The organism is Nocardia sp. NPDC051911 (assembly GCF_040681035.1).
Lineage (GTDB): Bacteria > Actinomycetota > Actinomycetes > Mycobacteriales > Mycobacteriaceae > Nocardia > Nocardia sichangensis.
Genome location: NZ_JBFAXY010000011.1, coordinates 57672 through 173014 on the forward strand (window position 1 = coordinate 57672; position 115343 = coordinate 173014).

General features: G+C 67.4%; 102 protein-coding genes, 3 tRNA genes and 2 CRISPR repeat arrays (2 of these 107 cut by a window edge). Of the genes, 58 read left to right on the plus strand and 47 right to left on the minus strand.

Annotated elements, in window-relative coordinates; translation table 11 throughout:
• Positions 1-480, plus strand: partial view of an MFS transporter gene (locus AB0L97_RS15785; protein ID WP_364429745.1) — the end only. It extends 759 nt beyond the left edge of the window; 480 of the gene's 1239 nt are visible here — the last part of the coding sequence; its start codon lies off the left edge, out of view; it ends in the stop codon at positions 478-480.
• 43 nt (positions 481-523) lie between these two features.
• On the opposite strand, the gene AB0L97_RS15790 is transcribed toward AB0L97_RS15785, so the two are convergent.
• Positions 524-844 (minus strand): hypothetical protein, encoded by a 321-nt coding sequence (locus AB0L97_RS15790; RefSeq protein ID WP_355075883.1) that lies wholly within the window; start codon positions 842-844, stop codon positions 524-526.
• 369 nt (positions 845-1213) lie between these two features.
• Between AB0L97_RS15790 and AB0L97_RS15795 the strand changes: the two genes are divergently transcribed.
• The gene (locus tag AB0L97_RS15795) at positions 1214-1762 is read left to right on the plus strand and encodes a DUF4254 domain-containing protein (RefSeq protein WP_364429749.1); all 549 of its coding nucleotides are present in this window, start codon (positions 1214-1216) and stop codon (positions 1760-1762) included.
• Here AB0L97_RS15795 and AB0L97_RS15800 read toward each other — a convergent pair whose 3' ends face one another.
• The 3 genes from AB0L97_RS15800 to AB0L97_RS15810 are packed head-to-tail and all read right to left on the minus strand — an operon-like array spanning position 1763 to position 4371.
• Positions 1763-2080, minus strand: a complete 318-nt coding sequence (locus AB0L97_RS15800) for a hypothetical protein (protein WP_355075879.1) — start codon at positions 2078-2080, stop codon at positions 1763-1765.
• Positions 2081-3229 carry an acyl-CoA desaturase gene (locus AB0L97_RS15805; protein ID WP_355075877.1) on the minus strand — a complete coding sequence of 383 codons (1149 nt, stop codon included), beginning with the start codon at positions 3227-3229 and terminating at the stop codon, positions 2081-2083. It abuts the gene before it with no gap.
• A 20-nt stretch (positions 3230-3249) separates the two neighbouring features.
• Positions 3250-4371 (minus strand): ferredoxin reductase, encoded by a 1122-nt coding sequence (locus tag AB0L97_RS15810; protein WP_355075875.1) that lies wholly within the window; start codon positions 4369-4371, stop codon positions 3250-3252.
• Between the two features lie 172 nt (positions 4372-4543).
• On the opposite strand from AB0L97_RS15810, the gene AB0L97_RS15815 reads away from it, so the two are divergent.
• Entirely contained in the window at positions 4544-5164 is a 621-nt protein-coding gene (locus tag AB0L97_RS15815) for a TetR family transcriptional regulator (protein ID WP_355075873.1), read from the plus strand.
• Between the two features lie 93 nt (positions 5165-5257).
• Here the strand turns inward: AB0L97_RS15815 and AB0L97_RS15820 are convergent, their stop codons facing one another.
• Positions 5258-6598, minus strand: coding sequence for an MFS transporter (locus tag AB0L97_RS15820; protein WP_364429755.1), 1341 nt, complete (start codon positions 6596-6598; stop codon positions 5258-5260).
• 123 nt (positions 6599-6721) lie between these two features.
• On the opposite strand from AB0L97_RS15820, the gene AB0L97_RS15825 reads away from it, so the two are divergent.
• From AB0L97_RS15825 to lysA, 4 genes are all read left to right on the plus strand, one after another.
• Complete coding sequence (locus tag AB0L97_RS15825; RefSeq protein WP_355075869.1) at positions 6722-7300, plus strand: PadR family transcriptional regulator; 579 nt, start codon at positions 6722-6724, stop codon at positions 7298-7300.
• On the plus strand, positions 7297-9327 hold the full coding sequence (locus AB0L97_RS15830; protein ID WP_364429759.1) for an NADPH-dependent 2,4-dienoyl-CoA reductase: 2031 nt from the start codon (positions 7297-7299) through the stop codon (positions 9325-9327). Before AB0L97_RS15825 ends, AB0L97_RS15830 begins: the two co-directional genes overlap by 4 nt.
• Positions 9328-9433: 106 nt before the next feature.
• Positions 9434-10237 carry a mycolate reductase gene (gene cmrA, locus AB0L97_RS15835; protein WP_355075865.1) on the plus strand — a complete coding sequence of 268 codons (804 nt, stop codon included), beginning with the start codon at positions 9434-9436 and terminating at the stop codon, positions 10235-10237.
• Positions 10238-10379: 142 nt separating this feature from the next.
• Positions 10380-11720 (plus strand): diaminopimelate decarboxylase, encoded by a 1341-nt coding sequence (lysA, locus tag AB0L97_RS15840; protein ID WP_364429763.1) that lies wholly within the window; start codon positions 10380-10382, stop codon positions 11718-11720.
• A 9-nt stretch (positions 11721-11729) separates the two neighbouring features.
• Here the strand turns inward: lysA and AB0L97_RS15845 are convergent, their stop codons facing one another.
• Positions 11730-13418, minus strand: a complete 1689-nt coding sequence (locus tag AB0L97_RS15845; protein WP_364429766.1) for a helicase HerA-like domain-containing protein — start codon at positions 13416-13418, stop codon at positions 11730-11732.
• A gap of 185 nt (positions 13419-13603) precedes the next feature.
• Here AB0L97_RS15845 and orn point away from each other — a divergent pair, with 185 nt between their 5' ends.
• The 3 genes from orn (at position 13604) to AB0L97_RS15860 (ending at position 15240) form a co-directional block, all read left to right on the plus strand.
• Complete coding sequence (orn, locus tag AB0L97_RS15850) at positions 13604-14257, plus strand: oligoribonuclease (protein WP_355075860.1); 654 nt, start codon at positions 13604-13606, stop codon at positions 14255-14257.
• A 55-nt stretch (positions 14258-14312) separates the two neighbouring features.
• Positions 14313-14388: transfer RNA gene (locus tag AB0L97_RS15855), tRNA-His, on the plus strand.
• Positions 14389-14988: 600 nt separating this feature from the next.
• Complete coding sequence (locus AB0L97_RS15860) at positions 14989-15240, plus strand: hypothetical protein (RefSeq protein WP_355075858.1); 252 nt, start codon at positions 14989-14991, stop codon at positions 15238-15240.
• Positions 15241-15304: 64 nt separating this feature from the next.
• On the opposite strand, the gene AB0L97_RS15865 is transcribed toward AB0L97_RS15860, so the two are convergent.
• Positions 15305-16447, minus strand: a complete 1143-nt coding sequence (locus AB0L97_RS15865; protein WP_355075988.1) for an Ig-like domain-containing protein — start codon at positions 16445-16447, stop codon at positions 15305-15307.
• A 401-nt stretch (positions 16448-16848) separates the two neighbouring features.
• Here AB0L97_RS15865 and AB0L97_RS15870 point away from each other — a divergent pair.
• The 5 genes from AB0L97_RS15870 to AB0L97_RS15890 all read left to right on the plus strand — a co-directional run bounded on the left by AB0L97_RS15870 (position 16849) and on the right by AB0L97_RS15890 (position 19347).
• A tRNA-Lys gene (locus AB0L97_RS15870) sits at positions 16849-16921 on the plus strand.
• Positions 16914-17114, plus strand: a complete 201-nt coding sequence (locus AB0L97_RS15875; protein ID WP_364429771.1) for a hypothetical protein — start codon at positions 16914-16916, stop codon at positions 17112-17114. The genes AB0L97_RS15870 and AB0L97_RS15875 overlap by 8 nt, the downstream gene beginning before the upstream one ends.
• A gap of 518 nt (positions 17115-17632) precedes the next feature.
• Positions 17633-18265: a transglycosylase SLT domain-containing protein gene (locus AB0L97_RS15880; protein WP_356968312.1), complete on the plus strand. Its 633-nt coding sequence runs from the start codon at positions 17633-17635 to the stop codon at positions 18263-18265.
• A 137-nt stretch (positions 18266-18402) separates the two neighbouring features.
• The gene (locus AB0L97_RS15885) at positions 18403-18717 is read left to right on the plus strand and encodes a hypothetical protein (RefSeq protein ID WP_355075853.1); all 315 of its coding nucleotides are present in this window, start codon (positions 18403-18405) and stop codon (positions 18715-18717) included.
• 93 nt (positions 18718-18810) lie between these two features.
• A complete protein-coding gene (locus AB0L97_RS15890; protein ID WP_355075851.1) occupies positions 18811-19347 on the plus strand; it encodes a DUF1992 domain-containing protein in 537 nt (178 codons plus the stop codon).
• 15 nt (positions 19348-19362) lie between these two features.
• Here AB0L97_RS15890 and AB0L97_RS15895 read toward each other — a convergent pair whose 3' ends face one another.
• Positions 19363-19815, minus strand: a complete 453-nt coding sequence (locus tag AB0L97_RS15895) for a MarR family winged helix-turn-helix transcriptional regulator (protein ID WP_364429776.1) — start codon at positions 19813-19815, stop codon at positions 19363-19365.
• A 70-nt stretch (positions 19816-19885) separates the two neighbouring features.
• On the opposite strand from AB0L97_RS15895, the gene AB0L97_RS15900 reads away from it, so the two are divergent.
• The gene (locus tag AB0L97_RS15900) at positions 19886-20863 is read left to right on the plus strand and encodes a pirin family protein (RefSeq protein ID WP_364429779.1); all 978 of its coding nucleotides are present in this window, start codon (positions 19886-19888) and stop codon (positions 20861-20863) included.
• A 139-nt stretch (positions 20864-21002) separates the two neighbouring features.
• Positions 21003-21299 (plus strand): excalibur calcium-binding domain-containing protein, encoded by a 297-nt coding sequence (locus AB0L97_RS15905; protein WP_355075846.1) that lies wholly within the window; start codon positions 21003-21005, stop codon positions 21297-21299.
• A 63-nt stretch (positions 21300-21362) separates the two neighbouring features.
• Here AB0L97_RS15905 and AB0L97_RS15910 read toward each other — a convergent pair whose 3' ends face one another.
• Complete coding sequence (locus AB0L97_RS15910) at positions 21363-21584, minus strand: DUF3618 domain-containing protein (RefSeq protein WP_067802691.1); 222 nt, start codon at positions 21582-21584, stop codon at positions 21363-21365.
• Positions 21585-21750: 166 nt separating this feature from the next.
• Here AB0L97_RS15910 and bcp point away from each other — a divergent pair, with 166 nt between their 5' ends.
• Entirely contained in the window at positions 21751-22224 is a 474-nt protein-coding gene (gene bcp, locus AB0L97_RS15915; protein ID WP_355075844.1) for a thioredoxin-dependent thiol peroxidase, read from the plus strand.
• Positions 22225-22283: 59 nt separating this feature from the next.
• Here the strand turns inward: bcp and AB0L97_RS15920 are convergent, their stop codons facing one another.
• Positions 22284-23510 carry a hypothetical protein gene (locus AB0L97_RS15920; RefSeq protein WP_364429784.1) on the minus strand — a complete coding sequence of 409 codons (1227 nt, stop codon included), beginning with the start codon at positions 23508-23510 and terminating at the stop codon, positions 22284-22286.
• A 298-nt stretch (positions 23511-23808) separates the two neighbouring features.
• On the opposite strand from AB0L97_RS15920, the gene AB0L97_RS15925 reads away from it, so the two are divergent.
• Complete coding sequence (locus AB0L97_RS15925; protein WP_355075985.1) at positions 23809-24429, plus strand: TetR/AcrR family transcriptional regulator; 621 nt, start codon at positions 23809-23811, stop codon at positions 24427-24429.
• 38 nt (positions 24430-24467) lie between these two features.
• Here the strand turns inward: AB0L97_RS15925 and AB0L97_RS15930 are convergent, their stop codons facing one another.
• Together AB0L97_RS15930 and AB0L97_RS15935 are read right to left on the minus strand one after the other, a co-directional pair.
• Entirely contained in the window at positions 24468-24905 is a 438-nt protein-coding gene (locus AB0L97_RS15930; protein ID WP_043721202.1) for a holo-ACP synthase, read from the minus strand.
• A gap of 76 nt (positions 24906-24981) precedes the next feature.
• On the minus strand, positions 24982-34299 hold the full coding sequence (locus tag AB0L97_RS15935; protein WP_364429787.1) for a fatty acid synthase subunit beta domain-containing protein: 9318 nt from the start codon (positions 34297-34299) through the stop codon (positions 24982-24984).
• 386 nt (positions 34300-34685) lie between these two features.
• Here AB0L97_RS15935 and AB0L97_RS15940 point away from each other — a divergent pair.
• The 4 genes from AB0L97_RS15940 (at position 34686) to AB0L97_RS15955 (ending at position 36803) form a co-directional block, all read left to right on the plus strand.
• A tRNA-Leu gene (locus AB0L97_RS15940) sits at positions 34686-34767 on the plus strand.
• A 169-nt stretch (positions 34768-34936) separates the two neighbouring features.
• The gene (locus tag AB0L97_RS15945; RefSeq protein ID WP_364429790.1) at positions 34937-35371 is read left to right on the plus strand and encodes a hypothetical protein; all 435 of its coding nucleotides are present in this window, start codon (positions 34937-34939) and stop codon (positions 35369-35371) included.
• Positions 35368-36378: a site-specific integrase gene (locus AB0L97_RS15950; RefSeq protein WP_364429793.1), complete on the plus strand. Its 1011-nt coding sequence runs from the start codon at positions 35368-35370 to the stop codon at positions 36376-36378. Before AB0L97_RS15945 ends, AB0L97_RS15950 begins: the two co-directional genes overlap by 4 nt.
• 56 nt (positions 36379-36434) lie before the next feature.
• Positions 36435-36803 carry a hypothetical protein gene (locus AB0L97_RS15955; RefSeq protein WP_364429796.1) on the plus strand — a complete coding sequence of 123 codons (369 nt, stop codon included), beginning with the start codon at positions 36435-36437 and terminating at the stop codon, positions 36801-36803.
• A 117-nt stretch (positions 36804-36920) separates the two neighbouring features.
• A CRISPR array of direct repeats spans positions 36921-39811; the repeat unit is 29 nt; unit sequence GGGCTCATCCCCGCGGGCGCGGGGAGCAC.
• A 40-nt stretch (positions 39812-39851) separates the two neighbouring features.
• Here the strand turns inward: AB0L97_RS15955 and cas2e are convergent.
• The 8 genes from cas2e to cas3 are packed head-to-tail and all read right to left on the minus strand — an operon-like array spanning position 39852 to position 48684.
• Positions 39852-40229, minus strand: coding sequence for a type I-E CRISPR-associated endoribonuclease Cas2e (gene cas2e / locus AB0L97_RS15960; protein ID WP_364429799.1), 378 nt, complete (start codon positions 40227-40229; stop codon positions 39852-39854).
• The gene (gene cas1e, locus AB0L97_RS15965; protein WP_364429802.1) at positions 40223-41173 is read right to left on the minus strand and encodes a type I-E CRISPR-associated endonuclease Cas1e; all 951 of its coding nucleotides are present in this window, start codon (positions 41171-41173) and stop codon (positions 40223-40225) included. The genes cas2e and cas1e overlap by 7 nt, the downstream gene beginning before the upstream one ends.
• Positions 41170-41853, minus strand: a complete 684-nt coding sequence (gene cas6e, locus AB0L97_RS15970; protein WP_364429805.1) for a type I-E CRISPR-associated protein Cas6/Cse3/CasE — start codon at positions 41851-41853, stop codon at positions 41170-41172. The genes cas1e and cas6e overlap by 4 nt, the downstream gene beginning before the upstream one ends.
• Positions 41853-42560 (minus strand): type I-E CRISPR-associated protein Cas5/CasD, encoded by a 708-nt coding sequence (gene cas5e / locus AB0L97_RS15975; protein WP_364429808.1) that lies wholly within the window; start codon positions 42558-42560, stop codon positions 41853-41855. Before cas5e ends, cas6e begins: the two co-directional genes overlap by 1 nt.
• Complete coding sequence (cas7e, locus tag AB0L97_RS15980; protein ID WP_364430154.1) at positions 42557-43669, minus strand: type I-E CRISPR-associated protein Cas7/Cse4/CasC; 1113 nt, start codon at positions 43667-43669, stop codon at positions 42557-42559. Before cas7e ends, cas5e begins: the two co-directional genes overlap by 4 nt.
• 5 nt (positions 43670-43674) lie before the next feature.
• The gene (gene casB, locus AB0L97_RS15985; RefSeq protein ID WP_364429811.1) at positions 43675-44328 is read right to left on the minus strand and encodes a type I-E CRISPR-associated protein Cse2/CasB; all 654 of its coding nucleotides are present in this window, start codon (positions 44326-44328) and stop codon (positions 43675-43677) included.
• Positions 44300-45967, minus strand: coding sequence for a type I-E CRISPR-associated protein Cse1/CasA (gene casA / locus AB0L97_RS15990; protein WP_364429813.1), 1668 nt, complete (start codon positions 45965-45967; stop codon positions 44300-44302). Before casA ends, casB begins: the two co-directional genes overlap by 29 nt.
• Entirely contained in the window at positions 45964-48684 is a 2721-nt protein-coding gene (cas3, locus tag AB0L97_RS15995; RefSeq protein WP_364429816.1) for a CRISPR-associated helicase Cas3', read from the minus strand. The genes casA and cas3 overlap by 4 nt, the downstream gene beginning before the upstream one ends.
• Before the next feature lie 375 nt (positions 48685-49059).
• Positions 49060-50368: a CRISPR direct-repeat array (repeat unit 29 nt; unit sequence GGGCTCATCCCCGCAGGCGCGGGGAGCAC).
• Between the two features lie 1034 nt (positions 50369-51402).
• Here cas3 and mobF point away from each other — a divergent pair.
• Positions 51403-56121, plus strand: coding sequence for a MobF family relaxase (mobF, locus tag AB0L97_RS16000; protein ID WP_364429819.1), 4719 nt, complete (start codon positions 51403-51405; stop codon positions 56119-56121).
• 141 nt (positions 56122-56262) lie between these two features.
• Here the strand turns inward: mobF and cyaB are convergent, their stop codons facing one another.
• From cyaB to AB0L97_RS16020, 4 genes are read right to left on the minus strand one after another with little or no spacing between them, the layout of a single operon-like run.
• Positions 56263-56829 (minus strand): class IV adenylate cyclase, encoded by a 567-nt coding sequence (gene cyaB / locus AB0L97_RS16005; protein WP_364429822.1) that lies wholly within the window; start codon positions 56827-56829, stop codon positions 56263-56265.
• A gap of 8 nt (positions 56830-56837) precedes the next feature.
• Positions 56838-58214, minus strand: a complete 1377-nt coding sequence (locus tag AB0L97_RS16010; protein ID WP_364429825.1) for a hypothetical protein — start codon at positions 58212-58214, stop codon at positions 56838-56840.
• A gap of 51 nt (positions 58215-58265) precedes the next feature.
• On the minus strand, positions 58266-58457 hold the full coding sequence (locus AB0L97_RS16015; RefSeq protein WP_195140955.1) for a hypothetical protein: 192 nt from the start codon (positions 58455-58457) through the stop codon (positions 58266-58268).
• A 26-nt stretch (positions 58458-58483) separates the two neighbouring features.
• Positions 58484-58861, minus strand: a complete 378-nt coding sequence (locus AB0L97_RS16020) for a DNA-directed RNA polymerase subunit beta (RefSeq protein ID WP_228829785.1) — start codon at positions 58859-58861, stop codon at positions 58484-58486.
• A gap of 361 nt (positions 58862-59222) precedes the next feature.
• Between AB0L97_RS16020 and AB0L97_RS16025 the strand changes: the two genes are divergently transcribed.
• The 3 genes from AB0L97_RS16025 (at position 59223) to AB0L97_RS16035 (ending at position 63323) form a co-directional block, all read left to right on the plus strand.
• The gene (locus tag AB0L97_RS16025) at positions 59223-60629 is read left to right on the plus strand and encodes a helix-turn-helix transcriptional regulator (RefSeq protein ID WP_364429830.1); all 1407 of its coding nucleotides are present in this window, start codon (positions 59223-59225) and stop codon (positions 60627-60629) included.
• 9 nt (positions 60630-60638) lie between these two features.
• Entirely contained in the window at positions 60639-61556 is a 918-nt protein-coding gene (locus tag AB0L97_RS16030; protein WP_364429833.1) for an aminoglycoside phosphotransferase family protein, read from the plus strand.
• A gap of 693 nt (positions 61557-62249) precedes the next feature.
• On the plus strand, positions 62250-63323 hold the full coding sequence (locus AB0L97_RS16035) for a site-specific integrase (protein WP_364429836.1): 1074 nt from the start codon (positions 62250-62252) through the stop codon (positions 63321-63323).
• A gap of 148 nt (positions 63324-63471) precedes the next feature.
• Here the strand turns inward: AB0L97_RS16035 and AB0L97_RS16040 are convergent, their stop codons facing one another.
• Together AB0L97_RS16040 and AB0L97_RS16045 are read right to left on the minus strand one after the other, a co-directional pair.
• Entirely contained in the window at positions 63472-64689 is a 1218-nt protein-coding gene (locus AB0L97_RS16040) for a VWA domain-containing protein (protein WP_364429839.1), read from the minus strand.
• 1245 nt (positions 64690-65934) lie between these two features.
• On the minus strand, positions 65935-66726 hold the full coding sequence (locus AB0L97_RS16045; RefSeq protein ID WP_364429842.1) for a hypothetical protein: 792 nt from the start codon (positions 66724-66726) through the stop codon (positions 65935-65937).
• A 295-nt stretch (positions 66727-67021) separates the two neighbouring features.
• On the opposite strand from AB0L97_RS16045, the gene AB0L97_RS16050 reads away from it, so the two are divergent.
• The 3 genes from AB0L97_RS16050 (at position 67022) to AB0L97_RS16060 (ending at position 69115) form a co-directional block, all read left to right on the plus strand.
• Positions 67022-67906, plus strand: a complete 885-nt coding sequence (locus tag AB0L97_RS16050) for a hypothetical protein (RefSeq protein WP_364429845.1) — start codon at positions 67022-67024, stop codon at positions 67904-67906.
• 59 nt (positions 67907-67965) lie between these two features.
• Positions 67966-68595, plus strand: coding sequence for a TetR/AcrR family transcriptional regulator (locus AB0L97_RS16055; protein WP_364429848.1), 630 nt, complete (start codon positions 67966-67968; stop codon positions 68593-68595).
• A gap of 151 nt (positions 68596-68746) precedes the next feature.
• On the plus strand, positions 68747-69115 hold the full coding sequence (locus AB0L97_RS16060; protein ID WP_364430158.1) for a hypothetical protein: 369 nt from the start codon (positions 68747-68749) through the stop codon (positions 69113-69115).
• Here AB0L97_RS16060 and AB0L97_RS16065 read toward each other — a convergent pair.
• Positions 69021-69770, minus strand: coding sequence for an XRE family transcriptional regulator (locus tag AB0L97_RS16065; RefSeq protein WP_364429851.1), 750 nt, complete (start codon positions 69768-69770; stop codon positions 69021-69023). The two genes, AB0L97_RS16060 and AB0L97_RS16065, sit on opposite strands and share 95 nt — an antisense overlap.
• Before the next feature lie 468 nt (positions 69771-70238).
• Here AB0L97_RS16065 and AB0L97_RS16070 point away from each other — a divergent pair, with 468 nt between their 5' ends.
• The 7 genes from AB0L97_RS16070 to AB0L97_RS16100 all read left to right on the plus strand — a co-directional run bounded on the left by AB0L97_RS16070 (position 70239) and on the right by AB0L97_RS16100 (position 77859).
• Positions 70239-71129 carry an NAD(P)-dependent oxidoreductase gene (locus tag AB0L97_RS16070; protein WP_364429854.1) on the plus strand — a complete coding sequence of 297 codons (891 nt, stop codon included), beginning with the start codon at positions 70239-70241 and terminating at the stop codon, positions 71127-71129.
• Positions 71126-71533 (plus strand): nuclear transport factor 2 family protein, encoded by a 408-nt coding sequence (locus AB0L97_RS16075; RefSeq protein WP_364429857.1) that lies wholly within the window; start codon positions 71126-71128, stop codon positions 71531-71533. Before AB0L97_RS16070 ends, AB0L97_RS16075 begins: the two co-directional genes overlap by 4 nt.
• Entirely contained in the window at positions 71530-72600 is a 1071-nt protein-coding gene (locus AB0L97_RS16080) for a maleylacetate reductase (RefSeq protein WP_364429860.1), read from the plus strand. The genes AB0L97_RS16075 and AB0L97_RS16080 overlap by 4 nt, the downstream gene beginning before the upstream one ends.
• Positions 72597-73484 carry an intradiol ring-cleavage dioxygenase gene (locus AB0L97_RS16085; RefSeq protein WP_355075824.1) on the plus strand — a complete coding sequence of 296 codons (888 nt, stop codon included), beginning with the start codon at positions 72597-72599 and terminating at the stop codon, positions 73482-73484. The genes AB0L97_RS16080 and AB0L97_RS16085 overlap by 4 nt, the downstream gene beginning before the upstream one ends.
• Positions 73485-73625: 141 nt before the next feature.
• The gene (locus AB0L97_RS16090) at positions 73626-74858 is read left to right on the plus strand and encodes an MFS transporter (RefSeq protein WP_364429864.1); all 1233 of its coding nucleotides are present in this window, start codon (positions 73626-73628) and stop codon (positions 74856-74858) included.
• Positions 74859-74934: 76 nt separating this feature from the next.
• Positions 74935-76017, plus strand: coding sequence for an alcohol dehydrogenase catalytic domain-containing protein (locus AB0L97_RS16095; protein WP_364429867.1), 1083 nt, complete (start codon positions 74935-74937; stop codon positions 76015-76017).
• A 594-nt stretch (positions 76018-76611) separates the two neighbouring features.
• Positions 76612-77859: an FAD-dependent monooxygenase gene (locus tag AB0L97_RS16100; RefSeq protein ID WP_364429870.1), complete on the plus strand. Its 1248-nt coding sequence runs from the start codon at positions 76612-76614 to the stop codon at positions 77857-77859.
• Here AB0L97_RS16100 and AB0L97_RS16105 read toward each other — a convergent pair.
• Positions 77818-78672 carry a helix-turn-helix transcriptional regulator gene (locus tag AB0L97_RS16105; protein ID WP_364429873.1) on the minus strand — a complete coding sequence of 285 codons (855 nt, stop codon included), beginning with the start codon at positions 78670-78672 and terminating at the stop codon, positions 77818-77820. The two genes, AB0L97_RS16100 and AB0L97_RS16105, sit on opposite strands and share 42 nt — an antisense overlap.
• 141 nt (positions 78673-78813) lie before the next feature.
• On the opposite strand from AB0L97_RS16105, the gene AB0L97_RS16110 reads away from it, so the two are divergent.
• The 3 genes from AB0L97_RS16110 to AB0L97_RS16120 all read left to right on the plus strand — a co-directional run bounded on the left by AB0L97_RS16110 (position 78814) and on the right by AB0L97_RS16120 (position 81470).
• Entirely contained in the window at positions 78814-79863 is a 1050-nt protein-coding gene (locus tag AB0L97_RS16110) for an aldo/keto reductase (RefSeq protein ID WP_364429876.1), read from the plus strand.
• Between the two features lie 25 nt (positions 79864-79888).
• Positions 79889-80185, plus strand: coding sequence for a putative quinol monooxygenase (locus AB0L97_RS16115; RefSeq protein WP_355075815.1), 297 nt, complete (start codon positions 79889-79891; stop codon positions 80183-80185).
• A gap of 268 nt (positions 80186-80453) precedes the next feature.
• A complete protein-coding gene (locus tag AB0L97_RS16120; protein WP_364429880.1) occupies positions 80454-81470 on the plus strand; it encodes an LLM class flavin-dependent oxidoreductase in 1017 nt (338 codons plus the stop codon).
• Between the two features lie 88 nt (positions 81471-81558).
• Here AB0L97_RS16120 and AB0L97_RS16125 read toward each other — a convergent pair whose 3' ends face one another.
• A complete protein-coding gene (locus tag AB0L97_RS16125; RefSeq protein WP_364429883.1) occupies positions 81559-82839 on the minus strand; it encodes a GNAT family N-acetyltransferase in 1281 nt (426 codons plus the stop codon).
• Between the two features lie 294 nt (positions 82840-83133).
• On the opposite strand from AB0L97_RS16125, the gene AB0L97_RS16130 reads away from it, so the two are divergent.
• Entirely contained in the window at positions 83134-83763 is a 630-nt protein-coding gene (locus tag AB0L97_RS16130) for a glyoxalase (protein ID WP_356967072.1), read from the plus strand.
• A gap of 102 nt (positions 83764-83865) precedes the next feature.
• Here AB0L97_RS16130 and AB0L97_RS16135 read toward each other — a convergent pair whose 3' ends face one another.
• The 4 genes from AB0L97_RS16135 to AB0L97_RS16150 all read right to left on the minus strand — a co-directional run bounded on the left by AB0L97_RS16135 (position 83866) and on the right by AB0L97_RS16150 (position 89007).
• Positions 83866-85011 carry an alpha/beta fold hydrolase gene (locus tag AB0L97_RS16135; protein WP_355075809.1) on the minus strand — a complete coding sequence of 382 codons (1146 nt, stop codon included), beginning with the start codon at positions 85009-85011 and terminating at the stop codon, positions 83866-83868.
• A gap of 369 nt (positions 85012-85380) precedes the next feature.
• Complete coding sequence (locus tag AB0L97_RS16140; RefSeq protein ID WP_364429888.1) at positions 85381-86751, minus strand: AarF/ABC1/UbiB kinase family protein; 1371 nt, start codon at positions 86749-86751, stop codon at positions 85381-85383.
• A gap of 96 nt (positions 86752-86847) precedes the next feature.
• Positions 86848-88089, minus strand: a complete 1242-nt coding sequence (locus tag AB0L97_RS16145) for a helix-turn-helix domain-containing protein (RefSeq protein ID WP_364429891.1) — start codon at positions 88087-88089, stop codon at positions 86848-86850.
• A gap of 285 nt (positions 88090-88374) precedes the next feature.
• Positions 88375-89007 (minus strand): helix-turn-helix domain-containing protein, encoded by a 633-nt coding sequence (locus tag AB0L97_RS16150; RefSeq protein ID WP_355075804.1) that lies wholly within the window; start codon positions 89005-89007, stop codon positions 88375-88377.
• A gap of 148 nt (positions 89008-89155) precedes the next feature.
• On the opposite strand from AB0L97_RS16150, the gene AB0L97_RS16155 reads away from it, so the two are divergent.
• Genes AB0L97_RS16155 through AB0L97_RS16165 form a run of 3 tightly spaced genes read left to right on the plus strand, consistent with a single transcriptional unit; the run spans position 89156 to position 90506 of the window.
• Positions 89156-89311, plus strand: coding sequence for a CopG family transcriptional regulator (locus AB0L97_RS16155; RefSeq protein WP_355075803.1), 156 nt, complete (start codon positions 89156-89158; stop codon positions 89309-89311).
• Entirely contained in the window at positions 89308-89649 is a 342-nt protein-coding gene (locus AB0L97_RS16160; protein WP_356967066.1) for a VOC family protein, read from the plus strand. The genes AB0L97_RS16155 and AB0L97_RS16160 overlap by 4 nt, the downstream gene beginning before the upstream one ends.
• Before the next feature lie 5 nt (positions 89650-89654).
• On the plus strand, positions 89655-90506 hold the full coding sequence (locus tag AB0L97_RS16165; RefSeq protein WP_364429896.1) for a class I SAM-dependent methyltransferase: 852 nt from the start codon (positions 89655-89657) through the stop codon (positions 90504-90506).
• 114 nt (positions 90507-90620) lie between these two features.
• Here the strand turns inward: AB0L97_RS16165 and AB0L97_RS16170 are convergent, their stop codons facing one another.
• Entirely contained in the window at positions 90621-90779 is a 159-nt protein-coding gene (locus tag AB0L97_RS16170; RefSeq protein WP_364430161.1) for a DUF6011 domain-containing protein, read from the minus strand.
• Between the two features lie 227 nt (positions 90780-91006).
• Here AB0L97_RS16170 and AB0L97_RS16175 point away from each other — a divergent pair, with 227 nt between their 5' ends.
• Both AB0L97_RS16175 and AB0L97_RS16180 read left to right on the plus strand, forming a co-directional pair.
• Positions 91007-91423 carry a hypothetical protein gene (locus AB0L97_RS16175; RefSeq protein WP_355075798.1) on the plus strand — a complete coding sequence of 139 codons (417 nt, stop codon included), beginning with the start codon at positions 91007-91009 and terminating at the stop codon, positions 91421-91423.
• A gap of 188 nt (positions 91424-91611) precedes the next feature.
• On the plus strand, positions 91612-92562 hold the full coding sequence (locus AB0L97_RS16180; RefSeq protein ID WP_364429900.1) for a serine/threonine-protein kinase: 951 nt from the start codon (positions 91612-91614) through the stop codon (positions 92560-92562).
• Between the two features lie 9 nt (positions 92563-92571).
• On the opposite strand, the gene AB0L97_RS16185 is transcribed toward AB0L97_RS16180, so the two are convergent.
• Positions 92572-92763 carry a hypothetical protein gene (locus tag AB0L97_RS16185; protein WP_364429903.1) on the minus strand — a complete coding sequence of 64 codons (192 nt, stop codon included), beginning with the start codon at positions 92761-92763 and terminating at the stop codon, positions 92572-92574.
• A 404-nt stretch (positions 92764-93167) separates the two neighbouring features.
• On the opposite strand from AB0L97_RS16185, the gene AB0L97_RS16190 reads away from it, so the two are divergent.
• Positions 93168-93590, plus strand: coding sequence for a hypothetical protein (locus AB0L97_RS16190; RefSeq protein ID WP_364429906.1), 423 nt, complete (start codon positions 93168-93170; stop codon positions 93588-93590).
• Between the two features lie 125 nt (positions 93591-93715).
• On the opposite strand, the gene AB0L97_RS16195 is transcribed toward AB0L97_RS16190, so the two are convergent.
• Positions 93716-94639 carry an SDR family NAD(P)-dependent oxidoreductase gene (locus tag AB0L97_RS16195; RefSeq protein ID WP_364429909.1) on the minus strand — a complete coding sequence of 308 codons (924 nt, stop codon included), beginning with the start codon at positions 94637-94639 and terminating at the stop codon, positions 93716-93718.
• Positions 94640-94776: 137 nt separating this feature from the next.
• Here AB0L97_RS16195 and AB0L97_RS16200 point away from each other — a divergent pair, with 137 nt between their 5' ends.
• A complete protein-coding gene (locus AB0L97_RS16200; RefSeq protein WP_364429912.1) occupies positions 94777-95640 on the plus strand; it encodes a helix-turn-helix transcriptional regulator in 864 nt (287 codons plus the stop codon).
• Positions 95641-95664: 24 nt separating this feature from the next.
• Here AB0L97_RS16200 and AB0L97_RS16205 read toward each other — a convergent pair whose 3' ends face one another.
• Entirely contained in the window at positions 95665-96276 is a 612-nt protein-coding gene (locus AB0L97_RS16205) for a TetR/AcrR family transcriptional regulator (protein ID WP_364429915.1), read from the minus strand.
• 77 nt (positions 96277-96353) lie between these two features.
• Between AB0L97_RS16205 and AB0L97_RS16210 the strand changes: the two genes are divergently transcribed.
• From AB0L97_RS16210 to AB0L97_RS16225, 4 genes are all read left to right on the plus strand, one after another.
• The gene (locus tag AB0L97_RS16210) at positions 96354-97361 is read left to right on the plus strand and encodes a DJ-1/PfpI family protein (protein ID WP_356967050.1); all 1008 of its coding nucleotides are present in this window, start codon (positions 96354-96356) and stop codon (positions 97359-97361) included.
• Between the two features lie 103 nt (positions 97362-97464).
• The gene (locus AB0L97_RS16215; RefSeq protein ID WP_355075785.1) at positions 97465-98187 is read left to right on the plus strand and encodes an alpha/beta hydrolase; all 723 of its coding nucleotides are present in this window, start codon (positions 97465-97467) and stop codon (positions 98185-98187) included.
• A gap of 39 nt (positions 98188-98226) precedes the next feature.
• Complete coding sequence (locus AB0L97_RS16220) at positions 98227-99192, plus strand: alpha/beta hydrolase (RefSeq protein ID WP_356967046.1); 966 nt, start codon at positions 98227-98229, stop codon at positions 99190-99192.
• Between the two features lie 37 nt (positions 99193-99229).
• Complete coding sequence (locus AB0L97_RS16225) at positions 99230-99958, plus strand: alpha/beta hydrolase (protein WP_364429920.1); 729 nt, start codon at positions 99230-99232, stop codon at positions 99956-99958.
• Positions 99959-100272: 314 nt separating this feature from the next.
• Here the strand turns inward: AB0L97_RS16225 and ilvD are convergent, their stop codons facing one another.
• On the minus strand, positions 100273-101979 hold the full coding sequence (gene ilvD / locus AB0L97_RS16230; RefSeq protein ID WP_355075779.1) for a dihydroxy-acid dehydratase: 1707 nt from the start codon (positions 101977-101979) through the stop codon (positions 100273-100275).
• Between the two features lie 129 nt (positions 101980-102108).
• Here ilvD and AB0L97_RS16235 point away from each other — a divergent pair, with 129 nt between their 5' ends.
• Positions 102109-102495: a helix-turn-helix transcriptional regulator gene (locus tag AB0L97_RS16235; RefSeq protein WP_364429924.1), complete on the plus strand. Its 387-nt coding sequence runs from the start codon at positions 102109-102111 to the stop codon at positions 102493-102495.
• On the opposite strand, the gene AB0L97_RS16240 is transcribed toward AB0L97_RS16235, so the two are convergent.
• The 4 genes from AB0L97_RS16240 to AB0L97_RS16255 form a co-directional block, all read right to left on the minus strand.
• Positions 102496-103089 (minus strand): ATP-dependent Clp protease proteolytic subunit, encoded by a 594-nt coding sequence (locus tag AB0L97_RS16240; protein WP_355075775.1) that lies wholly within the window; start codon positions 103087-103089, stop codon positions 102496-102498.
• A 145-nt stretch (positions 103090-103234) separates the two neighbouring features.
• On the minus strand, positions 103235-103840 hold the full coding sequence (locus AB0L97_RS16245; protein WP_364429928.1) for an ATP-dependent Clp protease proteolytic subunit: 606 nt from the start codon (positions 103838-103840) through the stop codon (positions 103235-103237).
• Positions 103841-103903: 63 nt separating this feature from the next.
• Positions 103904-104746, minus strand: coding sequence for an SDR family NAD(P)-dependent oxidoreductase (locus AB0L97_RS16250; protein WP_364429931.1), 843 nt, complete (start codon positions 104744-104746; stop codon positions 103904-103906).
• Complete coding sequence (locus AB0L97_RS16255) at positions 104743-105615, minus strand: SDR family NAD(P)-dependent oxidoreductase (RefSeq protein ID WP_355075769.1); 873 nt, start codon at positions 105613-105615, stop codon at positions 104743-104745. The genes AB0L97_RS16250 and AB0L97_RS16255 overlap by 4 nt, the downstream gene beginning before the upstream one ends.
• 141 nt (positions 105616-105756) lie before the next feature.
• Between AB0L97_RS16255 and AB0L97_RS16260 the strand changes: the two genes are divergently transcribed.
• Positions 105757-106293, plus strand: a complete 537-nt coding sequence (locus AB0L97_RS16260) for a helix-turn-helix transcriptional regulator (RefSeq protein WP_355075767.1) — start codon at positions 105757-105759, stop codon at positions 106291-106293.
• Between the two features lie 87 nt (positions 106294-106380).
• Here AB0L97_RS16260 and AB0L97_RS16265 read toward each other — a convergent pair whose 3' ends face one another.
• On the minus strand, positions 106381-107949 hold the full coding sequence (locus AB0L97_RS16265; protein ID WP_364429936.1) for a hypothetical protein: 1569 nt from the start codon (positions 107947-107949) through the stop codon (positions 106381-106383).
• 406 nt (positions 107950-108355) lie between these two features.
• Positions 108356-108967 (minus strand): TetR/AcrR family transcriptional regulator, encoded by a 612-nt coding sequence (locus AB0L97_RS16270; protein ID WP_356967033.1) that lies wholly within the window; start codon positions 108965-108967, stop codon positions 108356-108358.
• Positions 108968-109057: 90 nt separating this feature from the next.
• Between AB0L97_RS16270 and AB0L97_RS16275 the strand changes: the two genes are divergently transcribed.
• Together AB0L97_RS16275 and AB0L97_RS16280 are read left to right on the plus strand one after the other, a co-directional pair.
• Positions 109058-110266: an acyl-CoA dehydrogenase family protein gene (locus tag AB0L97_RS16275; protein WP_364429941.1), complete on the plus strand. Its 1209-nt coding sequence runs from the start codon at positions 109058-109060 to the stop codon at positions 110264-110266.
• On the plus strand, positions 110263-111318 hold the full coding sequence (locus tag AB0L97_RS16280) for a phosphotransferase family protein (protein ID WP_364429944.1): 1056 nt from the start codon (positions 110263-110265) through the stop codon (positions 111316-111318). Before AB0L97_RS16275 ends, AB0L97_RS16280 begins: the two co-directional genes overlap by 4 nt.
• A gap of 18 nt (positions 111319-111336) precedes the next feature.
• On the opposite strand, the gene AB0L97_RS16285 is transcribed toward AB0L97_RS16280, so the two are convergent.
• Both AB0L97_RS16285 and AB0L97_RS16290 read right to left on the minus strand, forming a co-directional pair.
• On the minus strand, positions 111337-112611 hold the full coding sequence (locus tag AB0L97_RS16285; protein ID WP_364429947.1) for a lipase family protein: 1275 nt from the start codon (positions 112609-112611) through the stop codon (positions 111337-111339).
• A 110-nt stretch (positions 112612-112721) separates the two neighbouring features.
• Positions 112722-113396: a hypothetical protein gene (locus AB0L97_RS16290; protein WP_364429950.1), complete on the minus strand. Its 675-nt coding sequence runs from the start codon at positions 113394-113396 to the stop codon at positions 112722-112724.
• 360 nt (positions 113397-113756) lie between these two features.
• On the opposite strand from AB0L97_RS16290, the gene AB0L97_RS16295 reads away from it, so the two are divergent.
• Positions 113757-114080 (plus strand): YbjQ family protein, encoded by a 324-nt coding sequence (locus AB0L97_RS16295; RefSeq protein WP_355075979.1) that lies wholly within the window; start codon positions 113757-113759, stop codon positions 114078-114080.
• A 5-nt stretch (positions 114081-114085) separates the two neighbouring features.
• Here AB0L97_RS16295 and AB0L97_RS16300 read toward each other — a convergent pair whose 3' ends face one another.
• Complete coding sequence (locus AB0L97_RS16300) at positions 114086-114895, minus strand: APH(3'') family aminoglycoside O-phosphotransferase (protein ID WP_355075756.1); 810 nt, start codon at positions 114893-114895, stop codon at positions 114086-114088.
• A 134-nt stretch (positions 114896-115029) separates the two neighbouring features.
• Here AB0L97_RS16300 and AB0L97_RS16305 point away from each other — a divergent pair, with 134 nt between their 5' ends.
• Positions 115030-115343: the 5' portion of a MarR family winged helix-turn-helix transcriptional regulator gene (locus AB0L97_RS16305; protein WP_355075754.1), read on the plus strand. It continues 184 nt past the right edge of the window; 314 of the gene's 498 nt are visible here — the first part of the coding sequence; it begins with the start codon at positions 115030-115032; the stop codon falls past the right edge of the window.

Below are 115343 nucleotides of genomic sequence, written 5' to 3' on the forward strand. Positions count from 1 at the left end.
GTACTGTCCGGGTTGATCGCGATCGCCGGGCAACTGCGCATCACCCGCTGGTTCGGGCAGCGGTGGGGCCGCGCGCACAGCCTGGCGCTCGGCATGGCGATACTCGCGTCCGCGTTCGTGCCGCTGGTGGTGATCCCGGGCACCGGCTTCGGCGTGGGGCCCGCGATCGGCGCACTGCTGTTGACCGCGGTCGCGCTGGGAATCGGTGCGGCAGCGGTCTTTCCGTTCGAAATGGACACCGTGGTCGCGTTGTCGGGCAACCGCCTGGTGGCGACGCACTACGGCCTCTACAACACCATCGTCGGTATCGGCATCCTGCTCGGGAATCTGGGCATCGGAACGCTGCTGGACCGCACGCGCGAGGCCGGGATGAGCGCACTGGCGTGGGCCGCGCTCGTCGCCGTGGGAGCAGCCGCGGCGGCGGGGCTGTTCGCGCTCGCCCGCTCCGGACGGCTCGACGCACCGCTACCGGTCGGGTGATCGATCGGACCGTCCTGGATGTGCGCCTCCGGGACGGTCCGCCTCAGGCCGGTCCGCTCGACTGCGCCGAATACAGGCTGACCTCGCCACCCTCACTGAGAAAAGCGTTGACCAGCATGGTACGGGTGGTTCGCAGCTCCTCCTCGTCCGGCGCGGCGGTGGTGATCGAGATCTGCGGGATGACCGCCCAGTTGACCACGTAGCGCTCCGGCGGGCCGTCGTCGTCGGACAGCCGGGCGAGACGGAAGACCGAGACGGTCTTGCGGACGATCAGATCACGCACGACCTCCGCGATTCGCTCAGGGTCTTCCAGCGCGAACATGAAGCCGAATGTCAGCTCCGGCGATGACACGTAGGCGGGCACGAATACCGAGGCTAGCCCATGCGGCGGTGGCGCGCAGCGCACGCACCGAATCGGTTGCTGCTCATACGCTCGACAATTTCGAGAACGCACCGCCGAGCGCCGGTCCGGGTGACCGATCCGTAACGGAATATAACGATTTCCCGGCAGCTTTCGGATTCACAGACCAGAGTATTGCGCGGCTTCGGTTACCGCGCTTTCCTGAAAGTGTCCTGATTTCTCGGACCGTCTTCTCCCGCATCGTCGCGGATTTCCCGGTTTCTCTGCCGTGCTGGTGGAACGCGGGATGGCATCCGGGTGCGGGACTGCGCCGGAGCCGAGGGGCGCCCCTCCCCGAAATCCCCCTCGGCCCTGGCGCATCCAGGATTCGTCGTGTCGCAGAGGTATGTCATGCCCACCGAATACGCTCAGCGCAGTTTCGGAGCCCAAGAGCTGCCGCCGCCCGCCGCACTGCTTCGCGCGATTCGCGAACCCGGCGAGAACCAGCACCGGCACAGCGTGCTGCACGCCGCGCGGAAGCTCGTCGACTGCCATGAGCGACGGCAGCGGGCACTCGAGCGATCACACGCCCCGGAGGCATCCAGCACCCGCGTCGCCGCCTGCACCCAGCAAGTGGAGGACATCGACGGCTGCCGCGCGGAATGGATCGGGCGGATCGACGCATGGGTGGCGGAGAACGTGCAGCACCGAGAGGGCGCCTCCCTGCATACCGAGACACTCGGCGCGGTCATCGACCGAATCGCGGCCAAATGGGTTTCGGCCCGACACTCTTTGGACGACGAGATCACGACCGGGCCGCACCCGGGGCAGGCGGGCGGTGAGGCCCACCTGCAGTGGTCCAGGCTGGCCGAGCTGGTCGACGGCTATCAGGATCTGATCACCGACGTCATCGAGCATCGGCGCAGGCTGCCGGTCTGGTGATCAGCGCGGCTCGTCGACGCCCGGCTCGACGACTTCGGCGTCGAGGAACGCCTCCGTCGCGTCCGCCCGCGGTTTCGTGACCGTGACCTCGGTCTCGGTGTCGAGGTCACGATCGAGATCCCGCTGTGCCTCCGCGTCCCGGCGCGCCGCGGCCGCCGCCTCGTTCATCTCGATGGCGTCGGTGATCCACTCACCGATCTCCTTGGTGACCTCGGCGACCGTCCCCGTGATGATGTTGGCGATATTGCCGACGTGCCTGGCACCGGAAGACGTCAATTCCTGAATGAGATCCTTGTTGCTCTCGAATTTCCCGATCATTCACACGCCCGCTTCGCTCGCCTTTCGCTGACGCATCACGATAACACCGGGGGACGGTTCGCTCTCGACCCAGCGCGGCGGAAGTGCCAGCTTGAAAATCTTCTTCCATACCGAGCCGATCTGCTTACCGAGCGAGCCGGTGTTGTACGGCAAACCGTACTTTTCACACAGTGCGCGGACCGTAGGCGCCATCTCCGGATAACGGCTCGCGGGCAGATCGGGAAACAGATGGTGTTCGATCTGATGCGACAAATTCCCGGACATGATGTGGAACAGCTTGCTGCCGGTGATGTTGGCCGAGCCGAGCATCTGCCGGATGTACCACTCGCCGCGGGTCTCGTCCGCGGTCTCCTCCTCGGTGAACGTCTGTACGCCGGCCGGGAAGTGACCGCAGAAGATGATGGCGAAGGCCCACACGTTGCGCACCAGGTTGGCGGTGACGTTACCCGCCAGCGTGTGGAAGAACAGCGGTCCGGTCAGCGCGGGGAACACCAGGTAGTCCTTGAGCACCTGCTTGCCCGCCTTGCGCCACTGACCGAGGATCAGGTTCTTGACCTCCGGCCACTTCTTCTTACCCGCCAGGATGTGCTCGACCTCGAGGTCGTGGCCCATCACACCCCACTCGAACAGCATCATGAGCACGAAGGCGTATAGCGGCTGGCCGAGCCGGAGCACGTTCCACTCCTGCGCCTCGTCCATGCGCAGGATGGAGTAGCCGATGTCGCGGTCCTTGTTGTGGATGTTGGTGTAGGTGTGGTGCAGGTAGTTGTGCGAGTGCTTCCACTGGTCGGCCGGGCAGACCGTGTCCCATTCGAACACGCGGGAGTTCAGGCCGGGCTCGCGCATCCAGTCGTACTGGCCGTGCATGACGTTGTGGCCGATCTCCATGTTGTCCAGGATCTTCGACACACTCAGCGCCGCCACGGCGGCCAGCCAGAAGGGCGGAAGGAAGCCGAGATACATCAGGCCGCGCCCGGCGATCTCGAATCCCCGCTGCGCCTTGATGATCGAGTACAGGTATTCCCGGTCGCGCTCGCCGAGGTCGGCGACGATGGCCGCGCGCAGCTCGTCGAGTTCACGGCCGAGTTCCTCGATCTGGTCCGGGCTCAGGACCAGCGGTCCGTTCTCGGTTTCGGTCAGGATGGTCATAATTGGCTCCCCTTCGTGAATCAGATGTCGATGTCGACGTCGCCGACCGGCGCGCTGATGCACAGCTGGATCGGCTGGTCGGGGTCGGTGTCGGTCTCGCCGGTGCGCAGATTGCGCGTGCAGCCGGAGCGGCGCACCGCTGTGCAGGAGAAGCAGATCCCCATGCGGCAGCCGTACTCGGGCGTGAGACCGGCGGATTCGGCTTGCTCGAGCAACGTGGCTCCAGTGTTGTCGGCGCTCACGCCGCTGGCCGAGAAACTGACGGTGCCGTGTGCGTCGGCGGCGTCCACCGGCGCGACCGACAGCGTGAACTCCTCGGAGTGCAGCCGGTCCTCGAGTTGCTCGGCCTGATAGACCGTGCGCACCGCGTCCATCAGCGACGGCGGGCCGCAGACGAAGGTCTGCGCGTCGGCGAACCAAGGCGCGACGCGCTCCAGTTCGTCGTAGTCGAAGTACCCGCTGCCCTTCGGCCGGGCGAGATCCACCCACGGCGCACCGGAATCCGCCCGCGGCGCCAGATCCGGCATGCGATGCGGATAGCGCAGCTCGATGCGGAAGTTCGGATGCCGTGCAGCGATCGCGTCCAGTTCCGCTCGGTGCGGCAGCACTGCGGGCGACTTGGCGTAGTGCAGGAAGACGACCTCGCCCGAATGGTCCTCCGCGGCGAGCGTGCGCAGCATGGACAGCACCGGCGTGATGCCGCTGCCACCGCTGATCAGCAGGACGCGCCGCGGCCGCGACTCGGGCAGCCGGAACACGCCGTCGGCGGGTGCCAGGTCGACCACCATGCCGGGGGCGGCGTGACGGTACAGGTACTGCGACACCAAACCGTCCGGATGCGCTTTCACGGTCAGCTCGATATGACGATCCCGACCGCCTTCCGGGTTCACCGGCGAGTAGCACCGCGTGTGCCGCACGCCGTCGATCACCACGCCGATCTGGACGTACTGTCCGGCGACGTGGCCCTGCCAGTGCCGGGTGGGGCGCAGCGTGAGCGTCACCGAGCCGGGCGCCGAGCGGCGCACGTGAGTGATCTCGGCCCGCATGTCCCGCACCGTGAGGGTGGGGCGGACCAGCTCGAGGTACCGATCCAGCGGGTGCGGCGAGGTCAGGGTCTGCACCAAGTTGATGAGATCCACCATTTGTTCTCCGTACCTCTTGTCGGACTGACGACGTGCGGCTGGAATTTCAGTGCACGTCTGTACACTCAACTAGTGTGACGGATGACCGGGGCTAGGTGTCAACCGGCGAAACATGTGACTCGAACTACATCTGGGGATAGGTCGAATGGTGAACGGATGTATGCTCACCGAGATGAGTGAGCAGGCGGCTACCCGAGGCGAACGCAAGGAGCGGACCAGGCAGGCGCTCCTGGACGGCACGCTCGCGCTGGCCGCCGAACGCGGATTCGCCGCGCTCAGCCTGCGGGAGATCGCCCGCTCGGCCGGCATCGTGCCGACGGCGTTCTACCGGCACTTCGCGTCGCTGGAGGACCTCGGCGCCACGCTGGTCGACGACGGCGTCACCGCGCTGCGGCTGGCGCTGCGCGAAGTCCGCCGCAATGCCGACGCGGGCCTGTCGGACACGGTCCGCTTCGTGTTCGCGCAAGTGGGCCCCAAACGTGAGCTGTTCGGCTTCCTCACCAGGGAGCGCCACGGCGGGTCCGCCGCCTTGCGCACGGCCATCGCCCGGGAGATCCAACTGATCGTCCGAGAGCTCGTCGCCGACCTCTCCCGCATCCGGGCCCTGGACTCCTGGACGCCACGAGACCTGGAGATCGCCGCCGATTTGATGGTCAGCACGGTGACCGACGGGATCGCCGCCTACGTGTCGGCCGCGCCGCGCGACGAGCAGGCGATCATCGACCGCACCGTCCAGCAGATGCGTTTGATCGCACTCGGCATGGGCGGCTGGCGGCCACCGAAGCGGCGCTGATCCACCGCCGAACTCACTCGGCGGGCCGTGACTCCTCGACGCCGCCGCCCGCCGCGACCGGATCCGCCGAACTCACTCGGCGGGCCGGGGCTCCTAGACATCGCCGCGCACCGTGACCGGATCCGGTGACCGCACCGGCAGCAGCACCGCGAGCCCGGCCGCGAGCACGACCAACAGGCCCGCGATCCCCGCCCGGTCCGAACCGAACAGCCAGACGAACAAGCCGAACAGGCTCGGGGCGAGGAAGGACACCGCGCGCCCGGTGGTCGTATACAAGCCGAAGAGCTGCCCCTCCCGGCCCGGCGGCGCGAGGCGGGTCAGGAACGAGCGCGCCGCCGCCTGCGCCGGGCCGACGAAGACGGTGAGCAGCAAGCCGAAGATCCAGAACATCAGTGGGCCGGACACCACCAGCAGCGCCAGCCCGCACACCAGCATCGCGGCCAGGGACACCACGATGACGATCTTCGGCCCGGCCCGGTCGTCGAAGCGCCCCGCGACGATCGCACCCAGCGCCGCAACGACATTGGCCGCGATGCCGAACAGCAGCACATCCGAGTCGGCGATCCCGTAGACGCGCACGGCGAGCACCGCACCGAAGGTGAACACCCCGGCGAGGCCGTCCCGGAAGACGGCGCTGGCCACCAGGAAGCCGACCGTGCGCCGGTCGACGCGCCACAGCTCGCGCAGGTCACGCCACAACACCCGGTACGAGCCGAGGAATCCCGCGCTCGCCGCGCCGGGATCGGCGTTCGTCCGTGGCAGTTCGGGGACCGCGAACAGCACCGGCAACGCGAAGGCGGCGAACCAGACGGCGGCGAGCACGGCGACCAGCCGGATGTTGAGTCCCTGATCGGTGGGCACGCCGAGCAGCCCGCGGTTGTCTCCCTCGCCGGATATGAAGCCGAAATAGCAGATCAGCAGCAGCAAGATGCCGCCGAAATAACCCATCGCCCAACCGAATCCGGAGACCCGGCCAACGGTCTGCGGCGTGGAGACCTGCCGCAGCATCGCGTTGTACGGCACGTTCGCCAGTTCGAAGCAGGCCGACGCGAACGCCAGCAGCGCCAAGCCGAACCACAGGTCGTGGTAGTCGTCGTGCACGAAGAACATCAGCGTCATCGCCGCGACGGTCAGCGCGGTCAGCGCACCGAGCGAGCCCTTGCGTTTCGCGGACGCGTCGAAGCGCTGTCCGCTGACCGGCGCGGTCAACGCCACGATCAGGCCCGCGATGCCCAGCGCCCACCCAAGCCACGCGCTGGCGGAGACACCGCCGGGCAGATCGTCGCCGACCTTGTCGGTGAGATACACCGAGAAGACGAAGGTGAGGATCACGGCGTTGAATGCCGAAGATCCCCAATCCCACAGCCCCCACGCCACCACTTGCCCGCGCCCGGCGGCCTGCCCGACTGTCGCCTGGGCGTTCACCTCGGTCATGCCGCGCAGCTTAATGCGCGAGACGGTGACGAGGCGGGCCGAAATCGGGTCCGGCCGTGACGAAACGGAGGGTACTTATGCACCTAGTTGCATAGTACCGAGTGTCACGGCTATCCTCACCGCATGGCACTCGAGCATGCGTTGCTGGTATCGCTGACCGAGCGCGCCGGCTCGGGGTACGAGCTGGCGCGCCGCTTCGACAAGTCCATCGGCTACTTCTGGAGCGCGACCCACCAGCAGATCTATCGCGTCCTCAAGCGCATGGAGGAGTCCGGCTGGGTCGACGGCGAGACGGTGATCCAGGAGGGCAGGCCGGACAAGAAGGTCTACTCGGTGAGCGAGACCGGACGCGCCGAACTCGCGCGCTGGATCGCCGAACCGAGCGATTCCGCCACTCCGCGCAACGAACTCGCCGTGAAGATCCGCGCCGCCGCGTACGGCGACATCACCGCGTTGCGCGCGGAGGTGGCCCGCCACCGCGACCAGCACGCCCAGCGGCTCGAGCTGTACCGGCACATCGAGAAACACGACTTCCCCGCTCCCGAGCGGCTCGCCGGGACGGCCCTGCACCAGTACCTCGTCCTGCGCGCGGGCATCCGCGTGGAGGCCGGATTCGTCGAATGGTGCGACGAAGTTCTGCAAGCACTACACCCGCGCGCGACAGCCCCGCACGCGGACGGAGAAAGGCGACCTGCCCCATGAGCTCCTTCCCCCATCTGTTCGAGCCGCTCGATCTCGGCTTCACCACCCTGCGCAACCGCGTGGTGATGGGTTCGATGCACACCGGGCTGGAGGACCGCGCCTGGGACACCAACAAACTGGCCGCCTACTTCGCCGAACGAGCACGCGGCGGCGCGGGCCTGATCATCACCGGCGGCTACGCGCCGAATCGCGCAGGCTGGCTGCTGCCTTTCGGCGCCAAGCTGACCAACAAAACCGAAGCGTACCGGCACCGCGCGATCACCAAAGCGGTGCACGAGCACGGCGGCAAGATCGCCATCCAGATCCTGCACGCGGGTCGCTACTCCTACATGCCGGGCAGTGTGTCGGCGTCGTCCATCAAGGCGCCCATCAACCCGTTCCGGCCGCGCGCGCTGTCGGCCAAAGGCGTCGAGCGCACCATCGACGACTACGCCCGCTGCGCGAAGCTGGCCCAGTTCGCGGGCTACGACGGCTGCGAGATCATGGGCGGTGAAGGATATTTCATCAACCAGTTCCTCGCGCCGCGCACCAACAAGCGCACGGACGCGTGGGGCGGCTCCCCGGAGAACCGGCGCCGGATCGCGGTGGAGATCGTGCGCCGCACCCGCGCCGCGGTCGGCCCGGACTTCATCATCGTGTTCCGGCTGTCCATGGCCGAACTGGTGGAGAAGGGACAGAGCTTCGACGAGATCGTCGCGCTGGCCGTGGAACTCGAAGCCGCCGGGGTGAACATCCTCAACACCGACATCGGCTGGCACGAAGCGCGGGTGCCCACCATCGTCACCTCGGTACCCCGTGCCGCCTTCGTCGAATTCACCGCGAAGATCACCGCGCGGGTGACCATCCCGGTGTGCGCGTCGAACCGGATCAACATGCCCGAGGTGGCCGAGGAGATCTTGACCCGCGGTGACGCGCAGCTGATTTCGCTGGCCCGTCCCTTCCTCACCGATCCGGAGTGGGTGAACAAGGCCGCCCAGGATCGCGTCGACGAGATCAACACCTGCATCGCGTGCAACCAGGCGTGCCTGGATCACGCCTTCCAGCGCAAGACGGTGTCCTGCCTGCTCAATCCGCGCGCCGGGCACGAGACCGAGCTGAAACTGCTGCCGACCCGCCGCAGCAAGCACATCGCCGTGGTCGGCGCGGGCCCGGCCGGGCTCTCGGCGGCGGTGAGCCTCGCCGAACGCGGCCATCGCGTCGACCTGTTCGAGGCCGACGACAAGATCGGCGGCCAGTTCGACATCGCCCGCCGCATCCCGGGCAAGGAAGAATTCAGTGAGTCGATCCGGTACTACACCCGGATGCTCGAGCTCACCGGCGTCACGGTGCACCTGAACAAGCGGGTCGGCGCCGCAGAACTCATCGCGGGCGGCTACGACGAGGTCGTGCTCGCCACCGGCGTACAGCCGCGGATCCCGGACATCCCCGGTATCGACCACCCCATGGTGCTGTCCTACGCCGAACTGGTGCGGGAGGAGAAGCCGGTCGGCAAGCGCGTCGCCGTGATCGGCGCGGGCGGCATCGGCTACGACGTCAGCGAATTCCTCACCGTGGAAGGGCATCCCGCCCTCAAGCTGGACGAGTGGAAGGAGGAGTGGGGCGTCACCTCCGACGACGAGCAGGTTCCCGGGCAGCTCACTACGCCCAGGCCGGCTCCGGCGGCGCGCGAAGTCGTTCTGTTGCAACGCAAGACCACTCCGTTCGGGAAGGACCTGGGCAAGACCTCCGGGTGGGTGCATCGGGCCGCGCTGAAGGCCAAGGGCGTCGAGCAGATCGGCGGTGTGAACTATGAGCGCATCGACGACAACGGCCTGCACATCAGCTTCGGAGAGAAGCGACAACGGCCCCAATTGATCCCGGTCGACAACGTCATCGTCTGCGCGGGCCAGGAATCCGTGCGCGACCTGGAGGCCCCGCTGCGCGCCGCCGGGATGAGCCCGCACCTCATCGGCGGCGCCGAACTGGCCGCCGAGCTGGACGCCAAACGAGCCATCGACCAGGGCACCCGGCTGGCCGCACGGCTGTGAGCGGGCGGCGGCCGGGCCCGGACGCCCGGCCGCCGTGACCGCGGCACGGAACCCCGCCGGGGATCGTGCGGCGGACCACCGGGTCACGTCGCCTAGGCTGCATCGGGTGAGCCTGCCCTCCCCCACTTCCGAGAACCGCGCGGTCGTCACCGGCGCCTCCTCCGGCATCGGCACCGCGCTCGCCGCCGAACTCGCCGCCCGCGGCTACTCGCTGATCCTGGTCGCCCGCCGCGAGGAGCTGCTCACCGAGCTCGCGCAGCGACTGACCCTGGCCCACGGCATCACCGCCGAGGTGCGCGCGGTCGACCTGGCCGACCGCGAGCAGCGCGCTGTACTGGTGAAAGAACTGGCGACCCGCGAGATCGCCGTCTTGTGCAACAACGCGGGCATCGCGACCTTCGGCGCGATCGCCGAACTCGACCCGGCCTACGAGCGCGCGCAGATGGAGCTCAACGCCGTCGCCGTGCACGACCTGACGCTGGCCGTGTTGCCCGGCATGCTCGCCCGCGGCAGCGGCGGCATCCTGATCAGCGGCTCGGCCGCGGGCAACATGCCGATCCCGAACAACGCCACCTACGCCGCGAGCAAGGCGTTCGCCAACACCTTCTCCGAATCGCTGCGCGGCGAGCTGAAAGGCTCCGGGGTGCACGTCACCCTGCTCGCGCCCGGCCCGGTCCGCACCGAGACCCCGGATCCCGCCGACGCCTCCATCGTCGACCGGATGGTGCCCGACTTCATGTGGGTCTCCTCGGAAGCCACCGCGAAGGTGTCCATCGACGCGCTCGCCCGCAACAAGATGCGCGTTGTCCCCGGCCTGATCAGCAAGGGAATGAGTGTGGCGGGACAGTACGGCCCGCGCGCGGTCACCGCTCCCATCGCCGGCGCGTTCTACAAGAAACTCGGCAGCTGAGCCAGCCGCGTCAGCGAGCTGTCAAGAAGCGACGCACGGTGGTCAAGGATCCGCAAATGACCGGCCCACCGGCCCCGCCCCCGGCGTAGTCCTGGCATCGGCCCCGCAATTCGAGAAAGCGGGGGCGACCCAGGAGAACATCGTGACGCTGCTCGACATCCTCCCGTCATTGCGGTCGGGATCACCTTCGCGCCTGGATGCCGCGGTCTGGCCGCGAGACACGCACTACGACGGCGACGGCGGGATCACCCTCGGCGGCGTCGCCCTCGCCGACATCGCCGATCAGTACGGGACGCCCACCTACGTCCTGGACGAGCAGGAGGTACGGTCCCGCTGCCGGGCCTATCGCAAAGCTTTTCCCGAGGCCGAGATCATCTACGCGGGCAAGGCCCTGATGACCCGGTCGGTGCTGGATTGGGTTACCCAGGAAGGCCTTTCGGTCGACGTGTGCTCGGCGGGCGAACTGGCCGTCGCGCTGGCGGCCGGTGTGGACCCCGCGCGCATCGTCCTGCACGGCAACGGAAAGTCGTTCGACGAACTGGCCACCGCCGTGCGCAGCGGGGTCGGCCGGATCGTGATCGACTCGCACACCGAGATCACGCTGCTGTCCGCCCTGGCCACGAAGCCACAGCAGGTGTTGCTGCGGCTGTCCCCCGGCATCGATGTCCACGGTCATCCCGCGGTGCGCACCGGTGTGCACGACCAGAAGTTCGGCTTCCCCCTCGGCAGCGATTCGGCCGCCGAGGCGATCGACCGTGTGCTGCGCCAACCGAACCTCACCCTGGTCGGCTTCCACTGCCATCTGGGCTCGCAGATCTACAACCCGGATCACTACGGCGAGGCGGTACGGCGCTTGGTCGCCGCGATGGCGCAGGTGCGGCAAGACCACGGCGTCGTGCTGACCCAACTGGATCTCGGCGGCGGTCACGCGGTGGCCTATCGCGCCGGTGAGGCCGACATGAATCTCGCCGAACTCGCCGACATCCTCGAGGACGCCCTCGACGCCGCCTGCGCCCGCCACCACTTCCCACGCCCGGTCCTCGCGCTGGAACCCGGCCGCGCCGTCGTCGCCAGGGCCGGGGTGACGCTGTACCGAGTGCTCTCGATCAAGCACGTCGAAGGCGGGCACACCTACGTCACCGTGGACGGCGGGATGAGCGACAACCCGCGCGTCGCGCTCTACGGCGCGCGCTACGAGGTCGTGGTCGCCAGCCGCCACCCGTGCGGTCCGCAGATGACCGCGACGGTCGCCGGTCGCTTCTGCGAGGCGGGCGACATCCTCGCCGCCGACGTCCGGCTGCCTGCCGACCTGCGCCCCGGCGAGGTGCTCGCGATGCCGTGCACCGGCGCCTACCATCACAGCCTTGCCTCGTCCTACAACACTGTCGGGCGGCCGCCGATCATCGCCGTTCGACACGGCCGCGCCCGCGAACTGATCCGCAGGGAGACGACGGCGGACCTGCTCGCCCGCGAGGTCGGATGACCGGCGCGCTCAACGGCGCCGGGTGCCGAACAGGCTGCGGGTGATCTCGCGTCCCGCCGCGGCGGCGGCCGAGCGCAGGAAGCCGCGGACCGCGGGGTTCCGCATGATCCGCTCGGCGGCGGACTCCTCTTCCACGCGGTTCACGTTACGGCCGGGGACGGGTGCCGGTTCCGGCTCCCGCGTCGCGTCGGCCATCTTGGCGGCCAGCAGTTCGTAGGCCGATTCCCGGTCGATGGTCCGGGCGTACTTCGAGGCCAGCGGGCTGGACAGCGCCCCCGACCGGATCGCGTCCACGCCGATGGTGTCCATCAGCGACCGGGGTGGCCGCATCCTGGTCCAGGCCACCGGCGTCGGCGCGCCCTGCTCGGAGAGCACCGTCACGATCGCCTCGCCGGTGCCGAGGGAGGTCAGCGCCTGCTCCAGGTCGTATACACCGGTCCTGGGGTAGGTGCGGACGGTCTTGGCCAACGCCTTCTGGTCGTCCGGGGTGAACGCGCGCAGCGCGTGCTGGATGCGCGCGCCGAGCTGGGACAACACCGGGTTCGGGATATCGGTGGGCAACTGTGTGCAGAAGAACACGCCCACTCCCTTGGACCTGATCAGTTTGACGGTCTGCTCCACCTGATCCAAGAACGCCTTCGAGGCGTCGGAGAACAGGAGGTGCGCCTCGTCGAAGATGAACACCAGCTCGGGACGCTCCACGTCGCCGACCTCCGGCAGGGTCTGGAACAGGTCGGCCAGCACCCACATCAGGAATGTGGAGAACATCACCGGCCGCGCCGCCTCGGCACCCAGCTCGAAGAGTGTGATCACCCCTTTTCCGTCCACCACCCGCACCAGGTCGGCCGGATCGAGTTCCGGCTCGCCGAAGAACGTTTCGCCGCCGTCGGCCTCCAGATTCGCCAAGGCGCGCAGGATCACGCCCGCGGTGGCCGCGGAGACACCGCCGATGCCTTTCAGGTCATCCTTTCCCTCGGAGCTGGTCAGATGAGTGATCACGGCGCGCAGGTCCTTCAGGTCCAGCAGCGCGAGGCCATTGCGGTCGGCCCAGTGGAAGATCAGTCCGAGGGTGGATTCCTGCGTCTCGTTCAGCCCGAGCACCTTGCTCAGCAGAACCGGGCCGAACGAACTGATCGTGGCGCGGATCGGAAGCCCTGCCCCGGTGGTGCCCAGCGACACGAACTCGGTGGGGAAGCCGGTCGCCGCCCAGTCCGCGGCGCCGGTCTCCGCGATCCGCGTGGCGAGTCTTTCGCTCGATCGGCCCGGCTCGGCCAAACCCGACAGGTCGCCTTTGATATCGGCCAGCACCACCGGAACCCCGGCGCTCGACAGTTGCTCCGCGATGCCTTGGAGGGTCTTCGTCTTCCCCGTGCCGGTCGCCCCCGCGACCAGACCGTGCCGGTTCATCATCCGCATCGGGATACGGACGCGCGCGCCGGAATCCACCCTCCCGTCGACCACCACGGTGCCCAGGTCCAGCGCAGCGCCCTCGAACGCGTAGCCCGCGGCGATCTCTTGTGCGGCGGTCGAGCCCGGGGACGGTTCGTCTCTTCCTTCGGCAGCACCGGCTCCACCCGCCGTCTGCTCGGCCAGTTCACGTTCCGCGGCCTCCGCGGCGGCGGACGCCTCCGCCGCGATCCGCGCCGCCTCGTCGGCCGCTTTGCGCGCCGCGGCCGCCTTCTCCTTCGGGGTGGTCATCGCACGTCTCCGTCCTGGCTCGACCGGGCTGCTTCACTCAATGTTTGCTGCCGCACCGAAAACGCCGGGTGACGATCTGGAAGAAACTGTATCGCCACCGGTCGGATTCCCGTCCACATCGGCGGCTTCGGGGTTGCCGAGCCGTATCGCGGGCACCGGACCTTCGCCCGGCTAATGTTGCACGGGTGTCCGACAAATACATGGTGTGGATGGATTGCGAGATGACCGGCTTGCGCTTGGACAGCGACAAGCTGATCGAGGTGGCCGCACTCGTGACCGACAGCGATCTCAACATCCTCGGCGAGGGCGTGGACATCGTCATCCACGCCGACGACGACGCGCTGGCCGCGATGCCTGCCGTGGTCGCCGAGATGCACGCGCGCTCCGGGCTGACCGACGAGGTCCGTCGCTCCACCGTCACCCTCGAAGAGGCCGAGCAGCGCGTGCTCGACTACATCCGCCAGTACATCCCCACCCCGCGCACCGTGCCGCTGGCAGGCAACTCGATCGCCACCGACCGCGGTTTCATCGCCAGGGACATGCCGCTGCTGGATGCCCACCTGCACTACCGGATGGTCGACGTGAGCTCGATCAAAGAGCTGTGCCGCCGCTGGTACCCGCGCATCTACTTCGGCCAGCCGGAGAAGGGCCTGAGCCATCGCGCACTGGCCGACATCCAGGAGTCCATCCGGGAACTGGAGTACTACCGGCGGACCGCGTTCGTCGCGCCGCCCGGTCCCTCCACCACCGAAATCGCCGCCGTCGCCGCCGAGGTCTCCGAGACCGCCGAACAGCGGACCGAATCGGCGCAGGTCAACGGCTCGCCAGATAACGATTAGGGAGTGGGCGGGTAGACACGCTAATATCTAGCCCGCCGGTTCTTCACCGGCGATGGTGAGCGTAGTTCAGTTGGTAGAGCACCAGGTTGTGATCCTGGCTGTCGCGGGTTCGAGTCCCGTCGCTCACCCCAGGTGTCGCGGTGTGCGAACCGTCCTCTGAGGCGGTTCGCACACTACGGCTGGCGCTTTCTCTACTCTGTTCATTCCCCGCATCGGCGCGCGACGTGAAATAGCCGTCCGTATCTCTCCGAGGCGGCGATCATGTCCCGAAGATCCCAAGCCATCGGCAAGCGCCTGCACTCGAATGGGTCCACATGCGAAATGCGTCACGATGCGGCGTGCCATTTCATGCCTGAGCGCGCCCTCCTGCCACGGCCGACCACCGAAGGTCTCGGCGCCTATGGAAATCGTCTTCCGCAGAGGCCGAGCGCCCGCATGACCCGCCTCGCCGCACCGGCCGGGTCCTGACGCGTTCGTCGCGGGCATCGCTTCGCGCCGCCGATCGAGGAAACCGGCCCACGTCCCCACCGAGAGCCGAGTCGGCTCGATCGGGCGCGGCTGACACTCCGCGCAAGGCTCTTTCACTGCGCCCCAGACCTTTTGCCGCAGGCACTCGCCGCGATGTGAAACGAAACCACTCCAGAATCCGCCACGCGTCCGTAGACTGCGGTGCACGTGGGACGGTGTCGCTGGGGCGCCTTCCCGGTTCGACCAGAAAGACACACCTCGTGATGCGTTCCGCGGTTATCGCAGCCTTCGTCGGCGCCACTCTCCTCACCGGATCCAGCGGAACCGCGGTCGCGGGAATCGGACTTCCCCCGCTGCCCGACTCCGGCTCGGCGTCGAGCGGATCGGCGGGCGGCCTGGCCACCACCGGCTCCTCCGGCACCGGTTCGGCGGGCAGCAAGCTGCTGTGCGCCGCCACCGGCAGCGCCATCGCGATCCTGGGCGACGCCCAGTTGGGTTGCAACATGCTGCCGTGACCCCCTGAACGCCGAACGGGCCACCGGATTCGCTCCGGTGGCCCGTTCGGCGTTCCGCTTCGGCTCAGCGATTGTCTTCGGCGTTGCCCGCTTTCCAGACCGACCACGGGATGTTCCAGTCACCCAAGCCGTCCACACCGGACAGGGTGCCGCCCACGGTGTTCTTCACGATCGTGATGTCACCGCGCTTGGCGTTCTGGAAGACCCACTGCGCGTTCGCCGGACTGAGGTTCAGGCAGCCGTGACTGGTGTTGCTGTAACCCTGCGCACCGACCGACCAGGGCGCCGAGTGGAAGAAGATGCCGCTGTAGGACAGTCGCGTCGCGAAGTCGACCGGCGTCTTGTACCCGTCGGGCGCGTTGACCGCCACGCCGTAGGTCGAGGAGTCCATGATGATCTTCTCGTGGCGGTCGGCCACGATGTAGACCCCGTTGTCGGTGGGGGTGCTGTCCTTGCCCATCGAGGTCGGCATGGTGCGGATCACCTGGCCGTTCAACTCGACGGTCACCTGCTTGGTGTTGTCGTCGGCGGTGAAGACCATCGCGTCGCCGATGGTGAAGAACGAGTGGATGTTGTCCTGCCCGTACAGGCCGTTACCGAGATTACGTCCGTAGACGTTCACATCGACGGTGATCTTCGATCCCGGCGCCCAGAAATGCTCCGGCCGCCAGCGCACCTCGCGGTTGTTCACCCAGTAGAACGCGCCCTCCACCGGCGGCTCCGTGGTGATCTTGATCGCATCCTGCGCGGCCTTCCGGTCGGGGATGTTCTCGTCGAACTGGACGGCCACCGGCTGTCCGATACCGACGACCTCCGCCTCGCCGGGCACCAGGTAGGGCTTGGTCTGGTTACCGGGCGAACTCGTGGTGAAACTCAGCGTCGCGGAGTTCGCCCCGCCGAGCCCGATCGCGTCGGCCTTCAGTCGGTAGGTCTTGCCGTAGCCGAGCACCTCGGTGGTCTCCCACGAACGCCCGTCGGCGGCGAGCCTGCCCTCCACCGCCTTGCCCTGCGGGCTGACCAAGCTCACGTTGGTGAACTTGCCGTCTTCCACCTTGAGCGCCAACGGGACGCCCGGCGATACCCCTACCTCGCCATCTTTCACCGGCGACAACAACTTCGGCTTGATCAGTTCTGTGATGGGGTTGCGGTCGATGGCCACCTGAGCCGCGTCCTTGGCGTCGGATGCCGAACATCCGGTCAATGCCAGCGCGGCGACCGCGACAACTATCACCGGTCCCGCGAACGTGCGTAGCGACCGCCTCGTAGTCGGCTTGCGCACGTGCCGACCTCGACCAAAACTCATTTCAACCCCGTTTCAAAGTCTCGGCGCTCCAGGACACACCGAGGGCTTCGGATACCGACCGCCACGCCGCTCACCCCGCCGTGTACGCGGGCGGTCGAAACCACAATCGGACATTCTGCCAGTGCGTCACGTCCTGGCCAATGTGAACACCTAGTCCGTCACTGCAGCGTTACCACCACTAGATCACCGCGGCGAACCCACGCGTTACGGCGGCGGAGAGCATCACATCCGCGCCGGTCAGGACACGATTTCACTTCTGCGGCCCCGGCCTGTTAAGGTTTGTCCCGCACCGGAACACGGAGCAAGCGCCATTAGCTCAATTGGCAGAGCAGCTGACTCTTAATCAGCGGGTTCGGGGTTCGAGTCCCTGATGGCGCACAACACGCAAACCGTGCCCTTGTCAGTCATCGGCTGGCAAGGGCACGGTTTTTTTCGTCTCCACGATGGCCCCGATTTCCGTGACATCACCGTGACCTGGAGTTTTTCCCAGTTGCACCAGTGGTCTCAATTCGGACAGCTATACGCCCGCGATCGCCGCGAAATCCACCTGTGCGCCCGAAAATTTCTGTGACCTACGGCACAAGAGGTTTAACGGCAAACTCCCAGCTTGGATAACGATTCGGCAACCGCGTCTTGGGCTTTCCAAGATCGTCAGCGCCTGCCGTTCATGATCAGTTCACCGTCCGTTAACCATGCGTGACCATTCTGCAATCAGGTCACAAAGCGACCTGAAGTTTGGTCAGCCCGAGGAGTTGTAGACACCGATTCGGTAACGATCACACGGCAGGCACCCTGCCCGCCACGTGATCGGCGGAGCGGAATCCGGCAACGGACCCGCAATCCCATACTTCCGCCCGTCTCACCGCATCGAGGATGCGGGTCTCGCGCGACAAGCGGCCGAGCCCACCGAGGGCGATCCGGTGCCGCACGCAGAAGCGTCGCGTTCCGGGGACATCAGCGTCCCCCACAACAAAACCACACAAAAGCACATGGCCGTTTCGGCGAACGCACACGAGCGTACGCCGCAGGATCCGTGCTGCCCAACTGCGGCCGGATCGAGTAAGTCCCCGATCAAGGAACCGATTCGCAATGCCTGACAGACGCCTTTCCACCCTTCGCCGCCCCTCGCTCCGCGAAACCGTCACCGTCGCCTTCGCCGCCGCGGGTGTCGTCGCCGTGGCCGCCTGCTCCGCGGCGTCCGTTGCCGACAACAGCGTCCCGTCTCGCATCGCCATGGTGGCCGAGCAGCAGCCCGAGGCCGCCGCCGCTCCGGTCGCCGCACCGGCGGCCGAGGCGATCCCCGCGCCGATGCCCGCACCCGCGCCCGCCCCCGCCCCCGCGCCCGCTCCGGAGGCGGCCCCGGTCCCGGCCCCGATGCCCGCCCCGGCCCCGCCGGTCTACGCGGACAACCTGGACGGCTGGATCCGCCAGGCGCTCGACATCATGTCGGCGAACGGCATCCCCGGCACCTACAACGGCATCTACCGCAACATCATGCGCGAGTCGACGGGCAACCCCCAGGCCATCAACCTGTGGGACTCCAACGCCGCCATGGGCATCCCGTCCAAGGGCCTGCTCCAGGTGATCGACCCCACCTTCGCCGCCTACCACGTCGCCGGCACGCCCTTCGACATCTGGGACCCGGTCGCCAACATCGCCGCCGCCTGCAACTACGCGGCGCACCGCTACGGCTCGATGGACAACGTCAACAGCGCGTACTGATCCACACCGTCACGCAGCCTCCCCATCCATCGGATGGGGAGGCTGCGGCGCTTTCCGGCCGTGTCCGCGCGGTCGGGCAGGCGTATCTGCGGCTCGGCAATAATGGTCCACATACCCGCGACCCCTTGGACCTTGCCGTGACCGACTACGCACACAACGACGCGGCGGCCAAGAGCCGCGCCGAGAAAGCACGCCGGCTGGCGAGTTACCTCTGGCCCCGTGGCATCACCGGCTCCGAGGTGCTCGCGATGCCCGCGCCGGTACGGCGCAAACTGGCCAGGGCCGCCGGAACGAATCCGCCGAGCACCGACGAGACCTGGACCGCGGTGGCACGGCTGCTGACGGAGAAGGACGACTGGGCCGCCCGACATCCGCGGCATCCCGCTGCCCGGCGCGAGCACACCGACGAGAAATTGCTCTGGGTGAAGCCGCCGATCACGCCGTGGTTCTGAGTTTCCGCGAAAGTCTTTGCGATTCAACGTTTTCTGCGTCTACTACAGACTTCCGTAGACTAGCGTCATGCACCCGCCGACTCAGCCGCCACGATGACCGAGCGCAAGCCGCCGAAGCAGACCTTCGAATCGTGGATCGACAAGCAGATCCGCGAGGCGGCCGAGCGCGGCGAATTCGACAATCTGCCCGGTACCGGCAAACCGATTCCCGGAGTGGGCACGGCTCCCGACGAGGACTGGTGGCTGCGCGCATATCTGCGTCGCGAAGGCGTCAGCGGTGACGCGCTGCTGCCCCCGTCGCTGTTGCTGCGACGCGATATCGAGCACTTGCCCGAGACCGTGCGTGATGCGACCGGCGAGCGGGAGGTGCGAGCCGCCGTGAGCGAACTCAACAAACGCATCGTGGAGTGGCTGCGGATGCCGCAAGGACCGTTCGTGCCGATCGCTCCGGTGAACGCGGACGAGATCGTCGAGCAATGGAGGCGCGCACGCGAGGTCGCAGGGCCGAAACGCGCGCAACCCAGCCTCGAAGCCACCGGCCCCGCCGGAGCGCAGGCCGGCCGCATCGCGCCGCGTCCACGCCGCCAGTGGTGGCGTCGATGGCGGCGGCACGACACCGAAGCCGGATAGCGGCGGGAACGGCGATCAGGCGCCGAGTTCGGTCACCTGCTCGACCTCGGTGACCACCTTGTCCGCCAGCGCGCGCAACGCACGCGCCTCACCCGGCGTCATCAGCTCGACGAAGACGCGACGGACCAGATCGACATGGTTGGGCGCGGCCCGCTCCAGCGCCACCCGCCCTTGCGGCGTGAGCTGCGCGATGATGCCGCGGGCATCCTCCTCGGCGGGGCGCCGCTCGACCAGTCCGCGCGCGTCCATCCTGGCCAGATGCTTGGACAGCCGGCTCTTCTCCCAGCACACCTCGGTGGCGAGCTCTTTGGCGCGCAGACACCCGTTGGCGGCTGCCGACAACGCCACCATCAGCTCGTAGTCCGCCAGGGACAGGCCGTCCTCGGCCAGCCCGGCGGAAATCGCCCCGTCCAAACGCTGGCGCAGCCGCACGTAGGCCTGCCACGTCGCCTGCTCGTCGTCACTCAACCACCGGACCATGGGAATGAAGTGTAGTCACCGTTGGTTGACATGGACACCAACTCCCGAGGAGGTCCCCATGCCCGCCGTCACTGTTCCCGACATCATGGTCCTGCCACGCCTCCCCCGCCCGGACGCGACCCTGCGCCAACGGCCGGTCCGGAGCGTGGTCACCTCGCACAAACAGCGCGAAGGCGCGGGATTCGAGGTGCGCAGGCCGTTCCCCAGCATGGATCTGCGCACGGCCGATCCCTTCATCCTGCTCGACCAGATGGGTCCGGTCGCCTACGAACCGCACGAGGCGAAGGGTGCACCGTGGCATCCGCACCGCGGCTTCGAGACGGTCACCTACATGCTCGACGGCACCATGGTGCACCACGACTCGCAGGGCGGCGGCGGCGTCATCGGCGAAGGCGACACCCAGTGGATGACCGCGGGCTCCGGCATCCTGCACGACGAGGTCCCGCCGGAGGAGATGGTCGCCTCCGGCGGCTGGTTCCACGGCATCCAGCTGTGGGTGAACCTGCCGCGCGCGCTCAAGTTCGCCACGCCGCGCTACCAGGACCTGCGCGCTCGCGAACTGACGCTGGTGAGTTCGCACGACGGCGGCGCGCTGGTGCGGCTCATCGCCGGAGAGGTCGGCGGATTCACCGGCCCCGGTTCGACATACACCCCGATCGCCTACGCCCACGCGTCGATCACGCCCGGCGGAATCCTCGAAACACCTTGGCCGCAAGAGTTCACGGCGATGGCGTACGTGCTATCCGGCAGCGGCACGGTGGGCGCGGAGCGCAGGCCGCTGAACGAGGGGCAGCTCGCGGTCTTCGGCCGCGGAGACGCGATCAGCGTGACAGCCGATGCGCGCCAAGACAATCGGACCGGAGCGCTCGAAGTCCTGCTGCTCGGCGGACAGCCGATCCGCGAACCGGTGGTGCAGTACGGGCCGTTCGTGATGAACACTCGCGCGGAGATCATCGAAGCGATGGAGGACTACCAGGCCGGACGCATGGGAAACATCCCAGCGGAACACATCCGCGGCATCGGGACGACCTCCTGAGCCACGGCACTGGGTGCGATCCCCTAATCCCCTAGTTCCGTCCCCGCGAGGTTGACAAGAGAGCGGCCCGTCACAACAGTGGATGCGGCGTCCGGTCGGACGCCCATCCACCGCAGCAACCACATACATAGAGGAATACATGAACGTTCGCCGGCTCTCCGTCAGCGCGGCCATCGCGGGATTGACCTTTCTCGCGGCTCCTGCCGCCCTAGCCGCCCCTCCGTCCGGATCCGCCGGAACCGGCTCCTCGGCCGTCGACACCGGCTCCGCCGCGACCGGCTCGGCCGGTCTGTCGCAGACCGGTTCGGCCGGTGGCGCCTACGCCAACTGCGACGACGCCCGCGCCGCGGGACACGCGCCGCTGTTCCGCGGCGAACCGGGCTACGGCCCGCACCTGGATCCCGACGGCGACGGCTTCGCCTGCCCGACGGTCTGAACCGACCGCGAAACGACGACACCCGGTGGGCATCGCCACACCGGGTGTCGTCGTTTTTCCAGCTCAGCGGAAGATCTTGAGCAGCACCAGCCCGACGACGACCGCGGCGGCGCCGATCAGGCTGTATTTCACCTTCGGCTCGTTCAGCTTCGAGACCACGATCTGCTTGGTGTCGTCCGCGATCCGATGCGGGTCCGCGCGTACCGCGAGTTCGTCGAGCGTGCTCGCCAGCCGAGTGCGGGCGGCCTCGATCTCCTGCTCGATCCGCTCGGTATCCCTTGCCACGTTCCACCCTCCTGTTGTCGATTGCCGCACCCGGTGCACGAATCGGGCCGCACGCTCGGCCGTTCGCGGAGCACCCGGGGCTCGCGGACGAGTCTATCCGCCGCCACGCGCCGCTATCCGGCCGCGCGAGGATCTCCGGTCGGGACCTTCGGATACCGTGCAGAAGGTGACCACCAACCAACGACTCTCCCCGGGCGACACCGCCCCCGACTTCACGCTTCCCGACGCCGACGGCAAGGACGTCTCGCTGTCGGACTACCGCGGTCGCAAGGTGATCGTGTACTTCTACCCCGCCGCGAGCACGCCCGGCTGCACCAAGCAAGCCTGCGACTTCCGCGACAACCTGGCCGACCTGGACGGCGCGGGCATCGACGTCGTCGGCATCTCACCGGACAAGCCCGCCAAGCTGGCCAAGTTCCGCGACGCGGAACGGCTGACCTTCCCGCTGCTGTCGGATCCCGATCGCGCCGTGCTCACCGCGTGGGGCGCGTACGGAGAGAAGACCATGTACGGCAAGACGGTCGTCGGCGTCATCCGCTCGACCTTCCTGGTGGACGAAGCGGGCAAGATCGCCGTCGCGCAGTACAACGTCCGCGCCACCGGCCACGTCGCCAAGTTGCGCCGCGATCTGTCGGTGTAGCGCGGGCAACGAAAAGCCCGGCGCCGCAGGGGCGCCGGGCCGAAGTCGGGTGGATCGGATCAGACCTGCCACACCTGCTGGGCTGCCCACTGCGCCATCAGGCGAAGGTGCTCGTCCCACCAGTCCGCGGCTTCCGGGGTGAACACGGCGGGTGGTGGGGCCTCACCGGGGAACAGCAACGCGGCGTCGGGTGCGCCCACCTTGCGATCGGTCGGGACCCCGGTCCCCGGCAGGAGCGGCTCCGGGGTTTCCGTCTCCGGCCTGGTTGTCGCGTCTGCGGCGACCAACGGCAACGGACGATGCCGCGGGGCGAGCCCCCCGCGCTGGTCCGGAAGCCACACTCCGGTCGTGGTGGCGTCGCCGCCCCGCGGCCCGTCGAACGACTCGTCCGCCTCGGTGTCCGCGGGACGGACCGGCTCTACCGGATGCGTCGCGCCTGCGCCCTCGATCCGGGCGTCCGCCACGACGGTCGGTGTCGGCTGCGCGGAATCGTTCAGCAGATAGCTCCCGCCGACGACCATTCCGCTTGCCAGCACACCGGCCGCGGCGAACACCGCGACGCCGCCGCGCGCCCGACTCGACTCGCTCACCGGCCCGACGTAACTGTCCTGCTCCAGCCGGGCGCTCAACGCCGCGCCCGCGGCGGACGCGAAAGCGCCTACGGTGCAGGGGATCACCGGAGCCCCGAATTTCTCGATCGCCCTCAGCACCGCGGAGCCCGCGCCCGCCGAGCCGATCAGCGCCACCGCGTCCGGCCGCGCGCCGGCCGCGTCCAGTTGATCCCACGCCGCCGTGACGCCGATGCCCAGCGACCGGGGCGTCGCCCGGCCCGCCTGCCCCACGGCGGCGAGCACCCGGCGGCGGCCCCGGTCGACCAGGGTGAACGCGTGGTACCCGGGCACCACCTCGCACACCAGCAGGTTGTCGTAGGCGTCGAGCCACGTCATCATGCTCGCCACGCTCAGGTGGGCCGATTTCACCGAGACCAGCGAGGCGCTGTGCCACGGGCCTGCCGCCAGCCGGGTCACGATGGCGCGCCGCTCCGCGGCGTCCCGATAGGCGACGGCTACGCCACCGACTTCCCGCTCCGAGCCCAGCCCGGCGGCCAGGGCGTCCAGCGCGGTCTCGACCGCCTCGGCCACGTCCGCCTTGCTGTCGCCGTCCGTTCGCTCGATCCGGCGCAGCAGCACCCGATCGGCCAGCTTCCTGCCGTCGGCGAGCGCTACCGCGTGCACGGCACCGCGTTCGGTCGAAACGCCGAGAGTCACCACAGATTCAGCTACCACTGATCACGCCTTCCCCTCTGTGCATTGACCGAGCTCACGGGCTTGCCGAAAGCCATGAGCCCCATGGATTCCCCTGCTCGGAACACACGTCGCGATGCACGCGCGCTCGGTATATGTTCGATGCCGCATCGGTTACGGATGGGTAGCGGAAATCAAGTCAGCTGGACGCGAACGGCGGATGCGCGTATCGCACGCTTGTCCCTACCGTTAGCCTGGATGCGTGGAAGTACGCGCGGAGGCCAGGGTGAAGCACCGTCTGGACCCTGCGTTGGAGCTGCAGGACGACCCACAGGAGCTCATGCCGCGACGCCGGCCGACGCAGGAACGCAGCAAACGAAAGTTCGACGCCTTACTCCAGGCGTCCAGGGAGCTGCTCGTCGAGGTCGGGTTCGAGTCGTTCACCTGCGAGGAGGTGGCGGCCAGGGCGGAGGTGCCGATCGGCACGCTGTACCAGTTCTTCGCCAACAAGTACGTCATCGTCTGTGAGCTGAATCGCCAAGATCTGGTTGCCGTTTCCCAGGAGCTGGCCGACTTCCACGGCGAGATTCCCTCGCTGGACTGGTTGCGGCACATGAACCAGTTCGTCGACCACCTGGCCAACCTCTGGATGACCGACCCGTCCCGGCGGGAGGTGTGGCTGGCCATGCAGTCCACGCCGTCCACCCGGGCCACCGGGGCGATCCACGAGAAGCAGTTCGCCGAGGTCGTGTCGCAGATGCTGCGCCCGCTCACGCCGCGCACCCCGCGGGCACGGCGCACCATGATGGCGGAAGTGCTGGTGCACGTGGTCTATTCGATGCTCAACTTCTCCGTGCAGGACGAGCAGAGCAGCGCCGAAGCGGTCGCCGAACTCAAGCGGCTGATGGTCGCCTACCTGCTGGTCGCGGAGAAGGAATCGCGGACCGGCGGCCAAAAATAAGTGGTGGTCCCGGCCGGAACCGGGACCAACCGCGCGACTCAACCGGCGCTGTCGCGGCCTTCGATGAGGTCGGCCAGCTCGCCCGGGTCCTCCAGCACCACCATCGCGGCGGCGGTGTCGCCGTCGTGGGTCAGCGACAGGTGAACCCTTACCCGGGGCAGGAATTCGGCGGCCAGGCCGTGCAGCTTGATGCTCGGCCTGCCCCACGCGTCGTTGACCACCTCGATCAGCGGATAGGGGTTGTCCCCGATCTGCGGGCGGCGGGCGAACCGCGACGACGCCCATGCTTTGAGCACCGCCTCTTTCGCCGCCCACCGCGCCGCGTAGCTGCGCGCCGGGTCGGTCCCTTTGCTCTGGCAGTAGCGCCGCTCACCCGCGGTGAAACTTTCCCGGAGCATCGTCGTTCCGGCGCGTTCGAGCTGTTCGGCGAACTCGGAGATGGTCACCAAGTCCAAGCCGATACCGAGGATCGTCATAGGCGGCCAGCCTACGACGTCCTCGGCGAGCCCGCGCACGGACCCGGCGCGGCGAGTTGCCCCGCCGCGCTTCCGGTTACGCGCATCCGATGCCCTTCGCGCGGTAGGCGCCGTCCTGATCCAGGCGCGCCTCCGGCGAGAGCAGCACGTCGGCCTCCAGCTGACGCGCCCGCTGGGACGGGGTGCCCTCCCCGCCGAGCCTGCGATCCGCGGGACGTTCGTACAGCGGCGCGCCGCCGCACATCGCCTCCACGAACCGCTGGCGGCCGGTCAGCTGACGCTCCTGCGCCGTGCGCTGGTACTCCTCGCGCCGTCCCGGCTCGATGGCCTGGATGAACGCCTCCGGGTGCACGATCGCCAGCAGACCGTTCACGTGGCCGAAGCCGAGCGAGGTGACCAGACCCGCCTTCAGCGGAAGGCGCCCGCCCAGCCGCAGCGGTTCGCGCAGCCACACCAGGTGCGGGAAGGCCAGCATCTTCTCGTCGACGCAGTCGAGGCTGCGGTTCGGCGGGATGACGCCCTGCTCCAGCACCTGGCACAGGCCGATGAGCTGGAATGCGGCCGCCCCGCCCTTCGCGTGCCCGGTGAGGGTCTTCTGCGAGACGACGAACAGCGGAGCGCCGTCCGAGCGCCCGATGGCCGTCGCGAGCCGCTCGTGCAGTTCCGACTCGTTCGGGTCGTTGGCGGCCGTCGAGGTGTCGTGCTTGGACACCACCGCGATCTCGTCCGGGGTGACGCCGAGCTTGCGCAGTTCGGTCGCCAGCCGGGATTCCGTCCCGCCACGACCGGCGCCCAGCGCGCCCAGGCCCGGAGCCGGGATGGACGTGTGCACGCCGTCGGCGAAGGACTGCGCGTAGGCCACCACGCCCAGCACCGGCAGGCCCATCTCCAGCGCGACGCTGCCGCGCGCCAGCAGGACCGTGCCGCCGCCCTGCGATTCGATGAACCCGCCGCGGCGGCGATCGTTGGCGCGGGAGAAGTACCGGTCGCTGATGCCCTTGGCGCTCATGGCCGCGGAATCCGCGGTGGCCGACATGTCACCGAAGCCGACGATGCCTTCGATGCCGAGATCGTCGTAGCCGCCTGCCACGACCAGATCGGCCTTGCCCAGCCGGATCTTGTCGACGCCCTCCTCGACCGACACCGCGGCGGTCGCGCAGGCCGCCACCGGATGCACCATCGCGCCGTAGCTGCCGACGTAGGACTGCACCACGTGCGCCAGCGCCACGTTCGGCAGCGCCTCCTGCAGGATGTCGTTCGGCCGCGACTCACCGAGCAGGTTGTCGATGTACAGCGAGCGCATCGAGGACATGCCGCCCATGCCGGTGCCCTGCGTGTTGGCGACCAGCGAGGGGTGCACCCAGCTCATGAGTTCAGCGGGGCTGAACCCGGAGCCGATGAACGCGTCGACCGTGCAGACGATGTTCCACAGCGCGACCCGGTCCACCGAAGCGGCCATATCGGGCGAGATGCCCCAGATGGTCGGGTCCCAGCCGGTCGGGATCTGGCCGCCGACGGTGCGCGAGAGCTTGGCCCGGCGCGGCACGCGGATCTCCGTGCCCGCTCGGCGCGTCACCGTCCAGTCGCCGGAGTCCGCGACCGGTGTGATCACCGTGTGCTCCGGATCGGCGGCGTGGAAGGCACGCGCCTCGGCCTCGCCGCCCACCGTGAACGACAGGTCCTGGTCGAGGAAGACCGAGGTCATCAGTGGGGCCGAATTGTCGGTCATGGCGCCGTCGTCCTCGTAGCGGCGCACACCGCAACGGGCGACCACGGCGTCGTGGTAACGCTCGGCCAGCTCGTGCTCGGGGACGTAGTCACCGGACGCGGCGTCGTACCAGCCCGGCTTCGGGTCGTTCTCCCAGGTGACCATGCCGGTGGTCCAAGCCAGTTCCAGCACGCCCGCCGCCGACAGTTCGTCGGAGACCTCCATCTCGAATCGGGTGCGCGCCGAGCCGTACGGGCCCAGCTCGCCCGCGCCGACGATGACCACCATGTCGGCCGGATCCACCGTCACCTCGCCCCACTCGGGCACCGGCAGCGCGGAGGTCACGGTCGGCGGCGCCGGCAGTGCGGCGATCGTGCGACCCGCGTCCGCGTCGGTCTCCGCCTCCGCCTGCTCCGCGGCCTGCTTGGCCAGCGCGGGCAGGTCCAGCTTGGCCCTGGCCAACCCACCGGTCAGGTCGATCTGCTGCGGGCCGGTCGCGGTCACCTGGCGGGCCCGCGAGGTGCACCACTTGAGCAACTCGTCGGCCATCTCCGCGGTGGACCAGGTCTGCACACCCGCCTTCTCGACCGCCTCAACCATCGGGTCGTTGTGGCCCATCAGGCCGGTGCCGCGCACCCAGCCGATCAGCGCGTGCACCAGGGTGACCCGGGTCGACCACGACTTCTCGGCCCGCCACTTGGCGACCACCGCGTCCAGCGCCGCCTTCGACTCGCCGTAGGCGCCGTCGCCGCCGAACATGCCGCGGTTGGGCGAACCCGGCAGCACCACGTGGAGTTTCGCGTCCACGTCGTGATCGGCGCCCAGCTTGGACAGCCCGCCGATCAGCCGTTCGACCGACCAGAGCAGCACGCGCATCTCCATTTCGGCGCGCGCGCCCGCGTCCGCGAGGTCACCGGCCACTCGCGGCGCCGCGAACGGCAGCAGCAGCGTGGGCGTCATCGCGTCCTTGACCTTGATCTTCGCGCCGCCCGCGCTGTCGACCTGCTCGGTGCCGATCCAGTCGATCAGGGCGTCGACGTCCTGGTAGGACGCCATGTTGGCGGGCACCACCCACAGAGCCGCGCCGTGCCGGGCGTTGTCGCGGTAGAGCTTCCGGTAGAAGGCGAGGCGTTCGTCGTTCAGCGACGACGTGGTGACCACGACTGTGGCGCCACCGCTGAGCAGCCTGCCGGTCGTCGCCGCCGCGATGGATCCCTTGCTGGCGCCGGTGATCACCGCGATGTCGGAGGACCACAGCCCGGGCTCCTCCGTGCTCAGCGCCGCCTCGGCGATGCGCTCGTACAGGCCGGCCAGCACCGAGCGCGCTTCGTGCATCGCCCGCTGCCGCCACCAGTTCGCCTGCGCCGCAACGGCTTCCCCCGCACCGATGAACCCGGTGACCGGTCCGTTCGCGCTGCCTGCGTCGTCGGCGAGCCACAGCCGGGCCAAGTCCTCGCGCGCCGTGGCCCACCGGTCGTCCAGCAGCACCGCCTTGCGGGCGTCGAACGCGGGCGCCACCAGACGCGGCCAGTCCGAACCGAGTTCGGCCGACACCAGATCGACCAGGGAGTTGTCGGTCGCTTCCGGCGCGGAGACGCGCTCGGAAAGTCCGAGCTGTTCCAGTACGACGCGCGCGGCCGTGGCGAGCACGCCGTCGCGTCCGGTGATCTGCTCGGTGAACTCGCCCAGCGCGGCGGCGTCGACGGTCGCACCGCCACCGCCGCCCGCCGAGGGCAGCGACACCGCGACACCGCGACGGGCCGCGACGGCCTGCACGGCGGCATCGATGGCCGCGTCGACCGAGGCGGCGTCGCCCAGCGCGCCGGAGACGAGGCCGCCCAGGTCGCCACCACGCACGCTGGTGCCTTCCCTGGTGCCCAGCGACACCTCGGCGGTCACGTGGCTGGCCCACCCGTCACCGAGTTCCCAGACCTTCTTGACCCGGTCCGCGATGGCGGCCGGACGCTTGCCGGACGGCCCGAACACCTTGCGCAGATGGTCGCCGATGGCGTCGGTGAGCACCGTGCCGAACGGACGGTAGGTACGGGCGAGCCGCTCCACCGTCGCGGACAGCGCACCCATGTCGGCGTCGGCCGCGCCGTCGATCGCGCCGAGCGAGAGCTCGGAGCCGAGGTCGACCAGCAGCTGGTTACGCCGGGAGGAAACGCCGTCGCACAGGCCCTCGATGGTGTCCACCGGGCCGATCTGGTCCAGTCGCAATTTGGTCCACAGCGCGATCAGCACGCGCGTGGCGTCGGCGGCGGTGAACGCGATGTCGTCCGGACGCGGGCCGCCCGAACTCGGGGCGGGCGCGGCCACGGGTGCGGCGGCGACGGTCGCTGCCGGAGCCGCTGCGGCGGCAGGCTCCTCCACCGGCTCGTCGACCGGGGCGGGATCGGTGTCGGTCGCGTAGACGATCGCCGCCTCGCGCTCGATGTTGAGCACTTCCACCTTGGCTCCGCCGAAAGCGGGGAGCTTCAACGTCTGGCTGGCCAGGTTGGCCACCGTCGGCGTCGCGCCGAGACCGATCTCGATGAACCGCTCGATGCCGAGGCCGCCCTGTGCGGGGTCGGTGAACAGCAGGTCCTGGGTCTCGATCCAGCGCACCGGGCTGGCGAACTGCCACGCGAGCAACTCGATCAGCACCACGCGGCACAACTCGGTCGGCCGGGCGGCCCAGCTGTCGAAGTCGGCCAGCACCTCCGCGAGCGGTTCGGACGGCACCAGGTCCGCGATCTCCTGCACGAACGCCCGCTCGAGTGTGAACAGCCTCGGCACCAGGTTCGGGATGTAGCGGCCGATCAAGGTCTCCGGGCGCAGATCCACCGGCAGCAGCTGCTCGAGCTTCTGCCGGAACTCCGGAACGCCCTTGCGCAGCACCGTCGAGTGGAACGGCACGTCGATGCCGGGGACCAGGATGAACGCCCGCTTGCCGCCGAATTCGGCGCGACGACGGTCGATCTCCTGCTCCAGCGCGTCCAGCCCGGCCACCGTGCCCGCGATCGCGTACTGCGAACCGCGCAGGTTCAGGTTGACCACCTCGAGGAACTCCCCGACCCGATCGCCGACTTCCTTGACGAAGCCGACGACCTCCGCGTCGGGCAATCCGATCTGTGAGGGCCGGATCGCAGCCATCCGATAGTCGCTGCGTCCCTGCGCATCCCGCGGCACCAGCTCGTGCATCGCGGAACCGCGCTGGAACACGACCTCGAGCACCGCCTCCAGCGGCAGCACTCCGGCGACGGCGGCGAGCGCGTTGTACTCGCCCACCGAGTGGCCCGCGAGCAGCGCGCCCTCGACGAACGCACCGGACTCGCGCAGTTCCGCCACCTGGGCGACGCCGAGGGTCGCCATGGCGACCTGGGTGAACTGGGTCAGGTGCAGCACGCCGTCCGGGTGGCGGTGTTCGACGCCGCGCGCCTTCAGGTAGGTCGGGTTGTCGCGCACCACGGCGAGAATCGAGAAGCCGAGCGCCGCACGGGTGTGCTTGTCCGCGCGGTCCCAGATCTCCTTGGCCGCCTTCGACCGGGAGCGGGCGTCCAGCCCCATCCCCTTGCGCTGGATGCCCTGTCCGGGGAAGGCGTAGACGGTCTTCGGCGCCACGGTGCGACCGGTCGCGGTCATCACCAGCTCGCCTTCGGTGCGGCAGGAGACCTCGACGACCTCGCTGCCCGCGTCGAGCGCTACCCGCTCGACGCGCACATCGATCTGCGCCCCGGGACGGACCATGCCGAGGAACCGGGTGGTCCACGCGGTCACCGTCCGCGCGGGTACCGAACTCGTGGGATCGACCGCCGACACGACGTGCTGCGCGGCCGCCGACAGCCACATGCCGTGCACGATCGGGCTGCCGAGCCCGGCGAGCTTCGCCGCGGCATCGCTGGTGTGGATCGGGTTGTGGTCGCCGGAGACGGCGGCGAAGGCGTGCATGGTGCGCGGAGCCACGATCGTGACGTCGCGGCGACGCCTGCGCGGGGTGTCGGTGGCCGCGTCGGACACCGTGCCAGCCGCGCGCGGCGGATCGGCCAGTTCGCCCGCGCCGTTGCGCCCGCGGATCGCGAACCGCTCGGTGAGGGTGGCCAGCACCGGCATCGACATCCCGGTCTCGGGCTTGTCCAGCATGGCGGTGATCCGCACGTGCACCTCGACGACCCGGCCCAGGTCGGTGTCGACGGTCTCACCGGCCTCCGCGCGCACCGCCAGCACACTGGTCTCGGCGGGCAGCGCACCGGCGAGGTGCACTTGGTGGTCCAGGTGCACCAGGTCGAGCATGCCCTCGATGACGCTCTCGCCCTTCGCGGTGCGGGTCGCGCCGAGCACCGCGAACACGGCGGGCCAGCACGCGCCGACCAGCACGTCCGGCACGGTGCGGCCGAGCGTGCTCAGCGTGGCGGGCAGGCCGGAGCCGGTGACCCCGGCGTGATCGGCGATGAGATCCGGCGTCCAGGCCAGATTCACGTGGGCGACCTTGCCCTTGACCTCGGGCAGATCCTGGCCCGCGGCGACCGCGAGCAGCGCGGCCATGGCCTCGTCGGCGTCGGCCTCGGTGACGACCGGGGCGCCACCGTTGTAGACCGAGGTCGGCACGGTGATCCGGATGCGCACCGCGTTGCCCGCCAGCAGCGGGACGGTCAGCTCCACGTAGGCGTGCTCCGGCTCGGAGCCTGGGGTCTCGACCAGCGTCGCGCCGGTGGGCGGATGCACCGCACCCTTGCCGTCGACGACCCACTCGGACAGGTCACCGAGCCGGTGCACCGGGCTGATCGCGGTGCGTCCGGCCCACTGCACGTCCGGGGCGGCCAGCACGGCGTCGATCGGGCCGCTCGTGACGCCCGCCGTGCGACGCGCGTCCACCGGGGTTGGCGCCACGCCCGCGCGCACCAGGGAGTACGCCGTGTCCTGTTCGAAGCGGTCGAGCAGTTCGCCGACCGGCTCGTCGACCCGGGTGATGCCCGCGACCGCGACCGTGCCGGGGATGACGCACACCTGATCGGCCGAGTAGCGCGGATCGTGCGCCTGCCACAGCGAATCCGAGCGCCACCAGCGACGCACGTCGCCGTCCACGACGGGCACGAAGTTCACCGGCTTGCCGGGGGTCTTGCACAACGCGATGAAGAACGGGACGTCGGCCGGGTGCAGCAGCGTCTGCGCCGTGGCGGGGTAGGCGTCCTTCAAGGCGCACAGCGCCGCGACCGGGTTCTCGAAGTCGTCGTCACTCGCGAACAGCGTGGGGATCTCGCCGCGGTCGGCCGGGTGCAGCCGGGATTCGGTGCGGCGCACCATCTCCGCGAACCGGTCCCGCCACGTGATGTCCAGCCACACCGAACGCGTCGCCTCGGCGATCGCGTCGCCCAGGTCGCTGCCGCAGTCGAAGTCCTTGCGCCGGTCCAACCCGACCGCGAGCTCGACGTAGCGCTCCAGCCAGTCCTGGTAGGTCATGGTGGCCAGGTCGCCGAAGTACGGCTTGGCGGTGGCGTTCAGCGCCGCGATGATCTCGTCGCGACGCGCCGCGACCGCCTCCGCGTCGCCCGCGACCTCGTCCAGCAGTCGGCCGGTGCGCGAAGCGGCGTTGTCGATCTCGTGGATGTCGGCGCCCAGCTGGCTGCGGCCCGAGGCCATGCCGCCGGACGCGGTGCCCGCACCGACCCAGTCGGGCGTGCCGGGAGTGTCCACGAGCAGTTGCTTGACCTCCGGCGCGGTGGTGGCCTCCAGCGTGGCCATGGCCGCCGTGCCGACCAGCACGCCGTCCAGCGGCATCACCGGGTAGCCGTGCCGGACCGCCCACTGGCCGGTGAGGTACTCCGTCGCGCGCTCGGGGGTTCCGATGCCACCGCCGACGCACACCACGACATTGGCGCGGTTGCGCAGCTCGGAGTAGGTGTCCAGCAGCAGGTCGTCCAGGTCCTCCCAGGAGTGGTGACCACCGGCCTTGCCGCCCTCGATGTGCATGATCACCGGGTAGTCCGGGACCTCGTCGGCGATGCGCAGCACGGCCCGGATCTGGGCGACCGTGCCCGGCTTGAACGCGACGTGGCTGATCCCGACCTCGGTGAGTTCCTGGATCAGCGCGACAGCTTCCTCCAGCTCGGGAATGCCCGCCGTCACGATGACGCCGTCGAACGGGGCGCCTGCCGTGCGGGCCCGCTGCACCAGTCGCTTTCCGCCCAGCTGCAGCTTCCACAGGTAGGGGTCGAGGAACAAGGAGTTGAACTGCACCGAGCGCCCCGGGTGCAGCAGCGTCCGCAGCTCGGCCACCCGGTCGGCGAAGATCTGCTCGGTCACCTGCCCGCCGCCGGCCAGCTCCGCCCAGTGGCCCGCGTTCGCCGCGGCCGCGACGATCTTCGCGTCGACCGTGGTCGGAGTCATGCCCGCGAGCAGGATCGGCGAGCGCCCGGTCAGCTTGGTGAAGGCCGTCTCGACCACGATGCGCCCGTTGGGCAGCCGCACCGGCCGCGGCGCGAACGCCGACCACGGGGCCGCCGGCTCCGGCGCGGCACCGGGGGTCAGCAGGCTGCGCTGTCCGGCGCGGGTAGCGGCCGCGATGATGCCGAGGCCGGTGCCCTTCAACGTGCCCCCCGTGACGCGGGAGAGCAGGTCGCCCGGGCCCAGGTCAAGGATCCACTCCGCGCCCGCGGAGATCACGCCCTCGACGACGGCCACCCAGTCGATCGGATCGACCAGGATCTGCCGCGCCAGCTCGCCCGCCAGCTCCTTGTCCAGGCCGCACTGGTCGGCCCAGCTGCTCACCAGGTCGACGGTGTCGGCCAGCGCCGGGTGGTGGAACGCCACGTCGACGGCCACGTCCTCGAAGACCGGAGCGAACACCGAGCCGCCGCGCACCTTCGCGTCGCGCTCGCGCGCCTGCTCGTCGTGGATCTGCGTGCACCGCTGCCGCACCCGCTCCAGCTGCGCGGGCGGCCCGGACAGCACCGCGCGCCGACGTCCGTTGCGGATCGAGACCACCACGGCCGCAGCGGGATCGGATCCGTCACACACCTCGGCCACCACGGCGCCGAGCTGCTCGGGATCGACATTGGATACCGCGACCATCGGCGAGCGCTCGCCCACCGGCATCAGCCCGCGCCGCCGCGCGACCAAACCCGCTGCGGCGCCGATCATCTGGGCTACCGCGAGCAGCTCCGCGTCGCGGGCGCCACCGGCTTCGACCGCGGCGGCGGCGAGCAGACCCTGCGAATGCCCGACGATCGCGACCGGCGCGTGCTCGGCCGGATCCAAGCCTTGCAGCCGCAGCGCCCGCACGGCCGCCACCTGGGTCAGCAGCACACCGGGCATGGACACCGCCGCCGAGCGCAGTACGGCGTCGGACGGGGCCGCGGAGATCTCGCCCTCGTCACCGTCGGCGAGTTCGTTCTCCAGCATCCAGCCGATCGGGTCGAAGCCGACCGGACGAACCACCAGCAATTGCGCCGCGACCGGCTCCAACAGCGCCGCCGCCTCGTTGACCAGCGCGGTCAGCTCCGGCTCCAGCGCACTGTCGCGCGCGATCTCCTCCAGCTCGCTCAGCCACTGCGCACCCTGCCCACCGAAGGCGAGCGCGTACGACACGCCGCCGAGCAGACGATCCAACAGCGGCGACCGCGCCCCGCCCGACGCGGCCTTCCCGGCGGCGGCAGCCACCTTCGTGCTCTGTCCGGCTTCGGTCTTGGTGCTCTCGTTGATCGTCAAGACGCTTCGACTTCCTTCTCCATGCGACATGCCTCGGCGACACGCCGGTCCCTACCGGTTCACGAGTGATCGCGGTTGATCGGCCTGATACGGGCGAGGATGACACAGAATCATGAGGAAATCCTCACGTTTGCCCCTGGGCGCGCCCACTACTAGAGAGTATTTGAGTACGTACGTACCAGAATAGTGGTAAACATGACTCTGCCTCATGTTTGAACACGCTGGTCCATCGGGTTACCAACACGTACGAAACATGAGTGCCCCTCACATTGACGTTTGCCAAATCGTTATAATCCCAGGTGAGGTTACTGACGAGTACGCCACACCAACCCAATGCTTCGCGATGACCGATTGGCCCGGTAGAGTTTGGACGGTCGTACCATCAAGCGCGAGTGGCGAAATTGGCAGACGCGCCAGATTTAGGTTCTGGTGTCCACGGACGTAGGGGTTCAAGTCCCCTCTCGCGCACAGATTCACGTCATCCGTGACAGAAATCCGTGCTCTGTGTGCGAGTGCCCTCGCACACACGGAGCCGACCAGTGGAAACACCTACTGACCTGCAACGATTCCTGGCGCAGCTGCCAGATTCCGTCACATCTGACGCTGGCGAAAAGTTTGCTGGCTGGGGTGATCAGCGGTGATCGCGCCGGTCATCCCGCCGCAGTCGCCTTTGCAGGAACTCATTTACGGACCGCAGGTCACGAACCGCGTGGTTCGTACCGCCGACGGCGATCTCGTCTATGGGCTGTGCACCATCGGCGACGGCGGCCGCGTCCTCGACAAGCACACCGTCGCCGCCCTCGACTGGCGGCCGGGCACTCGCCTGGAACTGACTCGGCTCGATGCCGGAGTGCTGCTGGCTCGAAAGTCACCGGACGGTCACACCGTCATCGCCGCAGGTGGATACTTCCGCGTCCCGTACCGGCTTCGGCGCCAGGTGGGCCTGTTCGTCGGTGACCGCACTCTCCTCATCGGACACCGCATCCGCAACCAGTTGCTGATCCACCCACCCGCCGCGCTCGACGAGTTGTGCGCGGCCAGCCTGCGACTGCTCGAGGAGGTGCGTCGATGACCATCCCGACGGTCAGCGCGGAAACAATCGCCGCGGCACGTCTGCTGCTGACCCAGATGGGCATCTCACCTGCCGATCTAGTCACCAGTAGTGCGAATGTCCCCACGTTCGGAGAAGTCATCCCGAAAGTCCGGGCACGGCTGTCGGCAGGCACACGACGGACTTACAACACCCATTTCGAACACCTGCTCCACGCCTGGCGGGATCACCGCCTCGACCAGCCGACCAAAACCGATCTGGACGAGATGGCACGCACCATCCAGGCGAATGCTCGCATCAACCGCGCATCCCGCGGCGGTACCAGCGCCGCGGAGCATTTCGTCAGCGCTGCGCGGTGTGTGTACCGCTTCGCCGAGGACAGTGGCTGGATCCGCCCTTCCGACAACCCTGCACGCCAACTCACCATGCCCGTGCGACGACCCTCACACCGCTACGCGATCCCGTCGGGCCAGTTGGCCGAGATCTGCCGGACCGCAGCAACCAGCGGCGACGACCCCGAACTCGACAGCCTGATCTTGCGCCTGCATATCGAAACGGCGTGCAGGCGAGGCGGTGCGCTGGCGTTGCGTCCGCACGATCTCGACTCGGATCAGTGCCTGGTGTTCCTGCGGGAAAAGGACGGCAGCGACCGCTGGCAACCCGTCTCCCCCACTCTGATGCGGCACCTGCTCGACCACGCCGCCCACCGCAAAAGTCCCCGGTCCGGGCAACTGCTGCGCTACCGCAACGGAAAACCCATCACTGCACGGCGTTTCGACTACATCTGGAGTCGGCTCGGGGAGACCCTCCCCTGGGTCGCCGCCCAGGGCATCAGCATGCACTGGCTACGCCACACCACCTTGACCTGGGTCGAACGAACCTTCAGCTACGCCGTCGCCCGCGAATACGCCGGACACCGCGGTAAGTCCAGCGGCACCACCGCGACCTACGTCAAGTCCCATCTCGCCGAAGTCGCTGCTGCCCTATCGATCCTCACCGGCGAACCACATCCGCTCGTGCCCGCCTAGCAGCCGAACGCGATTACGTCGTCCGCAGGCTAACCACCAATCACTTGGGGACCTTCATGACCAACACCGCCATCGCCCTGCCGAGTCCTAAGAGTGTGCACGCCCCACACCTGCCAGCTAATGAGGCCCGGAAGCCGCGTGCGCACGCCTTCTTCTGGCCCCTCCTGGGCGCAGCAGCCACCGTCAGCATCACCGGCAACGCCACCCAAGCCCTCCTGCACGACACCACACTCCCCGCCGTCGCAGCAGGGGACGACACCCCGAGCGAGTTCTCTCAACTGGCGGCACGACTGTGCGCACGCGATCCAGCGCGCCGTCGCGATCCCGAACTCGTCGCCCGAGCCCTCGCCCACCACCACCTCGACGGCTGGCATCCCACCCGAATAGCTCGAGAACTCGATAGAAGCCGCTCTACGATCAGCTGAATACTTAGCAACGCGGCGGCCTTCGCCCCACTTCCATAAGCGATCTCGCCTGCAGCCGCCCCCTTTCCTCCATGGCAAAAGGGCGGCGGTCATGCGTTGCGGCTCACGACAAAGCGAAAGGCTCATCCCCGCGAGCGCGGGGACCAGGCGCATTCGCTCGTGGTCGACGCTGAATTCCTGGGCTCATCCCCGCAGGCGCGGGGAGCACCGGCAGGCCGCGACGACAACCCAGTCCTCCTCGGGCTCATCCCCGCGGGCGTGCGGAGCACGGCATCTGCGGGCACGCCGATATCACTGCCGCGGGCTCATCCCGCGAGCGCGGGGAGCACGTCAATCGGGACCGCGACCCGACATCTCTGGGCTCATCCCCCGCGGGGGCGGGGAGCACGCCTCCTCCTCCACCCCATACAGCGACCAGTGGGTTCATCCCCGCAGGCGCGGAGAGCACGGATTGACGGCGCTGAAAATTCCGCTTTGCCCGGGCTCATCCCCCGCGGGCGCGGGGAGCACCTGGTGCCGATCATCCTTCGGTGCGCCGGCGAAGGCTCATCCCCGCGGGCGCGGGGAGCACAGCGGGGCGCCGACGCCGATGTTGGCAACGGAGGGCTCATCCCCGCAGGCGCGGGGAGCACTCGGTATCCCACCACGACCACGGCCCGAATCCGGGCTCATCCCCGCGGGCGCGGGGAGCACGGCATCGTCCTCGGCGCGCTGCTGAGCGCCGTGGGCTCATCCCCGCGGGCGCGGGGAGCACTCACGGTCGAAGACGGCGCTTCCGGCTGGCGAGGGCTCATCCCCGCGGGCGCGGGGAGCACAACCATGGACAACGTGACCCATGATGTCTATCGGGCTCATCCCCGCGGGCGCGGGGAGTACGACGGCTGCCCTTGAGCTGTCGCCGTGGACCCGGGCTCATCCCCGCGGGCGCGGGGAGCACTTCGCGCCCGCAGGAACCCACCACTTGGCGTTGGGCTCATCCCCGCGGGCGCGGGGAGCACTTCCTCGACACGATCACCGAGTACGGCACCCAGGGCTCATCCCCGCGGGCGCGGGGAGCACATCCCCGACCCCGAGGAATACGGGCTGGCCGGGGGCTCATCCCCGCGGGCGCGGGGAGCACGATCGCCCATCCACCGGACCAGCATCTCACCGGGGCCCGCGGGCGCGGGGAGCACGCGATCACGGTGACCCGGGGCGTGCCACCAACGGGCTCATCCCCGCGGGCGCGGGGAGCACGCGCCACCCGCCAAACCGTCTACCAGGCCGCGCGGGCTCATCCCTGCGGGCGCGGGGAGCACCAGCAGACTGGGGCCGGTCTGCATGACCAGCAGGGCTCATCCACGCGGGCGCGGGGAGCACCCCGGCAGCACCACGATGGGCCAGTTCGCGGGGGGCTCATCCCCGCGGGCGCGGGGAGCACGCTACCCGGAGGACGCCAACCATGGGTTCCACGGGGCTCATCCCCGCGGGCGCGGGGAGCACGCACTCGTCGAACGTGCCCACGATCACCGGCAAGGCTCATCCCCGCGGGCGCGGGGAGCACTAGTCGCCGCGCATGCTGGTGGTGGCCTTGCCGGGCTCATCCCCGCGGGCGCGGGGAGCACAAAGTCGCTGTCGGAGTGAACCTGACGGCAGGGGGCTCATCCCCGCGGGCGCGGGGAGCACGCGATGTTGACGCCGTAGGCTTTGCGGGAGTCGGGCTCATCCCCGCGGGCGCGGGGAGCACTGACCTAAGACACAAGAAAACCATTTCGTATGGGGCTCATCCCCGCGGGCGCGGGGAGCACCCCCGGTAGTCGTCCTGCAGAAAGCTCAGCGGGGGCTCATCCCCGCGGGCGCGGGAGCACGAGCACCATGTCTCAGCGTGGCGTAGCGGCGGTGGGCTCATCACCGCGGGCGCGGGGAGCACGACACGCGCCTCATCGGACGGCCCCGGTTGAAGGGTTCATCCCCGCGGACGCGGGGGGCACTATTCCACATGCTGATAAGCGAATTCAGCGCGGGGCTCATCCCCGCGGGCGCGGGGAGCACTGGTCATGATGCGTTGCTCCCGACGTAGCGAAAGGGCTCATCCCCGCGGGCGCGGGGAGCACTTGACCGGGCTCGACGTGTAGATCGTCTGCGGGGGCTCATCCCCGCGGGCGCGGGGAGCACTGGCCCCGTTCCATCCGGCTCAGCGTTGCTGTGGGCTCATCCCCGCGGGCGCGGGGAGCACGTGACCTCTCGATAGGTCTTGCCGCACAGGATGGGCTCATCCCCGCGGGCGCGGGGAGCACTTCTTCGCGTTCTCATCCCAGTTGTTGACGATGGGCTCATCCCCGCGGGCGCGGGGAGCACGGGTCGCCGGCGAACTCGCCGAGCAGGCAGTCGGGCTCATCCCCGCGGGCGCGGGGAGCACACCCCCACCATGAGTTTCGTTGTGAAGATGTGGGGCTCATCCCCGCGGGCGCGGGGAGCACGCGGTGCGCCGAACCCACCTGTAGCGCTGCGGGGGCTCATCCCCGCGGGCGCGGGGAGCACGCGCAATCGGCGAACATCGCCATCCGCAACGGGGGCTCATCCCCGCGGGCGCGGGGAGCACCCCGGCGCCGAGCGCGTCGAGGTCGATCGGCGGGGCTCATCCCCGCGGGCGCGGGGAGCACACTCCCGAAACCAGCGCCGAGCTGTCCGAGAAGGGCTCATCCCCGCGGGCGCGGGGAGCACGTATGCCTCTCGCAAATCGCGCGGTTTGATCGGGGCTCATCCCCGCGGGCGCGGGGAGCACCCGAAGCGCACCTCAGAGCGAGCGATGCTGCGGGGCTCATCCCCGCGGGCGCGGGGAGCACGCGAGGATCTCGTCGACCTGGTCGGCGAACTCGGGCTCATCCCCGCGGGCGCGGGGAGCACGATGAGCTCCCAGCTTTCGCCGGTCGTGCTGGGGGCTCATCCCCGCGGGCGCGGGGAGCACCGAGAACGAGAAGTTGATCGACAAGCGGGAGAGGGCTCATCCCCGCGGGCGCGGGGAGCACACTTCCTGACCTGCAGGTTCTTCGGCAACCCTGTCGATTTTCATTCACTTTCGCGCGGTGGGTCGAGGGTGCGTTTCTTGGCTGCCCGGTGGTAGCGGCTGGCTTTACTCCATCCGGCGCGGGCTCCTCCGGGTTTGACGTCGCTGGTGTGTGGTCGGCGGATGAGGTGGATGCCGTCGAAGTCGGTGGGTTGCCAGTCGTGGTGGTGGACTTTGAAGGCGAGTCGCTGTTCGCCTCTGGTGGAGTGGATCATGATGGCGCGGCCGTCTTTGGACAGTTCTACGACGCGTTGCCAGGCGAGTTCACGTACTCGTGCGCTGGCGATGCCGACGAACACGCCGGGGCTGATTTCAAGGAACCAGCGGGTGAGGTGGCCACGCAGGCCGGCGGGGCAAGCGCTGAGCACGAGAACTACCACGGCAGGTCCTCCTCGCCGTAGGAAATACCTCCTGCCACATTGCCTTTGCGGTCCCACAACTCGACGATGTCTGTGTCCCACTCCGCGGCACCGTCTGGTTCTTCGGGCAGCAGAAGCGCGTAGATGTCGCTGCAGCAGCGTTCGAGCAAGCGCCCGGAGTGGACGGCGTCTCGAACTGCGCGGCGAGTCGCCGCGGGAACGTCGTCACCTCCTTCGGCGGCAGCGTCGAACGCTGCGGGAATGGCGAATTCGGCTTTATAGAGGTCGGCGAGGTCGAAGACGAAAGAACGCTCGTGTCCGGTGTGAACGAATCCGAGGCCGGGTGCGCAGCCGAGCGCGACGATGACCGCGTGCACTATTCCGTATAAGCAGGTGGTGGCCGATGAGAGGGCTTGGTTGACGGCGTCGCCGGCGTCGAAATCGGTGGGGTCGTAGTCGCGTCGGTTCCATGTCACGCCGGTGCGCTCGGCGTGCAGTCGGTAGAGGCGGCGGATGCGTGCGCCCTCGCGTCCACGCAGCTGCTGCATCGTCAACCCGGCGACATCCTCTCCGGGAAACCGCATCTCGTACATCGCCCGCGCGACGCGCAGTCTGGCGGTTTGGTTGGTGACAGCGGCGGCCTGCGCTTCCAGCAGGCGTGAGCTTCTGGCCAGGCTACGACCGTGCGCGTAGTAGCGCACGCCGCGTTCACCGACCCACACCGCTGTCGATCCGCTCTCGGCCAACAGCATCATCGCCTGATGAGTCACCCGCGTTCCCGGCCCGAGCAACAGCGCGCCGATCGTGGCTGCCGGAATGTGAACGACGCCGCGTTCGTCGGTGGCGGTGACAGCGTTGCCGTCACGGTGCACGGTGGCGCGTTCGAGGTAGATGAACGAGAGCCGGTCGCGGGCGCGGACCAGCTCACCGATGCGGATCGGGCGGCTGGCGGGCTGGTCGGTCATGCGACGGGAGCGAGTGTCAGCAGGCCGCAGCCATAGCCTTTCGCTCGGCCGATACCGTTGATCAACGCGGCGCGCAGCTTCTGTGCATCGGTGACCACGAGGATCCCCTCGTAGGTGGCCGTGGACAGCGTGATGTTCGCCGAGCCGCGCCGGAAACGCAAGGTCGATCGCTGCATGATCGTCGCATCAGGGATGTCGCCCTGCGGGCTTCGGCAGATACCGAGCCGGAAGCCGTTGTTGTCGGCTTTCGTTTGCAGCCAAGCCATTTGGTCACCGGCGGTCAGCCCGGTCGGTTTGCCACGAGTCAGGGGCCCGTCGACGGTCCGGTCCATAGCCGAGCGGATGGGGTTAGTGGTCAACCTGAAATGCCACTGCTGTCCTTCGGTGAGACTGTCGAGTAAGGGGGTGTATTTACGGGTAGCCCACGCGGTGGTAGTCGGCCATCCGGCTTGTTCGACCACGTGCGTGAAATCTGGTTCGTGCGGGCTGACCACGTACAGGTCGATGTCGGTGTCGCGGCGGTCGATGCGCCACAGCACCCGCCCGGATCGCTCGCTCGGCCCCGTCAAGCGTTCGGGAGGAAAGGCCGCCAGCACGGCAGCATGGCTGACCTGGGGAGAGGACAGAAACTTTCTGGTGCCCGCTCGTGCCGGGTTGAGGGGCACACGTGACAGAAACATCATTCCCCTCCCAAGGCCGCCAGCGGCTGATGACCGTTACGGCCATCCGGGTTGGTCACGGTGGTGAAGTCCTCCACGACCGTCCGCCATCCGTATTCGCGGCGAACGGGATCGAAGCTCAGCGGCATATCACGGACCCGTTCACGAAGTTGCCCGTCGGGATCGCCCTCCAGAAGGTCGCGGTAAATCGGCAACCGCACCCGCGTGTGCTGAGTGCGCCGATACCATCGCGCGGCTTGCCAATCGGTGTCGTTCAGCGCATTGTCGAGAGACTGCTCCAGCAGATCGCCTACGACGAGCGGTTCGGTGACCGGACAGGAGCGACGCCCCAGATACAGCGGGAACTCCGGGCGGCGCAGGGCTTCGCGGATACCTTCGACGAGTTGGCGTTCCCCCGCAACGGCAGCAAGAAAGACCGCGTCGGCCAGGTAGTAGCGCTGCGACAACGGAAACTGCTGCCGCTTGTCGATACTGAGTGCGACTTGGAAGTCACGCACCAGCCGGCCCGGCTGGTCGATACGTACTCCGAACGCCAGCCCCTGCAGTGCTTCCTCGATGGGGTCGGTTCTGCGGCGTCCCTGAGCGGCGGCAATGAGACCGAGAATCCCGCTTTTGGACGGGTACTGCTGAGTTTCCCGGCGCGCGAACCGGCTGGCCACCCCCCACGACTGCAAGGGCGCGGCCAACCGCATCACCAGCACCGTCACGACAAAACACCCAACGCTGCACGCACACGCTCGGTCACACCCTCAACCGCGGCGGCGAAGGACACCGGCACGGCGATCTCGCCGAGTGCGTCAGCGCCGTCACCAGTCGTGACCACGAAATTCGTTGTCGCACCACCACCGAACGCGGACTCGATCGCGCGATAACGAGTGGCGAGTGCTTTGGCGGCTGTGATCGCGCGCGCCGCGCCGATAGCTTCGACCGGTTCCTCGAACGCCGTGACCAAATTGACCGGCTGATCGGTACGCACACTGAACACAACCGCGTCAGGCAGGGTCCGGTTGGCAAAAGTGTTCTGTTTGCCGCTGGGCATGCTCCGCACAAACGCCTTCAAGAACGTCTCGACAGCGTGAACAGTGGCGGCCCGGTCACCCAGGTTCTCCTCGAGCATCGCCACGTTCACAGTGGCGTAGCGATAGAGAGTGGACGAGTTGAACTCGACCACGCCGATCATTCCCGCACCGGCATTGTCCTCCGGAGCACGATCGTCGACAGCGGTGTAATAGTCGAATTCATTGTTCACCGCATGGACACTGATGGCGTGCGCGACTTGCGCCGCAGCATCGACATTCAGGTCAGCCGAATCGGCAACCATCCGACCGAACAACGCCACATCGATACTGTCGGCGCCGTTCGCCGCCGCCTTCGCAGCACTCTTGTCGATCTTGGTGCCGCCAGCAGCCGCGATGGCCAATTGCGCGAGCCGGTCGATCTGGGTGGCGCTCAAAAACAGCAGATACTTGGATTGCTCGACGGTGTCGTCGGCATCCTCTTTGCGTTTCCTCGGCTTCTCCAGGCCGATGCCTGCGTCTTTCAGTACCTGGGTGGCTGCGGCGAGTCGCGCGTCCGCGTCGGGTATCGCGCTTCCGATGCGTTCGGCGAGAAGTTCCACGACGCGCTTGGTGCGCACACCCAAACTCGCCGGGTTGATGAGTTCCCGGAACTCGGTGCGGGTCGCGCGTTTCCACGCCTGGCTGGACACCCGTGCTCGGCGCACGCCACCGTAAACGGCGGTTTTGGGACTACCGGTGTCGTCTCGGTTGATGTTGCTCGGCGGCACGGTCTGCAGGACGTGGACGTCGATGAACATTCTGGTCACTGCTGGTCTCCTGGTGCAGGTGCGTCGTTGGTCTTCGGCGTGGCGGCGGGTTTGCGGTGGTAGTCGCGGCCCCATGACAGCAGCACGCGTTCGGCGTAGGTGCCGTCGTCAAGGCGGCAGAGGTCCACGGCGAGGCGGGCGTAGTCGAGAGCAATGTCGTAGCTACGTAGTTGCGAGATCAGGCCTCTCAGGTGGATCAGCCTGGCGTCGTGATCGGAGGCGGTACCAAGAGCGTGGAATCTGGCGCGCACGGCGTCTTGGGCGCCGGCACGCACGCCGAGCGCGGCGGTGGCTGTCCCGATCGTGGGACCGCGACGGTGCATGCGGTCGCTGCGGGACTGTTGATGCAGGGCGTGCAGTGTGATCGCGTCATAGGCCGCGCGCTCCCACACCGTTGATGCACCGTCATGCTCGGCGCGGGTCATCGTCTGGCGGACCTCGATCTTCTCCTGCAGGTCCGCCAGCGTCAGTTCCCAGAGCGCCGGGTCCGCACCGGGGCGTCCTCCGACGCCGCGGCGCAGCCGTGCCATCGCCGCCAGCGCTTCACTGTCACGCCGCCGATAACGGTCCTGTAATGCCGTGATCTTTTCGCCTACATAGTCGGCGAGCGCGGTTTCTCGTTCACCACGCGACGTCGGCGCGTTCGCCATCCGATGTTTCCCCTTCCAAGGTATGAGCGGGCTGCGTGAATGCCGACGGCAGCAGAGTCCGCAGTTGTTGGTAGAAGCGGCTGTCGGCGATGCTGGTGTCCATCCACCGATCCCGTATCGGGCGACCGACCCAGGCTTGCTGTCCGGCCGAGGCGATCAACTCCGCCCCATGGCGACGGATGATCCTGTACACCGTCTGCTCCCACTGACTTGCCGACATGTCGTGGTCGAGAGCTTGGGGATCCAAGCCACGCAACCAGTCCCGGTAGGGCGCTTCGAGTGCGAAGAAACCTTCTTCGCGCGCTCGCACGCGTGCACCATCTGCTTCGCCACCGGATGCCAGAGTGAGGTTGGCTGCCAGCGTCCCGAGTGCGTCCACGGCGCCCTCGGCAACCTGGACAGCGTTGACTGCGCAGACACGTAGGCGCGGATCCGAAGCCAGCAACGCCGCGGAAAAGCCAATGGCGTCATCGATGATGTCGCCGACGATCGACTGGTTGTTGATGTAATGCATCCCGACCGCGTGCAATCGGATCGGATGCCCCTCGGACAACACACCACGGCCCAGGAGTGTGCCAACCCATTCGACCACACCGGGAGCGATCCCGCGCCCGTCCAGCGGTGCCGAGCTCGCGACATCGTCAAGCAGAGAACGCAATCCACGCCACAACGACTTGTCCGGGTCATGCGTCAACGGATAATGCCGCGGCTCAGCTGCCTTTTTCGACTGGATCTCGCTGTAACGCCAGCCGGTCATCGGTTCGAGCAGATGTTTGTTGAACGGTTCGAGTGCATCCCCGTTGCACAGCACGACACCGCTCACGGCACTGCCGGATGCAATCAGGCGCAGGCGTCTGCTTTGCCAGGTGAACAAGTCGACCGGTCCGCGGGGGCCGTCAAAGTCCTTGACGTCGCGGACACCGGGGCCATCGGATTTTCGTTCCCACGGCGGCAGATCTTTACCGCTGAAGCGGACGCCGTTGACATCGGCGAGAACCAAGTTGAGCAGCAGCGTTTCTCGCAGGTTCGTACCTTCCAGGTACACCCCGCCCAGTCCGCCTGCCCAGGCGACACCGATGGGGTAGCCCTTGCCACCTTTAACACGCGGGTCACCGTCAGCGCCGGTCTTGATGCCGGACGGGTCGAAGGCATGCGCGTGCACCAGCCACCGCGCTGCCTCGGCGAAACTGATTCGCTCGATCCCGGCCCCGGCGCGAGTGGTGAAGTACTTCGCGCCGTTGGGGACGTCAGCAATCAGTTTGTCCAGCGAACTCACCGCGTCTTTTTCCGAACGCAGGCCGGAAACTTGGAAGAACGGTGTTGCCGGGTGGAACAGTTGGAATCGGTCGCGGTGCTGGACCAAGTAGTCGTCGATTTCTCTGCTCGGCCACTGCTCCCACAGTCGTGACCAGATCTCGACTGCGGTTCCTTGCCGGGACGGGATGCTGCGATGCAGGATCGCCAGCAGCAGCCTCAAGATCGCGAACTCCTGGGTCGGCACCTCCCCACCCAGTGCGGCGATCCTGTCGGCATGGGAGAACACGCCGCGTAGCGATGTCTCCCGCGCGACGCCGGAGTGGTCGGTGACGGTGATCCATGGCTCATCGAGCAGGTCGAAGTGCGGTGCGGGTGTATTCATTGTGCGTCCTGGGTAGATGTCACCAGCAATCCCAATCGGGAGTCGTATTGCAGGTCGTGCCCCGCTATGCTCGCGCGACGGTCCTCGTTCAGTTCCAGCACCAATTCCCCCGCTAGCCAATGGGAGTGCTGCCAGCCCGGGTACCAGGTGTCTTCGAGTGCGCGAATCAGCCTCTCCTTGCGGCCATATCGCGTCAGAAACGCGGGCAGGCGGATCGTGCAGGCAGCCACCTGCTTCGCCAGGCCTGGTGGTGGCTCTGTCTCGGTCGGCACGACCGTCCCCCCGATATCGGGCACGTCAGCCAAAACGCGTACTTCATCACCAGAACGTTGGACGACGATCGCTTCGATGGTGTCCTCCGCATCCCGCACTTGCGCCTGCCCACCGGCACCGTCGGCGTCCTCTGGAATCCCCGCCGCCAGCCACCCCTGCAGGGTCGGGTTCTCGCTGTCAGCAGTGGACAGCAAATACGACTGCGCTCGTTTCTGCTGATTGTCGACGTGTGTTCGCCACTCGTCGTCAGCAGCAGCCCACGTCTCAGGCGCTGCGATGTCATCACGGTAGGCATCGGCGACCAGCCCGGGCACGTCGTCGGGCACAGTCACCGCCAATCCCTTGCGTTTTTGGAGTACTGCGGCCGACCGCAGCAGACGGGCACCACCGTAGATCGCCTGCGATCCGGGCACCGGAAGTGGCGGTACAGCATCCCAGTCAACTCCCCGGATCAAGCACCGCGGTGCCTCAACATGCACCGGACGCTGCTTTCTCTGGTGTCGGTGCAGGCGCCCGATCCGCTGAAGCAACAGATCCATCGGCGCCAAATCGGTGACCAGCAGATCCACATCGATATCCAGTGACTGCTCGATTACCTGGGTGCCCACCACAACGAATCGTGGAGGCCGCGTGCTTTTCTCGGGCGGTCCCAGCGCCGACCGCAAATGTGCTTCCAGCATGGCCCGATGAGTCGCTACGAAGCGTGAGTGCACCAGCAGCAACTCTTCGTCGGCAAAACCGGCCCGTGTCAGAGCCTCGAAGGTGTCCTGCGCGCGGGTGACGGTATTGCACACCACCCCCACTACTCCCCCGCCAGGAGCCAGTGTCCCTTCAATCATGCTGGCCAGGTCGTCGGGATCATCACCGATCCGCCCGATCTCGATTCCGTCGATCACCCGGCCCGACGCCGCCACCGACACGCCGATCTCCGGATTCGGCCATACCGTGATGCACGGGTATCCGCCACCGATCACCCTTGGCGTTGTGTCGCTGCCTCCGCGGCCGCGACGGTACGCAGAGATCAGCAACTGACGCTGCGCCGGCGGCAACGTCGCGGATAGCAACACGACAGGAACGTCGTACGCGGCAAGCCATTCCAGACTCCGGCACAAATAGGTGGACATGTAGCTGTCTGCGGCATGAACCTCATCGATCACCACGACCTTGTTCGCCAACGCCAGATGCCGCAACATCACATGCCGCGTCTTCAACGCCAACCGCAGCACCTGGTCGATGGTTCCGACGACGACATTCGCCAACGGCCCCTTCTTCCCGACATACCACGCATGCGCGGCGACGCCGCTGTCGGCGCAGTCGGTGCCGATCGAATCGAAACCTCTTCGGCGCAACGCGGCGAACTCGGGGTTCAACGCCGCGCGCCCATGCGCGAGGAACATCGATGACGGCGTATCCGGCAAGTTCTCCACCCACTGGCGCACCCGAGCGAACATCGCATCCGATGTGGCCATCGTCGGCAATGCCACAAACACACCACCGAACCCGAACCGCTGCGCCAACACCTCCGCCGCAGCCAATGCCGCCTCGGTCTTCCCCTCCCCCATCGGCGCCTCGACCACCATTAACCCCGGCACCTGCATCGCCGCAGCAACCCGCACACACTCCAGCTGCAGCGGACGCACGCTCACAGACTCCGGCCAACCGAAACGACCACGCACGAAACCACCGCGAGCCGAATCATCCGAAACAGCCACCGCCCTCGGCTGCCACGGACTCGGCAACCCCAGCAACTGCCACGCGGCGGGCGCCGCGACGCTCGACACCCGATTCTCGTCGAGAGGAAACAGATCCTGATTACTCGCAATCCAATCCGTCACGATCACCGCAGCGGTCAACAAACTCTGCTGCACCCGTGACAGCGGCACTGCACGCCAATCGTCCAATCGAACCGACGCACCAGTCCGATCCGTCACGAACGTCAACAACTCCTGGCGCGACGTTTCCCACTGCCCCGAACCCAGCAGCGCGGTCTGGGACCGTGCATTGCGAGACTCACGCTCGGTGGGCGGTACACCATGATGACTGCCGACCACCACCGCATACGTGACGGCGACATCTCGGCCCCAGCCCAGCCGAGCGAGAAACTCGATCAGCACGAGCTGACCAGCAAGACCGTGCGGCAACACCTTCCGGTTGCCCACAGCATTCGGCATGCGTAAGCCCCTCGCGTGCATGGCGTCGGCCAACTCCGGAATCTGGCACGCGAAAGCCGGAGTCAGCTTCCCGACATCATGAACAGCGGCCAACCAGCACAGCAACAACCGCCCATCGACTTCGCCCGCCGGAAGCCCACGAGAGATCAACTCCCGCGTATGACGCGGCAACCAGTGATCCCACACCAACTTCGCGATCTCGGCCGAATCAGCCAGATGCCGCACAAGCGACAGACTTCCACCATCACGATCACTCTTGGCCCAGGCAGACATAGTCGCCCTACTCAGCATCACGGACCCCCGCAAAGATCAGCTCCTCGACGCGCCGAACGGTATACCCCACTACCGACAACTTCGCGGCCCAGCTTCAGCGCCACGCTGTCCGCACCGAAGGTAGCAGTCCTTACCCACTTCCGCTCCGGTTCAAACATTTTGATGTCTTCAGCGATGAGTGCCAGCGCGCAGTTGAGACAACCTCCCCGCGACGTAGCCCCCGATGAAGCACGTCGCGACCGTTCTCAACCAACCGGGTTGACTCCGTTCGCATTCAAGCCCGTAGGAATCGCAAGCCCTGCTTCACGACAAGGCACATACCCGCCGGTCGAATTAAGACTGGCTGCAGCACAGCGGCACGCGCGCACGGCGGGAAGGCTCATCCCCGCGGGCGCGGGGAGCACCGATCGGACTCCGGACTCGGGGCCGGACTCCAGGGCTCATCCCTGCGGGCCCGGGGAGCACGCGCTCGGTCCTTGCCACTGTCATCACCCCGTGGGCTCATCCCCGCGGGCGCGGGGAGCACGACTCCTGCACGCTGGTCTCGGTCCACAGCCGGGCTCATCCCCGCGGGCGCGGGGAGCACCACGCACACGGCGCCCAACTAGACGACGAACTGGGCTCATCCCCGCGGGCGCGGGGAGCACGGCCTAGCCACGCAGATGCTCATTCGAGAGGGGGGCTCATCCCCGCGGGCGCGGGGAGCACTCGGTCAGCCAGGTCACCACGTCGCCCATGGCGGGCTCATCCCCGCAGGCGCGGGGAGCACACCGGCGCTCCGACCGGCTACGACAAGGCCGCGGGCTCATCCCCGCAGGCGCGGGGAGCACATGCCGCGCCGAATCCCGGGTGGTCACCCACAGGGCTCATCCCCGCAGGCGCGGGGAGCACGCGCTTATCGGCGCGATCGGCGGAAAGTCCCTGGGCTCATCCCCGCAGGCGCGGGGAGCACTGCCCCAGCAATTGCTCGGCAGTCGTGTCAGGGGGCTCATCCCCGCAGGCGCGGGGAGCACATCCACTTCAGCGCGGTCGCTGCGTCGACGTCCGGCTCATCCCCGCAGGCGCGGGGAGCACCACGTCGCCACGCCGCCCCACCCGACGCCCGGGGGCTCATCCCCGCAGGCGCGGGGAGCACCAGCTCATGGACTGCCGCGAGTGTCGGCGGCCGGGCTCATCCCCGCAGGCGCGGGGAGCACGCGTCCGCCAGTTTGGTGTAGGCGTCCTGCAAGGGCTCATCCCCGCAGGCGCGGGGAGCACCGATCATCAACCAGACCACGACCGGCGGCACTGGGCTCATCCCCGCAGGCGCGGGGAGCACCGTGCCGCGCGTTCAGCAAACATGCGGCACGGGGGCTCATCCCCGCAGGCGCGGGGAGCACCTCAGCGCTGTATTCGGCGTGCCGATCGGATTCGGCTCATCCCCGCAGGCGCGGGGAGCACCCGACGATTTCGCCGCCCAGGTGGCAGCGATCGGGCTCATCCCCGCAGGCGCGGGGAGCACGCGGCGAACGACTTGCGGGCACTTCAGGACGTGGGCTCATCCCCGCAGGCGCGGGGAGCACACGAGCTGGGGCGCGGGTTCGTCCGGCCCCCAGGGCTCATCCCCGCAGGCGCGGGGAGCACAACCTCGCCAACGGCACCCTGAACCTCGAGACGGGCTCATCCCCGCAGGCGCGGGGAGCGCACTAGTCGACCAGCATGTTCTCCGCTGGATCGGCTGGTTTTCATTTACTTTATAAAGTGATCGACTGCTCCGGTTCTGACTGGCTTTGGTCGCCTCGCACCGCCCGTGTAGGTATCGCTGCGTTCCTATCGAGCTTCAAGTTCTACAAACCTTCGACACGTCACGCTCTCGCCGTGCGTGTACAGCGCAAGGCAAGCAGCGGGTTTGGCTTCCCGCAACCTACGGCTGGAGCGGGAGCCCGGGTGCCCTCCAGGACCACGCCTTCATCGAACACGTCATGGCCGACTGACGCCTGATCCACACCCACCACAGCCGCTCGTTCTCGGACGGAGGACTCTGCAACCTGTGCCGCGCCGACAACCGGCCCGCTGCCCGAGAAAGTTCACCCTCGACTAGTTCGTGCTGTCGCGGTGTGAATACCTCGTCGCCTTCCCGCGCGCGGCTCACAGCCTACTGAACGAGGTGTACGCGCCGCGCCGCATGATCCGCCGGATCATCACCCCCTCTTTTTCATCCGCATCCCGAACTCGCCCAACCGCCACGCCTTCTCCGTTGCGGCCCACCACTACATCGCTGCGATGCACCGCGCGCCGGCGACGTCCACAGTTTGGGTGCCGACCAGCGCCATGACCGCTGCCAACTGGCCGTAAAGCCACACCGATGGCTACTGCACCACCTGCCGCAACCGACTCGGCGTCGCCCCTGCCCCGCCGCTCGCGCGGCGTGATCTCACCCTCGGCCTTCGCCCACGGCGGTAAACACTCCCTTGGCGCACCGGTCACCACCAATCCCTCTGCTCCGCCTACACCTTTACCTCACCCCGCTTCAACCACCCTCTTCCTCATCACGCACACCCACGCAATCTCTACTTGCCTCACCACTCCCGCTCCTCATCCACGCCATTCATCAAGCCATGCAGACCTCTTGCATCAAGGGTAACAATTAGGCAACAACGAGGCTTTTGCGGAATTTTGTTGCGGAACAGTCAAATCTACCCCTAGGCGAAATGGCGCATCGCATGTCTTCATGGAAGCATGACCGCGACCATCCATAAAGTCGTGGCAGGCAATGGCTTCCAGTACTACCTGCGTAATGTTGCCGCGCAGGATGTCACCTCGCGTGGCCGATCGAGTCTGGCCGACTACTACTCCGCCAAGGGGGAGACTTCGGGCCGCTGGCACGGCACCGGCCTGGCGGCTCTCGGCATCGCTGCCGGGGACGAAGTGACCGAGGAGCAGATGAAATCGCTGTTCGGGCTGGGTCGTCACCCGAATGCAGAGGTGATCGAAGCCGCGGTGATCGATGAGGAGATCCGGCGCGGTGCCAAGCTGAAGGACGCCGACCGTGCTGCGGACAAAGCATCGCGGTTGGGCAACCCGTTCCGGGTTTATGCGGAGGTGTCGGAGTTCCGGAAACGGTGCGCGACCGCCTTCGAGGAACACAATTACTCGCGTGGATTTGACCCACATATTGCTATCCCCGATGCCGAAAGAGCGCGCATCCGCACCGTTGTGGCGACGGAAATGTTCACCGAGGAATACGGTCGCGCACCCTTGGATGTACGGGAATTGTCCGGCTGGGTGGCACGCAACTCACGCCCCAACACGACTGCGGTCGCCGGTTTTGACCTCACGTTCTCCCCAGTGAAGAGTGTGTCGGCGCTGTGGGCACTGGCCCCGAGGACGGTCGCGGAGAAGATGGAAGCCGCTCATCATGCCGCGGTCGACGACGCGATCGAGTGGCTGGAGCGCTACGCGACGTTCACCCGGCTGGGCCGCAACGGCGTCCGTCAGGTCGACGTGGAAGGCGTTGTGGCGGCTCGGTTCACCCACCGGGACAGTCGCGCCGGGGACCCGGACCTGCATACTCACATGCTGATCGCCAACCGGGTGCGCACTCTGGACGGGCGCTGGCGCACCCTCGACGGGACGGCGATCTACCAGTCAGTGGTCACGGTCTCGGAGATCTACAACACCCGCCTGGAGCACCACCTGCGCTATCTCGTCGGCGTCGAATTCGCCGAACGCTCATCCGCGGACGTGTCGAAACGTCCGATCCGGGAGATCGTCGGAATCCCAGAATCGTTGATTCGGATGTGGTCGCAGCGCGACGCCGCGATCACCGGACGGTTGGGTGAACTGGCCGCGCAGTTCCAACAGCAACTCGGACGCGAACCCACTCCCGGTGAGGTGTACGAGCTTGCCGATCTCGCGACTGTTCAGACACGTCCCCGAAAGCACGAACTACGTTCCCTCGCCGAACAACGCGCCACTTGGCGCGCCGATACGATCGCGCTGCTCGGCGGCCGAATGGCACTATCTCGGATAGTGGCCGCAGCACTGGATCCGCCCCGAACGCCGCCGCCGGTAGTGTCCAGCGAGTGGATCACTCGCGCGGCCGAGCAGGTCCTGGCGGTGGTCTCGGAGCAGCGTTCGACCTGGCGGCGACATCACGTGCGAGCGGAAATCGAACGCCAGACCCGAGGCCAGGTACAACGTGAGCACTGGGAACACGTCACGGAAGCCGTCCTCGCAGCGGCACTTTCACCCAGAAACGTACTTTCACAACACGATCCCGACATCACCGACGAGGCCGTGCTAGGCGCGGTGCCCCAGCTGCTGCGCCGCAGAGACGGCAGCAGCGTCTACACCACCGCGGGTGCGCAGCTGTATACCTCCGCGCATACGTTGGCAGTCGAGCGGCAACTGATCGAGCTGTCGCTGCAACCCGGCGGACGCCGACTGCCACGCTACCTGGTCACCGAAGCAGTGCATGCCTACAACCAAAAACATCCGGATCGGCCGCTGAGCCCGGGTCAGATCACCGTGATCGATCGCTTCGCCCAGTCGGGATTGCGCGTACACACGGCCAACGCCCCAGCCGGATCGGGCAAGACCACCGCGATGCGTGTGCTCACCGATGCCTGGCAATGCAGCGGCGGCCAGGTGCTCGGATTCGCACCCACCGCGGCCGCAGCCGCAGTGCTGAGCGACGCGAGCGGTACACGAGTGGAGACCGTCGACCGACTACTCACCATCCTCGACCGCCACTCACTTTCTCTCGACGACAACGGCGTGCTGGAGCCCGGATCGCTGCCGCAGTGGGTCGTAGAGATCAACACCGACACCTTGGTGATCGTTGATGAGCACGTCAAACTCGGCAACGCCAAACGGCTACGCCTGCTGAAGTTTCTGACTGAGCGCGGCGCGACGATCCGCTGCATCGGCGACGACCACCAGCTGCCCGCGATCGAAGCCGGCGGCGCCGACGCCGACATGAACTCCGCCGCTCCCGACCACACCCTGACCCTGCCCCACGTCGTACGTTTCGCCTCCACCGCCGAAGCCACCGCCAGCCTCCAACTGCGCACCGGGGATCCTGCCGCACTGGGCTGGTATCTGGACAACGGCCGCGTACACGCCGGGCATCACGGCGCCACCCACGAAGACGCCTACACCGGCTGGATCACCGACCACCTCAGCGGCCGCGACAGCATCATGCTCGCCGCAACGCACGACGTCGTCACCGCCTTGAACTCACGCGCCCGCGCCGACCGTATCGCTCACACCGAGGCGGACACAGGGCCAGAATGTGTACTCGCCGATGGACTGCGCGCTTCGGTGGGTGACGTGATTCGGAGCCGTCGCAACAACCCGCGACTACGTCTCGGCGCACGCGATTGGGTGCGCAACGGCTACACCTGGACCATTACTGCCGTCCACAACGACGGCAGCCTCACCGCCACACATCAGTATCCGCGCGACGGAAAACTCAGCGACAGTGTGCGGTTCCCCGCCGACTATGTGCGCGCGCATCTGCGTCTCGGATACGCCACAACGATCGATTCCGCCCAAGGAATCACCGCCGATACCTGCCATATCGCACTCACCGGAGCCGAATCGCGACAGCAGCTGTACGTCGCCATGACCCGCGGCGTCCACGGGAACTACGTGTATGTTCCGACCACGGTCGACGGCAGCGAAGCCTCTTTATGGAGCGAACCCGCGGTGTCTCCGCATACGGCTGTCGAAGTTTTGGTGCGCATCCTCGACCGAGACGGTACGCAAAAATCTGCGCACACCCAAGTGCGCGACGCACTCGACCCATTCGCTCGACTCGGCTGTGCGGTCGACATCTACCTCGACACCATCGGCCTCGCTGCCGAAGACGCCCTCGGCCCTGCGGGTCTTGCTCGTCTCGATGCTGGCGCCAACATCGTGCACCCGCATCTCACCGACAGCCCTGCCTACCCAATCTTGCGCCAGCACCTCGCGGTCATCGCGATGACCGGCCGTGACCCCCTCACCGCACTACACACCGCAGCCGCAGCACGCGAACTCGACACCGCACACGACCCCGCCGCCGTACTCGACTGGCGCCTCGACACCACGGGAACCCACTCCAGTGGAATCGGACCACTCCCGTGGATCCGCGGGATACCCGACGCACTCGACACCCATCCCCTCGCCGACCAGCTGCTCGCACGCCAACGCATCATCACCGACCTCGCGCACCAAATCCACGACCACGCCCGCACCTGGACACTCACCACCGCGCCCCACTGGGCACGCCCACTCCGCGAAGCCGACCCACAACTGGTTGCCGACCTCGCCGTGTGGCGAGCCAGCCTTCACATCCCCGACCACGACCCACGCCCGACTGGACCACCCCGGTACGCCACCATCGAAGGCGAGTATCAACAACGTCTGCAGGACCGCCTCACAGCCGAGCACGAAGACCTCAACCTGCCGGTCAACAAATGGGCGGCGGTTATTCGACACCTCGACCCGCGCATCACCACCGACCCGTACTGGCCCACCCTCGCGACCATGCTCGAGTCCGCCGAACGCGCCGAAATCAACATCATCGGCCTGCTCACCGACGCCGCAAGCAATCGCCCGCTGCCCGACGAGATGCCCGCCGCAGCGCTGTGGTCACGCCTGCAGTGCGCAATACCCGACTTCGAGATCAACCTCGGCGACCATCCGGTACGCCGCGATGCGGCTGGGGATGCTGTGCACTCGAGTCCCGAAACCAACGCGTTGATGATGCTGACCGACGAGGAACTCGACCGGCACATCGGCGAACTCGAGCTGGGACTCGCATTGGCCGATACCGACTCGTTCATCTTCAATCCTGCCAGCCACCAACGCCATGAAACTGATCTTGAAGATGCCGCCCGCCGTCACCGCGCTGCCCAAGAAGCGATCCGTCACGCCCGCCGCGCCGATCAACAGCTTCAAACAGCGATTGGAGCAGCGAACAGCGTTGCTAACGAACTTCATTCCGCACGCTCCGAACTCTCCGCGGCTCCCCGCTACCGCCGCGGCCACCGCCGCCGACTGCAAGCTCGTATCGACACACTCGTCGTAGAACGCAACGTCCGTGATCGGGAACGCAACTCCGCCCACGACTTCACGCGCAGTGCTCACCGACACGCGGCTTTGCTCGCCGGGCCGGAACAAGACTGGGGCCGCATACTCACCAGCCAGCCGGAGCCTTCGGCGAACGAACTTCCCCAACTCGACACTGCCCGCATCGACGAAGAAGCCAGCGAGCACACCGCCTACATCCGAGAGCAGCTCGGCGAATACCACGCCGAACAGCGCCGCCGCAGCACGCTCAGCGCGACTGAGCGCGCCGTCGAAGAACAAGTACGGCATCGCGTTGCACGACCCGGTGAATACGCCTCTGACGCCGACGAGTCGATGGGCATCTGCGATCGTGAACAGGACACCGACCTCGGGCTATGACGGCGTCGCATTGCAGGCAAAGCAGTCGGCTCCAAGATTCCAGCCCCGTGCCCAAACGGGTTGTCGGGCGGACCCAATCGCGCCCGACAGCCTGTACGTCGGCTATCGCCACGGAGCGACTGCTGGCATGAGATCGTCGTCTCAATTGGCCGCCGCTAGTACCAGATCCCGGTAGGGCAGCTTGATGATCGGATTATCGGCGATGCCGAGTTCTCCTTCGACCTGACTGAGGTGAATGGTTGCCACGTCCGTGTCGGCCGCCGTGATTTCCGTTTCGACGAATGTTCCAGCATCGGTGACGGCGTCGATGCTGACGATGATGTCGTCACGCTCCGGGTGCTGGTAGATGGTCCTGCGCTTCTCGACACGGACGAGTTCGACCATGCCGATCGCGTCTAGTAGCCGGCTGGCCGACTCGGCTTGCTCCGGCCCGCTGAGGGTGACGTTGGTTTCGCGCTTGGCGATCACGTCGGTGTCGCTGTGGGTGGCAGCGTTGGACGGCGGCTTGTAGGTCATCTCGGCGAAGCCATTGCGACGCCGGATACGGAGGCATTCAACAGTCTTCATGTAGTCGACGTCGGGTCGGCTGTAGTAGATGTCGACCTCGGTGAGGTGTCCGGCCTCTCGATATCCGAGTTCGGTGAGGCGCTGCCGGAGGACATGATGGTCGGGAAGTTCCCGTTTACGCTCGACCTCGATCAAGTGCATGTGCTGGATCATCCTCTCGCATGGATGGCGGTGTGTACGCGGGCCAGGTTCGGTTTGGAGCAGTGTCGACGGATCGTGCCGAGCGCCTGTTGCAGAGCGTCGGAGTCGGTGACAGGAACGTTCTGGAACAAGACCATCTGCTTGGCGTCGATCAAGGGGTTCGCAAGACTTTTGCGCAGAAATCGGTTGTAGTAGTGGCGCTCTCGGACGAGCACGTCGGTGGCTTGCACCGGAACAAGCACGGACGGACTGGATTCTGCCTCCACGGAGTTGGTGGCGAACGCAGTCAGAAGCTCATCTGCTGTGAGATAGGCGTAGGTTTCTCGGCCCTCCCGCTCGAGCCAAGTACCCCATACGTGGCTGCAGTCGCCGTCGCCGCGCTCCGCCGCGGCGAGGAACAAACTGAGCGCTACGTCGGTGACAGTGTCGAAGATGTCGCTGTCGATGACGTGGTGATCGCCGTAGCGTTCGCTGACCGCCTCGATGGCGGCGCGGTCATTCTGCGATAACCATCCGTCACTGGTGAATGAGAAGTGCACACGTTTGTGTCCAGCGCGGAAGTCGATCCAGTCGCCCGACAGTTGGCCGTCGAGAGTCGGCGTGAATCCGAGGACTCCCGACCTCCAAACGTGATCGCGCAGCGTGATGTAGTGACGCTGCAGTTCGCGAAAAAGCCCGATCGGCGCATGGATGACCGCGCAGACCCGAGTGTCCAGCTCTTCTGCCGCCACGATGCAGGAGTTCTGGCGAATGACCAAGTCGTCGTCGTGGCGATGGTAGGGATGCGTGCCTTCCCGTAGATAGTGCGGCACGAACAGACGAAGAAACTGCAGCCACGACTGGGCGTTGTAGGACTGGACGACGCGCTCGTGCAGCGATACGGCATCGACTGCGTAGACGTCACGGTAGACGAAGAATCCATAAGGCTTCAGTACCGTCGGAAAGGTCCGCATCAAGCTGTGCAGGCCACTGTATGCACCACCGTAGGAGTACACCTCGTGCAGCAGTGCCGATGCGCTGATGACATCGACGGGTTCGCTGACCATTGATCCGATGTTCTGGGCCCATCCATGAATCAGCTCGCAGGTACCGACTGCGTTGAACTGGTCGATAGCCTGCGTCAGCGACCGAGATGCGATTCCGGGTGCCTCTATCAGAGTCAATCGCACGTCGCGGGGCTGGTCACGGAGCTGAGAAGCGAGAAACTCGACCGCAGCACCGCCACCAGGGCCGATCTCGATGATGTGCGGCTCGGCGCCTGCTACGCGCGAGAGAGCGCGGTGCACGAGCATGCCTTTCTCGTGGCCGTGGTCGTTGGCTGCGATATCGAGATAGGTCCGCTCCGCTTTCCGTTCGGAAGCGAAGGGGTTAGTTGTTCCGATCATTGCGCACCAGTGATGGTCGTTACGTGGTTTCGGGCGGTCGACCCGATGTGGCTAAGGCTCGAGGTAGAGGCGTTCATTGGGGAGCCGGGGCAGGTGCCGGGGATCGTCCGAGATCACGTGGATGGCGTTGTGATGGTTGTGGGCGTGGAAATCCTGGACGAACAGCAGCGCGGCCGTCAGGCAGGCGGCGAAGTCCAAGCGCACGTCGTTCAGGTAGATCGACAGATGGACATCCCGTTCCATCGGCCGCGGAGATCCTCCCGGACCGGTCACGAGGCGCGACTGCGGGACTGGCCGGAAGACCAGCGCGGGCCGACGCACGCCCGCACCGAGGAAATCACCACGGCGCCCAGCGGGCGGTAGGTATCGCGCGCCGGCTCGATCCACCGGCGGACTCCTGCGGGCATGCCTACTGGAGATGGCAGAGCGATCAGTCCGCCACTACGGATGACCTTGACCTGGTGACGGAACAACATCGCGAACAGCCGTGGGTCGTCCGGAAAGTCGGGACGAATCAAGAACGTCCATGTCCCGGACCGCGGGTGAGTGAAGATCGGCCCCAACGCGTGCTGCCTGACCTGCATGTGATGCCGCACGCCAGCACCGATATGTGCAGGCATCGTCACGGCGCCGACCGATCCGGCCACCAATTCGATCCGGCCGAGGGCCGGATCGACTCGAGTCGGTAAGCCACACACTCGCCTGTAGAAGGCGCAGCGCTGTTCGGCTGACTCGCCGACCCGCACATCGGGCGACTCGTGTTTAGCGGTAGTTCGGCGGTCCCTACCCACGCCGCGGACTGACGACGCACCCTCGCCAGCGAATCTTCCTGCACTGTTATGCGAAACCATGCTCTGCCTCCCTGAGATTTCGAATCGCGCCCGACGCCGGGGGCTTACGCCACCAGCCAGTGGCATTGCGGGCCGGTGTGCCGAGAAGAAGATCGGCATCGACCCGGCGCCGGACGCGACTTCAGTCTGTGACGGAGGCAACGGAAGCCGGTATATCTTGGATGCGGACAAGAAACTGTCCCCGTTCGAGGCTGTCCCGGTAGTGGTCGCATCCGACCAGGTCACAGAGGATGTAGCGATGGCCCAACAACCGCGTGAACTGGCCGCCATGGAGTCGGCGCGACAGTTCTTCGGCGCCGAGCTGCGGCACTGGCGGCTGCTACGGAAACTGTCTCTGAACCAGCTCGGGGCAATCAGCCACGACAGCGGTTCGCTGATCGGCAAAATCGAGAAAGCTCAACGCCGTCCGACGCAAGCGTTCGCCCGCCGAATGGATAGAGCGCTGGACACCGACGGCGTCCTCCAACGCATGTGGCTCGACATGAATTCCGCTGCAGTAGAGATGACTACATCTCCACCCTTGGTGGCCACAGAAACTGCTGCGCCCTGGGTCGGCCTGGAAGCGTTCGACCCTGTCCGTGAATGGTTGGAGTCAGCCGTTCCTGCGTTCGGCCGCGGCACAGGCCATCGGCGTGTAGGAAGCACCGATGTCGCGGTGATGTGGTCGATGTGCAGCGTATTCGCCAACGCAGATCATCACCTCGGCGGAGGCTACGCTCGTGCGACTCTGGCAAGGCTCATCGACGATGTTGTCACGCCAGCGTTGCGCGGTTCCTACGACGACCAGACAGCCTCTCAGCTGTATGCCGTCTCCGCCCGGTTATGCAACTTGAGCGGCTTCATGTGCTTCGACTCTGCGCAGCAGGGTCTTGGACAGCAGTACTTTCAGCAGGCCCTCCAACTCGCCAAAGCGGCCAGAAACACCGCCTTGGGCGCACACATCCTCACCGATATGTCCATGCAGGCCCACTACCTCAGCCGACCTACCGAGGCCGTGCGATGCGGTACCGCCGCGGTAGAGGCCGCCGAGCAGTCAGGCTCCCCAAGTACCGCCGCACGCTGCAACGCGCTTCTGGCGCGTGCACATGCGCTCAATAACGATGCCAGCGCGAGCGCGAAGGCGATGCACGACGCCGAACGGCATCTCGGCCATGCTCGGCCAGATGACGAACCGGACTGGATTCGGTTCTTCACCGACCGCCAGCTGTCGGCCGAGTTCATGTATGTTGCTCACGATGGGCGACGTCCGACAGATGTACGCGCGCAGGCACCTATTGTTCTGGCGGACTCGGTAGGAATGGAGCGAAGGAAGGTCCTGGTCGCGGCAACGCTTGCAGCCTCCTTCGTGCCTGAGGATGGAGAACGCGTGTGCAATTCAGACGTCGATGTCGAGCAGGCGTGCCAGGTACTGCTGGACACGCTTCCTGCGGCGCGCGGACTGACCAGCTCCCGTGCGATCGAGTCGATCAACCTCGTTCGGCGCCGCCTCGCACCCTTCGCGAGTAAGCCTGCGGTTCGACAGGTCGAACACGAGTTCCAGGCCTCCGTTGCGTTAGTGGGATAAGGCTGAAACATGTCATCAACGATCGATACCGTGCTGCGCCGAGGATGCGAAGCTCGTGGGCTGGACCCGACAGACGCGGTCCTCATTCATCATTCGAGCAACGCCGTCTATGTGCTGCCGCGCCATGACGCAGTCGCACGGGTCAGCCGGACAGAGGCGGATCCAGACCGACAGATCCACACGTACGCCGTAACAAAATGGCTGACTACCGAACACGATTTCGATGCCACAGCTCCGCTTCCTGGTGTGGAACCGATCGAGGCCGCCGGACACACCGTCGGATTCTGGACCTACTACCCACAGACAGACGACACCCCGGCGCCGACCTCCACAGAACTCGGGCGACTGCTGCGCACCCTGCATGACCTCCCCGCACCGCCGGCCTTGGAGTTGCCGACGTGGACGCCCCTGGAGTCGCTGCACGGGGCACTACTGGAACAGCATGCTCTCGACTCGATCACACACGACGAACGATCCTGGCTTCTCGAACGCATCGACGAGATCCGCAAAGAGCTGAGTGAGCTCGACTGGCCCCTCGGACTCGGTCTCATCCACGGCGATGCATGGGCAGGAAACCTACTGTGGGACAACCGAGCCGATCCCAAGACGGCAATCCTCGGCGACTGGGACTGGGTGAGCATCGGCCCCCGCGAAGTCGACTTGATCCCCACATGGCACGCTTCGGTCCGCTACGGACGCGACCGCACCTGGGTCCGCAACTTCATCGACGAATACGGCTACGACCTGTCCGCCTGGTCCGGCTACGACTTGCTACTGGACATGCGAGACCTCGTACAACTAACCGGCCCCCTTTGCCGCGCTACGAGTTCACCCGAATACGCCCAGCGACTACGCCAACGACTAGACGACATCCGCGCAGGCAACCGAGCGACACAGTGGAGCCAGTATCGAACACAAGGCAGCTGACCACGCCGACCCACCGCAACTCCGGTCCGGGCAGCCGCCACCCCAAGTAGGTCGGTGGAGAGCCAGCACGGCAGTTGGCAGGGTCCGCGACAGATCGACGGCACCGCCATCCGGTTCCCACACCGGCGACACAGTGACCAGCTCAGTCGACACCACGGTAGTGCCGACCCACGCTCCGCGAGGGGCGATCTCTTCTCGAGCTGCGGTGGCGCGATTGTCGATGATCGGCTTTCATGGAGATAGGGAGAATCGGCAGACTGGACCGAGAAAGAAAGTGTCCATGTCTATTCAGCCACGTGCAGGCCTCCCTCTGCCCGCAGATCCGGCCTTCGCCACACGCAAGCGCCAAGTAGGGCCTTCGACGATCGCGGTATCCATCATCAACGACCGTGCGCGACTATCCGGCCGCCGCATATTCGCTGAACTACGTTGGCCAGCAGGCCAACCCATCACCTATACCGTCGCTGGACATCTCGTCGCCGTCCGGTCGGCCCATCCCCACGAAACCCGCCATAGGGTCAGCCGACTAGGACAGATACGACTGCCCGCAGCGACACGGCGCGCCACCGGCATCGTTCTCGGCGATCCCCTCCTCCTCATCGCCATACCCAATGCCGATGTCGTCGCCATCGTCCCGGCGCCGATCGTGTACGAGGCCCTGTCATCTGCTTTAGCACTCCTCCACGGTGCGGCATGATCCCCGACGACCACGAGGTTGCCCGACTGTTTCTGGAGCGTTTGGGAATCCACCCGGAAGAACTACTGCGCACGACAACCCCCGCCAGCAAAAGGCCAACCTTCGCTGAGTACGTACCGCGAGTCGCCGAAGCGGTCTCCGCCGGAGCCCGACGCACCTACCTTCCCTACTGGCGTCAACTCAGTAGGCACTGGCCCGACCGCCCAATCGACCAACCAACGCACCTCGAACTACAGGAACTCGTCGAGCAAACCCGACGTACCGCCGTCCTGCGCCGCAACAACCGCGGAGGGCGATCCGCCGCCGAGCATATGGTCTGCGCGATTCGCTGCCTCTACCGTTACGCCAGCAACGACGGGCACATTTCCGCCTCCACCAACCCGTCCGCGCATCTGGAGAAGCCACCACGACTTCCCGGCACACGTCGCGCACTGTCCACCCGCCAACTCGAACAAATCAACCATGTCGCCGCAACCACAGGAGACGACCCCGAACTCGACACCCTCCTACTGCGGCTACACCTCGAAACCGCCTGCCGCACAGGTAGCGCCCTCAAACTTCGCAGAGAAGACCTCGACCCCGAGCAATGCTTGATCCGACTGTCCGGCAAGGGCGGAACCCTGCACTGGCAGCCGGTCTCCCCCACCTTGATGACCCGATTGATCGCACTCGGTGAACGAAGCCCCGATCCAGGACTCCAACTGTTGCGATACCGACACGGCCGTCCGATCACCCGACGCCGCTACGACCACCTCTGGAATCGAATCGGCCGCCACCTACCCTGGGTCGCTACCCAGCAGATAACAACCCACTGGCTCCGACACACCACCCTGACCTGGGTCGAACGCAACTTCGGATACGCCACCGCCCGCGCGTTCGCGGCCCACGCCGGACCAGCCGGGCAGGATGGCGCCACCTTCACCTATGTACAGGCGTCAATCGAAGAAGTCGCATACGCCCTCGCCACCCTCACCGAGGAAGTACACCCCCTCGCACCCTCCTACAAGAGCGCAACACCAACCCGCCCCGAGCAAATACCTGCCCCAGCCCCGGTCGCGCGGCTGACTTGACCGCCGCGAACGTGTCAGGGTGTCTCTTACGATGTGCAGCCGCGGCGCAGCCCGCGAGGCCGAGGGGCGTCGCGACCTCGTGAGCCAGCCCCTGATCTGCAGCATTGCAACCACGTCTACCTTGCGAGCTGGCGCATCGCTCGACCCGTCATCCCGCGGCCCGGGACCAGGCGCTGAACCCTCGGACCAGCTCCGCGTAGAACTGCTCACCAGGCACCGCTCCTGGATTCTTCCCAGGATTGTAGAACGCGACATTTCGGATAGTCGCTGAGTTCGACGAATTCAAGTTCTTGTAGAACGCCATCTTGCCTCGACCGAAGCCGATGAAGATCCAAAAAACGCCCAGTGCCGCGGAGTTCTGAAGCAGCGTTCGAACTGCTGCCTTGTCGTCTGGCTCGTCGCCTACGTGCGTTATGGCGAGCGCAGGCTCAACCGCCCCGGACTCCTGGTAGTGATTGATGACGCAACGCATCGCTTCGTCCACTTGCGACCAGCCCCAGTCGACCTGGGTGTGCAATTGCCCAATCCTGCCGCGGTAGTTCTCCAAACTTAGTTCTTCGATGAACGGTTCCCGCTTCCCTGAGAACACTACCGGCACGATGCCGTCGTCATCGAGGTTTGCAGCCAGAGCCAGGATCCGTTCAGCAAAGGCCTGAATGGTGAAGGACTCGTACAGATCCCGCATATCGTAGCTGTGGTCGAGAACCAGGTACACTGCAGCGCGGCGATTTCCGATGCTTGCATCCACCAGAGCCCTATTGGCCTCGGTCGCTGCCGGCAGCAGCGCAGGCGCCAAGTCACTAACTTTGGCGAGGTCTGTCGGCCGACTTACACGTGTCGTCGCGTCCGCGTCGGCCTGCTCGGCAGCCTCATCGGAATCAACGTCGACTCCATAGTCAGTGGCCAAGCCGCCAAGACCGGAAGCGTAGCCTTGTCCCACCGCGCGCAACTTCCAGTATTCGTTGCGACGGTATGCCTCGGCGAGGACGACGACCGTCTCCCGATCGGTGAAATCCGGCGCAATGAATTCAACAGTATGTCCGGCATTCTGAGTGACTATCAGCCGCGGCGCGCGACTGAAAACGGAACCCGGACTCAGCGGATCGATGCTGGCGACCACAACAACGCTGGCCACGTCAGCCGGAACACGTTTGAAGTCGACCGATACCGTGGACTCTGCGATCCCGACACCGTGGCGCGTGGGGTTGTTATAGAAGACTAGGTCGCTATCGCTGCGCACCTTGCCGCTGGAGCCGAGTAGCAGAGCCGAGACATCGATGGGGGTACCATCTGGCGTGATAGTGAAGGTCACATGTTGTCCGGTGAGGGCAGTATTCTCGCCCTTACGCAACGCGATGCTTGACATTCGCTTCCTCGGCTGTCGTAGGTAGGTCTCGACTCTATCCGGCAACCCGGTCACGGATGTCTGGTTTCACTGCAACAGCATTCGGTCACAGCCTTAGCAATCGTGACCCGAGCTCCAACAGCAGGTATGACGCCGACGCCCGCGCCAAGACCAGTTACTTCAGGGACATTCGCGGGACGCGCTCAGGACTGGATACGCATTAGCAGATGTCTCCGAGCCGCCCGCGAAGTCCAGAACGACACCGCGCAACGCATCCATACCATCCTCCACCTGGGTCGCGCACCGTTCCATGCCGTTTCCCCATGCTCGATGCTGAGGCGAGAGCAACCGAGTCGGCACATGCAAGTTCTCACGCGGCTCAGCAAATCGACTGAGGCGGGCCGTCGGTTCGAACATGCACTCAGACAATCGATTCTGTCTTCCGGTGAAGGCCATGGCCTTGACGGCTACCTCACGGCTATGTAGCTTTGGCATACCTCCAACACGTATCCACGCCAAGGATGCCGCAGATACGTGTTCAAGTCCCCTCTCGCGCACAGATTCCCGTCAGTCGTGACACCTTCCCGAGCCGCGCGTGGGAGCGCACTCGCGCACACGGAGTCGACCAGCTGAACACGCTCTGACCTGCTGCGATCCATGCCACATGTGCCGGATCGCGACACATTTGCCTTCTGCGAAAAGTTTGCTGGCGGTGGTGGTCAGCCGTGATCGCGCCGGTCATCCCGCCACAGTCGCCGTTGCAGGAACGTGTTCACCGACCGCAGGTCACGAACCGCGTGGTTCGTACCGTCGACGGCGATGTCGTCCACGGAATCTGCACACCCGGAGACTGAGGCCGCATCCTCGACAAGCACCCCGTCGCCGCCCTCGACCGGCGGCCGAGCGTTCGCCTGGAACCGACTCGGCTCGATGCCGGAAGGCTGCTGACCCACCCACGCTCTCGTTGAGTTGTGCGTGGCCAGCCGGCGACTGCTCGAGGAGGTGCGCCGATGACCACACCGGCAGTCAGCGCAGAAACGCTCGCCGCGGCACGCCTGGTGTTGAACCAGATGGGCATCTTCCCCGCGGATCGCGTCGCTGTCGGGCTGTTCAGGTCTGCCACAGGAGGGAGACTGCGCCGATGACTCCGTTGCCGGGCCGCCTCACATCAACACGGGCGCCGAAGTTGCGGACAGTACTGCGATGCAGCGCTGCAAGTTTCAATTTGCATGCCCGCGGAGGGATCGGCGTCAAGCCGAAGTCGGCTCACGACGTGAAGGCTGTGGGCGCGGCGGCGATGATCCAGTTGCCGAATTCCACCGCCAGGTGCCATCGGTGCTCGCGGATGAACCGAGCGGGCACACTCGCCGGGAACTGCACGGTCAGCAGGGCTTCCATCGTTCCGCGGCGGTCGAGGAATTGGTGTCGTACACCGCCGATCACGAGGCCGTCGTCGAGCAGGGCCTGTCCCGCGATCTGCTGGGGGTAGCGGGGGTCGGCGGGGATGGTGAGCGCTTCGGTTCTGCCGTAGTCGACGAGAAATCGGGTGGCAAGGGGTGACCCGCCGGTGGTTTCGACGACTTCCTGGCGGCCGTCGGAGAGGCCGCGCAGGAGGTAGTGGTCGGGGCAGGCGTCGACCATATCGGTCTCGGCGTTGGTGGCGGTGAGGTCGGAGAACCAGGCGGCGAATCGTTCGGCGCTGCAACCGGGAACCTCGAGGCGGGTGACGGCGTGCTCGGTGCGGCCCCGGCTGAGCGCGACGCCGGTGCGCGTCATCCGCTCGGAGATCTCGAGGTCACGCCTGAGGGCGGCGTACACGCCCGCGTGACCCAGGCGGGTCTTCATCGAGGTCAACGCGGATCGTTGCGCGTCGAGCGGAGCGCCGAGCAGGTCGTCCAAACGCTTTCCCGGCGCGAGTTCGGCGAAGGCTCGCGCTCCCAGACGACGGGCGAGCTTGGTCAACACCACCGCGGCCCGGCGGGCTTCCCATGCTCGTACTTGTTCCCGCGAGACTTGCTCGCCGCCGATATACGTCCGAATCGCGATGGACTCGCCCATGAGCCTCGCCTTCCTCTCCGTTTCCGTCCCGACCACTTCCCGTCGGCGGGGGATGAACCAACGTCCGCCCGCTCGGGAAGCGCGGTGGCTAACGCCGAGCAGACCAGCGTCAACGTAATCCCGCCCCCTTCGCAAACGCAAGTTTTCCTAGCTTTAATGTCCCGGAACTGTTGACAGAGTGACCCGAGTCACCCATGCTATGTTAACGCAAGTTCATCTTGCATTAACATTTCATCCCCGTTCGAACACGTCGTCGACGCGCGCGAACAGGGCGGCAGGCGACAGGAATCGGTCAATGCTGACCAGGCGAAACTTCATGAACCGGACCGCAGGAGCGGCCGCGACCGCGGCGACCGCGATGTACCTGGCCTGCGGCGCGGCGGGGGCGAATCCAGGGTCCCCGGCCTTCGGAACCGGGCTGCGGACCTTCATCGGCGGTGCGCCGGTCGAGCCGTCCGGGGTCGTGGAATGGGAGCGTCGACGACTGTCGGTGGCGGCGGCGCGACTGTCGACCGACTTCGCCGGACTGTTGCGGGGTGAGCTCGATTCCCTGCTCGGTCGGTTCGCCGTCGCCGTGGACGACATCGCCGCCGCGCGATCGGCCCTGTCGAAGGCGCGCGCCCTGATCGGCTCGGACGGACTGCGGGAACTGCTCGCCGCCGAACTCGCCGCCTCCGAGGCGGCCACGCGGACCGCGCTCGCCGCCTCGGGCGGGCAATGGGCGATCTCGACCACCGAGATCGTCAGCGACCGAGGCAGCGCCGCCGGTTTCGTCGAGTGGTTCGGCCTCGCGCGCACGACCGACGCGCGCGCGATCTGGACCGACGCGTGCCCCGACCACTACATCATCGCCACCTTGGCGGACGGACGTCAGGAAGTCGTCGAGGTGACCGGTGGAGCGGTCCTGGCCAGCCGCTTCTTCGTCGACTACGCCGACTCGACCGGAGTTCCCGTTTCCGCTGACCCGGCCTATCCGCTCGCCGTCGCCGGAACCGCCGCACTCGCCGATGGCACTGTTATCGGGGGCGTGCGGCACCAGTTCCGCGACGAGCCCGGCGGCGGCTTCCGCAGCCATCTCGCGGTGGCCTTCCCGGCGGCCGTTCCGGGCCTGTACATCGCCGAACACGAGTGGCATCTGGCCTGCGAGTTCGGCAACTGGATCACCGCCTACCTGCGCTGACCGAGCCGTTCGCGGCCCGGTCCGCCCATCGCCGGGTGCGCATCGAGTAGAACAGGGGCATGAATCAGCGCGGACGCGACGCGAGCATCGACGAACCGTCACCGCCCCCGGCCCCGCGCAAGCGGACCGGGGGACGGTCGGCGCGCGTGCGCGACGCGGTACTGACCGCCACCCTGGAGCAGGTAGCCGAACACGGGATCGAGGGGCTCACCATCGGCGATGTCGCCGCCAGGGCGGGCGTCGCGGAAACGACGATCTACCGGCGCTGGGGCACGCGCACGGCCCTGATCGCCGAGACCGTCACCGAACTGGCGGCGGCGGGCAACCCCGCACCCGATACCGGGACGTTGCGCGGCGATCTCCGGCAACTCGCCGAACAGATCTCCCACCTGATCTCGCGACCCGGAATCGCGCGGCTGCTCGGCACGACCATCGCGCTGTCGGCCGATCCCGAGGTCGCCGAGGCGCGCCGACGCTTCTGGGTCGACCGCTTCGACCGAACCGCGCACGTCATCGGCAGGGCCGTCGAGCGCGGCGAGCTGCCGTCGGACGTCGATCCCCGCGAAGTACTCGAAACCCTCTCAGCCCCTATATATTTCCGTCTTCTGGTGGTCGATGGTGCGCTCGACGACGAATTCATCGCGCGCTGCATCGAGCACACGCTCATCCTGCACGGGGTGTCCCGCTGACGGTCCGCGTATTCGGCGACTGCGCTCAACCCGAACGGGGAGGCGCCCGCGATCGGGCGGATCGGCCCGCTGGGCGTAGGCCTCGGTGTCATCGCGCCCGGGTCAACAGGTGGACCGACGCTGTGGATCGTGTTCGCAGGCCGTGCTCGACGTGTGCATGCACGTGCGCTTCGGTGACCGCGACCCCATCGTGGCCGGCGGCCTGGAATCTGTGAGCCGCAGCGAGTTCTACGCCACCGACATCCGATGGGGCATCCGAGGCGAAGGCGCGGCTCTGCACGACCACATCGCCCGCGATCGAATCACCGTGGGCGGCAAGAACTCCGCGGCGACGGCGGCAATTCCGTCCGCCACCATGGGCATCGGAACGATCCCGGTCACCGAGAAGGCCCTTGCCTGCTCGGATTCGCCTGAGCGAGGGTTGCTCAGGCGTCCCCGTGCGGCGCGACCTCCGTGTCGCGTTCGCCGGGCGGCGCGCCGACCGCTCCGAGCAGACTCAGCACGTCGACGGCGTTGGTGACCCGCGGGGACGCCTGCGCTCCGGCCTCGCCGAGTTGTTCGGCGACCCAAGTCCGCGAGGGACCGGGATTGTGGCGACCGGAGACGAACCACACTCCCGTCGCCGGTTCGCCCCCCTGATTGACGTACATGTGCGGCCTGGTGGAGTCGAAGCACAGCGAGTCGCCTGCGGCGATACGATGCCGGTCGAAGTCGAGCAGCAGCGTCAACTCACCCGCGAGCAGGTAGGCGTACTCGGTTCCCTGGTGGCGCATCATCGTCCGGTCGACGGAACTGGCCGCGCCCGGCTGATAGGTCACCAGCAGTGCGTCGACGTCGGCGCGCGGATCGACCGCCAGCCGTTCCCACCGGACCCCGTTTGCCATCTCCAACACCGGGTTGTCGGCGGCCCGCTGCACGACCCCCGTGGATTGGCGGCGGGGTTCTGCGGCGCGGTCGGCGTCCGGGCGCGTCTGTCCGATCCCCAGCAACTCGTCGAGCGAGACGCCGAGGTGGGTCACCAGGGCATAGAGAGTGCTCACCGAGGGCTGAGATTTGCCGGTCTCGATCTGGGAGAGCTGGCTGGCCGAGATGCCTGCGGCGGCCGCCAAGCCGCGCAGACTCAGTTTCTGCTCGAGGCGAGCCTGCCGCAACGCCGATCCGATCCTGTCCTCCATCGGCTCACCCTTTCATCCGGACGCCCTCGATCATTCATTCACAGTGAACACTATGCGGGTCGTTCGCATGCCAGCGCGATCGGCGTTCGGCCTGGCATAACAGTCCGGCTACATCGCCGCTGAGGCATCCGCGTCTGCGCCGTCTGGACCGAGTCGCGTCGAACATGGCCACCGAATCCTCTAATTGGCTTCGGCACAACAGTTTACGTAGTGACGAGAAGTCCTTTCCAGTGTCCGACATTGCGGAAATCCTCCGATCGAATAGCTACCTTCTATCAATCATCATGTTTGGTGCTACTTGACACTATGTGGAAATTTGTTCCATGATACTGAACGTCACTCTCACGAGTGCGTCCATTCCGGTCACCGATGACAAAGGAGACCCATGTCTTTCCTCGCAGCGCGTCACCCCACGGCAGCCGTGCCACCGCTCGCGCGACACGCGATGTCCGAACGAGGGAGGCGGTCATGCTGATCGGATTCGCCGGCCTGGGCCGTATGGGACATCCGATGGCGACGCATCTGGTCCGGGCGGGCCACTCCGTCCTCGCCTACGACCCCGTTCCCGGACTGACTCCGCAGGGAGCGACCGCGGTCGCCTCCGCGCAGGACCTCACCGCCGCCTCGCTGTCGATCAGCATGCTGCCAGACGGTCCCTCCACCTTCACCGTGGTGAGCGAAGTGCTGCGCGCCGCGCGGCCCGGTCACCTGCACATCGTGATGGGCACCATCGGCCCCGAAGCCGTGCGCGCACTCGGCGAACTGCCCCACCTCCAGCTCATCGACGCGCCGGTCTCGGGCAGCGTCTCCATGGCCGAGACCGCGTCCATCACCACGATGGTCGGCGCGTCGGCCGACCAGTTCGAGCGTGCCCGTCCGGTACTGGCCGCGATGACCGCGGCCCAGTTCCACGCGGGCCCGGTCGGTGCGGGCTCGGCGGCCAAACTCGCCGTCAACGCGGTGCTGGCCGGGCTCAACCAGGCTGTCGCCGAAGGCCTGCTGATCGCCGAGGCCGCCGATCTCGACCTCAGTGTCTTCTACGACATCCTGAGCGGCAGCGCCGCCGGAGCCCCGTACGTCGGCTACAAACGCCAGACGTATCTCACACCGGAGTCCACCGCCGTCGCGGCCCCGGTCTCCCTCATCCGCAAAGACCTCGGTCTGGCCCTGGACCTCGCCCACCGGCACGGGCTCGACCTGCCCGGCTCTGAAGCGGCGCTGTCCGTCCTCGACAAAGCCGTGGACGCCGGCCTCGCCGAGGCCGACATGGCCCGAGTACTCACCGCACTGCGCGATCGCGCGGAGAAACCGAACCACACGACCGCTGCCGAACTCGAACAGACAGGAGCGCGCCCATGACCGGCGCAACCATGACCGCTGCCAGCATCGAGACCGCCATCCGGGGGCTCGAGGATCGGCGCTACGCCGCGGTCCTTACCGGCGAGTTCGACCGTTTCGCCGCGCTGGCCCACCCCGACCTCGTCTACACCCATTCCACCGCCGAGGTCGACACCCGCGACAGCTACCTCGAGAAACTCCGCACCGGTCACTACCGCTACCACCGCATCGACCACCCGGTCACACGGGTCGTCGTCGCCGCGGACACCGCGATCGTCGCCGGTGAGATGCACGCCGAGATCACCGCCGGCGGCGTCCGCAAGACGCTGGCCAACCGAGTACTCGCGGTCTGGGTGTACGAGAACGACGAATGGCTGTTGCTCGCATTCCAGCCCACCGTCATCCCGGCGGGTGAACGCCGATGACGAGTTTCACCTACGACGGGTTGCCCGGCCGCGTCGTCTTCGGTGCGGGCGCAGCGCGCACCCAGCTGCTCGGCGAGATCGACCGTCTCGGCGCGGAACGGATCCTGCTCATCGGCACCGGCCAGGAAGGTGTGATCGGGGCGCGGTTGTGCGCGCCGTTCGCCGACAGGGTGATCGCGACATTCACCGACGTGCGTCCGCACGTGCCCACCGAGGTCGCCGAACGCGCCCGCGCCGCCGCCGAACGTGCCGATCTCGTGCTGTCGGTCGGCGGCGGGTCGACCACCGGAACCGCCAAGGCCGTCGCCCTGACCACCGGGCTGCCGATCCTCGCGGTGCCCACCACCTACGCGGGCTCGGAAGTCACGCCGGTGTGGGGGCTGACCGATCGAGGCCGCAAGACCACCGGCACCGATCAACGGGTCCTGCCCCGCACGGTGATCTACGACCCCGAACTGACTGTTTCGCTCCCGGTGGACCTCTCGGTCGCCAGCGGTCTCAACGCGATGGCCCACTGCGTCGAAGCGTTCTGGGCGCCGCAGCGCAACCCGATCTCGAGTGCTGTCGCCGAAGCAGGTATTCGCCATCTGATCAACGGATTACCCACCGTCCACGCCGCGCCCTCGGATCTCGCGGCACGCGGTGAACTGCTGCTCGGCGCCTACCTCGCAGGATCGGCGTTCGCCGTCGCCGGATCCGGTCTGCACCACAAGATCTGCCACGTCCTGGGTGGCGCGTTCGATCTGCCCCACGCGCAGACACACGCCATCGTCCTGCCGTACGTGCTGGCCTACAACCTGCCCAACGCGCCGCAGGCCGGAGACCGGATCGCCAACGCGCTCGCCCGCCCCGACGCGGTGACCGCGTTGCGCGAACTCAGCGAGAAGCTCGAAATTCCCAAGGGATTATGCGAACTCGGCGTCACCGAACTCGACATTGCCGCGGTCGGCGACGACATCCTCGCGATCGCACCCGCCGACAACCCCACTCCCGTCACTCCTGCCGGCCTCCGTGCCCTGCTGCACGCCGCATGGTCGGGATCCGACCCTTCGAGGCACACCACATGAGCATCGACCGAACCCTGACCACCGACCGCGAGGAAGCCGTCACCGAGGAGGTGCTGGCCAGCTTCGACGCCACCCCCGATCCCCGCCTGCGCGAGATCATGCACAGCCTTGTGGAGCACCTGCACGCCTTCGCCCGCGACGTGCGGCTCAGCGAACGCGAGTGGGAGGTCGCCATCGGCTTCCTGACCCGCGCCGGGCACATCACCGACCAGCGCCGCCAGGAGTTCATCTTGCTCTCCGACGTGCTCGGCCTGTCGATGCTGACCATCGCCATCAACGAACCACGCGAACCCGGAGCCACCGAATCCACAGTCTTCGGCCCGTTCTTCGTCGACACAGCCCCTGAAGTGCCGCTCGGCGGTGACATCGCCCGCGGTGCGGCCGGAATCCCCTGCTATGTGTCCGGCCAGGTGCGCTCGGTCACCGGCGTCCCCATCGAGGGTGCGCGCATCGAGGTGTGGGAGGCCGACGAAGACGGCTTCTACGACGTCCAGTATCCCGACGGCCGCTCGGCGGGTCGCGGTTGGCTGCGGTCCGGCCACGACGGCGAATACCGTTTCCGCTCGATTCTCCCCGCGCCGTATCCGATCCCGCACGACGGCCCGGTCGGCGACCTGCTCGCGGCCACTGCCCGCGGCCCCATGCGGCCCGCCCACCTGCACTTCATGGTCACCGCACCCGGATACCGGACCCTGATCACCCACATCTTCGTCGCCGGCGACCCGTACCTGGACAGTGACGCGGTGTTCGGGGTGAAGCAGAACCTTGTGGTCGACGTCGTGAGCCACGACGCCGTCGACCCCACGCCCGATGGCACCCGTTCCGAACGCGGCTGGACGAGCATCGACTTCGACCTCGTCCTGGCCGCCCACGACGGCTCCTAGCCGGCTATCGCGGGCCGCACACCGCGCCGTCCGCGCACGCGGATCCCGGATCTGCCCGGCAGGGCGGGCTTCATTCCCTGCGAACACGATTTTCCCTGCCGCGCAGTCATGTCCGCGGCAGGCCACTTTGGAGGTGTCGCGATGCGACGTAGTCGTTGGATCGTGCTCGGCGGGTGTTTTCTCGCCTACCTGTTCGACGCGCTCGAGATAGTGCTGCTGTCCATGGCCCTGCCAACCATCCGCAAGGAAATGGGGCTGTCGGTCACCCAGGGCGGACTGCTGGCCACCGCCACCTTGATAGGCATCGGCGTCAGCAGCGTCCTGGGCGGTTACGTCGCCGACAACTTCGGACGTAAGAAGGCACTGATCGCGTCGCTGGTCACCTTCGGTGTCTTCACCGCCGTGATCGCCGTCGCCCCGAACTTCGAGACCGTCCTGCTGCTGCGGTTCCTCGCCGGCATCGGCCTGGGCGCGGTGTGGAGCGTGGTCTCGGCCTACGTCGTGGAGACCTGGCCCGAACACAGCAGAGGCCGCGCCGCCGCCTTCGTCATCAGCGCCTTCCCCGCCGGTGGCGCGATGGCCGCCACCATCTCCGGCTGGTTCCTGCCGGACTGGCGACTGATGTTCCTCGTGGCGGGCGCCGCGGTCGCACTCCCCGTCGTCGTGGTCCTGATCTTCTTCACCGAATCCGCGGGTTGGGCGGTGCACAAGGCCGCCAACGCCGGCGAGGTCGTCTCCGTGCGCGATGTCCTCGGCCCCGGCCTGCGCCGCACGACCCTGCTCGGCACCCTGATGGCGGCCCTCGCGCTGTTCGGCTACTGGGGCGCGACGACCTGGCTGCCCACCTACCTCACGACCGAACGCGACCTGCCCTCGAGTTCGGTCGCGGTCTTCGTGACGATCCTGAACCTGGGAATGTTCGCCGGTTACAACGGATTCGGGTTCCTTGCAGACCACATCGGCCGCCACCGGACCATCATCCTGACCCTGGCCGGGGTCTCGCTGACACTGCCGATCTACGCGGTGACCACCCACCAAACCAGTCTGCTGTGGCTGGGACCGCTGTTCGGCGCGTTCACCGCCTTCTTCGGCCTGTTCGGCTCCTACCTCGGTGAACTGTTCCCCACCCGAGCCCGCGCCACCGGAGCCGGATTCTGCTTCAACGTCGGCCGCGGCATCTCCGCGCTCGCGCCGTTCGCCTTGGCCGGACTGGCCGCCGACATCGGTTTCAGCGGCGGACTCATCCTGTGTGCCTGCTTCTTCGGACTCGCCGCCGTCGTCGCCCTGCTGCTGCCCCGTTCCGGCGCCACCGACGACACGGTCGTCATCCGACCGATGACCGACCCTCGCGACGACGCACCCGTCACCGTATGAAACGCCGCGGGCCGCTCGTCATACGACCGGCCCGACGGCGCTGTCCGGCAACACGCCCCGACCTAGAGGACCTTCTGTGCCATCGACGATGCAAGCCGCCGTCTACCACGGCGCCCGCGATATCCGTCTGCGACACGTCGCCATCCCCACCCCGGGCGCGACCGAAGCGCTGGTGCGTGTGCTGCGCTCGGGCATCTGCGGAACCGACGCCGCCGAGTGGACAGCCGGGCCGAAGATCTTTCCCGTCCACCACCGTCACCCCCACAGCCGCCACCTCGGCCCGATCATTCCCGGGCACGAATTCGTCGGCGAGATCGTGGAAGTCGACACCGGAACAGACCTCGCCTCCGGCACACTCGTGGCCAGCGGAGCCGGGATCTGGTGCGGCACCTGCCGACGCTGCCACGAAGGCCGCACCAACCGGTGCGCGCGATACCAGACCCTCGGGCTCGACCTCGACGGCGGCATGGCCGAATACGTCGCCGTTCCGGTGCGAACATTGCGCCGACTGCCGCCCGGCCTCCCCCTCGACCACGCCGCACTCGCGCAGCCCTTGGCCGTCGGCATCCACGCCGCCCGCCGAGCCGGGGTACGCGACGGCGACCATGTCGTGGTCATCGGCGCCGGAGCGATCGGCTCGTTCGTCCTGGCCGGCCTGAAACATCTCGGCGACTACGACATCACCGTCATCGACTTCCCCGGCGCCCGCCTCGAACGCGCCAGACGGCTCGGCGCCGCCCGAACCCTGGCGCCCTCCTCAGCGCTGAGCGCCGACGTCCGCGACGCGCTCGGCGGCCGCAAGCCCGATGTGGTGATCGAAGCCAGTGGCGCGCCGGGCCAACTGGCCGCCGCCCTCGACATGGTCGCCGACGGCGGTCGAGTCCAAGCCGTCGGCATCCCGAAACAACATCCCACACTCGACCTGCACTCGATGATCTTCCGCGAGATCACCCTCGACACGACCTTGGCCCACATCTGCGACACCGACCTTCCGGCGGCATTGGACATCCTCACCGCCACCCCGGAACTGGGCAACGAATTCGCCCGACCCCCGATAGCGCTCGCCGAGCTGGACGACGCACTGGACCAGCTGGCCGCCGGCCGGATCGAAGGCAAGATCCTCATCGATCCCGGCCACCGAATACACCGGCCTTACTGACGATTCCCCCTCCACAGGGCACGCGGGCATCCTCGGATCAGGAAACGGTAGGGAATGCGGCGAGCATTATAAATTGGGCAACACGGAAACTTCTACAATTCCGCGAAAACGCGTACAATTCGGGCAGGTCGGGACTGTCCCTGGAGCCCTATCATGTTCGACAGAAAGAATTCACATACAAAGTTCGCCCGGTTAGCGGCCGCCGCCGGTATAGCCGCAGTTGCCGCAGTTCCGGTCGTCGCAGCCGCGGCGCAAGCGCCTACCGCCCGCGCAACGACGCCCACGTCTGCGACCCAGCTCGTCGACAGCCCTGGTTGGGGTCACGGCGGCGGCTGGGGTTGGGGCGGCGGCGGCTGGGGCCGCGGCGGCTGGGGGTGGGGCGGTGGCGGCTGGGGCCGCGGCGGTTGGGGTTGGGGTTGGGGCGGTGGCTGGGGTAACGGTGGCTGGGGGTGGTGGAACCCCGGCTGGGGTGGCTGGGGCAGCTTCTAGCGCCGGTGACCGAGCCCGGACACGTACAGCGTGCCGGGCTCGGTCGCATCGAGCAGGGCTCATCTGAAGCCGAGTTCGACCGACCGGGCTGGAGCTGGTGACGAAATGAAGATCGTGTGCGTCGGTGGCGGGCCGGCCGGACTGTACTTCGCGATTTCGATGAAGCGGCGCGACCCGGCTCATGACATCACGGTGATCGACCGCGATCCCGCTGGGTCCACCTATGGCTGGGGCGTCGTGTATTGGGACGACCTGCTCGACATTCTGTATCGGAATGACCCCGACAGCGCCCAGGCGGTGCGGGCCGGGTCGGTCCTATGGCGTGAGCAGGAAATTCATGTGCGTGACGACCGAGCCGCGTATTTCGGGGGCTACGGGTTCAGCATGGGGCGCGCGGCATTGCTGGACGTACTTTCCCGGCGGGCGAGCGACCTGGGCGTCGATGTCCAGCATGGGCGAGAGGTGCACGATCTGTCCGGCTTCGGCGACACCGATCTCATCGTCGCCTCCGACGGCGCGAACAGCCGGGTACGGCGGCTGGTTGACGATCGTTTCGGCACGTCCGTCACACTCGGCGAGAATCGATATGTCTGGCTCGGTACGGACAAGGTCTTCACCCGATTCACCTTCGCCTTCGAACACACCTCGGCCGGATGGATCTGGTTCCATGCCTACCCGTCGATTGCCGGGAAAATCAGCACCTGCATCGTCGAGTGCCAACCGCAGACTTGGCGTGGACTGGGATTCGATTCCCAGGACAGTCTGGAGAACTTGCGCGTTTTGGAGAACATATTCACGCGCACTCTCGACGATCACTCCTTGCTCAGCACCACACGAGGCGAAGCGGCGAGGTGGAGCCGCTTTCTCGAGGTGACCAACAAGATCTGGTATCACGACAACGTGGTGCTGCTCGGCGACGCAGCGCACACGACGCACTTCACCATCGGTTCCGGCACCCGGTTGGCAATTGTCGACGCCGTCGTGCTCGCACAGAACCTGTACGAGCATGCCGAGCTCACCGACGCGCTGGAGAACTACGATGCGCAGCGCCGCGCTGCGCTACGCCCGATCCAGGCGGCCGCCCGCACCAGCATGATCTGGTTCCAACACGCTGACCGGTATCTCGACCGCAGCCCCGTGCAACTCGCCTATGCGATGGCGGCTCGGCACGGGCCACAAATGCCGTGGCGATATCAGCAACACCTGCTCACACAGATACCCACTGTGCGCAAGATCCGGCGTGCCATCGACTCCGGACGGCGGTGGTGGCGCGCTGCTCGACGAGGGGAACTCGCGATGGCAAGAGTGGTCTCAACTCACCGGCCGCGTTTCCTCAGCCCAGCTCGCCAGTAACCGCAAGGCGGTTTGCGAGGCCGACCCGTCTTCGACCGTGTGCGCGATCAGCGCTTGGTCCGGATCGTCCGGGAAGCGCAGGGTTTCGAAGCCGAGGTCCAGTTCGCCGACCACCGGGTGCCGGTAGACGTACCGGCCGTGGGTCTTGTCCTTGATCTGGTGCTCTGCCCACGCTTTCCGGAATTCCGCGCTGCTCGCGGCAAGCTCGTCGAGCAACGCCGCCGTTTCCGGGTCGTCCGGGTGCCGCCCGGCGTCGAGTCGGAGGTAGGCGGCCACGTCGCGGGTCTTCTCCGGCCAGTCGGCGTAGAGGCTGCGCATGCCTTCGTCCAGGAAGACGAGGCGGGCCAGGTTCCGCTGTGCGGGTGGCAGTGCGCCGAAGTCCGTGATCAGCGCGGCGGCGAGTCGGTTCCAGGCCAGGACATCGGTGTTGCGGCCGACGATGTACGCGGGCACGTCGGCGGCCGAGTCCAGCAGCCGCCGCAACCCCGGCCGGACCCGCTGCGGCGCATCCGCGCGGTCGCCTTCCGACCAAGGTCGTGCGAGCCGGTAGAGGTGTTGCCGCTCGACATCGTTCAGGCGCAGCGCCCGGGCGACCGCATCCAGTACCGCTTCGGAAAAGTGCAGGGTGCGCCCCTGTTCCAGCCGCACGTAGTGGTCGACGCTCACCCCGGCGAGCTGCGCGAGTTCCTCCCGGCGCAGCCCGGGAACGCGGCGGCGACCGCCGTAGTCCGGCAGGCCGAGTTCCTCGGGCCGCAAGCGGGCCCGCCGGGAGCGCAGGAATTCGCCTAGTTCCGCCCGTCTGTCCAATGGCATGCGGCCAGTATCCCCGCGCCTGCCGGACGCGAGCCTGGTCATGCGGTGCCCAGGCTCCAGCTGGCACTGGGTAGCCCGGGACGCGGCCGCCAAGGTTGGAGGCACCGAAAACGAACGCCGACAAGAAAAGAGCACTGCGCAATGACCACCCTGACCGCCGTCCCCCTCGGCACCACCGGTATGGACATCACCCGGCTCGGCTTCGGTTCGTGGGCCGTTTCAGGATCGGGCTGGACCTTCAGCTGGGGCGCCACGGACGACGCCGAATCGGTCGCCGCGATCCGCCACGCGCTCGACGCGGGCGTCAACTGGATCGATACCGCCGCCGTGTACGGCCTGGGCCATTCGGAGGAACTGGTCGGCAAGGCCATCTCCGGCCTGCCGCAGGCCGACCGCCCGTACATCTTCACCAAGGTCGGCCTGGTCTGGGACCCGGAGAACCCATCGGCCGCGCCTCGGCGGATCATGAAACCCGCGAGCGTGCGCCGCGAGGTCGAAGACTCCCTGCGGCGGCTGGGGGTCGACCACATCGACCTGTACCAGGTGCACTATCCCGACACCGGCGAATCGCTGGAGTACGCCGGCGGCGGCTTCGGGGCGGTGTCGCCCAACGCCACCCCCTTGGAGGAGTACTGGCAGGTCATGGCCGACCTGAAGGCCGAGGGCAAGGTTCGGGCGATCGGATTGTCGAACCACACGCCCGACCTGCTCGAGGCCGCCGAGCGGATCGCTCACGTCGACGTCATCCAGCCGCCGTTCTCGGCGATCAACCGGTCGTCCGCCGCCGAGATCGCTTGGGCACACGCCCACGAAACCGGCGTGATCGTCTACTCGCCGTTGCAGTCCGGCCTGCTGACCGGGGCCTTTTCCGCCGAGCGTGTGGCCGGCCTGCCCGCAGAGGACTGGCGGACCGCCCACCACGACTTCACCACCGGCCTGACCGCCAACCTCCAGTTGGCGGACGCGCTGCGCCCCATCGCCGCACGACACGGCGTGACCGTCGCCGAGGTGGCCATCGCCTGGGTGCTTGCCTGGCCCGGTATCACCGGAGCCATCGTCGGTGCGCGCAAGTCCGACCAGGTCGACGGCTGGATCGGCGCGGACTCGGTGGCGTTGACGCCGTCGGACCTGGCCGAGATCGCCGCGGCGATCACCGCCTCCGGCGCGGGCGCCGGTCCCACTCAGCCGTGAGAACCTCTACCGCACAGGAGATCACATGTCGCTCACCGTCATCGCCGAGTGCCTGGCCGCGCCTGGACAGGAGGATCGGCTTCGCACCGCGCTGGAAGCGATGATCGAGCCTTCGCTGGAGGAGCCAGGCTGCCTGGCCTACCGGCCCTACCTCGACCCGAACCACGTCGGCCGGATGGTGATCGTCGAGGAGTGGACCAGCGCTCAGTCTCTCGCCGACCACTTCACGACAGCGCACTTCCGACATGTGGAGCAGGTGCTCGAACTCGTGCTCGCCGAGCCGATGACCCTCCGCACACTCGTCGCCGCCCCTATCGGGTGAACTGTCGAGAGCCCGCGACGGAACCCCGACCGCGATTCCATACGCGAGTTCGGGGGTTCCTGACCGGGAGGAACTACCGCGGCCGCTGGCCTCTCCGAGAACCCGCATTCGTGGGAGGGGACGCTGCGGCCCGGTGCGACTGCAAGAGGCAGTGCAACGATATCCACAGCGTCAGCTCGGATACCGTCGCGGCATCGAGCACGACGGATGCTCAACGGCCGGCGGGAGCCGAGCAAGCGCGGGATGTCGCTGCGGAAAGGTGCTCTGAATGGTCGAAGACCGTCGTGAGGTTCGTATCTCGGTTCTGGACACGGCTCCTGTCACGCAGGGATCGAACGCGAGGATGGCGCTGCGCAATAGCGTTGAGCTGGCACAGCTCGTCGACGATCTCGGTTACTACCGGTACTGGGTGCCCGAGCACCACGGGATGGCGGGTGTGGCTTGCGCGGCACCGGCAGTCGTTGTCGAACGCGTGGCCTCGGTGACGCGGCGGATTCGGGTCGGCGCCGGCGGGGTGATGTTGCCGAATCACGCTCCGATCGTGGTCGCCGAACAGTTCGGCACCTTGGAGGCTTTTCACCCGGGGCGAATCGATCTCGGACTCGGACGAGCCCTCGGCGGACCTCGCGAGATCACCGACCTCGTGCGCAGCGAGCACGACCGCACCGCCGAATCGTTCGAAGATCAGGTTCGAGAACTGCTCGCGCTGTTCGAGGTGGATAGAGCCGGTGGCCGCGTGGCGGCTGTGCCTGCCGTGGGCAATAGGCCTGAAATCTGGATGCTCGGCAGCGGCGACCATACCGCCCGAATCGCTGGGAGCCTCGCGCTCCCGTTCGCCGCCGCCCACCATCTGAAACCCTCGAGCACGATTGATGCGGTCCGAAGCTACTTGCAAACGTTCCAGCCGTCATCGCTGTGCCCCGCTCCGCGCATCGTCATCAGTGTGGCGGTTATCGTCGCCGACAGCGACGAGCAAGCCCAGTGGCTGGCCGGATCGCTGAGAATGAAGGTCGCCCGGCGACGGCAGGGCCGACCGATACAACTGCCCAGCCCGCAAACCGCTGAAGCACACGGGTATATGGATAGTCGGAACACCGATGACAAGCTGACCGGTGTGTTCGTCGGGTGCGCCGCCACGGTGCTACCGCAGTTGCAAGCGCTGGTCGATGCCACCGGTGCCGACGAGTTGTTGATCAAGACCGACCTGTACGACCCGAGCGACCGCCGCAGATCTTATGAACTGTTGATGGAGTCGCACTCCCTTCGGCGGGCCTCGGAGAGGTGATCGGCGAAGGCGTCCACCACAGGCTGCGGACCACTCCTCGGTATCGAGTCCTGAATCTCCGCAAGCACGCCTCAAATGTGGCCGAATCTCATAGTCGGGTGTAGTCGGCCTGGTCCTGCTCGAACGCTGTCAGGATTTCCGGTGTCAGCGTCAGGCGAGTGTTGGCGACGGCGGCCAGATAGTCCTCGACGTCGGCGGGTTCGCTCGTTTCCTCGCGGACCGCGCGTTCGAACGCCGACTGCGCACCGGCACGCGCGGCGAACTCGATGTCCGCGGGAGTGAAGTGGACTGTCGCGCGGACCAGGCGTGCGAGATCGATGGTCTCGGCTGCCGGACCCAGGTAGCGCCGCCAGATCGCCTTGCGGGCAGGCTCGTCGGGCGGGCCGACCGGTATCACGTAGTCGAAGCGGCCCGGCCGCAGGAATGCCGAATCCAGAGTCCGGACCGAGTTGGTCGCGCAGATCAGCAACCGGCTGTAGTCCTCCCGGAAAACCGGGATCAGCTTCAGCAACTCGTTCGTCACCCCGTGCGCCGGGCTGGTCGCCGTCCCCTCGCGCGCACCGGCGATCTCCTCGACCTCATCGATGAACAACAGCAGTTCATCGAGGTCGCTCAAATCCGCGAACACCTCACGCAGCGAGGCCGCGAGACCACCGCTGGCCGTCGCGGCCAGCCGAGACGGGAACAACTCCACGAACGGCCAACCCAGCCGTGAAGCGACCGCTTTCGCGAAACTGGTCTTGCCGGTACCCGGCGGTCCGAACAAGATCACGCTCTTGGGTGGCCTGACCCGATAACGTTCCGCGACATCCGGGCGCGCCAACGGCAACACGATCCGCCGCTCGATGACCTCTTTCTCTCGGTCCATGCCCGCCATCGACTCCCACAACCCCGGTGGCAACAGCCGACCGCCCAACTCGCTCAGCAGACTGGACTGCGCGGGCGCCAACGGTTCGACCAGCTCGTAGAAGACCAAACCCGTCCTGCGCAGATAGCCGGAATTCTCGAACGCGACCGACCCGGTGGCGCCCTCGGGAACGAGCGTGCAGATCCGCCGCACCCCATCCGCCCGCAGCCGCCTCTCCAGTTCGGTCAGCAACGCACTGCCGATACCGCGCCGCCGCCACTGCGCACCGAGCGCCACCAGCAACACCCACGCCCGCTCACCTTGGACCTGCGCGACGGCCATACCCACCATCTCTTCGCCGACCTCGGCCACCACCGCCGGCTGCCCCGCCCGCGCGGACGCAAGCACCTCCGCCAACGCGAACACCGGCTCACCCGCGGTGTCCATACGGCTCTGCTCCCAGATCTGGATCGCCTGATCCAGATCAGCGTCACGAAACTCGCGAATCCGCCATACCGGCATACGCACCTCGAACCGCCATCGAAGGGTGGGCGAACCGACCGCTCCTTCAGTAAACACCCATGGCGTACGTGAGCAAGCCGATCCCCGCGCCCCGCCGCAGCTGGCGACCAGGCGCGCCTTGCGCCCCCGACGGCCGCCTCGGGTCCGACGAGGGATTCAGCGGCTGATCACCGCGGCCGCCAGGTAGCTGTGGCACATCCGCCGGACGGTCTCGGGCGGGATCTCGGGCCGCCGGAACCGACCGGTCAGGAATCGAGAAGCGGCGCTCGCCGCGCGCCGCCTAGCGTTGGTGCCATGAACCTCACCACTGATCAGGCCGCAATCGATTCCGTCGTGCTCGAGGTGCCCGATCCGGGCGCTGCCGAGGCTTTCTACGCCGCCGCGTTCGGACTCGGCGGCAAGTTGCGCTTCCGCGCCTCCGACGCTCCGACCAGCGGTTTCCGCGGCTATGTGCTGTCGCTGGTGGTGTCTCAGCCGAGCACCGTCGACAGCCTCGTCGGTACCGCTGTCGACGCAGGTGCGACGACGCTCAAGCCCGTCAAGAAGAGCTTCTGGGGCTACGGCGGTGTCGTCCAGGCGCCGGACGGCGCGCTCTGGAAGGTGGCGACGTCATCGAAGAAGGACACCGGCCCGGCCACCCGGGAAGTCGATGATTTCGTCGTGCTCCTCGGGGTCGACGACGTCAAGGCGACCAAGCAGTTCTACATCGACCACGGCCTGGCTGTGGCGAAGAGCTTCGGCAGCAAGTACGTGGAGTTCGCCACCCCGGCCGCGTCGGTCAAACTGGCGCTCTACGGGCGCCGTGCCGCTGCCAAGGACGCCGGCATCGCACCGGAAGGCACCGGGTCGCACCGGATCGCCATCCGCGGCAATATCGGCCCTTTCGTGGACCCGGACGGGTTCGCCTGGGAGGCGGCGGTCTGAGCCGGTCGGTCGGCCGGTGCTCGCCGGACATGCTCACTGACCGCATGGGTGTGCCCATCGAGCGAGGATCCAGGTCGCTCGATGGGCACTTCGCCGCGGTGATTACAGCGAGCCTCCCCCGCCCAGCAGCCACGGGTTGAACGTGCACTCCAGATTCGGATGACCCACCGGGTCCAATGCCCGCAACGCGATCGACAACGCTCGCGGCGAATACATCATCGTCAGATGATCCGACACATCCTGCTCACACCCGTCCTGCAACGTGATGTTCTGCACCGACACCCCCGGCGCCGCCTTCAGGAACGTCAGGTCATACGGATTGGTGATCTCGTCATACCGGGTACCGACCACGGTGTAGTCCACCCCCGCGATCGTGTCACCGTGCTCGTTCAGCTTGTTGACGAAGTCGGAACCGATCGTCTGCTGAATTCCCGCATGCCCCACGAAAATCTCGATGAAACCCAGCACGTCGATTCCGAAGTTGTTGATCGCCCGCCCCAGCGCGCCGATCCCGTCGAGACTCGTCCCATGATGCGTCGCACCGAAAGTGACCAAGTTCTTCACCTTCGCCGCGCCGCCTTCGAACTTCGTGTACCAGTTCGACATCGACCCACCCTGGGAATGCGCCACGAGATCCACCTCCGAGGCCCCCGTCGCCGCCAGCACGCGATCCACGAAGACTGCCAACTGCTTGGCCGAATCCTGGATGTAACCGGTGCCCATCACCCCCGGCAACACCGACCCCAGACCGCCACCCTCCAACAGATTCGACCGTCCATAGTTGAACGTGAACGTGCAGAACCCCGCATCCTTGATCGGCTGCCCCATGAACGCGAATCCGTTGTAGGCGTTCATCCACGTCCCGTGCACCAACACCACCGGACGCGGATGCTCCGCCGTCGGCTTGCAGTTCCAGTCGTTCGCTCCCGGCGGCGCGACATCCGGATGAGTCAATCCGTACCCGAACGCCGCCAACCACGACGTCATCGGCGGACCGAATCCCACGGTGTCACTGGCATAGCCACCCGACGACCCGGAACTACTGCCCGAACCCCCGTAGCAGTCACCGGATCCATTCCCGGAACCCGCACCACTCCCCGACGTACACGCCGACCCCGACCCCGCGCTCCCCGAATCCGCAACCGGCGCTGCCTTACGGCCCGCCGCGATGTAATCGGCCAACTGCTGCTCCGTCGGACCCGTCTCCGGGGCCGCGTGCACGGTCAGCACGCTCAACCCCATCGTCATGGTCGCGGTTACGGTGAATACGGCGGTGCGCAATATTCGCCGACTGACGCTTGATCTCATCGAATGCCTTTCCGTATTTCGGCATGGTTGTCCTTGCCGGCAGGCGCGCCTCGCAATGTCGAACGGCAGCAACGATAGGACGGAATTCGGCGAAAAATGCTGGTCAGCAACGGATTCTGGGCGGCTCACTGCGAAGTTGCGGCTACCTATATGAGCGGCCACAGAACGAGAGAAACCGAGATCGGCCACATGGCATGGGCCGCCGACGAGATACCGCGGTCACGCAGTCCCGTTTCCGGACCGAAATCCGAAGCGCAAGGCGTCGGAGTCGGTCACCGGATTCAGCGCATCAGTGGATTGCGGGGTCCGTCACAAGTCGGCCCGCCATTTTGCGATGGCCTGCCCGATCTCGGTGACGGGGGCCTCCTGATAGAGCCACTCACGCGCGAGCCGATGCCAATTGTTGGTGGCCCGCAACTGACCGAGCACGGCGAAGGTGAACAGATCCGCGCGTCGCGAGAACACATGCTCGGGCGGAAGCAACTGCTGCCGCATGCCTTTGAACTGGGCGGCACGAGGGTCGACAGCCAGAATCACCGCACCGGTCGCGACCTCGGGGGTGATCGTTATTCGCTCGTCGAGCAAATGCCATCCCGTCGCGGCCCATACGTATTCCAAGCATTCCTCCGCAGTGACCTCCACATCCGGGTCGATGATGCCGCGCCCGACCCAGGCCTCGTAGAGGTCTCGGGCGCGGTACTCCCCGGCCGCACGCAGACATGCGCGTTCGAAGTCGACATGCAGGGGGTCCATCCGGTCGTAGAGTCCGAAATCGACGAACGCGAGCCTGCCGTCGGCCGCCAACAGGATATTTCCCGGATGCGGATCACCGCAGAATTCGTTGTCGCAGAACAGCGAACTGATATAGAAGCGGTAGATCAACTCACCGAGCCGGTCACGCTCGGTGTCGGGCAGCGTCCGGATCTGCTGAAAAGTGCCGCCTTCGACGAACTCGGTTACGAGAACTCTGCGCGCGCAGTACTCTTCGATACTGTCGGGAACCGTGATGAAAGGATGCCCCCGATAACGCATCGCGACCCGATGCTGGGTCCTGGCTTCCCGCGGATAGTCGAGTTCGTTACCGATATTGCGCGAGATCTCGTCCAGCACGGCATTGTCGGCGGCGCTGGGCAACATGGACTTCCACAGCTTGCTGAGCATCTCGAGATTGCGCATGTCCGCGTGGACGGCTCGATCGATGCCGGGATATTGCACCTTGACCGCGACGGTGCGCCCGTCGTGCAGTCGTGCCCGATAGACCTGGCCGATCGATGCCGCGGCGATCGGTGTCTCGTCGAAGTCGGCGAATACGCGCGCAGGCGGCCCGAGATCGTCCTCGATGACTTTCAGCATCTCCGCGAACGGCACGGCCGGCGCCTGATCGCGGAGTTCGGCCAGCTTGGTCCGAAAGAGCTCGCGATGCGATTCCGGAACGAGGTCGACATCGAGGACCGACAGCATCTGGCCCAGCTTCATCGCCGCGCCTTTCATGCTGCCGAGCACCGTGACAACCTGCTGCGCGGTCGCGAGTGTGGAACGTTCGGCGAGTACGCGCCGGGCCTCTTCGGTCCGGCCGATCATCGACAACCGGGCTCCGACCCCACGCACGGCTTGGCCTGCGGCCAGTCTGCCCAACCGACCGCTCCTGACCAGACGTCCTCCGGGCACTCGATCGGCCACGACACGCACCTCCATGAGCATCCGCGCGTGCGTCGCGCGTCCGGATATTCTTCGCACCTCCATCGCGGATTGTCGAGGGGCGAGGCGGCATGCGGACTACCGCGAGTCGGCCATTCGCCTGGCATCGGCGGGGAGCCGCCGGGTGCCGTCGTCGGTCCAGACGATCAGCGCTGAACGCAGGTACCACAGTCCCCTGGCGTCGGCGGGATCGAGTCCGGTGAGCTGCGCGATTCGGCGCAGCCGGTAATCGACGGTGTTCGGATGCACATGGAGTTGCCGCGCTGTGCGCTGGCGGTTGAGGTCGTTGTCGATGTGGATCCGCAGCGTCTCCAACAGGTCCGGATGTTCCATCAGCGGCGCGACCCGGGTGCCGAGTACATCGCGGCCGATGCCGGGCCGGGTGAGCTGATATTGCAGCGCCAGTTCGGTGAATCTGTACAATCCGGGTTCGCGTCCGAGTTGCTCTACGGTGTCGAGCAACTCATGGGCTTGGGCAGCGGCGACGGAGACCTGTCGGGGACCGGCGGTCACGACGGTGGCGGTGACCGGCACGCGCGCCGCCGCGGACAGCTTGTCGACCACGCTGTCGAGATCGAGGGCGTTGAGCTGGGTGGTGGGAATGAGGATCGTTCCTCCGTCGACCGACAGCAGCGACAGCGCCCGGCCGTCGAACAGGTCGGCGAGGCCGGACTGCAGGCGGCGCAGCTTACGCCGGGCGACGACTCGGCTGTCGAGCTGGGGAAGGCTTTCGTCGGGATGCGCGGGCACCGCGACCGCGAGCACGAAATACTCGTCGGCGACCGGTATTCCGCATTCGCGAGCCATCATCGAGGACGCGTGCCCGCCGAGCAGCGCCGAAGTCAAGGTGTGCGTCGCGGCGTGGTCCTCGGCCGCCACGGCTTTGCACTCTCGCACATACGCTTTACTGACCGTCGCGGTGATCAGGTTCAAGAGCTCGAGCGTGACGGCGGCGCCCGCGATGAGGTCGGCGCGGCCGTCTTCGTCGGCGAACAGCATGCCCAATCCGAATTTGAACCCGGCGTGGATCGCATGGAGGATGCCGTCGATCGGGATCCCCTTCCTGGCCCATCCCGCCGCCGCTGTCTGCAGAATGTCGGTTCGTCCGGTCGATTCCTGCCCGTTCAATCGCTGGACGGACCACTCCAAGCACATCCGAACCACGGCAGCGGCTTCCGCCTCGGCCGTGCCGCCGGGCAACGCGGCGGAATCGATGAGGTGCGCGACGACCTTCGCGGCGGCCCGGTGGGTTTTCGGTGTATGCGGCGTGACGCGCCGCGCCTTGTTGGATTCGACGTGGGCGATGCTCTCGATCGTCACTGGTGACCTCCTTGTCGCCGTGGAACCGAGGGAGCGTCGGGTTCGCGCTCGATCGGCGACCGTGACTACCTCGCGGTGTCCGCGGCACTATCTGCCGTTCGGTCCGTGGAAAAACGGTAAACCGCAGGCCGACTCAGCTGCTACTCCGCTTCCGGCGACTGGGGAAGTAACGGAAAAATAAGCTCTGACCAGCAAAGATCATGAAGGAAAGCCCGATTTGGGAAGCTCATGCGCACCACATACATGGTCAGGTGCTCACTTTTTTGCGCAGAGCGCCACAGCTGCTCAAACGGCGGCGCGCGCCGCCGCCTCGGCTTCGGCCCAGGCGCCGATCATCCGCGCTGTCATGTCGATCGCCTCCGCCCGCGCGGGGTCGTCGACCTCCAGGGCGGACGCGCGCAAAACAGCCGCGAAACCGGTATTGATCACGACGAAGGTCATCACGTCGTACTCGTGATCGTCGCCCGGACCGAGCACTTGGATCAGCATCACTTTCACCAGCAGGCGCAGCCGCGGTTCGAACTCGGGAATGCCACTGCTGTAGAACTGCACGCCTGCGACGAGCGCGCGCACCAACTTCGCATTGGCCACCAGCTCTTCGGTGATCACGCCCAGGATGTCGGCGGCGACCTGATGCATCGTTTTTCCCGACAAGTCGAAGACGCGCTGGGTGAAACGCCGCTCCACCGTTTCGAGCAACCGCTCGAGCAGTTCTTCGACCAGGACACCGCGATCGGCGAAGTACCGGTAGACCGTGCCGATGCTCACGCCCGCTTCCGCCGCGATCTTGTTCGTGGAGGTATTGGCGATACCGCGCTCACCGAACAGCCGCGCCGCTGTGTCCAGGATGTGCTCCCTGGTCGCTTTGGCCCGCGCCTGCGCGGGGCGACGACGTTGACCGACAGCCTTCGGCGGCATGACTTCCTCCCGCCCGTCCACGGAAAATGAGCGTCGCTCATCTTAACCACAGCGACCGGCGTCGTGCTCGAACTCGGGTTCGATGACCCGATCGACGGGCGATGCTGGAACCCTGTCCCTTAGCATGCTAGTTTGCTAGCATTGCCTCGTGGCCGAGGAAGTGAAGCAGTTCAACGTCTACCTGCCGATCGAGCTGATCAAGCAGGTCAAGTATCGGGCGATCGAGTCGGAGATGTCGTTGTCGGCGCTGGTCACCGCCGCGCTGCGCGCCTACCTCGACGACGAAGGAGAGGATCGACAATGACCACCGATGGCATCGAGGCCGTGTTCCTGGAGACCCACAACTGGGGCCGGATGGCGAAATTCCTGCAAGGGCTGGGCTTCACGGTCGACTTCGAGACCGATCACAACTCCGGCCAGTTCCGCAACGGCGAGGGAGCTTACGTCTTCGTGGCCGAGGTGCCGCCGACACAGCAGACGAGCACCCGGTTGGTGCTGAAGGTGGCGAGCCCAGAGGTACGTCCGGGTGACGGTGTCGAGATCCGCACCGACTTCGAGCCGACCCATTACGGGACGAGGGAGATGACCGTCCACGACCCGGACGGGCGGGTATGGAGCCTGCAGGCCCCGGGAGAGGAGTGAGCCGAATGACACCCGAGACGATCGCGCCGGACAGCACCGCGGTCCGGGTAGCGCTGTGGCGAGCCGTGCACGCGCTGCACGACCAGGCACCGCACGTGTTCGACGACCGCGTCGGCCTACGCCTGGCCGCGCCCGAGGACGGCTGGCGGGACCGCCCGGACATGGATCCGCGGTCCACCGCGCCGATGCGCGCGGGCATCGTGTCGCGGGCTCGTTTCGTAGAGGATCTGCTGGCCGAGCAGGCCGAGCGCGGCGTGGATCAGTACGTGGTACTCGGCGCGGGACTGGACACCTTCGCCCAGCGCAGACCGGAGCTGGCCGCACGGTTCACCGTCTTCGAGGTCGATCAACCCGGACCGCAGGCATGGAAACGGCAGCGCCTCAGCGAACTCGGCTTCGACATCCCGCCGTGGTTGCGGCTGGTTCCGGTCGATTTCGAAGTGGACGCGTGGTGGCAGCGGCTCCTCGAGGCCGGTTTCGACCCCGCCCGTCCGGCGCTCGTCGCCTCCACCGGTGTATCGATGTACCTGACCCGCGAGGCGAATATCGCTACTCTGCGGCAACTTTCGGCGCTCTCGCCGGGCTCCGCTCTGGTCACGACCTTCCTGCTGCCGCTCGAACTCGTCGACGCCGATGAACAGGTCATGCGCGGATTCGCCGAGGAGGGCGCCCGCCGATCCGGCACGCCGTTCATCAGTTTCTTCCGTCCCGAGGAAATGGTGCGGCTGGCCGAAGACGCGGGATTCGCCGCCACCCGTCACGTCCCCGCCGCGGAGCTGACCGGCCGCTACTTCGCCGACCGGACCGACGGGCTGCGACCGGCCGAATCGGAACAGATTCTGATCGCGACGACCTGAACGCATCGGCCCGCCGGGCCGTCTCGCTCCCCATGCCACAGCTCGGCTATGGACTCGATGCGGGACGGCCCGGTCAGCATCTCCGGGTCGGCCGGACAACGCACCGAACCCCGGCTACGCCGCGACATCGAAAAGAGTGAGCTCTCGGGTAGATTGGGCGCGCAGCTCCGCGCGCTCACGTATCGCACAGGTCGGGCCGATTCCTTGTGCGACCGATTGTGGCGACAGCAGCCAACCGTGACAGCGACGGCAATGCGCGACCAGTCGCACCACGGGGCGGTCATCAATGTCGGCCAATTCGTTCTCCTCTGGCCAGGTGACTACACCGCCAGTGTGGCATGAGGCACCGACATCTCCCGTTCATTGCCGGTGTTTCCATCCGTGATCGGTCACTGGGGCGCCTTCGTCTGTGCGGTGATCACGCGCGATCCCCAGGCGTAGCCATCGGTTTACCGCAGCCGCATGAGATCTCGCACCCGCGCTGAGGAAAGATGGTGCCCATGACCGCTTCTCGACTGATTCGTTCGTTGGTGGGTACCGTGCCCGCGGTGCTCGCCGTCGTCAGCTTCACCGCGGCCGGAGGGGCGGCGACCGCCCAGGCCGCGCCCGGTATTCCTTCGGTTCCCGGCGTCGTGCAACGCCTGCAGATCGCTCCCGGCCAGAACAGCGCCGAGATCAGCGGCAACGTCGGGCAGGGCAAGGCCGACAGCTACTCCATCGCCACCGCGCCGGGGCAGCGCCTGAGCTTCGACGTCGCGGGCAATGCCCGCGTCTCGGTGGCCCCGCTGATCGGGCCGCAGGTCGCCAACGAGGCACCGCACGCCGATCTCGTCGCCGACGGCAACGACTACCAGATCCTCGTCACCTCCGCCGACGGCTCGGCGGCCGGTTACACCCTCAAGATCACCCTCGTCTGACCCACCGCCGTGCTGCCCGTCGGCCTGATGTGTCGTGGCGCGACCTTCGGGCCGGCGGGAGCAGTCTCGCGTCCCGCAGGCCGCGCGTCGGCGGGCATCATCGCGCTTACCGGGCGGGCGCAGTGCCGTTGGGCACACCGAAGGCAAACACCGGCGTGCGGCTGGGGTCGTCGCACTATGGTGAGGCGGTGCTGCTAGAACCAGGTGACCAGTTCGCGGGCTTCGTCGTGCGGGCCCCGCTGGGACACGGTGGCAGCAGCCACGTGTACCTGGCCGAGGATCCGGAGTGGTCACGCCCGGTGTCCTTGAAGATCTTGGGGCCCGAGGACAGTCGGTCACCCGAGGCGCGCGCCCGATTCGTGCACGAGTTCGACATCTTGTCGGCGTTGCGACACCCCGACATCGTGCGGATGTACACGCACGGGGAAACCGACGGCAGGCTGTGGTCGGCACACGAGTACGTGGCGGGCGCGACGGGTTCGACATTGGTGCGTTCACCGCATCGGTACCCGGACCTGCGGCGGGTGCTCCACGTACTGACGCAAGTCGCGGCGGGATTGGATTTCGCGCACGCCAACGGAGTGGTCCATCTCGACGTGAAACCGGCGAACGTGCTGGTCGGAACGGACGAGTCGACGGTGAAGATCTCGGATTTCGATTCGGCGCGGTGGCTGGATCGGCCGGAACCGCCTTTGGCCACCAACGGGTTCGTCGTCGTATCGGTGCCGTATGCCGCGCCGGAACTGCTGCGGGCGGAGACGGTGTCACCGGCCACCGACCAGTACGCGTTGGCCTGTTCCGCCGTCGAGCTGCTCACCGGCCACACGCCGTTCTCTCGCGTGAACCTCATGGCCACCGCCGAAGCGCAGCTGCAGGAGCCTCCCCCGGCGCTCTCCGCGCAGCACCGCTGGATCCCGCCCGAGGTCGACGCGATCCTGCACCGGGCACTCGCGAAAGCCCCCGGTGACCGCTACGACTCCTGCGCCGAACCCGTCCGCCTGCTCACCGAGGCGCTTCGCGACGTCGACCCCCGCCCCATCGCCCCCATTCTGAACCGCCTCAAAGTGACGGTCACCCGCTCGCCACTGATGAATGCCGCATTCGGACGATTCGGCGGCAAAGTGTTCGGCAACCGCTGATCCCCCTGATCACACCCGTCGCGGGAGCACGCTGACCGGGGACTCCGGGCCGTGCCGCGGCAGCTCGAGCGCGTGCAACGGCAGCGTCCGGTCACTGTCGACGCGCGTGGAGATGTGTTCCAGGACGACCCCTTCTCGCAAGGCCCACGGGCTCACTTCCAGGCAGTCGATGTCCAGTGCCGCCATGGTCGCGTCCGCCACCATCGCTCCGGCCAGGATCTGACTCGCGCGTGCCGGTGAGACCCCGCGCAGGGCCGCCCGACAGCACCCGCTCGACGGCGTCGGCGACCCGCTGCGCCCCGTCCGCGGTGATCACCCCGGCCGCGTCGATGTCTTCGCCGAGCAGCACCGGCTCCTTCAACGCGCGCAGTGGCAACGGAGGCGCCCCGCGAGAGGCGTCCACCACCAGAAACTGCGCGGAATTCGAACCGATGTCCAGCACACCCAGTCGCACACCTGTCGCCTACCCCGCGCGGCGGCTTTCATACTCGACTCCGGCGCGGTTTCGGCGGCCGGTTGCGCCTACGCCTTCGGGTCCGCCCCGGTGTAGCGCTGATTTGCTGGTTTCCTTGCGATGAGCCGATGCTGCGGCCACCCTGAAAGGTATGCGGACCCGCGATATCGAGGTCGGGTGCACCTATATGGTGTTGGTCCCGCAGCGCTTGCCACGCAGTCGCTACCCCGACTGCGACCAGCCGGGTTCGCTCACGTGGGCGTGGTCGTGGCTGCGCGGCGGCCGGTTCCGGCTCACCGTCACCGGCATCGACCACACCAGCGAGCCGACCACCGTCGAAGGGCTGCGGATCACCGCGAACTCCCGCATCGCGGTGGTCCTGACCAGCGAGCAAGCCGGCGCGCTCGGACTGCCGATGGGTGTGTTCCGGGTGCGCGGGACCTTGTTCGACGGCGAGGATCGGCCCGTGCGCCTGCCCGAAGTCGAACCGCTGCGAGTCCCCGCCCGCTGGCTGCGGCCCGTCGAGCAACCCTGCCTGACGCACCGCGATATCGATTGCTTCCCCTACCTGTGAGGTGACTCGCGGAGAGACGCTCGGTGACCCGGAGCGGTTCGACCTACCCGGCTCCGAAGACCTGCGTCGAGTTCTCTCCGATCACCCGGCCGGTTCTGCCGATCAGGAGGGGCAGTTGCGCCGGCTCAGGCCGCGTAAGGCGCGATGAGCCGCTCGACAGCGTCCCAGAGTTCGGCTTCGCGCGGCGGATCGTACGACTCCTCCGACGAGCGGGCGACCCGGTCGCGGTCGACGTAGGAGCCGGTCGGCGCGGCGGTGGCGCCGAGGACGACGTCCGCGAGATGGCGCCCGGCGGCAGCGCGGCTGGTCGCGAACGGCGTGCGGGTCAATACCGGCAGGACGCGGCGCATCGCGAACCGGGAGACCCGACCCGCGTTGCGAGCGAGGTCGGTGCCGGGGACGAAGCCCGGGTTGAAGCCGATGGCATCGATGCCGTCCGGCAGGCGGCGGGCGTACTCGTGCAGGAGGTGGATGGCGGCGAGTTTGCTCGTCGAGTACGCGGTGCGCCCGGCGGCGGTGGTGCCCGGCTCGGAGAACGCGCCGGGGCGGGCGAGGACGTCCGCGGACCGCCAGACCGGGCCTGGCACCATGCCCAAGTTGTGCCGGAAGTCGCCGAAGTGAGTGTCGCTCACGGTGATCACGATGCGCGACGGAGTGCGGAAGCGATCCTCGAGCAGGCGGATGAACAGGTGGTTGGCGAGCACATTGACGGTGAAGGTGGACTCGAATCCGTCCGGCCCTTCGGTGAGCGCGTTCGTGTACTGGATTCCCGCATTGCCCACGAAACCGTGCAGCGGCGGCAGCTCGCCCAGGTCGAGCCTGCTGCGGATCTCGTCCGCGGCCGATCGCACGCTGTCCAGCGAATCGAGGTCCGCCGGGACGTGCGAGACCCGGTGTCCGCCCGCGCCGAGTTCGGCCGCGAGTCGCGCACCGGTGGACCCGCGTGCGGCGACGACGAGATGCGCCTGCGGCGCCGCGTGCACGATGCGCTCCGCGGCGACGCGGCCGATCCCGCGACTCGCCCCGGTCATCACGATGGTCGAGGGCATAGCGGCTCCTTCACTTGATGACAGCCCGTCGGTCGCCTCGATGGTCGCCGCCGCGGCCCTCGGCAGCCAGTGCCGCGCCCGTCACCAGGACTGACAGTACCCAGGCTGATGCGGCGCGCGGCGGCGAGAATGAGCGCATGGCTTCCGCTCGCTCCGCTTTCGGCGCGCTCCTGCACGCCTGGCGGGATCGTCTCGCGCCCGCCGACGCCGGGTTCCCGGTGACCGGCGGCCGTCGTGCTCCGGGATTGCGCCGTGAGGAGCTCGCGCAGCTGGCCGGACTCTCGGTCGACTACGTCTTGCGCTTGGAGCAGGGTCGCGCGCGCAACCCCTCCGCGCAGGTGGTCGGCGCCCTCGCGCGGGCCCTGCAACTGTCCAGGACCGAGCGCGACGAGCTGTATCGCGCAGCCGGATTGCTGCCCCCGCGGGACGGGACGATCGGCACGCATGTCCCGCCGGGCATCCAACGGCTCACCGCCCGCCTCGGCGACGTCCCGATCGGGGTGTTCGGCGCCGACTGGACGCTGCTGTGGTGGAACGGCATGTGGAGCGGGCTGCACGGTGACCCCGCGCTGGTCCCGGTCGGCGAGCGCAACCTCGCCCGTGCGGTTTTCGGCACCGGCGCGGCCCGCGCCTCGATGCGTCCGTTCCGGTCCGACCGCGCGCACGGCGCCTTCGCGGCGTCGATCGTGGCCGATCTCAGGGACGCGGTGTCCCGCTATCCCGCCGACGCGGGACTCGATCGTCTCGTGCGGGAATTGCGCGACACCTCCGCCGCATTCGCCCAGCTGTGGACGACGGCGACAGCGTCGCAGCACACCAGCGATCGGAAGACGGTCCGGCATCCCGAGCTCGGCGACATCACCCTCGACTGCGACGTCCTCGTCGTTCCGGGCGCCGACCTCCGCATGGTCACCTACACGGCGGCAGGCGGCAGCGAGGACGCGGGGAAGCTCGACCTCCTGCGGGTCACCAACGGGCGCGCGGCGGGCACACTGCCCTGAACGCACGGCGATCGACGTCCCGGGTCAGTGCACGAGCTGATCGGCCCATTCCCGCGGTAAGGCCGCGCTCGACACATCGGCGATCTCGTGCAGCCGCTGTGCTGGAAATCCCTGACGACTGAGCTGGATCAGGCCCTGGGCGACCACCACGACAGCGGCGCTGACCGCCGAGAGCGTGGCTTCGTCGTCGTCTCCCGCGTCGTGCATCGCGGGCCGCAGCCGGTCGGCGACGCCCCGCTCCATCTCGGTGGTGGTGCGGCTGCCGATGGTGGCGACTTCGGGGATCCGAGTGCCGAGCTGCGCGATGCTGTTGATCATCAGGCAACCGCGCCGATCCGGTTGCGCCGCGCAGTCTTCGATGATCGCTTGATACAGCGCGCGCACCGCGGAGCGCGCCGAACCGCCCGCCGAACCGATGGCATCGCGCACCAGACGCGCACGGCCCTCGCAATAGCGTTCGAACGCGGCCAGGAACAGTCCGCGCTTGCTGCCGTAGGCGGCGTAGATGCTCCCGTTCCCGACGCCGGTCGCGAGCGAGACGTCTTCCACCGAAGCGCTGTCGAAACCCTTCGACCAGAACAACTCGGTCGCGGCGTCGAGCAGGTTCGACTCGTCGAATCGTCGCGGCCGTCCCATGTGCTCACCGTACCAATCGGCGTGCGAACTGCGGCACATCGCTTGTTCTGGAGCCGTGCCTCCACAATAATGGTGACATGTCCAACAACTTCGCCGCCTCGCCCAGCAAACGGGTGGGCATCCTGGTATTCGACGGCGTGAAGATGCTCGACTTCGTCGGGCCCGCCGAGGTGTTCGTCGAGGCCGATCAGTCGGTGGCGGGGTACGAGGTGGTGCTGGTCTCGGCCGACGGCAAGGACGCGCAGACCTCGATCGGCGCGCGGGTGGAGGTGAGCTGCGCGGCGGCCGACGCGGGTCGTTTCGACACCGTGGTGATTCCGGGCAGCGAGCTGCCACCAGGGAAGTTCATGACACCGGAGGTCTTGGCGGCCGCGCGGCATCTTTCCTGCAACACCCGCAGGCTGGCGTCCATTTGCAGCGGTGCGTTCGTCCTGGCCGATCTGGGCCTGTTCGACGGGCGCCGCGCGACGACGCACTGGAAATTCACGACCGAGCTCGCGCGACGCTATCCGTCGATCGAGGTGGACCCGGACGCGATCTTCGTGCGGGACGGCAATCTGTACAGCTCGGCCGGGGTCGCCGCGGGCGTCGATCTCGCGCTGGCGCTGGTCGAAGAGGACCACGGCGCCGACGTCGCGCGGCGCGTCGCGCAGGCGCTGGTGGTCTACATGCAGCGCGCGGGCGGTCAGTCACAGTTCTCCGCGTCGCTGACCGGACCGGCGCCGCGCAGCCCGCTGGTGCGCGGGGTGGTGGATCTGATCTGCGCGGACCCGGCGTATCCGCATACGGTGCAGACGCTGGCCGCCCACGCGCGGGTCAGCGTCCGGCATCTGACCCGGCTGTTCCGCGCGGAACTGGAACGCTCGCCCGCGGAATACGTCGCGTTCATCCGCTTCGGCACGGCCAGGGACATGCTGCACGCCGGATACAGCGTGACGGAGACCGCCATGGCCGCGGGGTACGGCACCAGCGAGGCGTTGCGCAGGGCCTTCGTGGCACGCGTTGGCATTTCCCCGCGCAAGTACCAGCAGCGTTTCCGGTCGACCGCCCGGATCGATCCGGCGCTGGAGCAGGCCGTGTCCTGAACGGAGGCTTTTGTGGCCCGTGGGGAGGGGCGCGCGGCGGGGCCTACGGCCGAGACTGAGTCGGCCACAGCGCCGCTCACCGAGCGCTGGAGAAAGGAAACCGATGTCCGCCCCGGCAAGTCCGACCATCGTTCTGGTGCACGGCGCCTTCGCCGACGCCTCGAGCTGGTCCCCCGTCACCGCACGGCTGCTCGACCAGGGCCATCGCGTCGTGGTTCCGCCGGTGTTCAACCGCAGCCTGTCGGCGGACGCGGCCTACATCAAGTCGTTCGTGGAACGGATCGACGGCCCCGTCCTGCTGGCCGGCCACTCCTACGGCGGCGCCGTCATCACCGTGGCAGGCGTCGCCGACAACGTGGTGGGCTTGGTCTACGTGTCCGGTTACGCCCTGGAAGAAGGCGAGAGCCTCGGGCAATTACAGGGCGGATTCCCGGATTCCGATCTGGCGGCCAACCTCGTCTACGCGCCGTACCCGATCGAGGGTGACGAGCCCGGCACGGACGTCTCGGTCGCCATCGACGCCTTCCCCGATGTCTTCGCCGCGGGCCTGGACCCGGCGAAGGCCGCGGTCCTCGCGGTCTCGCAGCGGCCGCTGTCGGCGTTCGCGTTCACCGAGCCCGCCTCGGCGGCCGCGTGGAAGACGAAACCGGCCTGGGGCATCGTGTCCGGCGCCGACCGCACCATCAATCCCGACGTCGAACGATTCGGCTACCAGCGAGCCGGAATGCGCGCGGTGGTCGAGATCGACGGACCACACCTGGTGATGCAGACCCACCCTGACGAAGTCGTGGCCGTCATCACCGGCGCGATCGATCAATCCGCCTGAATAACCGCAGTTTCCACCACTTCTACGAGAGGCACGATCATGTCAGGTAACCCGCTGGGCATCTCGCTCGAACCGGCGGCGCAGGAGTTCGTCGACGCGACCTCGCAGCCGCCGTTCCTCTACCAGCTCCCGCCCGAGGAGGGGCGCAAGGCGGTGGACTCCGTCCAGGACGCGCCGATCTTCAAGCCCGAGGTCGACGAGGAGTGGATCACGGTCGAGGGCGGCCCGACGGGCTCGGTGCGGGTTCGGATCGTCAAGCCGCAGGGCGTCACCGAAACGCTGCCGGTGATCATCTACACCCACGGCGCGGGATGGGTTTTCGGCGACGCGCACACCCACGACCGCCTGGTTCGCGACCTGGCCGTCGGCACGCACGCCGCCGTGGTCTTCCCCGAATACGACCGGTCGCCCGATGTGCGGTATCCCGTGGCCAACGAGCAGTCCTACCGGGTGGCGCAGTGGGTTACCGCGGAGGGCGCGGCGAAGGGCCTCGACTCGTCCCGGATCGCGATCGCGGGTGACTCGGTCGGTGGCAACATGGCCATCGCGCTGACCCTGATGGCCAAGGAGCGCGGCGACGTCTCCTTCGTTCAGCAGGTGCTGTTCTACCCGGTCACCGACGCCAACTTCGACACCGGCTCCTACCAGCAGTTCGCCGAGGGCTACTTCCTCACCCGCGAGGGCATGAAGTGGTTCTGGGATCAGTACACCACCAGTGCCGACGAGCGCGCGCAGATCACCGTCTCACCGCTGCGGGCGACCACCGAGCAACTGGCCGGGCTGCCGCCCGCGCTGGTCATCACCGCCGAAGCCGACGTGCTGCGCGACGAGGGCGAGGCCTTCGCGGGCAAGTTGCGCGCCGCGGGCGTGCCGGTCACCCAGGTGCGCTACGGCGGGATCGTCCACGACTTCGTGATGGTCAACTCGCTGCACGACACCCATGCCGCCAAAGCCGCGGTGGCGCAGGCCGTCGCGACGTTGCGGTCCGCGCTGTACACCGACTGACCGGTCCCCGACCACCCGATTCGAAGGAACCACACTTGTGAGCACCGAGCCCGTCAGTCCTTCCACGCCGACCATCGTGCTGGTCCACGGCGCGTTCGCCGACTCGTCCAGCTGGAACGGGGTCATCGAACGGCTGCGCGCACAGGGACATCCCGTGATCGCGGCCGCTAATCCACTGCGCGGTCTGGACAGTGACGCGGCCTATGTCGCGTCGGTACTCGATTCCGTGGAAGGGCCGAGCGTTCTGGTCGGCCATTCCTACGGCGGAAGCGTCATCACGGTGGCCGCCGCCGGACGGAGCGACGTCGAAGCGCTGGTCTATATCGCCGCGTTCATTCCGGATGTAGGCGAGAGCGCACTGCAATTGACCGACAAGTTCCCCGGATCGACGCTCGGGCCCACTACCCGGGCCGCGTCCTATCCGCTTCCCGACGGGGGCACCGGTACCGAGCTGTACATCCGGCAGGCGGAATTCCACCGGCAGTTCGCCGCCGACGTGCCCGCCGCCACGGCCGAGCTGATGGCCGCGACCCAGCGACCGGTCGCCCTCGACGCGTTGCAACAGCCCGCGACCGCCACCGCTTGGCGGGACATCCGGTCGTTCGCGCTGGTCACCGGCGAGGACAAGAACATTCCGGTGGAAGCGCAGCGGTTCATGGCCGAACGCGCGAGCGCCGAAATCGTCGAGTTCTCGGCCTCGCACGCGGTCTCGGTGTCCGCTCCCGACGCAGTCGGTGAGTTGATCGCCCGAGCCGCCGCCGGCTAGGGATCCGCGCGGTCACGCAAAGCGGCCCGCGCGGTGGGAGATTCCCCCGCGCGGGCCCGACCCATCCCCTCCTCCGTAGCTCGACTGGCGGCGAGCCGTCGAGCCGTACAACCAGTTCACAGAGCTAGGCCCGGTCGCAGTACTAGACCGGATGCCTTGCGCTGCACCGAATTCCTCAGCCGCACAGCCCTGATCGAGCCCGGGCCACCAGCTCCGCGTACTTCGATACGACATTGCGATGCAATCGGCGGCAACGGTTCTCAGCCTGCGCGGCCTCGATACTCGGCCCTGTCGTGCGCGGCATCGAGCATCCGTCAGCCGCAGACGGCACCGATCGAAGCCGAGCCCACCAGCTTCGTGTACTTGGCCAGGACGCCGCGAGTGTAGCGGGGCGGCAACGGTTCCCAGCCGGCGCGGCGGCGGGCGAGTTCGTCGGCATCGACCAGCAGGTCGAGCGTGCCCTCGGCGACATCGAGCCGAATGGGGTCGCCGTCACGCACGAAGGCGATCGGGCCGCCGTCGACGGCTTCCGGCGCGACGTGCCCGACGCACAGGCCCGTGGTGCCGCCGGAGAACCGCCCGTCGGTGAGCAGCAACACGTCCTTGCCCAGGCCCGCGCCTTTGATGGCCGCGGTGATGGCCAGCATCTCGCGCATCCCGGGACCGCCCTTCGGCCCCTCGTACCGGATGACGACCACGTCGCCGGCCGCGATCGTGCCGTCTTCGAGGGCGTCCATCGCGGCTCGTTCCCGATCGAAAACCCGTGCCGTGCCGGTGAACACGTCGGAGTCGAAACCCGCCGACTTGACCACGGCGCCATCCGGCGCGAGAGAACCGGAGAGGATGGTGATGCCACCGGTCGGATGGATCGGCGCGGCCATCGCGCGGATCACCTTGCCGTCGGGGTCCGGCGGGGTGATGTCGGCCAGGTTCTCCGCCACCGTCCGCCCCGTCACGGTCAGGCAGTCGCCGTGCAGCAACCCGGCATCGAGCAAGGCTTTCATCATGACCGGCACGCCGCCGATCCGGTCCACATCGGTCATCACGTGGTTGCCGAAGGGCTTGACGTCCGCCAGGTGCGGCACACGGCGACCGATGCGCGCGAAGTCGTCCAGCGACAGGTCGACATTCGCCTCGTGCGCGATGGCCAATAGGTGCAGCACGGCATTGGTTGAGCCGCCGAACGCCATGACGACCGCGATCGCGTTCTCGAAAGCGGGTTTGGTGAGAATGTCCGACGGGGTGATGCCCTGGCGGATCAACTCGACCACGGCCTCGCCGCTGCGGCGGGCGTAACCGTCGCGGCGCCGGTCGGTCGCGGGCGGCGCCGCGCTGCCGGGCAGCGACATGCCCAGCGCCTCGGCCGCGCTGGCCATGGTGTTGGCGGTGTACATGCCGCCGCATGCGCCTTCGCCGGGACAGATCGCCCGCTCGATCGCGGCGACGTCGTCACGGCTCATCAACCCTCGGGCGCAGGCGCCGACCGCTTCGAAGGCGTCGATGATCGTCACTTCGCGCTCGCTGCCGTCGGAGAGCTTCGCGATGCCGGGCAGGATCGACCCCGCGTACAGGAACACGCTCGCCAGGTTCAGCCGGGCCGCGGCCATCAGCATCCCGGGCAGCGATTTGTCACAGCCGGCCAGCAGCACCGAACCGTCGAGCCGCTCGGCCTGCATCACCGTCTCGACGGAGTCGGCGATCACCTCACGTGAGACCAGGGAGAAGTGCATCCCCTCGTGTCCCATGGAGATGCCGTCGGACACCGAGATGGTGCCGAACTGCATGGGGAAGCCGCCGCCGGAGAAGACGCCGTCCTTGCAGCCCCGGGCGAGTCGCTCCAGAGACAGATTGCAGGGCGTGATCTCGTTCCACGAGGAGGCCACGCCGATCTGCGGCTTCTCCCAGTCGTCGTCGCCCATGCCGACCGCGCGCAACATCCCGCGAGCGGCGGTCTTCTCCAGCCCGTCGGTGACGTCACGGCTGCGCGGTTTCAGATCGGGGACTTTCGAGTTCTCGGGCACGGTTTCCCATCATGCTCGCCTCCGCGCCGATTACCGCGACGACCACGCCGAATTCGCGAAGACCCGCCGCTCGTCCGCCCTGAGCGTAATGCCGGGCACTCCGGCGGCCCGGAACCGTACGCTCTGCTCATGAGCGAGCACCCGAGACTGCACTCGATTCCCGGTGGACGCGATGACCGCACCCCTCAACCGGACTCGCGAACGCCGCCGGAACCCTTGTGGCGCGAGGTGCTCGGCGAACAGTTGCGCACCCTGCGGCAGGACCGCGGCGAGACGCTGGTCGAGACGGCCCGGCGGGCGGGTATCTCCCCGCAGTATCTGTCGGAGGTCGAGCGGGGACGCAAGGAGCCGTCGAGCGAGATGATCGCCGCCCTGGCCGGATCGCTCGCCACCACGCTGGGTGAGCTCACCGGCCAGGTGGCGGACGAACTCCGCGCGCGCCGCAGGATCGCCCTCCTGCCGCGGTCGGCGCCGCTTTCCGGCACCGGGCCCACGCTGATGGCGCTGGCGGCCTGATCAGTCGCGCCGTCCCAGGACCTGGTCGACCAGGCCGTACTCGATCGCGGCCGACGCGGTGAAGACCCGGTCGCGGTCGGTGTCGTGCCGAAGTCGCTCCACCGACTGCCCGGTGTGCCGGGACAGGATCGACTCGATCTCCGCCCGCAACCGCACCAGCTCGTCGGCCTGCAGGATCAGGTCGGGAATCGCGCCCTGTCCACGTGCGGCGGGTTGGTGCAGCACCACCCTGGCGTGCGGGAGCATGGCGCGACGGCCCGGCTCGCCGCCCGCAAGCAGCACCGCGCCGACCGCGATCGCCTGGCCGACGCAGGTGGTCTGGATGGGCGAACGAATGTGCTGCATGGTGTCGTACACGGCGAGCATGGAGGACAGATCGCCGCCCTCGCAGTTGATGTAGAGGTTGATCTCCTGCTCCGGGCTCTCCGATTCCAGGTGCAGCAGCTGCGCGATGAGCGCGTTGGCGACCCCGGAGTCGATCGGCGTGCCGAGGTAGACGATGCGCTCGGCGAGCAGGTGGGAGTAGATGTCGGTGATCCGCTCCCCGCCACGCGGATGCTGCGCGATCACATTCGGGATGGTGTAGGTGCTCATGCTGTGTCCTTTCCGGCATGATCGGGCCCCTCCGTGGTCACGCTGCGCTGCCGCCTCCGGGGCTGACCGATCATGCTGTGCCCGCTTCCGGCATGATCGGGCCCCTCCGTGGTCACGCTGCGCTGCCGCCTCCGGGGCTGACCGATCATGCCGAGATCCCGATTCGCTGGCGTTGCGGGACGACCTGCCCGAACGAGTCGACGATGTGGTCGATGAAGCCGTACTCCTTGGCCTGCGCGGCCGTGAACCATCGGTCGTGCAGCGAATCCTCGTAGATCCGATCGAACGGCTGGCCGGTGTCCTCGGCGATGATCCCGAGCACGGTGTCCACGGTGTAGCGCAGATCGTCGGCCTGGACCTCGACGTCGACGGCCGTGCCGCCGATGCCCGCCGATCCCTGGTGCATCAGCACCCGGGCGTGCGGCAGCGCGAAACGTTTACCCTTGGTGCCCGACGACAAGAGAAATTGTCCTGCGCTGCAAGCCAATCCGAGCGCGAGCGTGGAGACTTCGCACGGCACCAGCCGCATGACGTCGCGGATGGCGAGCATCGAGGGGACCGATCCGCCCGGCGAATGGATCCACAGTGAGATACCCGCCTCGGGATCCTCGGCGGCGAGCGTGAGCAGCTGGGTCATCAGCAGCGTCCCGTTGTCGTCGTCGAGCGCGCCGTCGAGCACGACGATGCGGCGACTGAGCAGTTGCTCGCGTGCCCGCCAGCTGAACATCGGAGTCTTGTCATCGTGAGCCATGGCTCCACGGTGCCGCACGCGTGGCGCCGGACCGTTCCCCTGCTGCCCTCGGCAGATCCGCTCTCAGCAGTCGAGCGAGGGATCCCGAACCGGGGCGGCGAACGGGCCACGCAGCCGTTCGGTCACCTCCCACAGCCGCAGCGCGGTATCCCGGTCGTAGGACGCGTCCGAGCTGCGCGTCTCGGTGAAGCGGTTGTAATAGGCCCCGTTCACCAGATCCCGCGTCGTCGCCAGGTGGACGACCGGCGCGGCGCCTTGCCGCGCGGACAATGCCGTCAGGTGCAGCATCGCCACCCGCGCCCGTGGGAATTCTCGGCCGAGGTCGGTGCGCACGAAGCCGGGATGCAATGCGGCCACAGTCAATTGCGGGTACCTGCGACGCAGTTCGTAGGTGAACAACAGGTTGGCCAACTTGGTACGGCTGTAGGTCACGAACGGGTCGAAGTTCCGCTCGCTCGGCAAGTCGTCGAAGTCGATGCGCACCGGGCCCGCGCGGAACATCGACTGCCGGTGGCCTTCGGAATTGACGTTGACCACCCGGCCGCCGCCGCGACACAGCAACGGCAGCAGTCGTCCGGTCAGGGAGAACGGCGCGAGATGATGGACGGCGAGATTCAGCTCGATTCCCTCGCCGGTCACGCGACGTTCGGGCGTCATGACACCGGCGTTGTTGATCAAGATGTCCACGCCGTCGAACCGCTCGGCGACCTGCTCCGCGACGTGGTCGATACCCGTCGAGACCGCCAGATCGGCGCGCACGAACCGGCCACCGGTCTCGCGAGCCAGCCGCGCGCCTTTGTCCGCGTCGCGGCCGACCAGCACGAGGTCGTGGCCGTCCTTCGCCAGCCGCAGTGCCGCTTGCCGTCCCAGCCCGGACGTGGCTCCGGCGAACACGATCCGGCTCATCGCGCCGCTCCGGCCGCCACGTCGGATTTACCCAAGCCCAATGCACCGGCGATCACCCGATCGCGCAGGCGGAAAGGCAGGTACGCGAGCATCCGCAGCATGCGCGCGTCCGAACTCGCGACGTAGCAGTCTTTGGGCCGCCTGGCCTCGGCTGCCCGCACGATCGCGTCGACCACCGTGCCGACCGGCCGTGTCTTCTGTTCCGCCAGCGCCTTATCGACGGCGGCCAATTGTGCGCGGTAGAGCTCGACACGGTCGGCGTCGGCCAGCAAGAGTGCTTCGCGCGCAGCCGATTCGGCCTTGGCGAAGATCGTCGTCTCGAGCGCGCCCGGCTCCACCACAGAGACCGGGATGCCCCAGGGCGCGAGCTCGACGCGGGCCGCGTGGGACAACGATTCGAGCGCGGCCTTGCTCGCCGAGATCGGTCCCAGGTACGGCATCGCGGTGCGAGCGCTCGCCGCGCTGATGTTGATCACCCGGCCGCCGCCAGCCCGCAACAGCGGAAGTGCGGCCACCAGGACCCGGTGCGGGCCGTAGACGTTGATGTCGAACTGCCGGTGCAGTTCCGCGTCGGGGACCAGCTCCAGCGGCCCCTGCACGATGACGCCCGCGTTGTTCACCAGCACCTGCAATCCGGCTGGGCCACGGTCGGCCGCGACCGCGTCGAGCGCATGGCGAACGCCCGCGCTGTCGGTCACATCGAGTTCCACCGGCACGACGTTCGCGTGCCCGAACCGGGGGGCGTTTCGCAGCGTCCGCACTCCGGCGTAGACGCGGTAGCCCCGCGCGGCGAATGCCTCGACGGTGGCGGAACCGATTCCGCCGCCCGCACCGGTGATCAGCACCGCCTTCGAACCCTGAGTCGTCATATCAGCCTCCATAAGTAGGCAACCACATGTTCCTTGCAACATGTATAAATCTACATGTTGGAACAGTCAAGACGGTGAACTACGGCAGAACGACAGAGGTACGCTCCAGCCGGGCCACTGATCACGGAATAGGGAGCGTCGATGTCACTGCGTCACGGGTTACTCGGACTTCTCGCCGACCAGCCCGGCAGTGGCTACGACCTGACGCGCCGATTCGAGGAGATGCTCGGCGCGATCTGGCCCGCCAAGCATCCCCAGATCTACGGGGAGCTGACCAGGCTCGCGGAAGAAGGACTGGTCGAGGCGGCGGCGGAGGGCCCGCGCCGGCGCAAGGAGTACCGCATCACCGACGACGGCGTCGCCGAGTTGCGCCGCTGGCTGGTGCACGTCGATGTGGACCACACCATCCGTCTGGAACCGGTCCTGCGCTCGTTGTTCTTCTGGCTGTTGAACTCCGACGAACTGGAGGCGCACCTCACCAGGGAAGCCCGGTTCTACCGGGAGAAGGCGGAAATCTACCGCGAGTACGCGAACGCCAAAGACCGCGGGGACTTCGGCGACTCCCCGCAGACCCGCTCGATGCGTGTCACGGTCGAAGCCGCGGTCCGACTGTACGACGCCCTCGCCGAGTGGGCGGAGTGGGCGAAGACAGCGCCTTTGTCCGACCCGGAATCCTGACGATCCCAGCGTATTCCGACCGGAAGACGCCGATGCCCGCCGGGCGCGTGGTGCGCCGGCGGGCATCCTTACCGGGGGGCGTACTCGCTAGGACTCGCGACCCGCGGTGGAGGCGGAACGCTGCCTGCTGGTGCGGGCGCGGCGGCGTTCGGCCTGCAGTTCGGCGAGTTCCTGCTCGAGGATGTCGGCGACGCGGAACGAACCGGTGTCGTAGATGTCCGGCGGGCGAGCCGTCGGCGCTTGCGCGACGTCGGGCGCGGGGCTGTCCTTGCCGTTCTTCGGCTCCGGCGTCGAGCTGTCGCTCTTGCTGTCCGCCAGCGGTTGCCGGGTGACGGCCGGGATCTCGGCCGTCGAGACCTCCGCCTCGGCCACCGGCGTACGCGGCTTGGCCGACGGCGTCTGCCGGACGACCACCTTCGCCGCGGAGTCTTCGGCGGGCACGCGCGCGGCCGGCCGGGACTCGGCCTTCGCGGCCGATACCGGTGCGGGCTCGTTCGCAGCGAGCTTCTTCCCGTTGGCGGCGGGCGCACCGCCATTGGTGACGATGACGTCGGTGTCCTTGACCTGCACCGGCGACGTGGGGCGCGCGTCGAAAGCCGCCATCGCGTCGAGATCTTCGATGGACTCGGGCAGCACGGGCTTGCGGGGCGCCTCGACCGGCGGCCGCTTCTTCTCGGCTTTCACCGTGGCCACGGGCTGCTCGTCGGAGACCTCCGGCAGGAACTGGATTTCGGCGACCTCGACCACGTCCTGCTCGACGATCTCCTCCGGGGGCGCCGCGACAACAGGAGGCGGTTCGTAGTGCCTCTGTTCGGGTGGAGCGCTCGGCGCCTCGGGCGCGACCGGCGCGCGGTATCTGGGCAGCGTGAGCCGGATCTGCTCGGCCGGGTCGGGCAGGTCACGGACCTGCTCGGTGGCCCTGGCGATGGCGAGGCCGTAGCGAGCGCTCGCGGCGTCGTGGATGAGCAGCGCGACACCGATCATCACCGGCGCGATGGCGTGCACGGCCGCGTCGTACCAGGCGCCCGCGCGCAAGTAGGGATAGGTGTTGAGGCTGACGGTCAGCGCCAGCAGGGCGACTTCGGCCGTCGCGACCTGGCGGCGGTTGTCGATCACACCCCATTCGGCGACCTTGTTCGTGCCGATCATGATGATGATCAGACAGACGCTGATCATGCCTTCGAGCAGGTAGCTGAACCAGTAGAGCGGATCGGTCGCGCCGCCGGGAGCGATGTTGTGCTGGACGTTGACCGCCGACCACAACATGCCCGCCGCGACGACACCCGCCAGCGCGCGCAGCGACCAGGACCGATGCCGATACAGCGAGGCCAGCTTCGCGTGCGGGCTGGATTCGCGTCGCTGCGCGGCAATCGCCTTGCGGGCGAGCAGGAGATCTCGCATGTCGGCCTTCTCGATCGCTTCGGTGGTCTGCCTGGCGCGGTCGGATGCCGCGGCGGCAGCCTGCGCCTCTTTCCAGCGCTGTCCGCGCTCCTGGGTGCGAATCCGTTCGGCGAGCTCACGTTCGGCATACAGTTCGTCCTCCGACAGCGCCTCGGTGAGCGCGGGATCGAACTGGTAGGCGAGCCGTCCACGGGCCTTCTCGACCCGCCTCGCCAGCTGTGTAACCTCGTCCTCGATGGGATGTTCGATGACCATCAGCGCTCCCCGCACGGGAGACGCGATGGCAGACAAGTGATCACGTATGGCAACGGCACGTTTCATTCATAGTCGATCCACCGCTACCGGCGAAACTGTTCATTTGCCATCTCGCAAAACTATTCGGCGTGCCGCGGACGACACACGCTGTGCGACGTGATTTCCCGGCGGTCGCAGGCACTTCCTTCCCCGCGCGCCAGACCATTGATCGCTCTATGCTGAACTGGCGCGCTTTCCCTTCGCGGCGGCGCGTGCGCTCCCGCAGCGCGTTCGGATACGCCGGTGCCGTCGAGATTCGCCCCTCGGCGGCACCGGGCCGACCGCGTTCCGCCATTTACGTGCACCGAGTATTTCGCGCGGCCATTCCGGCCCGCCGAATCGCGGAGGCCTTCTCGCACCGGGCGGCTCACTCCGCAGGCGGATCCGCCCGGCATTCGGCGTCCACCGAGTCGAGCACCCGCGACAACGTGTCGAACAGCAACGAGTCCAGCCGGTCCTGGTCGACGTCGTCGCGGGACAACCACTGCACCGTCAGGTCCTCGGCCATCGCCCACCACGAACGCACCACCAGGCGCTCGGCGGTCGACCGCGCGGGCCTGCCGAGCGCGGCGAACACCCGATCGGTCAGTTCGTCGTGCATCCGCTCCATGATCGATTCGAGGACCGGGTCCTGCCCGGCGGCGCGCAGCAGCCCCACCAGCGGTCCGCTGCGCTTGCGCATGTAGCTCACGAAGTTCGCGATCATCGAAGCGAGCGGGTCCGCGGCGTCGGGGTCCGGGCCGGTGGCGCGCAGGAATCGCTGCGACGCGGCGCGGACGAGTTGCGCGTAATAGTCCTGCTTGGTCGGGAAGTAATGGAACAGCAGCCCGCGCGAGATGCCCGCCTGCTGCGCGACCGCGTCGACGGTGATCCGGTGCCAGGGCCGGTCGATCAGCATGCCCAGGCCGATTCCGATCAGCTGCCTGCGCCGGTCGTCCGCCGAGCGCCGGCCGCCCGGCTCCACGGCGACCTCGGTCATCCACCCTCCTCTATTGAGCAATGCTCAACAATATGCTACCAATGACCTGACCGGAAGTTGAGCAATGCTCAGCAGACCTCGAGGATGGGTATGGACTTCACGCACTCCGATCGAGCCGTCCGCCTCACCGATCAGGTGCGGCAGTTCGTGCGCGACGAGATCGAGCCGCGCGACGAGGAGCACGCCGCCGCCCTGCGGGAATCGCCATGGGCGGTTCCGCCGGTGGTCGAGGAGCTCAAGAAGAAGGCGCGGGACGCGGGTCTGTGGAACCTCTTCCTGCCCGATCCGGAACTCGGCGCGGGCCTGGGCAACGTCGACTACGCCCCGATGGCGGAGGCGATGGGCAGTTCCGGGTGGGCGCCGGAAGTGTTCAACTGCAACGCACCCGACACCGGCAACGCCGAGGTCCTGCTGCACTACGGCAGCATCGAGCAGCGGCAGCAGTGGCTGCGACCGCTGCTGGACGGCACGATCCGCTCGGCGTTCTGCATGACCGAACCCGAGGTGGCCTCCTCCGACGCGACCAATATGGCCGCGACCGCCGTGGTGGACGGTGAGGAGATCGTGCTCAACGGCCGCAAATGGTGGAGCACCGGCATCGGCCACCCGAACTGCAAGTTCGTCATCTTCATGGGCCTCACCGACCCGGAGGCGCACCCCTACCAGCGGCATTCGATGGTGCTGGTTCCGCTGGACACCCCGGGCGTGCGGGTCGAACGGATGCTCACCACCTTCGGCTACCTGGACGAGCCCTTCGGCCACGGCGAGGTCACTTCCACCGACGTGCGGCTGCCGCTGGACGCCGTGATCGCCGGGCCGGGACGTGGCTTCGAGATCGCGCAGGGCCGTCTCGGTCCCGGCCGCATCCACCACTGCATGCGCGCCATCGGCCTAGCCGAGCGCGCGCTCGAACTGGGCTGTCGCCGCGCCCTGTCGCGCACCGCGTTCGGCAAGCCGCTGGCCAACCTCGGCGGGAACCGCGAGCGCATCGCCAACGCGCGCGTCGCGATCGATCAGGCGCGGTTGCTGGTCCTGCACACCGCCTGGCTGCTGGACACCAAGGGCTTGGCCGGCGCGCGCAGCGAGGTCTCCCAGATCAAAGCGGTCGTGCCGAGGATGACCCAAGAGGTGCTGGACATGGCGATCCAATTGCACGGCGGGGCGGGGCTTTCCGATGACTTCCCGCTGGCGCGCGCGTTCGCCGGCATTCGTTCGCTGCGCTTCGCCGACGGCCCCGACGAGGTGCACCTCGGCGTGATCGCCCGCCAGGAGCTGCGTAAATACGGGACCGACCGGTGAGCGCTCCGGAGGCCACCGCCGTCCGCGCGGAGGACGCCTTCGACGTCGCCGCCCTGCACATCTGGCTCGCCGAGCGGGTTCCCGGTCTGAGCCAGCCGCCCGAGGTGCGCCAATTCTCCGGCGGCGCGTCCAATCTGACGTATCTGCTGCGCTACCCGGATCGTGACCTGATCCTGCGCCGTCCGCCGAGCGGAACGAAGGCGGCTTCCGCGCACGACATGGGCCGCGAGTTCCTGGTGCAGGAGCGGCTGCGTCCGCACTATCGCTATGTGCCGCGGATGGTGGCCCGGTGCGCCGATCCGGACGTGATCGGCAGCGATTTCTACGTGATGGAGCGGGTGGCGGGAACGATCCTGCGCGGCGATCTGCCTGAGGGCACCAGCCTGTCCCCCGATCAGGCGAAGCGGTTGTCCACCACGGCTTTCGACTGCCTGATCGAATTGCACCAGGTCGACCCCGAGGCGGCCGGTCTCACCGGAATCGGCAAAGGCGCGGGCTATGTCGGCCGCCAAGTCGCGGGGTGGTCGCGGCGCTTCGTGAACGCGCGCACCGACAATGTCAGCGATTTCGCCGCGGTGATGGCCTGGCTCGATGCCAACCAGCCCGCGGACGTCGCCACCACTGTCATCCACAACGACTTCCGGCTCGACAATCTGGTGCTGGATCCGTCGGGCTCCGGCGCGATCGTCGGTGTGCTCGATTGGGAAATGGCGACGCTGGGCGACCCGCTGATGGATCTCGGTGGCGCGCTGGCCTATTGGGTGCAGGCGGACGACGACGAGGTCATGCGGGCCTCCCGCCGCCAGCCGAGTCACCTGCCCGGCATGCTGACCCGCGCGCAGATCGTCGAACACTATTGCGCGCGCACCGGCCGTTCCGCCGAGAACTGGCCGTTCTACGAGGTCTTCGGGCTGTTCCGCCTGGCCGTCATCGCCCAGCAGATCTACTACCGCTACCACCACGGCCAGACCACGAACCCGGCGTTCAAGGATTTCTGGAAGATGATCAACTACCTGGATTTCCGCTGCCGGAAGGTCGCGGGCCTCGAGTAACACGTCACGCGAACTCCGTCATCGACCGAGCGCGATGGACCCCATATCCGCGACGGCGCAGCCGTTGGCGACCGGTATCCCGGCGAATCGGTCGCGCAGCCAAGCGACCACGCTCTGCTCGGCAAGGGTGTTGAGGGTCAGATGTTCGCTCGCGTGGTCACGGATGTAGGTGACGCGAGCGGCGGGGTCGCGGCAGTAGGCGGCGGCGAGTGCGTCGGCGGGACCGATCGGGACGAGCCAGTCCGCGGTCGCGTGGTAGAGGAAGACCGGTGCGTCGGGCACCGACTTGCCCATTCTGGTGCGGTCGAAGACCGCGCGCAGCACCGGCGTGTGCAGTAGACCGCCCTGGACCAGGCTGTCGATGTCGAGGAACGGTTCCGTCGCGGCCTGATACAGCACGCAGCCGCTGTCCTTCGCGTCGAGCAACCGCCGTCCCGTCGGCGTCGCGTTCGCCCGCAGGTAGGCGTCCAATTCCGGCTCCTCGCGGGCCAGACCGATGATGGCGGCCGCGACCAGGCCCGCGCCCGGCCCCTTGTTCGCCGCCAGCGACAGCGCCTCGAGGTCGACGTCGGTACCGCCGGAGACGACGCCGACCAGGTTCACCTCCGGCGCGTAGGAGCTGCGCGACTCGGCGCCGTGCAACGTGGGGACCGAACCTCCGGAATAGCCCCACATCGCCACCTCGGTATCCGGTCCAGGCAGTCCCAGCGGACCGAACCGCTCCGCGGCGCGGATGCCGTCCAGGGCGATCCGCGCGGCCAGCGGGCCGTGGGCGAACGCCGAGTTCGGCCCTTGATGATCCGGCACCACGACCGTCCACCCCTGCGCCAACAGCGCCGCAGCGCTGCGCAACGGGTCGATCTGCCCGTCCAGCAGACCGGCCGCCATCGACCGGCGCACGGTATAGGACGGCGCGCAGAACAGTCCGGTGGAATCCTCGGCGGCGTGCAGCGACACCAGCTTCCCGTTCGCCGCGGGCGGTTTCAGCAGCGTCGCGACGGCGGCGATGGGCTGGTCGGCGCTGTTGTTCGACCGGTAGGAGATCTGCCATGCCTCGGCATCCAGCGCCCCTGGCGCCTGGTTCGCGATGGTGACCGGCCGCGCGGCGAGGATTCCACCGGGCCGCTGGGCGCCGATCAGCTCGGCGGGCGGCCGATAGAAGGGGTCCTGCTCCGGCGGCGCCGGATCCGCCACCGCCGGGAGTTGCGGCTCCGCCTGTGACGGCGGGCCCGGTATCGCCAGCAGCACCGAAAGAGCGGTTCCGACAACCGCGCACCACCGTGCGAACACCACCGACGACCTCCCCTTGGAATCGATCGCTTATGCACCGCATTTCGCGCCGATCGACCGCCCCGGCAGTGGCATCGTAACGAAAGTCCCCGCGCTCGAACGGGAGATCGGACTCAGTTCGGTGCGGTGATCTTGGCGATGGTGGATCCGCCGTCGGCGGTGACCACGGTGACGAACTGCCGGTAGGTGCGGCTCGTGGCGTCGGGGCGCAACTCGGTGATGACCACGTCGTAGCGTCCGTCGAGCATGGGGGTGATCATGACGCAGTGCTGCGTTCCGGTGGGGACGGAGGCGATGCCCGCATCGATTACGGCGACCGGCGGCACCACGGCGTCGGGCGCCGTCAACGATCGCGCTACCGCTCCGGACCGGGTCGCGTAGTAGGCGTGCTGGAAGGCCAGGATCACGTCCGGCCCCGAGGCCGTGGAGCCGGTCCCGTTGCCGCGCACCAACTGTGCGCCCCGGGTCGGCTCACAGCCGGGACCGCCGCCGAGCACCGGGTCCGCTACCGTGGCCGATTGCCGGGGAGCCGACGCCGCGTCGGTGTAGACCAGGACCAGCGCGGCCGCGGCGAGCGAGGCGGCCAGCCCGGCACCGCCGACCAGCCACGCGCGCCGAGCGCCGCGCCGGGCACGGCGTCGATCGCGGTGGGTCCGATGCCGGTCGCGTTCCCGGCGCGGCGGCGGCTCGTCGGCGGAGATCATCCCGGGCCACGTGGGCACGCGTCCGGCCCCGACCTGGCCCGGGCGGGCGCGTCGGCCGCCGGGCTCGGACGTGTTCGACGACATGATCTCGCCGCACCCCCTTTTACCGGTGCCTATTCGGCCACCGTGGGTTCCCTCTCAATGCCGTTGCGCAATAACAACATTGCATATCTCTTCGGATTCTGTCGGTCGAATGCTCAACAGGCAAGGACGAACTCCGCCACGACAGTCCCGGAACACGCGAAACCGGCCGATCGGGACCGGGCGGTCGGTGCGATTCCGGGCCTCCGGGCGATCTCGCCGCGGACGGAAGCGACGCGGCCGCCCTGCCGCCGTAGCATCCCGCACATGAGCCAGCCGATGCCGCCGCCCTATCCGCAACATCCCGCGCACCAGCCGCCGCAGCCGTATCCTCCGCCCCCGCCGCCGGGACCGCAGTTCCCCATCCTGGTCTCGACCATGAACGACGTTCCCGGACAGGAGATCGCCCGGGTCTTCGGCGAGGTCGCCGGGCTGACCGTGCGCAGCCGCAGCTTCGGCTCGAACTTCAGCGCCGGTTTCCGTTCGCTGGGCGGCGGAGAGATCCCCGAGTACACCCAGCTGCTCTACCAGTCGCGGCACGAGGCGATCATGCGGATGTGTCAGCACGCCATGTCGTTCGGCGCGAACGCGGTCATCGCGATGCGCTTCGACTGCAACGAGATCGCCGGGACGATGAGCGAGGTGGCGGCGTACGGCACCGCCGTTCTGCTCAAACCCTCTGCGTGATCGAGCTAACCCCAGGTCAGCGGGTCCAGATGGAGGAAGAAGCGCTGACGATCGGCATCCAGCTCGATGCCGTAGCGGGCGGCGAATGTCCGGTCGGCCTGTTCGGCGCGCCGCTCGTCTTGCCATGACTCCCGGGAATTGGCGAGCAGCAAGGCGATATCGGCGTAGGGGTCGGCGATGCCGAGACGCCCGAGGTCGACGAAACCGGCCACCGTGTGCGTTTCCGGATCGAGGATGATGTTGGGCAGGCACAGATCGCCGTGGCACACCACGGCTTCGGCGAACTCCTGAGTCATCCTCGGCTCCAGCTCACCGGCCAGCCTGGTGAGCAGGACGGTGGGCGGAGTGCCCTGCTGTTCCTCGGGGAGGAACTCGGTGTGCACCGCACCCCGGACCACCACGTCCTGGGCCATCGCGAACATCCGCGCCAGGCCACGATCGAACGGGCACTGCTCGGTGGGCACCTCGTGCAGGCGCCGCACCGTGTCCGCGATGGATTCCCAAGCGCGGCCCAGTGTCTCGCCGGATACCGCGTCCGCGGGCACGCCCGGGACCGCGCTGGTCACCAGGCAGGCGCCATCGTCGCCGTCCCGCCAGTCCAGCACCCGGGGGCCGGGCATATCGTGGCTGTCGAGCCAGACGATCTTGTCCCGCTCCAGCGCGAGGTCCGCGACCCCACCGGGATCGGCACACTTGGCGTAGCGGGAGCCGTCGGCGGACCGGAACACCTCGGCGCCGGACTCCCCGCTGCCGACCGGCGCCCATCGGCAATCGGACGGCAAGGCGGCACGGAAGCGGACAAGCGACTCGGACACGCCATCGACGGTAGCAACGGAACCGGCGCGTGACCCACCTCGCAGACCCCCGGCAACCCGGATGTATAGTTGCTTAAAGCAACTAGTTGTGGTTGCCAATCAATGTGCTGGTGGGGAACATCGAGGTGAGTGTCATGTCCGCAACCGCTCGCGAGCGCCGGATCACGGCGGCCGAACTCGCGGCCGCCGACGAACTCGGTCAGCGGCTGGTCCGGTTCATGCGCGCGGTCAACCGGGCGAAATGGCAGCCCGTCCGGCCGGGTCCGGACGGACTGGAGCGACTCGCCTACGCCGTGCTGTTCTCCCTCGTGCACGAGGGACCGCAGCGCGCGGGCAGGCTCGCCGAACTGCTGCACGCCGAGGCATCCACCATCAGCAGACAGAGCAGACAACTCGTGGCACACGGCCTGGTCGAGCGCCGGGCCGACCCGGTCGACGGCCGGGCGTG

Bases quoted from the DNA above. Each gene is read 5' to 3' on its own strand.
- AB0L97_RS15800 (WP_355075879.1), bottom strand. From the start codon at position 2,080: ATGATCGGGAAATTCGAGAGCAACAAGGATCTCATTCAGGAATTGACG.
- AB0L97_RS15805 (WP_355075877.1), bottom strand. From the start codon at position 3,229: ATGACCATCCTGACCGAAACCGAGAACGGACCGCTGGTCCTGAGCCCG.
- AB0L97_RS15810 (WP_355075875.1), bottom strand. From the start codon at position 4,371: ATGGTGGATCTCATCAACTTGGTGCAGACCCTGACCTCGCCGCACCCG.
- AB0L97_RS15815 (WP_355075873.1), top strand. From the start codon at position 4,544: ATGAGTGAGCAGGCGGCTACCCGAGGCGAACGCAAGGAGCGGACCAGG.
- AB0L97_RS15820 (WP_364429755.1), bottom strand. From the start codon at position 6,598: ATGACCGAGGTGAACGCCCAGGCGACAGTCGGGCAGGCCGCCGGGCGC.
- AB0L97_RS15825 (WP_355075869.1), top strand. From the start codon at position 6,722: ATGGCACTCGAGCATGCGTTGCTGGTATCGCTGACCGAGCGCGCCGGC.
- AB0L97_RS15830 (WP_364429759.1), top strand. From the start codon at position 7,297: ATGAGCTCCTTCCCCCATCTGTTCGAGCCGCTCGATCTCGGCTTCACC.
- AB0L97_RS15845 (WP_364429766.1), bottom strand. From the start codon at position 13,418: ATGACCACCCCGAAGGAGAAGGCGGCCGCGGCGCGCAAAGCGGCCGAC.
- AB0L97_RS15860 (WP_355075858.1), top strand. From the start codon at position 14,989: ATGCGTTCCGCGGTTATCGCAGCCTTCGTCGGCGCCACTCTCCTCACC.
- AB0L97_RS15875 (WP_364429771.1), top strand. From the start codon at position 16,914: ATGGCGCACAACACGCAAACCGTGCCCTTGTCAGTCATCGGCTGGCAA.
- AB0L97_RS15880 (WP_356968312.1), top strand. From the start codon at position 17,633: ATGCCTGACAGACGCCTTTCCACCCTTCGCCGCCCCTCGCTCCGCGAA.
- AB0L97_RS15890 (WP_355075851.1), top strand. From the start codon at position 18,811: ATGACCGAGCGCAAGCCGCCGAAGCAGACCTTCGAATCGTGGATCGAC.
- AB0L97_RS15900 (WP_364429779.1), top strand. From the start codon at position 19,886: ATGCCCGCCGTCACTGTTCCCGACATCATGGTCCTGCCACGCCTCCCC.
- AB0L97_RS15905 (WP_355075846.1), top strand. From the start codon at position 21,003: ATGAACGTTCGCCGGCTCTCCGTCAGCGCGGCCATCGCGGGATTGACC.
- AB0L97_RS15925 (WP_355075985.1), top strand. From the start codon at position 23,809: ATGCCGCGACGCCGGCCGACGCAGGAACGCAGCAAACGAAAGTTCGAC.
- AB0L97_RS15930 (WP_043721202.1), bottom strand. From the start codon at position 24,905: ATGACGATCCTCGGTATCGGCTTGGACTTGGTGACCATCTCCGAGTTC.
- AB0L97_RS15950 (WP_364429793.1), top strand. From the start codon at position 35,368: ATGACCATCCCGACGGTCAGCGCGGAAACAATCGCCGCGGCACGTCTG.
- AB0L97_RS15955 (WP_364429796.1), top strand. From the start codon at position 36,435: ATGACCAACACCGCCATCGCCCTGCCGAGTCCTAAGAGTGTGCACGCC.
- cas1e (WP_364429802.1), bottom strand. From the start codon at position 41,173: ATGACCGACCAGCCCGCCAGCCGCCCGATCCGCATCGGTGAGCTGGTC.
- cas6e (WP_364429805.1), bottom strand. From the start codon at position 41,853: ATGTTTCTGTCACGTGTGCCCCTCAACCCGGCACGAGCGGGCACCAGA.
- cas7e (WP_364430154.1), bottom strand. From the start codon at position 43,669: ATGTTCATCGACGTCCACGTCCTGCAGACCGTGCCGCCGAGCAACATC.
- casB (WP_364429811.1), bottom strand. From the start codon at position 44,328: ATGGCGAACGCGCCGACGTCGCGTGGTGAACGAGAAACCGCGCTCGCC.
- casA (WP_364429813.1), bottom strand. From the start codon at position 45,967: ATGAATACACCCGCACCGCACTTCGACCTGCTCGATGAGCCATGGATC.
- cas3 (WP_364429816.1), bottom strand. From the start codon at position 48,684: ATGTCTGCCTGGGCCAAGAGTGATCGTGATGGTGGAAGTCTGTCGCTT.
- mobF (WP_364429819.1), top strand. From the start codon at position 51,403: ATGACCGCGACCATCCATAAAGTCGTGGCAGGCAATGGCTTCCAGTAC.
- cyaB (WP_364429822.1), bottom strand. From the start codon at position 56,829: ATGCACTTGATCGAGGTCGAGCGTAAACGGGAACTTCCCGACCATCAT.
- AB0L97_RS16010 (WP_364429825.1), bottom strand. From the start codon at position 58,214: ATGATCGGAACAACTAACCCCTTCGCTTCCGAACGGAAAGCGGAGCGG.
- AB0L97_RS16015 (WP_195140955.1), bottom strand. From the start codon at position 58,457: ATGGAACGGGATGTCCATCTGTCGATCTACCTGAACGACGTGCGCTTG.
- AB0L97_RS16030 (WP_364429833.1), top strand. From the start codon at position 60,639: ATGTCATCAACGATCGATACCGTGCTGCGCCGAGGATGCGAAGCTCGT.
- AB0L97_RS16035 (WP_364429836.1), top strand. From the start codon at position 62,250: ATGATCCCCGACGACCACGAGGTTGCCCGACTGTTTCTGGAGCGTTTG.
- AB0L97_RS16040 (WP_364429839.1), bottom strand. From the start codon at position 64,689: ATGTCAAGCATCGCGTTGCGTAAGGGCGAGAATACTGCCCTCACCGGA.
- AB0L97_RS16045 (WP_364429842.1), bottom strand. From the start codon at position 66,726: ATGGGCGAGTCCATCGCGATTCGGACGTATATCGGCGGCGAGCAAGTC.
- AB0L97_RS16050 (WP_364429845.1), top strand. From the start codon at position 67,022: ATGCTGACCAGGCGAAACTTCATGAACCGGACCGCAGGAGCGGCCGCG.
- AB0L97_RS16055 (WP_364429848.1), top strand. From the start codon at position 67,966: ATGAATCAGCGCGGACGCGACGCGAGCATCGACGAACCGTCACCGCCC.
- AB0L97_RS16065 (WP_364429851.1), bottom strand. From the start codon at position 69,770: ATGGAGGACAGGATCGGATCGGCGTTGCGGCAGGCTCGCCTCGAGCAG.
- AB0L97_RS16070 (WP_364429854.1), top strand. From the start codon at position 70,239: ATGCTGATCGGATTCGCCGGCCTGGGCCGTATGGGACATCCGATGGCG.
- AB0L97_RS16075 (WP_364429857.1), top strand. From the start codon at position 71,126: ATGACCGGCGCAACCATGACCGCTGCCAGCATCGAGACCGCCATCCGG.
- AB0L97_RS16080 (WP_364429860.1), top strand. From the start codon at position 71,530: ATGACGAGTTTCACCTACGACGGGTTGCCCGGCCGCGTCGTCTTCGGT.
- AB0L97_RS16085 (WP_355075824.1), top strand. From the start codon at position 72,597: ATGAGCATCGACCGAACCCTGACCACCGACCGCGAGGAAGCCGTCACC.
- AB0L97_RS16090 (WP_364429864.1), top strand. From the start codon at position 73,626: ATGCGACGTAGTCGTTGGATCGTGCTCGGCGGGTGTTTTCTCGCCTAC.
- AB0L97_RS16100 (WP_364429870.1), top strand. From the start codon at position 76,612: ATGAAGATCGTGTGCGTCGGTGGCGGGCCGGCCGGACTGTACTTCGCG.
- AB0L97_RS16105 (WP_364429873.1), bottom strand. From the start codon at position 78,672: ATGCCATTGGACAGACGGGCGGAACTAGGCGAATTCCTGCGCTCCCGG.
- AB0L97_RS16110 (WP_364429876.1), top strand. From the start codon at position 78,814: ATGACCACCCTGACCGCCGTCCCCCTCGGCACCACCGGTATGGACATC.
- AB0L97_RS16115 (WP_355075815.1), top strand. From the start codon at position 79,889: ATGTCGCTCACCGTCATCGCCGAGTGCCTGGCCGCGCCTGGACAGGAG.
- AB0L97_RS16120 (WP_364429880.1), top strand. From the start codon at position 80,454: ATGGTCGAAGACCGTCGTGAGGTTCGTATCTCGGTTCTGGACACGGCT.
- AB0L97_RS16125 (WP_364429883.1), bottom strand. From the start codon at position 82,839: ATGCCGGTATGGCGGATTCGCGAGTTTCGTGACGCTGATCTGGATCAG.
- AB0L97_RS16130 (WP_356967072.1), top strand. From the start codon at position 83,134: ATGAACCTCACCACTGATCAGGCCGCAATCGATTCCGTCGTGCTCGAG.
- AB0L97_RS16135 (WP_355075809.1), bottom strand. From the start codon at position 85,011: ATGACGATGGGGTTGAGCGTGCTGACCGTGCACGCGGCCCCGGAGACG.
- AB0L97_RS16150 (WP_355075804.1), bottom strand. From the start codon at position 89,007: ATGCCGCCGAAGGCTGTCGGTCAACGTCGTCGCCCCGCGCAGGCGCGG.
- AB0L97_RS16160 (WP_356967066.1), top strand. From the start codon at position 89,308: ATGACCACCGATGGCATCGAGGCCGTGTTCCTGGAGACCCACAACTGG.
- AB0L97_RS16165 (WP_364429896.1), top strand. From the start codon at position 89,655: ATGACACCCGAGACGATCGCGCCGGACAGCACCGCGGTCCGGGTAGCG.
- AB0L97_RS16175 (WP_355075798.1), top strand. From the start codon at position 91,007: ATGACCGCTTCTCGACTGATTCGTTCGTTGGTGGGTACCGTGCCCGCG.
- AB0L97_RS16190 (WP_364429906.1), top strand. From the start codon at position 93,168: ATGCGGACCCGCGATATCGAGGTCGGGTGCACCTATATGGTGTTGGTC.
- AB0L97_RS16195 (WP_364429909.1), bottom strand. From the start codon at position 94,639: ATGCCCTCGACCATCGTGATGACCGGGGCGAGTCGCGGGATCGGCCGC.
- AB0L97_RS16200 (WP_364429912.1), top strand. From the start codon at position 94,777: ATGGCTTCCGCTCGCTCCGCTTTCGGCGCGCTCCTGCACGCCTGGCGG.
- AB0L97_RS16205 (WP_364429915.1), bottom strand. From the start codon at position 96,276: ATGGGACGGCCGCGACGATTCGACGAGTCGAACCTGCTCGACGCCGCG.
- AB0L97_RS16210 (WP_356967050.1), top strand. From the start codon at position 96,354: ATGTCCAACAACTTCGCCGCCTCGCCCAGCAAACGGGTGGGCATCCTG.
- AB0L97_RS16215 (WP_355075785.1), top strand. From the start codon at position 97,465: ATGTCCGCCCCGGCAAGTCCGACCATCGTTCTGGTGCACGGCGCCTTC.
- AB0L97_RS16220 (WP_356967046.1), top strand. From the start codon at position 98,227: ATGTCAGGTAACCCGCTGGGCATCTCGCTCGAACCGGCGGCGCAGGAG.
- AB0L97_RS16235 (WP_364429924.1), top strand. From the start codon at position 102,109: ATGAGCGAGCACCCGAGACTGCACTCGATTCCCGGTGGACGCGATGAC.
- AB0L97_RS16240 (WP_355075775.1), bottom strand. From the start codon at position 103,089: ATGAGCACCTACACCATCCCGAATGTGATCGCGCAGCATCCGCGTGGC.
- AB0L97_RS16245 (WP_364429928.1), bottom strand. From the start codon at position 103,840: ATGGCTCACGATGACAAGACTCCGATGTTCAGCTGGCGGGCACGCGAG.
- AB0L97_RS16250 (WP_364429931.1), bottom strand. From the start codon at position 104,746: ATGAGCCGGATCGTGTTCGCCGGAGCCACGTCCGGGCTGGGACGGCAA.
- AB0L97_RS16255 (WP_355075769.1), bottom strand. From the start codon at position 105,615: ATGACGACTCAGGGTTCGAAGGCGGTGCTGATCACCGGTGCGGGCGGC.
- AB0L97_RS16260 (WP_355075767.1), top strand. From the start codon at position 105,757: ATGTCACTGCGTCACGGGTTACTCGGACTTCTCGCCGACCAGCCCGGC.
- AB0L97_RS16265 (WP_364429936.1), bottom strand. From the start codon at position 107,949: ATGGTCATCGAACATCCCATCGAGGACGAGGTTACACAGCTGGCGAGG.
- AB0L97_RS16270 (WP_356967033.1), bottom strand. From the start codon at position 108,967: ATGACCGAGGTCGCCGTGGAGCCGGGCGGCCGGCGCTCGGCGGACGAC.
- AB0L97_RS16275 (WP_364429941.1), top strand. From the start codon at position 109,058: ATGGACTTCACGCACTCCGATCGAGCCGTCCGCCTCACCGATCAGGTG.
- AB0L97_RS16290 (WP_364429950.1), bottom strand. From the start codon at position 113,396: ATGTCGTCGAACACGTCCGAGCCCGGCGGCCGACGCGCCCGCCCGGGC.